This is a genomic window from Lentzea fradiae (assembly GCF_900100955.1).
In the GTDB taxonomy this organism is placed as follows: domain Bacteria; phylum Actinomycetota; class Actinomycetes; order Mycobacteriales; family Pseudonocardiaceae; genus Lentzea; species Lentzea fradiae.
Genome location: NZ_FNCC01000016.1, coordinates 1 through 113,163, shown reverse-complemented (window position 1 = coordinate 113,163; position 113,163 = coordinate 1). Strand labels below are relative to the sequence as shown.

113 protein-coding genes (1 of these 113 only partly in view) are annotated in these 113,163 nt (G+C 70.5%); 49 read left to right on the top strand and 64 right to left on the bottom strand.

Annotation, left to right across the window (positions count from 1 at the left end; genetic code table 11):
- The 3 genes in view from dapF to BLT23_RS32510 are tightly spaced (each overlapping or abutting the next) and all read right to left on the bottom strand, a layout consistent with a single transcriptional unit that may run on beyond the window.
- Positions 1–25, bottom strand: partial view of a diaminopimelate epimerase gene (dapF, locus tag BLT23_RS32520; protein ID WP_090056539.1) — the 5' end (the start) only. The gene continues 782 nt to the left of window position 1, outside the view; the window shows 25 of its 807 coding nt (coding positions 1–25); it begins with the start codon at positions 23–25; the stop codon falls past the left edge of the window.
- Positions 13–921, bottom strand: coding sequence for a tRNA (adenosine(37)-N6)-dimethylallyltransferase MiaA (miaA, locus tag BLT23_RS32515; protein ID WP_176947027.1), 909 nt, complete (start codon positions 919–921; stop codon positions 13–15). Before miaA ends, dapF begins: the two co-directional genes overlap by 13 nt.
- Positions 918–1,598, bottom strand: a complete 681-nt coding sequence (locus tag BLT23_RS32510) for a class III extradiol dioxygenase subunit B-like domain-containing protein (protein ID WP_090056535.1) — start codon at positions 1,596–1,598, stop codon at positions 918–920. The genes miaA and BLT23_RS32510 overlap by 4 nt, the downstream gene beginning before the upstream one ends.
- A 171-nt stretch (positions 1,599–1,769) precedes the next feature.
- Here BLT23_RS32510 and BLT23_RS32505 point away from each other — a divergent pair, with 171 nt between their 5' ends.
- Positions 1,770–3,116: a DUF349 domain-containing protein gene (locus BLT23_RS32505; RefSeq protein WP_090056531.1), complete on the top strand. Its 1,347-nt coding sequence runs from the start codon at positions 1,770–1,772 to the stop codon at positions 3,114–3,116.
- Between the two features lie 92 nt (positions 3,117–3,208).
- Here the strand turns inward: BLT23_RS32505 and BLT23_RS32500 are convergent, their stop codons facing one another.
- Positions 3,209–3,676: an Rv2732c family membrane protein gene (locus BLT23_RS32500; protein WP_245744424.1), complete on the bottom strand. Its 468-nt coding sequence runs from the start codon at positions 3,674–3,676 to the stop codon at positions 3,209–3,211.
- The gene (gene miaB / locus BLT23_RS32495; protein ID WP_176947026.1) at positions 3,673–5,139 is read right to left on the bottom strand and encodes a tRNA (N6-isopentenyl adenosine(37)-C2)-methylthiotransferase MiaB; all 1,467 of its coding nucleotides are present in this window, start codon (positions 5,137–5,139) and stop codon (positions 3,673–3,675) included. The genes BLT23_RS32500 and miaB overlap by 4 nt, the downstream gene beginning before the upstream one ends.
- Before the next feature lie 57 nt (positions 5,140–5,196).
- Between miaB and BLT23_RS32490 the strand changes: the two genes are divergently transcribed.
- Complete coding sequence (locus tag BLT23_RS32490) at positions 5,197–6,111, top strand: TAXI family TRAP transporter solute-binding subunit (RefSeq protein WP_245744422.1); 915 nt, start codon at positions 5,197–5,199, stop codon at positions 6,109–6,111.
- A 4-nt stretch (positions 6,112–6,115) separates the two neighbouring features.
- On the opposite strand, the gene BLT23_RS32485 is transcribed toward BLT23_RS32490, so the two are convergent.
- Both BLT23_RS32485 and BLT23_RS32480 read right to left on the bottom strand, forming a co-directional pair.
- On the bottom strand, positions 6,116–7,501 hold the full coding sequence (locus tag BLT23_RS32485) for a sensor histidine kinase (protein ID WP_090056516.1): 1,386 nt from the start codon (positions 7,499–7,501) through the stop codon (positions 6,116–6,118).
- A gap of 53 nt (positions 7,502–7,554) precedes the next feature.
- The gene (locus tag BLT23_RS32480; RefSeq protein ID WP_090056512.1) at positions 7,555–8,229 is read right to left on the bottom strand and encodes a response regulator transcription factor; all 675 of its coding nucleotides are present in this window, start codon (positions 8,227–8,229) and stop codon (positions 7,555–7,557) included.
- A gap of 159 nt (positions 8,230–8,388) precedes the next feature.
- On the opposite strand from BLT23_RS32480, the gene BLT23_RS32475 reads away from it, so the two are divergent.
- From BLT23_RS32475 to BLT23_RS32460, 4 genes are all read left to right on the top strand, one after another.
- Positions 8,389–9,117, top strand: coding sequence for an amino acid ABC transporter ATP-binding protein (locus BLT23_RS32475; RefSeq protein ID WP_176947034.1), 729 nt, complete (start codon positions 8,389–8,391; stop codon positions 9,115–9,117).
- Positions 9,118–9,156: 39 nt separating this feature from the next.
- Positions 9,157–10,047, top strand: coding sequence for a glutamate ABC transporter substrate-binding protein (locus tag BLT23_RS32470; RefSeq protein ID WP_090056509.1), 891 nt, complete (start codon positions 9,157–9,159; stop codon positions 10,045–10,047).
- A 72-nt stretch (positions 10,048–10,119) separates the two neighbouring features.
- Positions 10,120–10,767: an amino acid ABC transporter permease gene (locus tag BLT23_RS32465; protein WP_090056505.1), complete on the top strand. Its 648-nt coding sequence runs from the start codon at positions 10,120–10,122 to the stop codon at positions 10,765–10,767.
- Complete coding sequence (locus BLT23_RS32460; RefSeq protein WP_090056501.1) at positions 10,764–11,657, top strand: amino acid ABC transporter permease; 894 nt, start codon at positions 10,764–10,766, stop codon at positions 11,655–11,657. Before BLT23_RS32465 ends, BLT23_RS32460 begins: the two co-directional genes overlap by 4 nt.
- 61 nt (positions 11,658–11,718) lie before the next feature.
- Here the strand turns inward: BLT23_RS32460 and BLT23_RS32455 are convergent, their stop codons facing one another.
- From BLT23_RS32455 to BLT23_RS32440, 4 genes are all read right to left on the bottom strand, one after another.
- On the bottom strand, positions 11,719–12,468 hold the full coding sequence (locus tag BLT23_RS32455; RefSeq protein ID WP_090056497.1) for a succinate dehydrogenase/fumarate reductase iron-sulfur subunit: 750 nt from the start codon (positions 12,466–12,468) through the stop codon (positions 11,719–11,721).
- Positions 12,465–14,333 carry a fumarate reductase/succinate dehydrogenase flavoprotein subunit gene (locus tag BLT23_RS32450; RefSeq protein ID WP_090056912.1) on the bottom strand — a complete coding sequence of 623 codons (1,869 nt, stop codon included), beginning with the start codon at positions 14,331–14,333 and terminating at the stop codon, positions 12,465–12,467. The genes BLT23_RS32455 and BLT23_RS32450 overlap by 4 nt, the downstream gene beginning before the upstream one ends.
- An 8-nt stretch (positions 14,334–14,341) precedes the next feature.
- Complete coding sequence (locus BLT23_RS32445) at positions 14,342–15,106, bottom strand: hypothetical protein (protein ID WP_090056494.1); 765 nt, start codon at positions 15,104–15,106, stop codon at positions 14,342–14,344.
- A gap of 100 nt (positions 15,107–15,206) precedes the next feature.
- A complete protein-coding gene (locus tag BLT23_RS32440) occupies positions 15,207–15,497 on the bottom strand; it encodes a hypothetical protein (RefSeq protein ID WP_090056491.1) in 291 nt (96 codons plus the stop codon).
- 227 nt (positions 15,498–15,724) lie between these two features.
- Here BLT23_RS32440 and edd point away from each other — a divergent pair, with 227 nt between their 5' ends.
- The 3 genes from edd to BLT23_RS32420 all read left to right on the top strand — a co-directional run bounded on the left by edd (position 15,725) and on the right by BLT23_RS32420 (position 20,326).
- Positions 15,725–17,581, top strand: a complete 1,857-nt coding sequence (gene edd, locus BLT23_RS32435; RefSeq protein ID WP_176947025.1) for a phosphogluconate dehydratase — start codon at positions 15,725–15,727, stop codon at positions 17,579–17,581.
- Between the two features lie 554 nt (positions 17,582–18,135).
- Positions 18,136–18,759, top strand: a complete 624-nt coding sequence (eda, locus tag BLT23_RS32425) for a bifunctional 4-hydroxy-2-oxoglutarate aldolase/2-dehydro-3-deoxy-phosphogluconate aldolase (RefSeq protein WP_090056486.1) — start codon at positions 18,136–18,138, stop codon at positions 18,757–18,759.
- A gap of 361 nt (positions 18,760–19,120) precedes the next feature.
- Positions 19,121–20,326, top strand: coding sequence for a DUF4142 domain-containing protein (locus tag BLT23_RS32420; RefSeq protein ID WP_090056483.1), 1,206 nt, complete (start codon positions 19,121–19,123; stop codon positions 20,324–20,326).
- Here the strand turns inward: BLT23_RS32420 and BLT23_RS32415 are convergent.
- From BLT23_RS32415 to BLT23_RS32405, 3 genes are all read right to left on the bottom strand, one after another.
- Positions 20,323–21,357: an AAA family ATPase gene (locus tag BLT23_RS32415; protein ID WP_090056481.1), complete on the bottom strand. Its 1,035-nt coding sequence runs from the start codon at positions 21,355–21,357 to the stop codon at positions 20,323–20,325. The two genes, BLT23_RS32420 and BLT23_RS32415, sit on opposite strands and share 4 nt — an antisense overlap.
- 76 nt (positions 21,358–21,433) lie before the next feature.
- Positions 21,434–22,201, bottom strand: coding sequence for an RNA ligase family protein (locus tag BLT23_RS32410; RefSeq protein WP_090056478.1), 768 nt, complete (start codon positions 22,199–22,201; stop codon positions 21,434–21,436).
- A 42-nt stretch (positions 22,202–22,243) separates the two neighbouring features.
- Positions 22,244–23,005, bottom strand: coding sequence for a hypothetical protein (locus BLT23_RS32405; protein WP_090056474.1), 762 nt, complete (start codon positions 23,003–23,005; stop codon positions 22,244–22,246).
- Between the two features lie 175 nt (positions 23,006–23,180).
- Here BLT23_RS32405 and BLT23_RS32400 point away from each other — a divergent pair, with 175 nt between their 5' ends.
- Positions 23,181–23,981 carry a trypsin-like serine peptidase gene (locus BLT23_RS32400; RefSeq protein ID WP_090056471.1) on the top strand — a complete coding sequence of 267 codons (801 nt, stop codon included), beginning with the start codon at positions 23,181–23,183 and terminating at the stop codon, positions 23,979–23,981.
- Between the two features lie 59 nt (positions 23,982–24,040).
- Here BLT23_RS32400 and BLT23_RS32395 read toward each other — a convergent pair whose 3' ends face one another.
- The 7 genes from BLT23_RS32395 to BLT23_RS32365 all read right to left on the bottom strand — a co-directional run bounded on the left by BLT23_RS32395 (position 24,041) and on the right by BLT23_RS32365 (position 31,044).
- Positions 24,041–24,859, bottom strand: coding sequence for an alpha/beta fold hydrolase (locus BLT23_RS32395; RefSeq protein ID WP_090056467.1), 819 nt, complete (start codon positions 24,857–24,859; stop codon positions 24,041–24,043).
- A 143-nt stretch (positions 24,860–25,002) separates the two neighbouring features.
- Entirely contained in the window at positions 25,003–25,455 is a 453-nt protein-coding gene (locus BLT23_RS32390) for a MarR family winged helix-turn-helix transcriptional regulator (protein ID WP_090056463.1), read from the bottom strand.
- Positions 25,456–25,945: 490 nt separating this feature from the next.
- Positions 25,946–26,452, bottom strand: a complete 507-nt coding sequence (locus BLT23_RS32385; RefSeq protein WP_090056460.1) for a regulatory protein RecX — start codon at positions 26,450–26,452, stop codon at positions 25,946–25,948.
- A gap of 12 nt (positions 26,453–26,464) precedes the next feature.
- Positions 26,465–27,511 carry a recombinase RecA gene (gene recA, locus BLT23_RS32380; RefSeq protein ID WP_090056456.1) on the bottom strand — a complete coding sequence of 349 codons (1,047 nt, stop codon included), beginning with the start codon at positions 27,509–27,511 and terminating at the stop codon, positions 26,465–26,467.
- A gap of 150 nt (positions 27,512–27,661) precedes the next feature.
- Positions 27,662–27,856 (bottom strand): DUF3046 domain-containing protein, encoded by a 195-nt coding sequence (locus tag BLT23_RS32375; protein ID WP_176947024.1) that lies wholly within the window; start codon positions 27,854–27,856, stop codon positions 27,662–27,664.
- Between the two features lie 9 nt (positions 27,857–27,865).
- Entirely contained in the window at positions 27,866–29,119 is a 1,254-nt protein-coding gene (locus tag BLT23_RS32370) for an MFS transporter (RefSeq protein WP_176947023.1), read from the bottom strand.
- Between the two features lie 53 nt (positions 29,120–29,172).
- Positions 29,173–31,044, bottom strand: coding sequence for an Hsp70 family protein (locus tag BLT23_RS32365; RefSeq protein WP_090056900.1), 1,872 nt, complete (start codon positions 31,042–31,044; stop codon positions 29,173–29,175).
- Between the two features lie 108 nt (positions 31,045–31,152).
- Here BLT23_RS32365 and BLT23_RS32360 point away from each other — a divergent pair, with 108 nt between their 5' ends.
- Positions 31,153–35,727: an ATP-dependent helicase gene (locus BLT23_RS32360; protein WP_425434436.1), complete on the top strand. Its 4,575-nt coding sequence runs from the start codon at positions 31,153–31,155 to the stop codon at positions 35,725–35,727.
- A gap of 369 nt (positions 35,728–36,096) precedes the next feature.
- On the opposite strand, the gene BLT23_RS32355 is transcribed toward BLT23_RS32360, so the two are convergent.
- The 4 genes from BLT23_RS32355 to BLT23_RS32340 all read right to left on the bottom strand — a co-directional run bounded on the left by BLT23_RS32355 (position 36,097) and on the right by BLT23_RS32340 (position 38,854).
- Positions 36,097–37,083, bottom strand: a complete 987-nt coding sequence (locus BLT23_RS32355) for a 1-aminocyclopropane-1-carboxylate deaminase (protein WP_090056445.1) — start codon at positions 37,081–37,083, stop codon at positions 36,097–36,099.
- Positions 37,080–37,715 carry a GntR family transcriptional regulator gene (locus BLT23_RS32350; protein ID WP_090056441.1) on the bottom strand — a complete coding sequence of 212 codons (636 nt, stop codon included), beginning with the start codon at positions 37,713–37,715 and terminating at the stop codon, positions 37,080–37,082. Before BLT23_RS32350 ends, BLT23_RS32355 begins: the two co-directional genes overlap by 4 nt.
- Positions 37,716–37,805: 90 nt before the next feature.
- On the bottom strand, positions 37,806–38,369 hold the full coding sequence (locus BLT23_RS32345) for a GNAT family N-acetyltransferase (RefSeq protein WP_245744420.1): 564 nt from the start codon (positions 38,367–38,369) through the stop codon (positions 37,806–37,808).
- Complete coding sequence (locus BLT23_RS32340) at positions 38,366–38,854, bottom strand: YbaK/EbsC family protein (protein ID WP_090056438.1); 489 nt, start codon at positions 38,852–38,854, stop codon at positions 38,366–38,368. The genes BLT23_RS32345 and BLT23_RS32340 overlap by 4 nt, the downstream gene beginning before the upstream one ends.
- 203 nt (positions 38,855–39,057) lie before the next feature.
- Here BLT23_RS32340 and BLT23_RS32335 point away from each other — a divergent pair, with 203 nt between their 5' ends.
- Together BLT23_RS32335 and BLT23_RS32330 are read left to right on the top strand one after the other, a co-directional pair.
- Positions 39,058–39,462: an SAV_6107 family HEPN domain-containing protein gene (locus BLT23_RS32335; RefSeq protein WP_143036115.1), complete on the top strand. Its 405-nt coding sequence runs from the start codon at positions 39,058–39,060 to the stop codon at positions 39,460–39,462.
- Positions 39,459–40,205, top strand: a complete 747-nt coding sequence (locus BLT23_RS32330) for a maleylpyruvate isomerase N-terminal domain-containing protein (protein WP_245744418.1) — start codon at positions 39,459–39,461, stop codon at positions 40,203–40,205. Before BLT23_RS32335 ends, BLT23_RS32330 begins: the two co-directional genes overlap by 4 nt.
- Here the strand turns inward: BLT23_RS32330 and BLT23_RS32325 are convergent.
- Entirely contained in the window at positions 40,182–41,747 is a 1,566-nt protein-coding gene (locus BLT23_RS32325; RefSeq protein WP_090056431.1) for an alkaline phosphatase D family protein, read from the bottom strand. The two genes, BLT23_RS32330 and BLT23_RS32325, sit on opposite strands and share 24 nt — an antisense overlap.
- A 23-nt stretch (positions 41,748–41,770) precedes the next feature.
- Between BLT23_RS32325 and BLT23_RS32320 the strand changes: the two genes are divergently transcribed.
- Positions 41,771–42,265, top strand: coding sequence for a VOC family protein (locus BLT23_RS32320; RefSeq protein WP_090056427.1), 495 nt, complete (start codon positions 41,771–41,773; stop codon positions 42,263–42,265).
- A 103-nt stretch (positions 42,266–42,368) separates the two neighbouring features.
- Here the strand turns inward: BLT23_RS32320 and BLT23_RS32315 are convergent, their stop codons facing one another.
- A complete protein-coding gene (locus BLT23_RS32315; RefSeq protein WP_090056422.1) occupies positions 42,369–44,021 on the bottom strand; it encodes a DUF885 domain-containing protein in 1,653 nt (550 codons plus the stop codon).
- Positions 44,022–44,127: 106 nt separating this feature from the next.
- On the opposite strand from BLT23_RS32315, the gene BLT23_RS32310 reads away from it, so the two are divergent.
- Entirely contained in the window at positions 44,128–44,781 is a 654-nt protein-coding gene (locus tag BLT23_RS32310) for a DUF3153 domain-containing protein (protein WP_090056398.1), read from the top strand.
- A 16-nt stretch (positions 44,782–44,797) separates the two neighbouring features.
- Here the strand turns inward: BLT23_RS32310 and metF are convergent, their stop codons facing one another.
- Positions 44,798–45,679: a methylenetetrahydrofolate reductase [NAD(P)H] gene (gene metF, locus BLT23_RS32305; protein ID WP_090056394.1), complete on the bottom strand. Its 882-nt coding sequence runs from the start codon at positions 45,677–45,679 to the stop codon at positions 44,798–44,800.
- A 103-nt stretch (positions 45,680–45,782) separates the two neighbouring features.
- On the opposite strand from metF, the gene BLT23_RS32300 reads away from it, so the two are divergent.
- Both BLT23_RS32300 and mptB read left to right on the top strand, forming a co-directional pair.
- Complete coding sequence (locus tag BLT23_RS32300) at positions 45,783–46,850, top strand: polyprenyl synthetase family protein (RefSeq protein WP_425434435.1); 1,068 nt, start codon at positions 45,783–45,785, stop codon at positions 46,848–46,850.
- A 179-nt stretch (positions 46,851–47,029) separates the two neighbouring features.
- Positions 47,030–48,478, top strand: coding sequence for a polyprenol phosphomannose-dependent alpha 1,6 mannosyltransferase MptB (gene mptB, locus BLT23_RS32295; protein WP_245744416.1), 1,449 nt, complete (start codon positions 47,030–47,032; stop codon positions 48,476–48,478).
- A gap of 291 nt (positions 48,479–48,769) precedes the next feature.
- Here mptB and BLT23_RS32290 read toward each other — a convergent pair whose 3' ends face one another.
- On the bottom strand, positions 48,770–49,135 hold the full coding sequence (locus BLT23_RS32290; protein WP_245744444.1) for an Rv2175c family DNA-binding protein: 366 nt from the start codon (positions 49,133–49,135) through the stop codon (positions 48,770–48,772).
- Positions 49,136–49,212: 77 nt separating this feature from the next.
- Here BLT23_RS32290 and BLT23_RS32285 point away from each other — a divergent pair, with 77 nt between their 5' ends.
- On the top strand, positions 49,213–51,267 hold the full coding sequence (locus BLT23_RS32285; protein WP_143036114.1) for a Stk1 family PASTA domain-containing Ser/Thr kinase: 2,055 nt from the start codon (positions 49,213–49,215) through the stop codon (positions 51,265–51,267).
- A 69-nt stretch (positions 51,268–51,336) separates the two neighbouring features.
- Here the strand turns inward: BLT23_RS32285 and BLT23_RS32280 are convergent, their stop codons facing one another.
- Entirely contained in the window at positions 51,337–52,725 is a 1,389-nt protein-coding gene (locus tag BLT23_RS32280; RefSeq protein WP_090056382.1) for a class II 3-deoxy-7-phosphoheptulonate synthase, read from the bottom strand.
- Positions 52,726–52,887: 162 nt separating this feature from the next.
- On the opposite strand from BLT23_RS32280, the gene BLT23_RS32275 reads away from it, so the two are divergent.
- Positions 52,888–53,895, top strand: coding sequence for a DUF2891 domain-containing protein (locus BLT23_RS32275; RefSeq protein ID WP_176947019.1), 1,008 nt, complete (start codon positions 52,888–52,890; stop codon positions 53,893–53,895).
- Positions 53,896–54,272: 377 nt separating this feature from the next.
- Here the strand turns inward: BLT23_RS32275 and BLT23_RS41430 are convergent, their stop codons facing one another.
- Positions 54,273–54,641, bottom strand: coding sequence for an IclR family transcriptional regulator C-terminal domain-containing protein (locus BLT23_RS41430; RefSeq protein ID WP_218133957.1), 369 nt, complete (start codon positions 54,639–54,641; stop codon positions 54,273–54,275).
- Positions 54,554–55,033 carry an IclR family transcriptional regulator gene (locus tag BLT23_RS41425; RefSeq protein ID WP_218133956.1) on the bottom strand — a complete coding sequence of 160 codons (480 nt, stop codon included), beginning with the start codon at positions 55,031–55,033 and terminating at the stop codon, positions 54,554–54,556. Before BLT23_RS41425 ends, BLT23_RS41430 begins: the two co-directional genes overlap by 88 nt.
- Before the next feature lie 79 nt (positions 55,034–55,112).
- On the opposite strand from BLT23_RS41425, the gene BLT23_RS32265 reads away from it, so the two are divergent.
- Positions 55,113–55,889 (top strand): 2-keto-4-pentenoate hydratase, encoded by a 777-nt coding sequence (locus BLT23_RS32265; RefSeq protein ID WP_090056376.1) that lies wholly within the window; start codon positions 55,113–55,115, stop codon positions 55,887–55,889.
- A gap of 229 nt (positions 55,890–56,118) precedes the next feature.
- Here the strand turns inward: BLT23_RS32265 and BLT23_RS32260 are convergent, their stop codons facing one another.
- The 3 genes from BLT23_RS32260 to BLT23_RS32250 form a co-directional block, all read right to left on the bottom strand.
- Complete coding sequence (locus BLT23_RS32260) at positions 56,119–57,147, bottom strand: 6-phosphofructokinase (RefSeq protein ID WP_090056880.1); 1,029 nt, start codon at positions 57,145–57,147, stop codon at positions 56,119–56,121.
- A gap of 76 nt (positions 57,148–57,223) precedes the next feature.
- Complete coding sequence (locus BLT23_RS32255) at positions 57,224–57,736, bottom strand: polyadenylate-specific 3'-exoribonuclease AS (RefSeq protein ID WP_090056371.1); 513 nt, start codon at positions 57,734–57,736, stop codon at positions 57,224–57,226.
- 21 nt (positions 57,737–57,757) lie between these two features.
- Positions 57,758–58,492 carry a lysophospholipid acyltransferase family protein gene (locus BLT23_RS32250; protein WP_090056368.1) on the bottom strand — a complete coding sequence of 245 codons (735 nt, stop codon included), beginning with the start codon at positions 58,490–58,492 and terminating at the stop codon, positions 57,758–57,760.
- 202 nt (positions 58,493–58,694) lie between these two features.
- Between BLT23_RS32250 and BLT23_RS32245 the strand changes: the two genes are divergently transcribed.
- The gene (locus BLT23_RS32245; RefSeq protein WP_090056363.1) at positions 58,695–59,153 is read left to right on the top strand and encodes a hypothetical protein; all 459 of its coding nucleotides are present in this window, start codon (positions 58,695–58,697) and stop codon (positions 59,151–59,153) included.
- Between the two features lie 251 nt (positions 59,154–59,404).
- On the opposite strand, the gene BLT23_RS32240 is transcribed toward BLT23_RS32245, so the two are convergent.
- The gene (locus BLT23_RS32240; RefSeq protein WP_090056358.1) at positions 59,405–59,620 is read right to left on the bottom strand and encodes a hypervirulence associated TUDOR domain-containing protein; all 216 of its coding nucleotides are present in this window, start codon (positions 59,618–59,620) and stop codon (positions 59,405–59,407) included.
- Between the two features lie 53 nt (positions 59,621–59,673).
- Here BLT23_RS32240 and BLT23_RS32235 point away from each other — a divergent pair, with 53 nt between their 5' ends.
- Positions 59,674–60,003: a DUF3140 domain-containing protein gene (locus tag BLT23_RS32235; protein WP_090056354.1), complete on the top strand. Its 330-nt coding sequence runs from the start codon at positions 59,674–59,676 to the stop codon at positions 60,001–60,003.
- Here the strand turns inward: BLT23_RS32235 and BLT23_RS32230 are convergent.
- Genes BLT23_RS32230 through BLT23_RS32205 form a run of 6 tightly spaced genes read right to left on the bottom strand, consistent with a single transcriptional unit; the run spans position 60,000 to position 64,208 of the window.
- Entirely contained in the window at positions 60,000–60,956 is a 957-nt protein-coding gene (locus BLT23_RS32230) for an ROK family protein (protein ID WP_090056876.1), read from the bottom strand. The genes BLT23_RS32235 and BLT23_RS32230 overlap by 4 nt on opposite strands.
- A 14-nt stretch (positions 60,957–60,970) precedes the next feature.
- On the bottom strand, positions 60,971–61,327 hold the full coding sequence (locus tag BLT23_RS32225) for a hypothetical protein (protein WP_090056350.1): 357 nt from the start codon (positions 61,325–61,327) through the stop codon (positions 60,971–60,973).
- A gap of 12 nt (positions 61,328–61,339) precedes the next feature.
- On the bottom strand, positions 61,340–62,551 hold the full coding sequence (locus BLT23_RS32220; RefSeq protein WP_090056346.1) for an ArsA family ATPase: 1,212 nt from the start codon (positions 62,549–62,551) through the stop codon (positions 61,340–61,342).
- A complete protein-coding gene (locus tag BLT23_RS32215) occupies positions 62,548–62,988 on the bottom strand; it encodes an SRPBCC family protein (protein ID WP_090056344.1) in 441 nt (146 codons plus the stop codon). Before BLT23_RS32215 ends, BLT23_RS32220 begins: the two co-directional genes overlap by 4 nt.
- Positions 62,989–63,011: 23 nt before the next feature.
- Positions 63,012–63,800: a metallophosphoesterase family protein gene (locus BLT23_RS32210; protein ID WP_090056341.1), complete on the bottom strand. Its 789-nt coding sequence runs from the start codon at positions 63,798–63,800 to the stop codon at positions 63,012–63,014.
- A 27-nt stretch (positions 63,801–63,827) separates the two neighbouring features.
- Positions 63,828–64,208: a polyketide cyclase / dehydrase and lipid transport gene (locus BLT23_RS32205; RefSeq protein WP_090056337.1), complete on the bottom strand. Its 381-nt coding sequence runs from the start codon at positions 64,206–64,208 to the stop codon at positions 63,828–63,830.
- Positions 64,209–64,306: 98 nt separating this feature from the next.
- On the opposite strand from BLT23_RS32205, the gene BLT23_RS32200 reads away from it, so the two are divergent.
- Together BLT23_RS32200 and BLT23_RS32195 are read left to right on the top strand one after the other, a co-directional pair.
- Positions 64,307–66,103, top strand: a complete 1,797-nt coding sequence (locus BLT23_RS32200) for an AMP-dependent synthetase/ligase (RefSeq protein ID WP_090056332.1) — start codon at positions 64,307–64,309, stop codon at positions 66,101–66,103.
- A 250-nt stretch (positions 66,104–66,353) separates the two neighbouring features.
- Positions 66,354–69,215, top strand: coding sequence for an AfsR/SARP family transcriptional regulator (locus BLT23_RS32195; RefSeq protein WP_090056328.1), 2,862 nt, complete (start codon positions 66,354–66,356; stop codon positions 69,213–69,215).
- A 106-nt stretch (positions 69,216–69,321) separates the two neighbouring features.
- On the opposite strand, the gene BLT23_RS32190 is transcribed toward BLT23_RS32195, so the two are convergent.
- From BLT23_RS32190 to BLT23_RS32170, 5 genes are all read right to left on the bottom strand, one after another.
- The gene (locus BLT23_RS32190) at positions 69,322–69,678 is read right to left on the bottom strand and encodes a hypothetical protein (protein ID WP_090056324.1); all 357 of its coding nucleotides are present in this window, start codon (positions 69,676–69,678) and stop codon (positions 69,322–69,324) included.
- Positions 69,679–69,736: 58 nt separating this feature from the next.
- On the bottom strand, positions 69,737–70,840 hold the full coding sequence (locus tag BLT23_RS32185) for a glycosyltransferase family 4 protein (protein WP_090056321.1): 1,104 nt from the start codon (positions 70,838–70,840) through the stop codon (positions 69,737–69,739).
- Positions 70,841–70,849: 9 nt separating this feature from the next.
- Complete coding sequence (locus tag BLT23_RS32180) at positions 70,850–71,614, bottom strand: hypothetical protein (RefSeq protein ID WP_090056317.1); 765 nt, start codon at positions 71,612–71,614, stop codon at positions 70,850–70,852.
- 465 nt (positions 71,615–72,079) lie between these two features.
- Positions 72,080–73,084: a C40 family peptidase gene (locus tag BLT23_RS32175; RefSeq protein WP_090056313.1), complete on the bottom strand. Its 1,005-nt coding sequence runs from the start codon at positions 73,082–73,084 to the stop codon at positions 72,080–72,082.
- Between the two features lie 65 nt (positions 73,085–73,149).
- Complete coding sequence (locus BLT23_RS32170) at positions 73,150–74,481, bottom strand: NYN domain-containing protein (RefSeq protein WP_090056872.1); 1,332 nt, start codon at positions 74,479–74,481, stop codon at positions 73,150–73,152.
- A gap of 182 nt (positions 74,482–74,663) precedes the next feature.
- On the opposite strand from BLT23_RS32170, the gene BLT23_RS32165 reads away from it, so the two are divergent.
- Both BLT23_RS32165 and BLT23_RS32160 read left to right on the top strand, forming a co-directional pair.
- Entirely contained in the window at positions 74,664–76,364 is a 1,701-nt protein-coding gene (locus BLT23_RS32165) for a DEDD exonuclease domain-containing protein (RefSeq protein WP_090056310.1), read from the top strand.
- A gap of 155 nt (positions 76,365–76,519) precedes the next feature.
- Positions 76,520–76,804, top strand: coding sequence for an Lrp/AsnC family transcriptional regulator (locus tag BLT23_RS32160; protein WP_090056307.1), 285 nt, complete (start codon positions 76,520–76,522; stop codon positions 76,802–76,804).
- A gap of 72 nt (positions 76,805–76,876) precedes the next feature.
- Here the strand turns inward: BLT23_RS32160 and qcrB are convergent, their stop codons facing one another.
- The 4 genes from qcrB to ctaE form a co-directional block, all read right to left on the bottom strand.
- A complete protein-coding gene (gene qcrB, locus BLT23_RS32155) occupies positions 76,877–78,541 on the bottom strand; it encodes a cytochrome bc1 complex cytochrome b subunit (protein WP_090056303.1) in 1,665 nt (554 codons plus the stop codon).
- Complete coding sequence (gene qcrA, locus BLT23_RS32150) at positions 78,538–79,668, bottom strand: cytochrome bc1 complex Rieske iron-sulfur subunit (protein WP_090056299.1); 1,131 nt, start codon at positions 79,666–79,668, stop codon at positions 78,538–78,540. The genes qcrB and qcrA overlap by 4 nt, the downstream gene beginning before the upstream one ends.
- Positions 79,665–80,477: a cytochrome bc1 complex diheme cytochrome c subunit gene (qcrC, locus tag BLT23_RS32145; RefSeq protein ID WP_090056296.1), complete on the bottom strand. Its 813-nt coding sequence runs from the start codon at positions 80,475–80,477 to the stop codon at positions 79,665–79,667. The genes qcrA and qcrC overlap by 4 nt, the downstream gene beginning before the upstream one ends.
- Positions 80,478–80,538: 61 nt before the next feature.
- The gene (ctaE, locus tag BLT23_RS32140; RefSeq protein ID WP_090056292.1) at positions 80,539–81,147 is read right to left on the bottom strand and encodes an aa3-type cytochrome oxidase subunit III; all 609 of its coding nucleotides are present in this window, start codon (positions 81,145–81,147) and stop codon (positions 80,539–80,541) included.
- Positions 81,148–81,241: 94 nt separating this feature from the next.
- Between ctaE and BLT23_RS32135 the strand changes: the two genes are divergently transcribed.
- The 4 genes from BLT23_RS32135 (at position 81,242) to BLT23_RS32120 (ending at position 84,445) form a co-directional block, all read left to right on the top strand.
- On the top strand, positions 81,242–81,643 hold the full coding sequence (locus BLT23_RS32135) for a hypothetical protein (protein ID WP_090056288.1): 402 nt from the start codon (positions 81,242–81,244) through the stop codon (positions 81,641–81,643).
- Positions 81,644–81,720: 77 nt separating this feature from the next.
- On the top strand, positions 81,721–82,131 hold the full coding sequence (locus BLT23_RS32130; protein WP_090056286.1) for a hypothetical protein: 411 nt from the start codon (positions 81,721–81,723) through the stop codon (positions 82,129–82,131).
- Positions 82,132–82,137: 6 nt separating this feature from the next.
- Positions 82,138–83,178 (top strand): anthranilate phosphoribosyltransferase, encoded by a 1,041-nt coding sequence (gene trpD / locus BLT23_RS32125; protein ID WP_090056283.1) that lies wholly within the window; start codon positions 82,138–82,140, stop codon positions 83,176–83,178.
- Positions 83,179–83,761: 583 nt separating this feature from the next.
- Positions 83,762–84,445: a lysophospholipid acyltransferase family protein gene (locus tag BLT23_RS32120; protein ID WP_090056279.1), complete on the top strand. Its 684-nt coding sequence runs from the start codon at positions 83,762–83,764 to the stop codon at positions 84,443–84,445.
- Positions 84,446–84,619: 174 nt separating this feature from the next.
- Here the strand turns inward: BLT23_RS32120 and BLT23_RS32115 are convergent, their stop codons facing one another.
- Together BLT23_RS32115 and ctaC are read right to left on the bottom strand one after the other, a co-directional pair.
- Positions 84,620–85,036 carry a cytochrome c oxidase subunit 4 gene (locus BLT23_RS32115; RefSeq protein WP_090056275.1) on the bottom strand — a complete coding sequence of 139 codons (417 nt, stop codon included), beginning with the start codon at positions 85,034–85,036 and terminating at the stop codon, positions 84,620–84,622.
- Positions 85,037–85,051: 15 nt separating this feature from the next.
- Positions 85,052–85,984, bottom strand: coding sequence for an aa3-type cytochrome oxidase subunit II (gene ctaC / locus BLT23_RS32110; RefSeq protein ID WP_425434433.1), 933 nt, complete (start codon positions 85,982–85,984; stop codon positions 85,052–85,054).
- Between the two features lie 181 nt (positions 85,985–86,165).
- On the opposite strand from ctaC, the gene asnB reads away from it, so the two are divergent.
- Positions 86,166–88,094: an asparagine synthase (glutamine-hydrolyzing) gene (asnB, locus tag BLT23_RS32105; RefSeq protein WP_090056271.1), complete on the top strand. Its 1,929-nt coding sequence runs from the start codon at positions 86,166–86,168 to the stop codon at positions 88,092–88,094.
- Between the two features lie 45 nt (positions 88,095–88,139).
- Here the strand turns inward: asnB and BLT23_RS32100 are convergent, their stop codons facing one another.
- Both BLT23_RS32100 and BLT23_RS32095 read right to left on the bottom strand, forming a co-directional pair.
- Positions 88,140–88,904, bottom strand: coding sequence for a class I SAM-dependent methyltransferase (locus BLT23_RS32100; protein ID WP_090056266.1), 765 nt, complete (start codon positions 88,902–88,904; stop codon positions 88,140–88,142).
- 7 nt (positions 88,905–88,911) lie between these two features.
- A complete protein-coding gene (locus tag BLT23_RS32095; protein ID WP_090056864.1) occupies positions 88,912–89,844 on the bottom strand; it encodes a carbohydrate kinase family protein in 933 nt (310 codons plus the stop codon).
- Positions 89,845–90,002: 158 nt separating this feature from the next.
- Between BLT23_RS32095 and BLT23_RS41080 the strand changes: the two genes are divergently transcribed.
- Positions 90,003–90,176, top strand: a complete 174-nt coding sequence (locus tag BLT23_RS41080; protein ID WP_176947017.1) for a hypothetical protein — start codon at positions 90,003–90,005, stop codon at positions 90,174–90,176.
- A gap of 69 nt (positions 90,177–90,245) precedes the next feature.
- Here BLT23_RS41080 and BLT23_RS32090 read toward each other — a convergent pair whose 3' ends face one another.
- Both BLT23_RS32090 and BLT23_RS32085 read right to left on the bottom strand, forming a co-directional pair.
- Entirely contained in the window at positions 90,246–90,614 is a 369-nt protein-coding gene (locus BLT23_RS32090; protein ID WP_090056262.1) for a HesB/IscA family protein, read from the bottom strand.
- Between the two features lie 170 nt (positions 90,615–90,784).
- Positions 90,785–91,819, bottom strand: a complete 1,035-nt coding sequence (locus BLT23_RS32085) for a glycerate kinase family protein (RefSeq protein WP_090056259.1) — start codon at positions 91,817–91,819, stop codon at positions 90,785–90,787.
- Between the two features lie 42 nt (positions 91,820–91,861).
- On the opposite strand from BLT23_RS32085, the gene BLT23_RS32080 reads away from it, so the two are divergent.
- From BLT23_RS32080 to BLT23_RS32070, 3 genes are read left to right on the top strand one after another with little or no spacing between them, the layout of a single operon-like run.
- The gene (locus tag BLT23_RS32080; RefSeq protein ID WP_090056256.1) at positions 91,862–92,488 is read left to right on the top strand and encodes a DUF3043 domain-containing protein; all 627 of its coding nucleotides are present in this window, start codon (positions 91,862–91,864) and stop codon (positions 92,486–92,488) included.
- A gap of 6 nt (positions 92,489–92,494) precedes the next feature.
- On the top strand, positions 92,495–93,109 hold the full coding sequence (locus tag BLT23_RS32075; protein ID WP_090056252.1) for a class I SAM-dependent methyltransferase: 615 nt from the start codon (positions 92,495–92,497) through the stop codon (positions 93,107–93,109).
- 32 nt (positions 93,110–93,141) lie between these two features.
- Entirely contained in the window at positions 93,142–94,128 is a 987-nt protein-coding gene (locus BLT23_RS32070) for an aldo/keto reductase family protein (protein WP_090056248.1), read from the top strand.
- Here BLT23_RS32070 and BLT23_RS32065 read toward each other — a convergent pair whose 3' ends face one another.
- Positions 94,129–94,329, bottom strand: coding sequence for a hypothetical protein (locus BLT23_RS32065; protein WP_090056244.1), 201 nt, complete (start codon positions 94,327–94,329; stop codon positions 94,129–94,131).
- 16 nt (positions 94,330–94,345) lie between these two features.
- On the opposite strand from BLT23_RS32065, the gene cobU reads away from it, so the two are divergent.
- Genes cobU through cobS form a run of 3 tightly spaced genes read left to right on the top strand, consistent with a single transcriptional unit; the run spans position 94,346 to position 96,637 of the window.
- Positions 94,346–94,885: a bifunctional adenosylcobinamide kinase/adenosylcobinamide-phosphate guanylyltransferase gene (gene cobU, locus BLT23_RS32060; protein ID WP_090056240.1), complete on the top strand. Its 540-nt coding sequence runs from the start codon at positions 94,346–94,348 to the stop codon at positions 94,883–94,885.
- 10 nt (positions 94,886–94,895) lie between these two features.
- Positions 94,896–95,939, top strand: coding sequence for a nicotinate-nucleotide--dimethylbenzimidazole phosphoribosyltransferase (gene cobT / locus BLT23_RS32055; RefSeq protein WP_090056237.1), 1,044 nt, complete (start codon positions 94,896–94,898; stop codon positions 95,937–95,939).
- A complete protein-coding gene (cobS, locus tag BLT23_RS32050) occupies positions 95,936–96,637 on the top strand; it encodes an adenosylcobinamide-GDP ribazoletransferase (protein ID WP_090056233.1) in 702 nt (233 codons plus the stop codon). Before cobT ends, cobS begins: the two co-directional genes overlap by 4 nt.
- Here the strand turns inward: cobS and BLT23_RS32045 are convergent.
- Positions 96,634–97,722 carry a branched-chain amino acid aminotransferase gene (locus BLT23_RS32045; RefSeq protein ID WP_090056229.1) on the bottom strand — a complete coding sequence of 363 codons (1,089 nt, stop codon included), beginning with the start codon at positions 97,720–97,722 and terminating at the stop codon, positions 96,634–96,636. The two genes, cobS and BLT23_RS32045, sit on opposite strands and share 4 nt — an antisense overlap.
- Before the next feature lie 115 nt (positions 97,723–97,837).
- Between BLT23_RS32045 and BLT23_RS32040 the strand changes: the two genes are divergently transcribed.
- Positions 97,838–98,107, top strand: a complete 270-nt coding sequence (locus tag BLT23_RS32040; protein ID WP_090056226.1) for a hypothetical protein — start codon at positions 97,838–97,840, stop codon at positions 98,105–98,107.
- Here BLT23_RS32040 and BLT23_RS32035 read toward each other — a convergent pair.
- Positions 98,031–99,293, bottom strand: a complete 1,263-nt coding sequence (locus BLT23_RS32035) for an APC family permease (RefSeq protein WP_090056222.1) — start codon at positions 99,291–99,293, stop codon at positions 98,031–98,033. The two genes, BLT23_RS32040 and BLT23_RS32035, sit on opposite strands and share 77 nt — an antisense overlap.
- Before the next feature lie 196 nt (positions 99,294–99,489).
- On the opposite strand from BLT23_RS32035, the gene BLT23_RS32030 reads away from it, so the two are divergent.
- The 3 genes from BLT23_RS32030 (at position 99,490) to BLT23_RS32020 (ending at position 102,547) form a co-directional block, all read left to right on the top strand.
- On the top strand, positions 99,490–100,962 hold the full coding sequence (locus BLT23_RS32030) for a leucyl aminopeptidase (RefSeq protein ID WP_090056859.1): 1,473 nt from the start codon (positions 99,490–99,492) through the stop codon (positions 100,960–100,962).
- A gap of 84 nt (positions 100,963–101,046) precedes the next feature.
- Complete coding sequence (locus tag BLT23_RS32025; protein ID WP_090056219.1) at positions 101,047–101,520, top strand: OsmC family protein; 474 nt, start codon at positions 101,047–101,049, stop codon at positions 101,518–101,520.
- A gap of 34 nt (positions 101,521–101,554) precedes the next feature.
- Positions 101,555–102,547: a helix-turn-helix domain-containing protein gene (locus BLT23_RS32020; protein WP_090056854.1), complete on the top strand. Its 993-nt coding sequence runs from the start codon at positions 101,555–101,557 to the stop codon at positions 102,545–102,547.
- Here the strand turns inward: BLT23_RS32020 and BLT23_RS32015 are convergent.
- Complete coding sequence (locus tag BLT23_RS32015; RefSeq protein ID WP_090056215.1) at positions 102,544–102,870, bottom strand: oxidoreductase; 327 nt, start codon at positions 102,868–102,870, stop codon at positions 102,544–102,546. The genes BLT23_RS32020 and BLT23_RS32015 overlap by 4 nt on opposite strands.
- Before the next feature lie 182 nt (positions 102,871–103,052).
- Here BLT23_RS32015 and lpdA point away from each other — a divergent pair, with 182 nt between their 5' ends.
- From lpdA to BLT23_RS31985, 6 genes are all read left to right on the top strand, one after another.
- Complete coding sequence (gene lpdA / locus BLT23_RS32010) at positions 103,053–104,441, top strand: dihydrolipoyl dehydrogenase (RefSeq protein WP_245744415.1); 1,389 nt, start codon at positions 103,053–103,055, stop codon at positions 104,439–104,441.
- A gap of 50 nt (positions 104,442–104,491) precedes the next feature.
- Positions 104,492–106,249, top strand: coding sequence for a 2-oxoglutarate dehydrogenase, E2 component, dihydrolipoamide succinyltransferase (sucB, locus tag BLT23_RS32005; protein WP_090056211.1), 1,758 nt, complete (start codon positions 104,492–104,494; stop codon positions 106,247–106,249).
- A 144-nt stretch (positions 106,250–106,393) separates the two neighbouring features.
- Positions 106,394–107,284, top strand: a complete 891-nt coding sequence (locus tag BLT23_RS32000; RefSeq protein ID WP_090056208.1) for a TIGR01777 family oxidoreductase — start codon at positions 106,394–106,396, stop codon at positions 107,282–107,284.
- Positions 107,281–107,859: a phosphatase PAP2 family protein gene (locus BLT23_RS31995; RefSeq protein ID WP_090056203.1), complete on the top strand. Its 579-nt coding sequence runs from the start codon at positions 107,281–107,283 to the stop codon at positions 107,857–107,859. The genes BLT23_RS32000 and BLT23_RS31995 overlap by 4 nt, the downstream gene beginning before the upstream one ends.
- Positions 107,816–108,544 carry a lipoyl(octanoyl) transferase LipB gene (lipB, locus tag BLT23_RS31990; RefSeq protein WP_090056200.1) on the top strand — a complete coding sequence of 243 codons (729 nt, stop codon included), beginning with the start codon at positions 107,816–107,818 and terminating at the stop codon, positions 108,542–108,544. Before BLT23_RS31995 ends, lipB begins: the two co-directional genes overlap by 44 nt.
- 46 nt (positions 108,545–108,590) lie before the next feature.
- The gene (locus BLT23_RS31985; protein ID WP_090056195.1) at positions 108,591–109,088 is read left to right on the top strand and encodes a hypothetical protein; all 498 of its coding nucleotides are present in this window, start codon (positions 108,591–108,593) and stop codon (positions 109,086–109,088) included.
- 49 nt (positions 109,089–109,137) lie between these two features.
- Here the strand turns inward: BLT23_RS31985 and BLT23_RS31980 are convergent, their stop codons facing one another.
- From BLT23_RS31980 to BLT23_RS31970, 3 genes are all read right to left on the bottom strand, one after another.
- Complete coding sequence (locus BLT23_RS31980) at positions 109,138–110,070, bottom strand: LLM class F420-dependent oxidoreductase (protein ID WP_090056192.1); 933 nt, start codon at positions 110,068–110,070, stop codon at positions 109,138–109,140.
- A gap of 482 nt (positions 110,071–110,552) precedes the next feature.
- Complete coding sequence (locus BLT23_RS31975; protein ID WP_176947033.1) at positions 110,553–111,548, bottom strand: CaiB/BaiF CoA transferase family protein; 996 nt, start codon at positions 111,546–111,548, stop codon at positions 110,553–110,555.
- Positions 111,545–111,835 (bottom strand): antibiotic biosynthesis monooxygenase family protein, encoded by a 291-nt coding sequence (locus BLT23_RS31970; protein ID WP_090056186.1) that lies wholly within the window; start codon positions 111,833–111,835, stop codon positions 111,545–111,547. Before BLT23_RS31970 ends, BLT23_RS31975 begins: the two co-directional genes overlap by 4 nt.
- Positions 111,836–111,930: 95 nt before the next feature.
- Between BLT23_RS31970 and BLT23_RS31965 the strand changes: the two genes are divergently transcribed.
- The gene (locus tag BLT23_RS31965; protein ID WP_090056184.1) at positions 111,931–112,707 is read left to right on the top strand and encodes a cyclase family protein; all 777 of its coding nucleotides are present in this window, start codon (positions 111,931–111,933) and stop codon (positions 112,705–112,707) included.
- The last annotated feature ends 456 nt before the right edge of the window (positions 112,708–113,163 follow it).

Below are 113,163 nucleotides of genomic sequence, written 5' to 3'. Positions count from 1 at the left end.
TGCCGTGCCCCTTCACGAACTCCACGGCACCAGGCTACCGGCGGCCTCCAAGAGATCGGGCCGCGCACCGTCGAGCCAGGTGATGCGCCGGTCGCGGCGGAACCAGGACCGCTGCCTGCGGACGAACCGGCGGGTGGCGCGCTTGGTCTCCTCCCTGGCGAAGTCGATCGTGCAGGCTCCGTCCATTGCGGACAGGACCTGCTGGTAGCCCAGGGCCCGCGAGGCCGTCCTCCCGTCGCGCAGGCCCAGCCGGACGAGGGCGCGGACCTCGTCCTCCAGCCCGGCCTCGAACATCACGTCGACCCGCCGGTCGACGCGCTCGTCCAGTTCGGACACCTCGCGGTCGACGCCGATCTGGACGGTGCCGTACCGGGCGGGGCCGGGTTTGGGGAGGTTCGCGGAGAACGGCTCCCCGGTCAGCTCGATGACCTCCAGGGCGCGCACGATGCGGCGGCCGTTGGACGGCAGGATCGCGATGGCGGCGGCCGGGTCGAGCTCCCGCAGCCGCCGGTGCAGCGCCTCCGGGCCCGCCGAGGCGAGCTCGGCCTCGTAGCGTTCGCGCACGGCGTCGTCGGTGCCGGGGAACTTCAGGTCGTCGAGCACGGCCTGCACGTACAGCCCGGAGCCGCCGACGAGGACCGGCGGGCGTCCGGCGGCGAGCAGGTCCTCGACCACGGCCCGCGTCTCCCGCTGGTAGGCGGCGACGGAGGCGGTCTCGGTGACCGAGAGGACGTCGAACAGGTGGTGCGGGACGCCCCTGCGCTCGGCGACCGGCATCTTGGCCGTGCCGATGTCCATGCCGCGGTAGAGCTGCATGGCGTCGGCGTTGACGACCTCGCCGCCGAACCGCTCGGCGAGCGCGACGGCCAGGTCGGACTTGCCGGTGGCGGTGGGTCCGACGACGGCGATGGGTGTGATCACGGGCGCTCCCAGACTGCGACGTGGTAGCCCACGCCGAACGGTGCGAAGAACTCGGCGCCGGCACCGCGCCACGGTCCTGGCACGCCGGCGAGGACCTGCCAGGCGGCCCTGCCCTGCGCGCCCAGCTCACGGGCGAGCGCGGGGTCGAGCGCGAGCAGGCCGTCGGTGTCGGCGGTGGCCAGCAGGTCGTGCACGGCCGCGTCGAACGGGCCGGACCGCTCGTCGTCGGACCCCGGTGACCGCGGGCCGTGCCGGGTGGAGCCGTCGCCGAGGACGAGCAGGCCGCAGTCCTCGGAGGCCAGCCGCCGTCCCAACGCGACACAGTCCCCGACCGGCAGGTCGTCGGGAACGATCTCAACGCGTGACACCTCGACCGCGCAGCGTTCCCGCAGCCACGCGGTGACCAGCACGGGCAGCGGGAGGTCCGCGCCGGGAGCCGGGTCACCCCCGAGTGACACCGGCACGTCGACCCCATAACCGAGGAATGTTCCCGCGAGCGGCGGGACGAACGTCGCCCTGCCGGTGGGGGCGGCGGCGACGGCGACCCACGGACCGGGCAGTTTTCCCGCCGCGGCAAGGGAAGCGGCCCGCACGGGCTCGGTCTCGGCGGCGGCTCCCGCCACCAGTTCTGGCACCAGGAGAGGCGGGTGCGGCACCACCGCGGCACGGCTGATCACGACGGACGAGGCTACCTATCGTGGACTCCCAGTACCGAGTCGAGCTCTGACCTGTTTGAATGCGCGCGGGGAACTGGGGACGGGAGACCCTCCAGCGCCCGTATTGCATCGGCCCCGCCGGCTGGCGGGGCGCCCGTGGCAGGCACGGGCGTCAGATGGGAGGAACCGGCGATGTCGGAGCAGGACAGCACACCGGAGGTTGCGGCCGAGACCACTCCGGTGGAGGTCGCAGCCGAGGGTGGGGCCGAGGAAACGCCGAAGGAGACCGCGCAGGCGACGCCTCCGGCCGTCCCCGTGGCGTCGGACCACCCTGAGCGCTGGGGGCGCGTGGACGCCGACGGCACCGTGTACGTCAAGACCGCGGACGGCGAGCGCGCCGTCGGCTCCTGGCAGGCGGGCGAGCCGGTCGAGGGACTCGCGCACTTCGCGCGCCGGTTCGACGACCTGCGCACCGAGGTCGAGCTGCTCGCGTCGCGGCTCACGTCCGGCGCCGGCGACCCCAAGCACGCGCTGACCAGCGCGAAGCACGTCAAGGAGCAGCTCGCGGACGCCGCCGTGGTCGGCGACCTGAAGGCGCTGGCCGACCGCGTCGAGCACGTGCTGGTGCTGGCCGAGAAGGGCATGGAGAAGGCGAAGGAGGCCAAGGAGGCCGCCCGCGCCCAGTCCGTGGCCCGCAAGCAGGCGCTGGTCGAGGAAGCCGAGTCGATCGCGACCGAGTCCACGCAGTGGAAGGTCGCGGGCGACCGGCTGCGCGCGATCCTCGACGAGTGGAAGACCATCCGCGGCGTCGACCGCAAGACCGACGAGCAGCTGTGGCGCCGGTTCTCGAAGGCCCGTGACGCGTTCAACCGCCGCCGCGGCTCGCACTTCGCGGACCTCGACCGCCAGCGTTCGGTGGCGAAGGCGTCCAAGCAGGCGCTGGTCGAGGAGGCGGAGAAGCTCGTCGACTCCGACGACTGGGGTGCCACGGCCGGTCGCTACAAGGAGCTGATGGTCGAGTGGAAGGCCGCCGGGCGTGCGCCCAAGGAGGCCGACGACGCGCTGTGGCAGCGGTTCCGCGCGGCCCAGGACGCGTTCTTCCAGCGGCGTTCCGAAGCCTTCAGCGAGCGTGACGCCGAGTTCGCGGCCAACGCGAAGCTGAAGGAGGAGCTGCTCGCCGAGGCCGAGGCGATCGACCCGTCGGCCGATCTCGAGACCGCCCGCCAGCAGCTCTACAAGATCCAGGAGCGGTGGGACGCGATCGGCAAGGTGCCGCGCGAGCGCATCCGCGAGCTCGAGGGCAAGCTGCGCACGATCGAGGAGAGGGTCCGCGGCGCCGTCGACGCGCAGTGGCGCCGCTCCGACCCCGAGGCCGAGGCCCGCGTGGCGCAGTTCCGCGAGCGCGTGGAGCAGTTCGAGGCGCAGGCCGCGAAGGCCCGTGCCGCCGGCGACAAGCGCCGCACCGAGCAGGCCGAGGCGCAGGCCGCCCAGTGGCGCGAGTGGCTCGCCGCCGCTGAGCAGGCGCTGGCGACCCGCTAGAGGCTCTGACGTCAGAGGGCCCCTCTCCCGCGTGGAGAGGGGCCCTCAGGCGATTTCAGCGGGTGTTGCGGCCGTTCTCGGACGGCCTGCCGTCACAGCTGGGGCGGGCGGGAGGCCGCGATCTTCACCCACTTCACCAGCAGGACGACCACGGCGATGACGGCGATGGTCAGCCCGAGGCCGGGTCCGGGGCCGACGACCTTGTTGCTCGTCGTCGTCTGCTGGGTCCAGATCGACAGCACCCCGACGACCGACGCGGCGAAGAGCCCGAGCGCGCACACCCACGCCAGGCCCCACCGGCGGACCGCGAGCGTGATGCCGGACCCGAGCACGCCGACGCCGAGCGCCAGGAACGCGAACAGCCTCGGCAGGACGCCCTGGGACTCGCCGAGCAGCACGCCCAGGCCGGTCGCGTCGCCGATCCACGGCAGCACGAGCGACACCAGCAGCGCCAGCACCGCGATGGAGATCGTCAACGCCCCGGTGCCGGGGTCGATCCGCTTCGCGGCCTGCTGCTCCACCGAGTCGATCTCCTTGCGCAGGAACTCCTCGTCGCTCACGTGGCGGCGCACCCGGACGTGGCGGGCAGCGGCGCGGGCACGCCGAACGAGGGCAGGCCGAGCCCGACCCCCGCCGTCTTCGGCTTGAGCCCCGCCTCGGAGCGGTCACCGGCCTTGGTGCGGCGCCACGACAGCGGTTCGCCGTCCGCCACGAGGTAGTGCGGCGCCCCGTACGTCACGACGGTCTCGACGACGTCGCCGGGCCGCGGGGCGGTGGTGCCGGGCGTGAAGTGCACGAGGCGGCCGTCACGGGCGCGGCCGCTCATGCGCTGCGTCTCGGCGTCGCGCTTGCCCTCGCCGGTGGCCACGAGGACCTCGACGGTCCGGCCGACCTGCTCGACGTTCAGCGAGTGGGTCATCTCGTTCTGCAGCGCCACGAGCCGGTCGAACCGCTCCTGCACGACGGCCTTCGGCAGCTGGTCCGGCAGCTCGGCGGCGGGCGTTCCCGGGCGCTTCGAGTACTGGAACGTGAACGCGGAGGAGAACCGCGCCTGGCGCACCACGTCGAGCGTGCCCTGGAAGTCCTCCTCGGTCTCGCCGGGGAAGCCGACGATGATGTCGGTGGTGATCGCGGCGTCCGGCATGGCGGCGCGGACCTTGTCGATGATGCCCAGGTACTTCTCGGTGCGGTACGAGCGGCGCATCGCCTTGAGCAGCCGGTCCGAACCGGACTGCAGCGGCATGTGCAGGCTGTGGCACACGTTCGGCGTCTCGGCCATCGCGGCGATCACGTCGTCGGTGAAGTCCTTGGGGTGCGGCGAGGTGAAGCGCACCCGCTCCAGCCCGTCGACGTCACCGCAGGCGCGCAGCAGCTTGCCGAAGGCGAACCGGTCGCCGAACTCGACGCCGTAGGAGTTGACGTTCTGGCCCAGCAGCGTCACCTCCAGCACGCCCTCGTCCACGAGCGCCTGGACCTCGGCGAGCACGTCGCCGGGGCGGCGGTCCTTCTCCTTGCCGCGCAGCGACGGCACGATGCAGAACGTGCAGGTGTTGTTGCAGCCCACCGAGATCGACACCCAGCCCGAGTAGGCGGAGTCGCGGGCGGCGGGCAGCGACGACGGGAACGTCTCCAGCGCGTCGAGGATCTCGACCTGCGCCTCGGAGTTGTGCCGGGCGCGTTCGAGCAGCACCGGCAGCGAGCCGATGTTGTGCGTGCCGAACACGACGTCCACCCACGGGGCGCGCCGGACGATCTCGCCGCGGTCCTTCTGCGCGAGGCAGCCGCCGACCGCGATCTGCATGCCGGGGTTCGCCGCCTTGCGCGGGGCGAGGTGGCCGAGGGTGCCGTAGAGCTTGTTGTCGGCGTTCTCGCGCACCGCGCAGGTGTTGAAGACGACGACGTCGGCCTGGTCGTCCTCGGCGGCCCGCGCGTAGCCAGCGTCCTCCAGTAGACCGGCGAGCCGCTCGGAGTCGTGCACGTTCATCTGGCAACCGAACGTGCGGATCTGGTAACTGCGGGTCACTGCAACCAACCTTTCGTCGGGTGCAAGCGTAGAACGCCGCCGTGGCACGATGCGCAGGTGCTGGGACGAGTGCACCTCGCAGTGAGCCTGTTCACCGCCGCGACGGTCCTGACGGGCTGTGGCAGCACGCTCGAGGACGTCAAGATCACGATGGCGACGGGCAGCGAGGGCGGCGTCTACTACTCCCTCGGAAACGGTCTCGCGGACATCTGGAGCGGGCGCCTCGGCATCGCCCGTCCGCAGGTCGTCGCGACCGCCGGGTCGAAGGACAACGTCGTGCGGCTGGTGAACGACCAGGCGCAGGTCGGGTTCTCGCAGGCCGACGCGGTCGACGGGGTGCCGGGCGCGGACAAGCTGCGCGCGCTGGCCCGGATGCACGACGACTACCTGCAGGTCATCGTGCGGGCCGACCTGCCGGTCAGCAAGCTCGGGGAGCTGTCGGGGCTGCGCGTGTCGATCGGCGGGCACGAGTCGGGCGTCGAGATCATCGCGCGCCGGCTGCTGCGGTCGGCGAACGTCACACCGCAGGAGGTCAACCTCGGCCTCGACGACTCGGCCCAGGCGATGCAGGAGGGCAGGCTCGACGCGTTCTTCTGGTCGGGCGGCCTGCCGACGGCGCGCATCACGGAGCTCACCAAGGGGCTCGGCGTGCGGATGCTCGACCTGAGCGAGGACCTGGTGGCGTTCCGCCAGCAGTACCCCGTGTACGGGTCGGCGACGCTGCCCGCCTCGACCTACAACCTGCAGTCCGGCCCGGTCATCACCCTCGTCGTGCGCAACTTCCTGCTCGTCAGCGAGAAGATGTCCGACGACGTGGCCGAGGCGCTCGTGCGGAAGCTGTTCGAGGGCCAGCCGGAGCTCGTGAAGGCGCACTCGGCCGCCAGAACGATCGAGCAGCGGTCGGCGATCGAGACCTCGCCGGTGCCGCTGCACAACGGCGCCGTCCGCTACTACCGCGACGCCAAGATCTGAGGCGTCACACGGCGGGCAGCCGCACCACGACCTTCAGCCCGCCGTTCTCCGGCGACTCGAGCCGCACCGAGCCGTCCACCCGTTCGACGACGAGCCGCACGATGGACAGCCCCAGCCCGGAGCCCGGCACGTTCTGGTGGGCGGGGCTGCGCCAGAACCGGTCGGTGGCGCGGTCGAGCTCCTCGGCCTGCAGCCCGGGGCCCTCGTCCGCGACGGACAGCGTCACGACGCCGTCCGCCTTGCGCACGTCGACGACGATCAGCGTGCCCTCCGGGGTGAACTTCAGCGCGTTGTCGAGCAGCGCGTCGAGGATCGTCTCGATGCCGCGCGGGGGCGCGAGCGCCGCACCGACCCGTTGCCCGTCCAGCACGAGGTGGACGTCCTTCGCGGCCGCGGCGGCCTGCCAGGCGGACAGCCGGGCGGCCACGGACTTGTCGACGTCCACCGGGACCGGGTCGACCGAGCTGGACTCCGCGCGGGCCATCGCGAGCAGCTCGTCGAGGATGCGGTTGAGCCGGTCGGTCTCGCTGAGCGCCTCGACCTGGTGCACCTCGGCCTCGTCGTCGACGTGACCCTCCAGGTTGGACAGCCGCAGTTTCAACGCCGTCAACGGGTTGCGCAGCTGGTGCGAGGCGTCGGCGACGAACGCCCGTTGCGCGGCCAGCACATCGCTCACGTTCGCGGCCATCTGGTCGAAGGACCTGCTGAGCTGCCGCAGCTCCGGCGGGCCGCTGTCCGCGCCGACGGGCGGCACCGGGCGCCCGGCCACGACCGCGGCCAGCAACTTGCCCGTCGCGTCGTCGAGCGCCTGCACGGGCCGCAGCGTCCAGCGCACCACCGGCAGCGCCAGCAGCACCGCGAGCGCCAGCACCAGCAGGCTCGCCGCGAGCAGCAGCCCCCACCAGGCCAGCACCTCGAAGCGGGTCTTGTCCGTCGGCGAGAACGTGATCACCGCGCCGCGGACCTCGCCGTCGACCAGCACCGGTTCGGCGAGGACGAGCCGCGTCTCGTCCCACGGCATGAACAACGGCGGCACGACCGGTAGCCGCCCTGCCAGCGCCTTGCTCACCAGTTCCTGCACGACGTTGTCGCCGAGCGCGAGGTCGTTGCGCGACGCCACCAGCGCCACCGTCGGCGCGTCACGTGCCACCACGGCCACACCGATGCCGTAGAGCTCGTCGTAGCGCTCCAGCTCGGGACGCAGCACGCTCGGCTGGTCGTCGATCAACGGCCGCTGCGCGAGCGACGCGAATCGGCTGGTGTCGGCGAGCCGGTCGAGGAACATCTCCTGCTGCTCCGCGGTCGCCACGTTGCGGCCGAGCGGCACCCCGAGACCCACCAGCACGAGGACTACGAGCGCCAGAACGACGCCCAGCAACCGGGTCCTCACTGCCCGTCACCCCACCCGGCGCCGACACACCGGAGAAATTCACCCAATCGAGATCACACCTGACCCAGCCGGTACCCGACGCCCCGCACCGTCTCCAGCAGCGTCGGACGGCCGAGCTTGGTCCGCAGCGTCGCCACGTGCACGTCGAGCGTGCGGTTCGCGCCCGACCAGGTCCTGCCCCACACCTCGGCGAGGATGCGCTCCCGCGTGCACACCGCGCCGCCCGCGGCCATCACGAGCGCGAGCACCTGGAACTCCTTGCGAGACAAAGCGACCGACGCGCCCGCGACGGTGACCTCGTGCCGGCCGAGGTCCACCCGCACGTCCCCGGTCTCGAACACCTCCGTCGACGCCGACCCCACCCCCACCGGGTCGGCTCCGCGGCGGCGCCGCACGGCGTGCACGCGGGCGACGAGCTCACCCACGTCGTAGGGCTTGACCAGGTAGTCGTCGGCCCCGGCGTGCAGGCCGAGGATCCGGTCGTCGATCTCCCCCCGCGCCGAGACCACGATGATCGCGACGTCCGACGCGGCCCTGATGGCGCGGCACAGCGTCACACCGTCCATGTCGGGCAGTCCGAGGTCGAGCAGCACCACGTCGACGCCCGCGAGGCGGTCGAGTGTGCCGCGGCCGGTGGCCTGCCGGTCGACGTGGAACCCCCGTCTGGTCAGGGCGGGGACCAGGGCCTCGGCGACCCTGTCGTCGTCCTCGACGAGCAGCACGCGCACTTTCGCTACCTCCCGGGCAACCGATGTCTGCCTGTGACAGAGTTGAGACCCTAAGTCTTGCTCAATGTCCTGGACTGGTGTGGTGGCGGACACCTAGGTTTCCGCCAACGCCGACGACCCCAAATGGAGGACTGGATGACTGCCGCCTCTGCCCCGCCGATGATTCGCATGGCGGGTGTGGACAAGTTCTTCGGCCCGCTGCACGTGCTCAAGAACGTGCAACTGGAAGTGCCGAAGGGGCAGGTCGTGGTCGTGCTGGGGCCGTCGGGTTCCGGTAAGTCGACCCTGTGCCGGACGATCAACCGCCTGGAGCCGATCGACTCGGGCGTCATCGAGGTCGACGGGCAGCCGCTCCCGGCCGAGGGCAAGGAACTGGCTCGCCTGCGCGCCGATGTCGGCATGGTGTTCCAGTCGTTCAACCTCTTCGCGCACAAGACCATCGTCGAGAACGTGATGCTGGCTCCGACGAAGGTGCGCAAGATCCCGGCCGCCGAGGCCCGCAAGACCGCGATGGAACTGCTGGAGCGCGTCGGCATCGCCAACCAGGCGGACAAGTTCCCCGCTCAGCTCTCGGGTGGACAGCAGCAGCGCGTGGCGATCGCGCGGTCGCTCGCGATGAAGCCCAAGGTGATGCTGTTCGACGAGCCCACCTCCGCGCTCGACCCGGAGATGGTCCAGGAGGTCCTGGACGTCATGACGAGCCTCGCCAAGGAAGGCATGACGATGCTCGTCGTCACGCACGAGATGGGCTTCGCCCGCAAGGCCGCGGACCGGGTGATCTTCATGGCCGACGGTGAGGTCGTCGAGGACTCCACCCCGGAAGAGTTCTTCTCGGCCCCGAAGTCCAACCGCGCGAAGGATTTCCTTGGCAAGATCCTGACGCACTAGTAGTCAGCCCGATTTCGAACGAATGGCAGGAGAAGGACGATGAGGGTTCGCACCCTTGCGGCGGTGCTGCTGACGGGCGCACTCGCCCTTACCGCGTGTGGCAAGGAGGGCAGCCCGACCGACACGGCGGCGCCCGCCGGTGTCTTCGACGTCGCCGCGGACGTGAAGGTCGACGGTTCGCCCACGTTCGAGAAGGCCAAGTCGCGCGGCTCGCTGGTCGTCGGCGTCAAGGAGGACCAGCCGGGTCTGGGCTACAAGGACCCGACGACCAACAAGTACAGCGGCTTCGACGTCGACATCGCCCGGCTGATCTCGGCGAAGCTCGGCTTCGACCCGGAGAAGATCCAGTTCAAGACGATCCAGTCGGCCGCTCGCGAGCAGGCGCTGATCAACGGTGACGTCGACTACTACGTCGGCACCTACACGATCAACGCGGGCCGCAAGGAGAAGGTCGCCTTCGCCGGACCGTACTTCGTCGCGGGCCAGGACCTGCTGGTCAAGGCCGACAACACCGACATCACCGGCCCGGAGACGCTCAAGGGCAAGAAGGTCTGCTCCGCCACCGGATCCACCCCGATCAAGCAGATCCGGGACAAGGGCTACACCGAGCCCGAGAACATCCTCGAGTTCCAGGGCTACTCGCAGTGCGTCACCAAGCTGCTCGACGGTGAGGTCGACGCCGTCACCACCGACGACGCGATCCTCAAGGGCTACGCCGCCGCCGAGGAGGGCAAGCTGAAGGTCGTCGGCAAGACGTTCTCCAACGAGCCGTACGGCATCGGCCTGCCCAAGGACGACAAGGCCCTGCGCGACAAGGTGAACGACATCCTCCAGGCCGCCATGGACGACGGTGCCTGGCAGAAGATCTACGACGGCACCCTGGGCAAGTCGGGGTCGTCCGCCGAGAAGCCGACCATCGACCGGTACTGACGGGCTCTTAGTGGCCGGTGGATCCTGCGCGGGTCCACCGGCCGTTCCTTTGAAGGCGGACAAGGAAACCCGATGAGCGTCCTCACCAACAACCTAGATCTGTTCTTGCGCGCGTTCGGACAGACGCTGCAGCTCTTCGCGATCTCCGGCGTGCTGTCGCTGCTGCTGGGCACGCTGCTCGCGGCGCTGCGGGTCAGCCCCGTCCCGGTGTTCCGGGCCGTCGGCGCGGCCTACGTGACGGTGCTGCGCAACACCCCGCTGACTCTCGTCTTCGTCTTCTTCCTCTTCGGCTACCCCCTGCTGGAGATCGTGAAGATCGAGCCCTACACCGCGGCCGTGGTGGCGCTGTCGCTCTACACGGCGGCCTTCGTCTGCGAGGTCGTCCGTTCCGGCATCAACACCGTGCCGGTCGGCCAGGCCGAGGCGTCCCGCGCGCTCGGGCTCACGTTCGTGCAGATGCTGGGCAACGTGGTGCTGCCGCAGGCGCTGCGGTCGGTGGTGCCGCCGATGACCAGCACCATGATCGCGTTGCTGAAGAACACGACGGTCGCCTCCGGTTTCGCCGTCTTCCAGGCGGGCACCATCCGCGACTCGCTGTCGGAGCAGGGTGAGAACGTCCTGCTCGGACTCCTGTGGGTGGCGATCGGGTTCGTCATCCTGGTCATGCCGCTGACCTACGTGCAGCAGACCTTCGAGAAGCGGTGGAGCGTGGCCCGATGAGCATGGTGCTGTTCGACGTCCCCGGTCCGAAGGCCCGCGTCCGTCACAAGATCATGGCGGTCGTCGGCGTCGCGGCCCTGGTCGCCGCCCTCGCCTACGTGGTGATGCGCTTCATCGCCACCGACCAGTTCTCCTCCCGCAGGCTCGACTGGATCAACTACAAGCAGATCCAGCTCTCCCTGGTGGAGGCGATCGGCAACACGCTGAGCGCGTTCGCCGTCGGAGCCGTGCTGGCGCTGCTGTTCGGCGCGGTCTTCGCCGCCGCCCGGCTGTCCGACCACGCGTGGGTGCGCGGTCCCGCCGCGGTGGTCGTCGAGATCTTCCGCGCCATCCCGCTCGTGGTCATGATGTTCTTCTTCTACTACGGCCTTCCCGTGGCCGGGGTGAAGCTGAGCGCGTTCACGGCGGTCGTGGTGAGCCTGATGCTGTACAACGGCTCGGTGCTCGCGGAGATCTTCCGCGCGGGCATCAACTCCCTGCCGAAGGGGCAGAGCGAGGCCGCGTACGCGCTGGGCATGCGCAAGACCCAGGTGATGACGCTCGTCCTGCTGCCGCAGGCGCTGCGGTCGATGATGCCGACCATCATCAGCCAGCTCGTCGTGCTGCTGAAGGACACCGCGCTCGGCTTCCTCATCACGTTCGAGGAGCTGCTGCGCTGGGGCACGCGCATCGGTGGCGACGCGGTGAACTTCGGCCGGCCGATGATCTCGGTCATGATCGTCGTCGCGCTGATCTACATCGGACTGTGCCTGCTGCTGACGTGGTTCGCGAACTACCTCGAGAAGCGCAACCGCCGCAGCAAGAAGGTCATCCACACCGATGACGACGAGGCCGGCCAGACCCAGGTCGCCGAGTCGTCGGCGGTCATGGGGGCCGGCAGCGTCCTCTGACACCGGTCAGCGAAACGGGGCGTGTCCACATCGGACACGCCCCGTTCCTTGTTTCACGATGTTACGAACGCCTGAAGAGCTTGTTGCCCAGCCAGACGATCGGGTCGTACTTGCGGTCGGCGACGCGTTCCTTCATCGGGATGAGCGCGTTGTCGGTGATGTGGATGTGCTCGGGGCACACCTCGCTGCAGCACTTGGTGATGTTGCAGTAGCCCAGCCCGTGGTCGTCCTGGGCCTGGTCGACGCGGTCGGCGGTGTCGAGCGGGTGCATCTCCAGCTCGGCGACCCGCATGAGGAACCGCGGCCCGGAGAACGCCTCCTTGTTCTCCTCGTGGTCGCGCACCACGTGGCAGGTGTTCTGGCACAGGAAGCACTCGATGCACTTGCGGAACTCCTGCGAGCGCTCGACGTCCACCTGCTGCATCCGGTACTCGCCCGGAGCCAGGTCCTTCGGCGGCTGGAACGACGGGACCTCGCGCGCCTTGGTGTAGTTGAAGGACACGTCGGTGACGAGGTCGCGGATGATCGGGAACGTCCGCATCGGCGTGACCGTGATCGTCTCCGCCTCCTCGAAGATCGACATGCGGGTCATGCACAGCAGCCGCGGCCGCCCGTTGACCTCCGCCGAGCACGAGCCGCACTTGCCCGCCTTGCAGTTCCACCGCACGGCGAGGTCCGGTGCCTGGGTGGCCTGCAGCCGGTGGATGATGTCGAGCACCACCTCGCCCTCGTTGACCTCGACGGTGAAGTCCTCCAGCCCGCCGCCGGAGTCGTCGCCACGCCACACCCGGAACTTCCCCTGGTAGCTCATGCCAGCTCCTCGGCGGTGAGGTACTTCTCCAGCTCGGACCGGTCGAACAGGTCGAGCAGGTCGGACCGGATCGGGATCTGCGGTTTCTCCACGACCTCCACGCCGTCGCCGGAGACCGCGCACACCAGCAGCTTGCGCCGCCACTCGGCGTCCATCGACGGGTGGTCGTCGCGGGTGTGGCCGCCGCGGGACTCGGTGCGCAGCAACGCCGCCCGCGCCACGCACTCCGACACGAGCAGCATGTTGCGCAGGTCGAGCGCGAGGTGCCAGCCGGGGTTGAACTGCTGGTGCCCCTCGACCGAGAGCGACCGGGCCCGTTCCTTGAGCTTCTCCAGGCGCTGCAACGCCTCGTCCATCTCCTCCGCCCGCCGGATGATGCCGACGAGGTCGTTCATGGACTGCTGCAGCTCCATGTGCAGGGTGTACGGGTTCTCCCCGCCCTCCTGCTGGAACGGCTTGAGCGCGGTGGCCCGTGCCTCGGTGACGGCCTCCTCCGCGATCGCCGGGCGGTCGCTCAGCCCCCGCACGTACTCCGCGGCGCCCGCACCGGCCCTGCGGCCGAACACGAGCAGGTCCGACAACGAGTTGCCGCCCAGCCGGTTGGACCCGTGCATGCCGCCGGAGACCTCACCGGCGGCGTAGAGCCCCGGCACGGACGACGAGCCGGTGTCCGGGTCCACCTCGACGCCGCCCATGACGTAGTGGCACGTCGGGCCGACCTCCATCGGCTGCGCGGTGATGTCGACGTCGGCCAGCTCCTTGAACTGGTGGTGCATCGACGGCAGCCGGCGCCGGATCTCCTCGGCGGGCAGCCGGGTCGACACGTCGAGGAAGACGCCACCGTGCGGTGACCCGCGACCCTCCTTCACCTCGGAGTTGATCGCGCGCGCCACCTCGTCGCGCGGCAGCAGCTCCGGTGGGCGCCGGTTGCCCGCCTGGTCGGTGTACCAGCGGTCGGCCTCCTCCTCGTTGTCCGCGTACTTGTCCTTGAACACCTCGGGGATGTAGTCGAACATGAACCGCTTGCCGTCGGAGTTGCGCAGCACGCCGCCGTCACCGCGCACGGACTCGGTGACGAGGATGCCCTTCACCGACGGCGGCCAGACCATCCCGGTGGGGTGGAACTGGATGAACTCCATGTTGATCAGCGAGGCGCCCGCGCGCAGTGCCAGCGCGTGGCCGTCGCCGGTGTACTCCCACGAGTTCGAGGTGACCTTGAACGACTTGCCGATGCCGCCGGTCGCGAGGATCACCGCCGGTGCCTCGAAGAGCACGAACCGGCCGGACTCGCGCCAGTAGCCGAACGCGCCGGCGATCCTGTCGCCGTCCTTCACCAGGTCGGTGACGGTGAACTCCTGGAACACCCGCAGGCGGTGCTCGTAGTCGCCGGTCTCCTTGAAGTCCTCCTGCTGCAACGACACGATCTTCTGCTGCAGGGTGCGGATCAGCTCCAGACCGGTGCGGTCACCGACGTGCGCGAGACGCGGGTACTCGTGGCCGCCGAAGTTGCGCTGCGAGATGCGGCCGTCCTTGGTGCGGTCGAACAGCGCCCCGTAGGTCTCCAGCTCCCAGACCCGTTGCGGCGCCTCCTGGGCGTGCAGCTCGGCCATCCGCCAGTTGTTGAGGAACTTGCCGCCGCGCATGGTGTCGCGGAAGTGCACCTGCCAGCTGTCCGACGAGTTCACGTTGCCCATGGCGGCGGCGATCCCGCCCTCCGCCATGACGGTGTGCGCCTTGCCGAACAACGACTTGCAGAGAACGGCGGTGCGCAGGCCGTGCTCACGGGCCTCGATCGCGGCACGCAGACCGGCCCCGCCAGCGCCGATCACGAGAACGTCGAACGAATGCCTTTCCAGCTCGGGCAAAACCACTCCTAGTTGATGAAGCGGAGGTCGGAGATCGTTTCCGAGGCGACCAGCGCGACGTACAGGTCGGTCAGGCAGACGAAGATCAGCGAGGCCCACGCCAGCTGCATGTGGCGGTTGTTGAGCTTCGAGACCTGCGTCCACATCCAGTACCGGACCGGGTGCTTGGAGAAGTGCTTGAGGCGTCCGCCCGCGATGTGGCGGCACGAGTGGCACGACAGCGTGTACGCGGCCAGCAGGCTGACGTTGACGAGCAGGATGAGGTTGCCCAGCCCGAGCCCGGTGCCGAACGCCAGGACGGTGTCGTAGATGTTGACGCACAACAGGATCGAGGCCGCGTAGAAGAAGTACCGGTGCAGGTTCTGCGCGATCAGCGGGAAGCGCGTCTCACCGGTGTACTTGGCGTGCGGCTCGGCCACGGCGCACGCGGGCGGCGACGCCCAGGCGGCGCGGTAGTACGCCTTGCGGTAGTAGTAGCAGGTGATCCGGAACCCGAGCAGGAACGGGATGATCACCACCGGCGGCGTCAGGAACCCCGGCAGCGCCGGCAGCGGCTGGCCGAAGTGCGAGGCCGCGGGCACGCACTCCTCGCTCAGGCACGGCGAGTACATCGGTGTGAGGTAGTGGTACTGGTCGACCCAGTAGAAGTCCCCCTGGAACGTCCGGAACGCCGCGTAGATCGAGATCAGCAGCAGGCCGGCGAACGTCGTCAGCGGCGGCAGCCACCACCGGTCCGTGCGCAGCGTCCTGGCGGCGATCTGTGCCCTCGCCATCGGTCACCTTTCTGGGTCCACGTCGTTGTGGGAGAACGGTCGGTCGGCGGACAAACGGGCACGGCCCCCGCGTCCGGCGGGGGCCGTGTGATCAGCTTCGTCAGGTCCGGTTGCGGTAGCCACCGAGCCCTTCGTCGTCCGCGTCCTTCCACAACGACTCGTCGTAGGGCGTGTCGGGCACGACCACGACCTCACGTTCCACCCGTGGCGCTTCCCGCTGCCTCGGGGTGCTGAGGTCGACGAGTTCGGTGGCGTCGATGTCCATGCGCTCAACGTCGTTGGCGAGGCGTTGGACTGCCGCCACGTCGCCATAACGGGCCCGCAGGGCGCTGACGGCGTGGCGCATCTGACCGATGACCCGGCGCAGCTCGACGATCTCCGTGGAGTTCATGGGACACCTCCGTTCCAAGGTCGTGCCCCGCACTCTGCCCAATCTCAAGCGATGTGACAAGCACCACACGCCAACATTCGACCCTGGATCCTTCCCAGCAACTGAATCGTTTTTGTGTCTACGACCAGCCATGACTTACTGTGTGTGGCGTCACGCCCGTCCGTGGGACGCCACTGTTGTCGTCTCGTGAGGGCCCCACCACGGCCCGTGATGACCCGGAGACCCAGATGACCGAACTGCACCCTGTCCTGACCGAGGTGACACGCAGGATCGCCGCGCGCAGCGCCGACTCCCGCCGTGTGTACCTCGAACGTGTGGCCGCTGCCGCGCAGGACGGCACGTCCCGGTCCGGCTTCGCGTGCAGCAACCTCGCGCACGGCTTCGCCGGCATCACCGGCGGCGACAAGGCGGCGCTGCGTGCGCTGCGCAAGTCCAACGTCGCGATCGTGTCGTCGTACAACGACATGCTGTCGGCGCACCAGCCGTTCCAGGAGTACCCGGCCTGGATCAAGGACGCCGTGCGCGCCGTCGGCGGCGTGTCGCAGTTCGCGGGCGGTGTGCCCGCGATGTGCGACGGCATCACCCAGGGCCGTGACGGCATGGAGCTGTCGCTGTTCAGCCGCGATGTCATCGCGATGTCGACCGGCGTGGCCCTGTCGCACGAGATGTTCGACGCCGCCGTCCTGCTGGGCGTGTGCGACAAGATCGTCCCCGGCCTGCTGATCGGCGCCCTGTCCTTCGGCCACCTGCCGTCGATCCTGGTGCCGGCCGGCCCGATGTCGTCGGGCCTGTCGAACAAGGAGAAGGCCCGCGTCCGCCAGCTGTACGCCGAGGGCAAGGCCACGCGCGACGACCTGCTGGAAGCCGAGGCCGCCTCGTACCACTCCCCCGGCACCTGCACCTTCTACGGCACCGCGAACTCGAACCAGATGGTCGTCGAGGTCATGGGCCTGCACCTGCCGGGCGCCTCGTTCGTGCCGCCGGGCACGACGCTGCGCCGCGCCCTCACCGAACACGCCGGCCGCCGCGCCGTCGAGATGGCCAAGGGCGAGGGCTACACCCCGATCGCGCACGTCGTCGACGAGAAGGCCGTCGTCAACGGCGTCGTCGCGCTGCTCGCGACCGGTGGCTCCACCAACCACACGATGCACCTGGTGGCCATCGCCGCCGCCGCGGGCATCGAGCTCAGCTGGGACGACTTCTCGGACCTGTCCGCGATCGTGCCGCTGATCGCGCGGGTCTACCCGAACGGCGGCGCCGACATCAACCACTTCCAGGCCGCGGGCGGCGTCCAGTTCGTGGTCGGCACCCTGCTCGACGCGGGCCTGCTGCACGCCGACGTCACCACCGTCGCCGGTCCCGGCCTCGACCGCTACCGCCAGGAGCCGATGCTGTCCGACGGCGAGCTGGTCTGGGTCGACGGCCCCGGCCGTTCCCTGGACACCGACGTCCTGCGCCCGGCGTCCGACCCGTTCGCCACCGACGGCGGCCTGCGGATGCTCAGCGGCAACCTCGGCCGGTCCGTCATCAAGGTGTCGGCGGTCGCGCGGGAGAACCACGTCGTCGAGGCCCCCGCCCGCGTGTTCACCACGCAGGAGGCGTTCCAGGAGGCGTTCCAGGCCGGTGAGCTCGACCGCGACGTGGTCGTCGTCGTGCGCCAGCAGGGCCCGCAGGCCAACGGCATGCCGGAGCTGCACAAGCTGACACCTCCGCTGGGCGTGCTGATGGACCGCGGCTTCAAGGTGGCGCTGGTGACCGACGGCCGCATGTCCGGCGCGTCGGGAAAGATCCCTGCCGCCATCCAGCTCACCCCGGAAGCCGCCGTCGGCGGCCCGCTGGGCCGGGTCCGCGACGGCGACGTCGTCCGCCTCGACGCCACCGCCGGGACGCTGGAGGTCATGGTGCCCGCAGAGGAACTGGCGTCGCGGCCGCTCGTCGACTTCCCGGCCTCCGCGCACGAGTGGGCGGGCACGGGCCGTGAGCTCTTCGCCGCCCTGCGCCGCACCGTCGGTCCCGCCGACCGCGGTGCGACGGTGTTCGGCCCGATCACCGCCGACCACTTCGCGCCGGTCACGCACCACTGAACCGGTCGCGGTCCGGCAATATATTGGTTCGGGTCGGCGACCTGCTCGATCGCGACGACTTCGTCGGTGACGAGGTCGTCGCGGGATGGGATGTTGACGAAGTCGTCGCGAGGTGGACGGCGTCAACGTGGACCAGGCTGACGCAGACTGGACAGCGTCAACGTCGATGAGGTCCGCCGAGGTTGATGGCGTCAATGTCGACGCGATCGGCGCGAACTCGACAGCGTCAACATTGATGGTCAACATCGACGACGTCGACACGCACTTGACGGTGTCGACGTCGCCAACGCGACCGTGACGTTGTCAATGTCGACGCGGGCGTCATGTGCTTGACGGCGTCAACGTCGACAAGGCGGCGCAAGCTTGACGACGTCAACATTGACGTCGACATCGGCACGATGCAGGCGACGAAGTCGTCGCACACCGCACGGCGGAGTCGGTGACGAAGTCGTGGCGGGCACGGACACAGGCACCACGCGGTATGCGATATATCGGATTTGGATCTTCAAGTTGTGGCAAGGAGAGCTTTCGTGACCAACGGTGACAGTCCTCGGGTGACCACCGGGGCGGACCTGCTCGCGCTGTCCCCCGTCATCCCCGTCGTCGTGGTCGACGACGCCGACCACGCGGTGCCGCTGGCCCAGGCGCTGCTGCGCGGTGGCGTCCGCGTCATCGAGCTCACCCTGCGCACCCCGGCGGCCCTCGCCGCGATCGAGAACGTCGCGCGGGAGGTGCCGGAGATCGTGATCGGCGCGGGCACCGTCACGGCGCCGGAGCACGCCGAGCAGGCCGCGAAGGCCGGGGCGGCGTTCCTCGTCACGCCCGGCACGACCGACCGCGTCCTCGACGCCGCCGACGCCACCGGGCTGCCGTACCTGCCGGGCGCGGCGACGGTGTCCGAGGCGCTGCGGCTGTCCGAACGCGGCTTGGACGCGCTCAAGTTCTTCCCCGCCGAGGCCGCGGGCGGCGTCGACTACCTGAAGTCGATCGGCGGGCCGGTGCCGCACGTGCGGTTCTGCCCGACCGGCGGCATCACCCCGCAGACCGCGCCGAACTACCTCGCGCTGCCGAACGTCGGCTGCGTCGGCGGCTCGTGGCTCGCTCCCAAGGACGCGCTCAAGGCCGGCGACTGGGACCGCATCGAGACGCTCGCCCGCGAAGCCGCCCAGCTCGGCTGACCCCGGCCACAACCAGAGCACCGCACCACCAGAGCACCGCACAACAAGATCGCGGTCACGACCAGAGCGCGGTCGCGGCAAGCCAGGTGCAGGGTCTCGGCGAATCCGCCGGTTCGTGGAGACCCTGCACCGCCATCCGCTCGGTACGGCCCTCCCGCCTGGTGACGGGCGACCTCCCGAGCGCGGAATTCGCAACGCCCCAGAACGCGAGCACTTCTCGCGTACGTACATCGACACCGAACAGTTCGCAAGACAACCCGTGACGCAGATCACAACGTCGAATGAGTCCGCATCGTGAACCCCGGCCCAACCTGCGCGTATCCCCTTCGAAGGCAGCTCGATCGCGGGAGGGAACGAGCACATGCGTCGCCGGTTGGACACGCTGGGACAGCGGTCCGCGTTGTTCGTCACGTCTTTCGTCTTTCTCAGCGCGTTCGCCGGAGCCGCACCGGCCAACGCGCAAGCCCCCGAGGTGCAGTCGTCGGACCGTTCTTTCCTGGTTTCCCTGCGCCAGACGAACTCCTGGCTCGTGCCGATCAGCAGGGAGATCCCGGCTCGCACGACGAACACCGCCGTCGGCAACGCCGGACGCGACATCTTCGAGGCACACTCACGACTCGACGTCGAGCTGCTCAAGTCCGCCAATGATCTCGGCGTGGTGCTGCCCAACGACGTGAGCAGCGAACACCAGTCCGTCATCAACGAAATGGCGGAACGGTCCGGGAACGACCACGACCGCGCCTACGCGACGATCACCCGGCGGGCACAGGGCACTCTTCTCGTCACGGCCACGAGAACGCGGGCGGTGACCCTCGACGCCACGATCAGGGCGCTCGCTCACCAGACCGTGCAGATGCTGGCCCGCACGATGACGGTGCTGGAGGACACCGGCCTCGCCGACCCGTCCGCGTTCGACCTGGCGGCGGCCAAGGCTCAGGTGAACTCGGTCCGGGTGGCCGGACGGAACGCCGAACCGTCCGAGCGCGAGCTGCTCGTCCTGCTCGCCCAGCACTCGCTCTGGCAGCAGCCGGCCGGGCGGGAGAGCGCGGGCCGGGGCCGTGACGCGCAGGTCCGCAGGGTCGCCGGTCAGCTCGCCGCCGAGCAGGCCCAGCTCGCGCAGGAGGTCGGCGAGGCCGCGCGGCAGCTCGGTGTGGACCTCCCCGCGGAGCCGACGGCCGAGCAGAGGTCGTGGGTGAACGCCATCTCGTCGAGCTCCGGCGACGTGCTCGACGACAGGTTCGCGAACCTGTCCCGCGCCGCCGGCGGCACCGTCGTCGTCGAGGCCGCCCTGACCCGCGCGGCGACGAGGAGCGCACCGGTCCGCGCCGCCGCGCAGACCGGGCTGAACCTCCTGGTCAAGCACATACAGCTGCTGGAAGGCACCGGGTTGGTGCGGTCGGACTCGTTGCAGCTGACGGCGGCCGCGGCGGCTCCCCGGCCGGTGTCGAGCCCAGCCCGGCTGGAGGAGTCCCCGGTGAACGTCGCCGCCCTCGCTGGCATCGCCGTCCTGCTGGTCGCGGTCGCCGGAAGCCTGTGGTTCGTCCGAGTCGGCGGCCAGCGGCACTAGACCGAGGTGTCCACCCGTTCGACGACGTGCGCCTCTGTGGGGTCGACTGCTTCCCATCGTGCGGCAAGACGGTCCACGACGGCGGCCGGTACCGGCTCGGGGCGAGCGCGGTTGCGTGTGTGGATCACGTTCTTCGGTGCTTCGAGACCAACGAGCGTGATCCGTGCGCGGTAGTCGGCGGCCAGCCCGATGCACCGGTCGCGCAGCTGCCGGGAGATGTTCGTCGCGTTCCAGACGAACCGCTCCCCCGCCCTCAGCAGCGTCCTGGCCTCCTCGAACGCCGCCGCCACGACAGCTCGCTGGTCGCCGTCCGGAGCGATGCGGAGCCGGGAACGGACCGCGTCGAGGCTCACCACCGGCCAGCCCGGCCGGTTCACGGCGATCCAGTGGTCCTTGCCGACGCCGGGCAGGCCGGACAGCACCGTGACGTCCACCCGTGTGTCGTCGTAGGCGGCGTAGGACGGGTCGCGGCCAGGCGTGCGGAAGTACTGGAACCGGGCGTGGTCGGACGGGAAGACGCGCGGCCGGTCCAGGCAGTCGCGTTCGCGGCAGTACTCCTCGAACAGCGCGATGTTCTCCAGCACCGACTCGGTGTCGGCGCAGATCCGGCCGAGGATGTCGGCGCGCGCGAGCGTCGCCAGGTCGTCGTTGCGGGCGATGAGGCTCACCCGGAACGCGATCTGGTCGAGGTCCGGCCGTTCCAGCGCCCAGAACGGCACCTGGTGGTGCCGCACCAGCGCGGCGACGTGCTCACGCCACTCGATCGGGCGGCCCATCTCCCACAGCAGCCTCCGCGCCATCAGGTCACCCGCGCGGGAGTGGCCGTGCGCCGTGATGCGGCCTTCGTCGACCTGTGTGCGGAACGGCTTGGCGACGTCGTGCAGCAGCACCGTCGCGAACAGGCGCACGCGCTCCGCCTCCGGACGAGCCCGCCACTCCGGCAACGAGACCAGGGCTTCGCACGCCATCCGCGTGTGCACCGAGACGTCACCTTCCGCGTGGTGCACCGGGTCCTGCGGCACGCCTTCCATCGCACGCACCCATGAGAAGGCGGACCTGACGGCATCCCAGTCCAGAGTCCACTGTGGACCAGACGGGCAGAGCGACTCAAACACCGGGCACCACCCTGTTCGGCAGGATCGGGCGGTCCTGCCAGTGGCTGCCCGAGTCGAGCACCGCCGTGACGAACGTCGGCCGCACCCACTTGTAGCGCGCGACCGTGCGCCCGTCCTCTTCGATCTTGATGTAGAGACCTTCCATGTCGTCGTCCGAATCGGTCTCCGCGACCACGACATCGGGGTTCTGCCCCGCCGCACGTGCCGACTCGACCAGCACGTCACGCCACCGCGAGGTGCGGCACGTGGACGGGCCGACCAGCGCCGTGAGGTCCTTCAGCGTCTTCAGCGGCCCCTCGTACAGCACCGGCACCGACGCCACCGGCGTTCCGGCGAGCGCTCGACGGCGTTCCGGTGTGGACAGGAACTCCCCGGTCTCGCGGTCGAGCAGGTCGAACTCGCAGAAGTGGTGCGGCAGCGCGTCGTAGAACACGGTGTGCTTGGCGTACAACCATTCCCCGTAGAGCACGAACCGCGTGCCGAGCCGTTCCCGGAGCACGTCCCGGTACGTCGCGGCCCACGCCTTCAGCGGCGCGAACTGCCGTTCGCGGGGCCCGCCGGTCAGGAAGTGGCCGCGCGACTGCAACCTCAGCGTGCCGTCGGAGCCGAAGCTGATGCCCGCGTTGGCACCGTCGAGCTTCTCCTCGACGACCAGGTGCCGTCCCGCGATCGCACGGAACGGCACCTGGTCCAGGTCCTCGTCGCCCGGCTGCAGGCGAGAGCCCTGAAGGTGCGGCGTTCGCGGGTACTTGTGCAACATGACCGGATTTGTAACCCGCGGGAACGCCGCCAGGCGAACGGTTTACGCCCGGCCGGCGAACTTCGCCTCGTCGGCGTCGAACGCGGGGTCGAACACGAGCCGCATCTCGCCGGGCTGCGCGCCCACCGCGTACGCGAGCTCGAAGGTGTAGTCCTCGCCAGGAGGAACGGTCGTCGACTCGACGGTGCTGTCGCATTCGCCGGTGCGGTCGAAGATCTTCTCGGCCTTCCTGCCGTCGAACTGCGCGTCGTCGCCCAACGAGATCAGCGCGGTCTCGAACGCGGCGCTCGTGCCGTTGGTGACGGTGACCTTGAACTTGACCGCGCGGGCGATGGTCGCCGGAGTCGCGTCCCGGCCCGGCTTGCACGCGACGGGCGCGGCGACATCGATCGCCACGCCGTTCGTCCAGGAGAAGCGCTTGCCCCAGGAGGGGGTATCGACGGCGGAGTTCTTCTTCAGGGTCTCACCGGCGGCGGCCTCACCCCCATTCGTGGCGCCGTCTGCGCTCGTGCCGGGCTCCTCCGCGGCGGACCGCTGCGTCAGCACGGAGACCGTGACCGCCGCGACGCACAGGACGACGCCGATCACCGCGACCAGCTTGCGCGTGCCGAACAAGGCGACGACACCGAGCACGACACCGACGACCGCGACTATGGCGGAGTAGGTGTTGAGCAGGATGACCCACGAGCACGCGACGCCGACTAATCCGAGTACCACCGCGGTCCAGGCGAGCGAACCGAACCTCGACGGCTTCCGCGTCTCGACCGGCTGCCGGGTCTGAATGTGCTGCGGTGGGTGGGTCATCACGGCTCCTGGGAGTTGGGAAGTGATGTCCAACACGTCGACCTGCCCGCTTCATCCGTTAGCAAACAATCGAAGTCACTCGATCAAGTTACCCTCCGGCGCGCCAGCACCTGTCCGAAAGTAGTGACCCGACTACGATGCGTGGAGCATTCCGGTCCTGAAAGGACTCCCGCACATGGCACGACGACTCGTCGGACTCCTGCTGGCAGCGACCGCCGTGCTCGGCGCGTCCACGGCACCCGCCCAGGCCGCCGCCGACTTCACCGGCATCGTGGCGTTGAACAACTGCTCGGGCTCGCTCGTCCGCCTGCCGGACTCGGCCCCGCGGGACAAGGCGCTTGTGCTCACGAACGGGCACTGCGTCGAGCTGATGAAGGCCGGTCAGGTCATCGTCGACCGCCCCGTGTCGCGCAGCTTCAGCTTGCTCGACGCCTCCGGCACGAAGATCGCGACCCTCACCGCCGCGAAGCTCGCCTACGCGACGATGACCGGCACCGACGCCGCGCTCTACCAGCTCGACACCACCTACGGCGATCTCCAGGAGAAGCACGGCACCCGCGCACTGGAGCTGTCGGCCACGCGCCCTGTGGCGGACACCGAGATCAGCGTCGTCTCCGGCTACTGGAAACGGGTCTACACCTGCCGGATCGACGGGTTCGTCCACCAGGTCAAGGAAGCCGACTGGACCTGGGACGACTCGCTGCGCTACACGCCGGACTGCGACACCATCGGCGGCACCTCGGGTTCGCCGGTCATCGACACCACCAACGGCAAGGTGGTCGGCGTCAACAACACGGGCAACGAAAGCGGCGGCCGCTGCACGATGAACAACCCGTGCGAGGTCGACGCCGACGGCAACGTCACCGTCCACAAGGGCACCAACTACGCCCAGCAGACGTTCGGCTTCGTCGCCTGCTTCGGCCCCGGCACGACGCTGGACCTGTCACGCCCCGGCTGCACGATCGCGAAGCCGTAGACGTACTGACGCGAGAAAGCCGGGACACCCTGGGGCGTCCCGGCTTCGCTACTTCTTCCCTACCGGGCGGCGCGCACGATCAGGTCGGCCACGGCCTCCGGGTGTGACACCGCCACCGAGTGCGACGCGCTCTTGACCTCGACGACCGCACGGGCACCGGCGCGCTCGGCCATCCACTTCTGCGCCGCGATCGGGATGTTCTTGTCCTGGCTCGCCACCATGAAGTACGACGGGATCGAGCGCCACGCGGGTTCGCCGGCCTTGTCGGACAGCGCGGTGTCGTTGACCGGCCGCTGCGTCGCCGCCGCGATCACCGCGTCCTTGCGGGGCACGTCGGCCGCGAACTGCTGCCAGTACTTGTCCTGCCGGATCACGAGGTCCTTGCTGCCGTCACCGAGCTCGATGACCGACAGCGTGTCCCCGAGAGTGCTGCCGGGGAACTTGTTCGACAGGTCGAGAGCGCTCTCGCCCTGCTCCGGCGCGAACGCCGCGACGTACACGAGTGCCTTCACGTCCGGGTTTCCGAGCGCGGCCTCCGACTGCACCATGCCGCCGTAGGAGTGCCCGGCGAGGACCACAGGTCCGTCGATCGAGGCGAGCACCCGGCGCAGGTACTCCGCGTCGCCGCCGACCGACCGCAGCGGGTTCGCCACCGCCACCACCGGGAATCCCTTGTGCTGCAAGCGGTCGACGACACCGTTCCAGCTGGAGGCGTCAGCGAACGCACCGTGCACGAGCACGACCGTCGGCTTCTTCGGCCCGTGCTTCTCCGCGTCCTTGCCGTTGCCGGAGGCACCGGACGCCCCCGCACCCGACGGAACAGCGGCGGCCAGCGCCAGCAGGGACCCCAGGACGGCGAACACCTTGCGAACTCGCATTGTTCTCTCACTCTCTCGTCGGACACCGTCTCGGTGCATCGCGCTCGATTAGATCGTGCACGATGTAAGTTACCCGACGAGATACCTCGTGCGCGATGTGTTTCAGGCCACTGAGGTCGTGGAGCGTTCCCCGGCTTGTCCGGTCAGCGTTCGGCGCCGAGCTTGACGCGCTGCAACGCCTTGCGCAGGATCGCGATCTCCTCGACGGTCATGCCCAGCGCCTTGCCCAGCTGGTGGAACATCTCGGCACCGATCCACTGCAGCTCACGGCCCTTGTCGGTGAGCTGGACCAGGACGGACCGCTCGTCGTCGGGGTGCGTGACGCGCACCAGCAGACCACCCTTCTCCAGCCGCTTGATCAGCGGCGAGAGGGTGCTGTACTCGAGGTCGAGCTCCTGGACCAGCTCCCGGATCGGCCGTGAGTCCCGCTCCCACAACAGCAGCATCACCAGGAACTGCGGGTAGGTGATGCCCGCCTTGTCGAGGATCGGACGGTAGAAACCGGTGACCGCCCGCGACGTCGTGTAGAGGTCGAAGCAGAGCAGGTCCGAGACCGTGGGGGTCGCGGCGGACGGCGTGTCGGGAGTGGTGCTCACACCGTTCAGGCTACTCGGGAGCGCACGGCGGAGCGGGGAAGTCGGCCCAGCTCGCGACGCGGTGAACCCGGCCGTGACACGCGGGACACCGCCGCTGAGCTGGGGCAGGCAGGTCGACCAGCACGAGTGAGCGGGCCTTCTCCGGGTGGCGGGCGGCGAGCCTATGGCGATGACCGCGCTGAGGCCGATGACCTCGTTGCGACGCAAGCTGGTCTTGGTGAGCGCAACGGCGAAGGCGTCGGCGTGGCCTTCCCGCGAACGAGCAGCCACGCCTTGCGTCAACACCCCGGCCACAGCGATCAGCCCCAGCAGTCACCACGATGACCACCTGAGTGCTCGAACCACAGCGGTCGACCTTCGCCGACACACCCTTGCCAGCACCTGCACCGGCGCACCTTTGCCGGCACACCTCCGCCAACACACCGTGCCGACTCACTTCTGCCGACTCACTTCTGTCGGCACAGACCTCTGTCGGCACGCCTCGGCGGCGCTACCACGGCTCGTCGAGGGCCGACGCCTCGTCGCCCGCGTTGCGCAGCTCGTCACGCACCACGCGGTAGGCGAGGCCCTCGGCGTACCCCTTGCGCGCCAGCGCGCCCACGAGGCGGCGGATCTTCGCCGTCTCGTCCACACCGGACATGGTGCGCAGGCGTTTGCGGACGAGCTCGCGGGCGCGTTCCTCCTCCGCCTCACCGTCGACCGCGGCGACGGCCTCGGCCACCACCTCGTCGGCGACGCCCTTGCGGCGCAGCTCCATGGCCAGGGCGCGGCGGCCCAGGCCGTTGTAGGTGTGGCGGGACCGCACCCACATCTCGGCGAACTGGGCGTCGTCGATCAGGCCGGCGCGGTCGAACTTGCCGAGGACCACCTCGGCGGCACCGGGGCTGATCCCCTTGCGCAGCAACGCGTCGTACAGCTCCTGCCGCGAGCGGGCACGAGCGGTGAGCAGCGCATAGCAGATGTCCCGTGCTTTGCGCTGCTCTTCGGCCTCGTCCAAACCCGGCTACCTCTAGAACTCGACGGGCGCGGCGGGAGCGGTCTCGTCGGCGTCGAGGGTGGCGCCGATGCCGAGCTTGTCCTTGATGCGCTTCTCGATCTCGTTGGCGATGTCCGGGTTGTCGCGCAGGAACTTCCGCGCGTTCTCCTTGCCCTGGCCCAGCTGGTCGCCTTCGTAGGTGTACCAGGCACCGGACTTGCGCAGGATGCCCTGGTCGACGCCCATGTCGATGAGCGAGCCCTCACGCGAGACGCCCTGACCGTAGAGGATGTCGAACTCGGCCTGCTTGAACGGCGGCGCGACCTTGTTCTTCACGACCTTGACCCTGGTGCGGTTGCCGACGGGCTCGCCGCCGTCCTTGAGGGTCTCGATGCGGCGCACGTCCAGACGCACGGAGGCGTAGAACTTCAGCGCCTTACCACCGGTCGTGGTCTCCGGGGAGCCGAACATCACGCCGATCTTCTCGCGCAGCTGGTTGATGAAGATCGCGGTCGTGCCGGACGCGTTGAGCGCACCGGTGATCTTGCGCAGCGCCTGGCTCATGAGGCGGGCCTGCAGACCGACGTGGTTGTCACCCATCTCGCCCTCGATCTCGGCGCGCGGCACGAGTGCAGCGACCGAGTCGATCACGAGGATGTCGAGCGCGCCGGAGCGGACCAGCATGTCCGCGATCTCGAGCGCCTGCTCACCGGTGTCGGGCTGGGAGACCAGCAGCGCGTCCGTGTCGACGCCCAGCTTCTTCGCGTACTCCGGGTCCAGGGCGTGCTCGGCGTCGATGAACGCCGCGATGCCGCCGTTCTTCTGCGCGTTCGCGACGGCGTGCAGCGCCACCGTCGTCTTACCGGAGGACTCCGGACCGTAGATCTCGACGACACGACCCCTGGGCAGACCACCGATGCCGAGCGCCACGTCCAGCGCGATCGCGCCGGTCGGGATGACCTCGATGGGGGCGCGGCCCTCCTCGCCGAGGCGCATCACGGAGCCCTTGCCGAACTGCTTGTCGATCTGCGCCAGGGCCAGCTCGAGCGCTTTGTCCCGGTCGGGTGCTGCGGGTGCCATCTTGGATCCACCTTTTGTCGTCTGCTGCCGTTGCTTCGTCATGTTGGACCTGACGCTACTGGCGGGGTCTGACAATTTTGCGAAGCCGGGGGTCGGAGCCACTGTAGCCGAACACGTGTTCGAGCACACATGACACTCCGGACCGCCCCTTCAGCGCCGATCCGGGGGGATTTCGAACGCGTCGCAGACCGCCGTCCAGACCTCCTTCGCCCCGATCCCCGCCTCCAGTGCCTGGTCGGCGGTGCGGCCGCCCAGCGACGACAACACGTGGTCGTGGGCGATCATCTCGGCCCTGACCTGGCCGAACTCCCCTGCCATGAGCTTGCGGAACATCGTGATGCGCACCGCAGGACCCTAACCGGCGGGCCTGCGCAGCCACGCGAGGAGGCACACCACCAGCAGCGGCAGCGCGGTGAAGCCCACGGCCAGCCCGAGCGTCGCGTACGACCACACCGTCACGACGATCCCGGACACCGCGCCGCCGATGGCGGCGCCCGTGTTCATCACCAGGTCGGACAGCCCTTGCGCCGCGGGCCGGTCCGCCACCGGCACGGACTCCGTCAGCAGCGCCGAGCCCGACACCAGCCCGGCGGACCAGCCGAGCCCGAGCAGTGCGAGCCCGATGGCGAGCTGCGGTGCGTCGTGCGACGGCGCCGTCCCCGCGACCGCGGAGGCCGCCACCACGAGCGAGGCACCGACCGCGAGCACCGGGACCCGGCCCAGCCGGTCGGCCATCCACCCGAACAGGGGACTCGCGCCGTACATCGCGGCCACGTGCAGGCTGATCACGACGCCGACCACGCGCAACGACGACCCGGTGTGGTTCATGTGCACCGGCGTCATCGACATCAGCCCGACCATCGCGGTGTGGCACAACATCACCCCGACGAGTGCAAGTCGCGCCATCGGGCCGAGAGTCGTCCAGATCCGCAGACCACCGGGACTGCTGGAACCACCCGAACAGTGCTGGGGTTCCACCGGCCGGGTGCTCTTCACGACGACCAGCGGGTCCGGTCGCAGTCCGAGCTGCACCACCAGCACCGCGACGCCGAGCACCGCGGCGGCCAGCAGGAACGGCCCCGCCCCCACGGGCAGGCCGAGGGAGGCGGCCACGCGGCTGGCGGGGTCGGCGAGGTTGGGCCCGACGACCGCGCCGACCATCGCCGCCCACACCACCCTGGACAGCTCACGCGCCCGGCGGTGCGGGTGCGCCAGGTCCGTCGCGGCGTACCGGGCCGCGTAGTTCGCGCTGGAGGCACCGCCGAACAGCACGAGCCCCGCCAGCAGCAGCGGCCACCAGCCGAAGACCACGGCGGCAGCGGCGACCAGGGCTCCGAGAGCGCCCGTGCCGTAGCCGAGGACGAGGGCGGGACGCCGTCCGCCGCGCTGCGCGAGACGAGCGCCCGGCAGGGCGAGCAGGGCGGCGCCGGCCACTGCCGAGGTCTGCGCGAGACCGCCGACGGCCTCGGAGCCGGACATCGACGCGGCGATCAGCGTGCTGAACGCGAGGCCGATCGTCACCGACGCCGACCCGAGGACCTGGGTGCCGGTCAGTACCCGCACGACCTTGCGCTGCACCCGTTCCACCCGCGGCGCGGCGGTCACCATGATCGCGATGGTGGCACGCCGGGGCGGCGTGCCGACAGGTCCATCAGTGGCGGTTACTCACCCGGTTGAACGGACTTCTCGAAGAAGTCGGCGATCTCGTCGGGCTTGAGCTCGTCGGCGTTCTCCTCGGCGTTCTTGGTGAGGATGCCGAGCATGGGGCGGTTCTTGGCGGTGAACACCAGCACGCCGGTGCCGCTCGACGTGGCCGCGCGGTAGTCGCCCTCCAGGCCGTTGCCGGTCCAGTCCGCCTCGACGGTGTCGGTCTGGAACGACATCGCGATCGAGTCGGCGTTGTTCATGGCGCCCGTGACGCTGTCGGTGAGAACGTACTGGACCGAGTAGCCGTCGCGGATCGTGCAGGTGACGACCGTGCCCTTGATCTCGACCATGCCGGTGATCTGCGCGGAGTCGGCCTTCTCGCAGCCGCCGCCGTCGGGCACGGTGCCCGCGAGCTGGCGCAGGCACCGCGTGAAGCCCTGGCCGTCCTGGGTGGTGTCGTCCTTGCACTCGTCCGCGCTGGGCAGGTCGGGTCCGGAGAACGCGAACACCGCGCCGAGGATCGCGGCCACGGCCACCACCGCGCCGCCGGCCCCGAGGAGGATCTTCTTGTTGTCCTTCTTCTTCGGGCCGGTCTGCTGCGGGAAGTTCATCGGGTAGCTGCCGCTGACGTTCGGGTTCACGGCGTACGGCGCGGTGACCGGGTAGCTGCCGCTGGCCGAGTAGGCGCCGCTCGTCGCCGGGTTCGGGTAGGACCCGCTCGTGCCCGGGAAGGAGCCGCTGACCACCGGGTTCGGGCCGCTGACGTTCGGGTTGACCGGGTGCGGGCCGGACACGGCGGGGCTGACGGGAGCGGTCACGACCGTGGGCGGCTCGACGAACTTGGGCTTGTCGTCCTCGGCCTTCAGCGTGATCTTGGTCTTGTCCACGACCTGGGCGCCGGAGGCGACGATGGTCTCCGGGTGGTCGGGGTTGGTCGGGACGATGCCGACCTTCTCCGCGATGACCTGCGCGACCAGCGGCATCCGGCACGAGCCGCCGACCAGGTAGACGTGCTCGGGCGTGACGCCCGCCCGGTGCACCGTGGAGATCAGCAGCTCGGTGCTGCGGATGAGGCTCGGCCGGATGAGCGCCTCGAGCTCGGCCCGCGTGATGACGACCTTCTCGAACGGCTCCGGCATCAGGACCTCGACCTGCGGCAGCTCGGAGAGGTCCTCCTTGGCGAGGCGCAGCTCCTCCCGCAGGCCGAGGCGGGCGCGGTGGTCCTCCACCGTCGTCGGGCGCAGCAGCCGCTGCCAGCCTGCCGGGTCCTTGTGCGAGACCGAGCGGCCGATGTGCTCGAGCAGGGCCTGGTCGACGTCGAGACCGCCGACGTCGGGGAGGCTGCCGTCGGCGAGGATGCGGTGCTCCGCGTCGAGCACGGACACGTCGAACGTGTCGGCGCCGAAGTCGTAGACGGCGAGCGGGCGGCCACCGCCGAGCGCGGCCACCGCGATGGCCTCCGGCACCGGCACGATCTCGCCCGTCATGCCCGCGAGCCGCGCCGAGGACAGCAGCTTGTTGCGCCTGCTCGGGCCCCACTCCGCGGGGTGCGTCAGGCGGATCTCGTCGAGCTGCGCGCCCATCAGCAGCGGGGTCACGGACTCCATCACGCGCGCGTAGATGGCCGCGAGCGCGTCGTTGACCGGCAGGTTCTGGTCGCCGAGCTTGATCGTGGCCTTGTCGATCAGCCGCTTCGGGTTGGCCTCGTAGCGCGACGGGTCCTGGCGCGACCGCCGCTCCGCCTCCCTGCCGACGCGCAGGGTGCCGTCCTCGTCGAGGTAGACGGACGAGGGCATCGCGGGCCCTCCGTCCACGTCCACCACACCGTGGCCGGACAGCACCGCGACCGTGTTCGCGGTGCCCAGGTCGACGGACAGGATGCGCACCGTTCTCCCCTCGAAGGCGTACCGGTTGATCGTGCCACAGGGCACTTCACCGGGTGCTCGGACCTGCGTAATCAGAAATTGTCAGACCCCGGCGTCATCATGTTCTCCATGGACGTGATGGAGGCATTCTCACCGGCGACCAGGCAGTGGTTCGCCGGGGCCTTCGCCGCGCCCACCCCGGCTCAGACGGGTGCGTGGGCTGCCGCGGCGGCGGGCGAGCACGCGCTGGTCATCGCCCCCACCGGCTCCGGCAAGACGCTGGCCGCCTTCCTGTGGGCGCTGGACCGGCTGGCGTCCTCCCCCGTGCCCGAGGAGCCGAAGCGCCGGTGCCGGGTGCTGTACGTGTCGCCGTTGAAGGCGCTGGCGGTCGACGTCGAGCGCAACCTGCGCGCGCCGCTCGCGGGCATCCGGCAGGCGTCGCAGCGGCTGGGGCTCGCGGAGCCGTCGATCGCGGTCGGCATGCGCACGGGCGACACGTCCCCCGAGGAGCGCAGGGCGTTCGGCCGCACCCCGCCGGACGTGCTGGTGACGACGCCGGAGTCGTTGTTCCTGCTGCTCACGTCGTCGGCGCGGGAGTCGCTGCGCGGCGTGGAGACGGTGATCGTCGACGAGGTGCACGCGGTGGCGGGCACCAAGCGCGGCGGGCACCTCGCGTTGTCGCTCGAACGGCTGGACGCGCTGCTGGAGCGCCCGGCGCAACGGATCGGGCTGTCGGCCACGGTGCGGCCCGTCGAGGAGATCGGCACGTACCTGGCGGGCGGGCGGCCGGTGTCGGTGGTGCAGCCGAAGACGCCGAAGACCATCGAGGTCGAGGTGGAGGTGCCGGTCGAGGACATGACGGTGCTCGGCCAGCCGACCGGTGAGGTGTCGGGGTCGGCGGCGGGCGCGGAGCAGCGCACGTCGATCTGGCCGTCGGTCGAGGCACGGGTGCTCGAACTGGTGCGGGCACACCGCTCGACGATCGTCTTCGCGAACTCGCGGCGCCTCGCCGAACGGCTGACGGCGCGGCTGAACGAGCTCGCCGAGGAGGCGAGCGAGGCGGAGGCGCTCCCAGCCGAGTCGTCCCCGGCGGAGTCGTTTCCGGCCGAGGCGATCGGCCAGTCCGGGATGACGGTGCAGAAGTCCGCGTCGGTGGCGCGTGCGCACCACGGGTCGATGTCGCGGGAGCAGCGCACCGCCGTGGAGGAGGACCTGAAGTCGGGGCGGCTGCCGTGCGTCGTGGCCACGTCCTCGCTGGAGCTGGGCATCGACATGGGCGCGGTCGACCTGGTGGTGCAGGTGGAGGCGCCGCCGTCGGTCGCGTCCGGGATGCAGCGCGTCGGCCGGGCGGGCCACCAGGTGGGCGCGGTGTCGAAGGGCGTGATGTTCCCGAAGTTCCGCGGCGACCTGGTGTCGTGCGCGGTGGTGGCGGAGCGGATGCGCGACGGCGCGATCGAGTCGGTCCGGTTCCCGCGCAACCCGCTCGACGTGCTGGCGCAGCACGTCGTCGCGATGGTGGCGATGGAGACGTGGACGGTCGAGGACCTGACGGCGCTGGTGCGGCGGGCGGCGCCGTTCGCCGGTCTGCCCGACTCGGCGCTGCACGCGGTGCTGGACATGCTGTCGGGCCGTTACCCGTCCGAGGAGTTCGGCGAGCTGCGGCCGCGGATCACGTGGGACCGGGTCAACTCCGAGCTGCGCGGCCGGCCGGGTTCGCAGCGGCTCGCGGTCACCTCCGGCGGCACGATCCCCGACCGAGGGCTGTTCGCGGTGATGACGCCGCCGTCGGAGAACGGGCCCGGCTCGCGCGTCGGCGAGCTCGACGAGGAGATGGTCTACGAGTCGCGCGTGGGCGACACGTTCCTGCTGGGCACCTCGTCGTGGCGGGTCGAGGACATCACCCACGACCGGGTGATCGTGGTGCCGGCTCCGGGTCAGCCCGCGCGGATGCCGTTCTGGAAGGGCGACGCGCCGGGCCGTCCGCTGGAGCTGGGCCGCGCGATGGGCAAGTTCCTGCGCGAGGTGTCCACGATGGAGGACGCGGCGGCGCGGGAACGGGCGACCGCCGCCGGGCTCGACGAGTGGGCCACGGACAACCTGCTCGCGTACCTGGCCGAGCAGCGGGAGGCCACGCGGCACGTCCCGAACGACCGGGTCGTCCTGGTGGAGCGGTTCCGCGACGAGCTGGGCGACTGGCGGCTCGTCGTGCACTCGCCGTTCGGCGCCCAGGTCAACGCGCCGTGGGCGCTCGCGATCGCCGCGCGGCTGCGGGAGAAGCGCGGCGTCGAGGCGCAGACGGCGCACTCCGACGACGGCATCGTGCTGCGGCTGCCCGACGCGCTCGACCACGAGGGCGTGGAGGTGACGGCGGGCGCGGAGGACGTGCTGCTCGACCCGGAGGAGGTCGAGCAGATCGTGGTGGCCGAGGTGGGCGGGTCGGCGTTGTTCGCGGCCCGGTTCCGCGAGTGCGCCGCCCGGTCCCTGCTGCTGCCCCGCCGCGACCCGAAACGGCGGACGCCGTTGTGGCAGCAGCGCCAACGGTCGGCGCAGCTGTTGTCGGTGGCGTCGAAGTACGAGCGGTTCCCGGTGGTCCTGGAGGCGATGCGCGAGTGCCTGCAGGACGTCTACGACGTGCCGGGGCTGCGCGAGCTGATGTCGGACGTCCGTGCTCGCCGGGTCCGCGTGGTCGAGGTGGAGACGCCGTCGCCCTCACCGTTCGCCCGCAGCCTGCTCTTCGGCTACGTGGGCATGTTCCTGTACGAGATGGACGCTCCCCTGGCCGAACGGCGGGCGGCGGCGCTGTCGCTCGACTCGACGCTGCTGGCGGAGCTGCTCGGCTCGGAGGCGATCCGCGAGCTGCTCGACCCCGAGATCGTCGCCGAGGTCGAGCGCAGCCTGCAACGCCTGACGGAGGACCGCCGCCCGCGGCACGCCGAGGACACCGCGGACCTGCTGCGGTTCCTGGGCGACCTCTCCGACGCGGAGGCGCTGGAGCGCGGCGTGCCCCGCGAGTGGCTGGACGAGCTGGTGGCGCAGCGCCGGGCGATCCGCGTCCGGATCGCCGGTGAGGAACGCACGATCTCGATCGAGGACGCGGGCCGGGTGCGCGACGCGCTCGGCGTCGCCCTCCCGGTGGGCGTGCCGGAGGCGTTCACCGAACCGGTGGCCGATCCGCTGGGCGACCTGCTGAGCCGCTACGCCCGCACGCACGGCCCGTTCCCCGCCGCCGAACCGGCCGCGCGCTTCGGCCTGGGCGTGGCCGTCGTGACGGGCGTGCTGGAACGCATGGCCGCCACGGGCAGGCTGGTCCGCGGTGAGCTCCGTCCGGGTGGCACGCACACCGAGTACTGCGACGCGGACGTGCTGCGCCGCCTGCGCCGGGCCTCGCTGGCCCGGCTGCGGTCCGAGGTCGAGCCGGTCGAACCCGCGGCGCTGGGCCGGTTCCTGCCGTCGTGGCACGGTCTCGGCAGGCGGCTGCGGTCGGCGCCGACGGTCGACGACGTGTTCTCGGTGGTGGAGCAGCTCGCCGGAGCGCCGCTCCCGGCCAGCGCGCTGGAGTCGCTGCTGATGCCTGCCCGGCTGCCCGGCTACTACCCGGCGCTGCTGGACGAGCTGACCGCGTCCGGCGAGGTGACGTGGACGGGGTGCGGCGCGCTGGCGGGCGGCGACGGCTGGATCGCCCTCGCCCCGACCGACGTGGCCGACCTGCTGCTGCCGGACCTGGTGCCGGAGGCGATCCCGGAGTCGCCGCTGCACACGGCGGTGCTGGAGGCGCTGTCCGGTGGCGCGTTGTTCTTCCGCCAGGTGGTCGACCGCGCCTCGCAGTCCGTGACGTGCACGGACGCCGAGGTCGTGGGCACGCTCTGGGACCTGGTGTGGGCGGGCCTGGTCACCAACGACACCCTGTCGCCGCTGCGGGCGCTGGTGTCGGGTGGCGGCGCTGCCCACAAACCACGCCGCAGCGCCCCCCGGGGCCGTTACGCGAGACTGCGCGCGGCCCGCCCCGACCTGCCGTCCCGCACCGGCCCGCCCACCGCCGCGGGCCGCTGGTCGCTGGCCGTGACCCCGGCGGCCGACCCGACCCGCAGGGCGCACGCCCGCGCCGAGGCGTTCCTGGAACGGCACGGCGTCCTGACCAGGGGCGCCCTCGACACCGAACGCGTGACGGGCGGGTTCAGCGGCGTCTACAAGGTGCTGCGGGCGATGGAGGAGTCCGGCCAGGTCATCCGCGGCTACGTCGTCGAGGGCCTGGGCGCCGCCCAGTTCGCGGCGCGGGGCGCGGTGGACCGGCTGCGAGCCCTGTCCCGCCCACCCGGCCAGCCCGCGCCGAGCGACCAGGCGGCGGTGGTGCTGGCCGCGGCCGACCCGGCCCAGCCGTACGGCGCGGCCCTGGCCTGGCCCGTCCCGCTCGGCGAGGGCAAACACCGCCCTGCCCGCAAAGCGGGCGCACTGGCCGTGCTGGTCGACGGCACCCCGGCGCTCTACGTCGAGCGGGGCGGCAAGTCACTGCTGTCGTTCACCGACGACGACCCGACCCTGCGCACAGCCGCCAACGCCCTGAGCCGCGCCGTCCGGGACGGCTGGCTGGGCCAGCTGGCGGTCCAGCGCGCCGACGGCGAGGTGGCCCTGACCTCGCACCTGGCCACGGTGCTGCAGGAGGCGGGCTTCCGCGCCACCCCGAAGGGCCTGCGCCTACGCGCCTGACCGGTGCGTAACCCGACGGCCGCAGCGCCGTACTCGGCCAGGTGCGCGAACACGGCAAGCCGCGGGCATCAGCGCCGCGCGAGTACTGCGCGCGCGGGAACTGCAGGACTCAGCCACCGCGCGAGTACTGCGGGCCCGGCCACCACGCGGAAACTGCGAAACCTAGCCACGACGCAAGAACCGCGAGACCTAGCCACCGCGCGGTACGGCGGAATCACCAAGGCTCGCAAAGCCCTCAGGGGTGGCAAGCCAGCCTCACCGCCGCCGGGCTTGCCCCCACCCGCCCTGCTCGCGACTGGGCTCTGCCGCTTCCCCCGACCACACCGCCGACGTCAGGTCCGCTCTCGAGAGTCAGCCGCCTCCGAGCGGCTACGCCGGGAACAGGGAGCTGTACGCGTTGAGCGCCGGTTGGCCGCCGAGGTGCGCGTAGAGGACGGTCGAGTCGCGGTCGATCTCCCCCGACGACACGAGGTGGACGAGGCCCGCCAGGGACTTTCCCTCGTACACCGGGTCGGTGATCATGCCTTCGAGGCTGGCGCCGAGGCGCATGGCCTCCACTGTGGACTCGTCGGCGATGCCGTAGGTGCCCGCGTGGAAGCGGTCGTCGAGCAGGACGTCCTCTTCGGACACCTCGACCTCGCGGAGCTTGGCCGTGTTCTGGGCGATGCGGATGACCTGGGCGCGGGTCTCGTCCGGCTTGGCGGAGGCGTCGATGCCCAGGACGCGGCGGCGTGGGTCGTTCGCGAAGCCCGCGACCATGCCCGCCTGGGTGCTGCCGGTGACGGAGCAGACGATGATCGTGTCGAAGAAGACGCCGAGCTGGTCCTCCTGCTCGCGGACCTCGTCGGCCCAGTTCGCGAAGCCGAGGCCGCCCAGCGGGTGGTCGGAGGCTCCTGCCGGGATCGGGTAGGGCTTGCCGCCGTTGGCGCGGACCTCCTCGATCGCCTGTTCCCAGGCGGGTTTGACGCCGATGCCGAACTCGGCGTCCACGAGGCGGATGTCGGCTCCCATCATGCGGCTGAGCAGGATGTTGCCCACCCGGTCGCTGCCGGTGTCGGACCAGTCGACCCAGCTTTCCTGCACCAGCACGGCCTTCAGGCCCGCTCTGGCCGCGGCGGCGGCGACCTGGCGGGTGTGGTTGGACTGGATCCCGCCGATCGACACGAGGGTGTCGCAGCCGGTGGCGAGGGCGTCGGCGACGAGGTACTCGAGTTTGCGGGTCTTGTTGCCGCCGTAGGCGAGTCCGGAGTTGCAGTCCTCGCGCTTCGCCCAGACCGCGGCGCCGCCGAGGTGGGTCGTGAGGCGGTCCAGGCGGTGGACCGGCGAGGGGCCGAAGAGCAGCGGGAACCTGTTCACAGTTCGTCCTCCAGGGTGTTCCAGTTCTCGTCGACGAGGACGCTCGCCCGCTGGTGGTCACCTTCGCGGCACGCCTCGATGATCTGCTGGTGCTGCGTCACGGAGTGGCGGGCGGCCGGTGAGGAAAAACGGCTGTGCTCGGCGCGGCGCACCAGCGGGGTGAAGCGGTCGATGGTGGCGGTGATGGCGAAGTTGGCGCAGCGGCGGACGGTCACGGCGTGGAACTCGTCGTCGGCGGCCAGTGCGGCGACGGCGTCGTTGGCGTCGAGCGCCTCCTTGAACGCCTTGTTCGCGGCGCGCATCGCGGCGAGATCGTCGTCGGTCAGCTCACCGCGGTAGACGACGAGTCCGGTGGCGAGGGAGTGCATCTGCCGCACGACGACGAGGGCGTCGCGCACCGGTTCGGCTTCCAGCGCCGTCACGCGCGTGTACGCGTGGGGCTTGGTCTCGACGAGGCCCTCGTCGGTGAGCGTGGCGAGCGCCTCGCGCACCGGGGTGCGGGACAGGCCCAGCTTCTCCGCCAGTTCGACGTCCTTGATGGCCGTTCCCGGCTCCAGGTCGCCGCGCACGATCGCCGATCGGATCTCGGCCGCCGCCCGCTCCTTCAGTGACCCATATCCAATATATTGCATATTGGTGAGGGTAGGACCGGGACGGGACGAGCGCAACAGACACGAAGAAGCCCCCGAGCCGTGACTCGGGGGCTTCTCGGGAGAACCAGGTCAGTCGACTGGCAGCCGGCGGCCGAGCACCGCGAACGGGCGCGGGTCGCCCGTGAACTGGTAGTGCCGCAGCACGTCGACGAAACCGACGCGACGGTAGAGCTTCCACGCCTTGCTCGGACCTTCCGGCGTCGAAAGCAGCACGCGGGACGACGGCACGTCCTCCAGCAGGCGGCGCAGCAGCTCCTCGCCGAGGCCGCGGCCCTGGGCGCGCGGCAGCACGTGCAGCTCGGTCAGCTCGAAGTAGTCGGCCAGCCACTCCTCGACGACACTCGGCGGAGAGACGGCCATGAGACCGCGCCGCACCTGCTCGTGCCACCACTGGCCGGCCGCGCCGCGGTAGCCGTAGCCGATGCCGACGAGCTCGTCCTTCTCTCCCAGCGCGACGACGCACCGCCAGTCCTCGCGCATCATGTGCGCGAGCCACATCGGGGCGCGCTGCTCGACGGTGGCGGGCGGGTAGTTCATCGCCGTCACGTACAGCGCGAGCGCCTCGCCCAGCCGGGCGTTCAGCTGGGCGGCGGTCAGCTCGACGATGCGTTCGAGCCGCGGCGAGGCCGTCACGACGACACCGCCGCGACACGTCCGCCGGTCAGCGCCACCAAGTCCGCGAACGTGGTCGGGTAGACGGCGTGCGGGTGGCCCGCTGCCGCCCAGATCTCCTCGTAACCGGACAAGGTCTCGTCCACCACCGTCTCGATCGGCTTCGGGTGCCCGACCGGCGACACGCCGCCGATCACCTGGCCCGTGTGCTCGCGCACGAACTCGGGGTCGGCGCGTTTGACCGCGTCCGCGCCCACCAGCCGGGCGACGAGGGAGGTGTCCGCGCGGTGCGCGCCCGACGTCAGCACCAGCAGCGGGGTGGCCACTCCGTCGCGCACCGCGGCGAAGAGGAGGCTGTTCGCGATCGCGCCCACCTGCACGCCCACCGCCTCCGCGGCGGCCGCCGCTGTCCGCACGGCGTCCGGCAGCACCACGATGCGCGCGGCGGTGTCCGGGGGCAGGGCGTCCGCGACCTTGCGGATTCCGGGGTGTTCGAGCGAGCTCACATCACCATCAGACCACGACTGGCCCCCACGTGGTGGGGCGGGTTGAGGAATCCGCCGGCCGGGCGCTACGCTGAAGCGGACTCGAACGTTTGTTCGAGTCGCACCATGCCTCGGAGGTGGGGTGGGGGAAGCACCCCACCTCCGAGAGCCGCCGGCTTCCCCTCGGCGGAGACGTCGTTCACCGACGCCACGAGGAGGCCGAGTTGACCGCAATCGACTTCCCCATCCCGTTACCACCCGCGTCCGCGCTCGCGTTGCTGCAGCAGGCACGTGACTCGCTCGCCGAGTCCGAACGCACGCCGGAGCCACCGGAGCGGTTCGCCACCGCCTACCTCGCCGCCCTGCGCGCCGCCGCCGCGGTGCTCGCGTTGCGCGGACGACCCCATCGCGGCCGGTCGAGGCCGACCAGCGCCTGGGTGCTGCTCGCGTCGATCGCCCCGGAGATGAGCGAGTGGGCGACGTTCTTCGCGTCGTGGTCGTCCACCCGTGCCGCTGTGCTCGCCGGAATCACCAGGCACGTCAACGCGCGCACGGCCGACGACCTGGTTCGTCAGACCGATCAGTTCGTGACGCTCGTCGACCGCGTGATGAACGAGGCCAAGCGGTGAACTTTCTCGACGTTTTGCGCCGTGAGGCGGAGCTGCTCGCCATGTCCGCGATCGGCCAGCCACCGCACAAAGGCGTGCCCGCCTGTCCTGGGCTCAACCTCGGCGAAACCGTGCGGCACGTCGGCAGCGGCTACCGCAGGGCACTGGAGTGGATCAGGCTCGGCCGCGAACCCGAGGCCGGCGAATGGCAGGACTACCCGAAGGAGGGAGAAAACGCGCTCGACTTCCTGCGGTCGGGCGCGGAAGCGGTGCTCACCGAACTCGGCGCGCACGACGAGGACGAACCGTGCGCGACGTGGTGGCCGGAGCAGCAGAACCACGGGTTCTGGCGGCGACGCCTCGCGCACGAGACGACGGTGCACCGCACGGACATCCAGGGTGCGGCGGGCATCGAGGTCGGCGCGGTCGACGACGACGTCGCCGTCGACGGTGTCGACGAGGTGCTCACGTTGTGGCTGGGGCACAAGCTCGACGTGCTCGGCGTGCGGGGGTCGCGGGACAGCTTCGTCGCCATCCAGGTCGAGGACCACGTGTGGCTCACGCGCTGCGGCCCGCACGGCGCATCGGCGTGGCGCGTCGTCGACCCCGAGGACGCCCACCGCGCCGACGCCCAGGTGTCGGCGGACCCGATGACGATGTACCGCTGGCTGTGGGGACGGCTGCCCGACCGCATGGTCGAGGTCGTCGGTGACCACGACGCGATCGCACAGCTGTGGGCGCTACTGCGACTCGCGACCAAGTAGGACGGACGCGGTCTCCTCGCCCGTTGCCGACAGCAGCCGGTAACGGGCGTTGTGGCCGTCGAAGTCCAGCAGCGCCACGGAGTTGCCGAAGTGCGGGCCACTGGTCTTGCGCCAGCTCATCAGGTCCTTCGGCACTCCCACGGCGTTCGCGAGCTTGCGGAACACCCAGCCGGCCGCGCGCGACCACGACAGCCGGAAGGCGGGGACGAGCACCCCCGGCGGTTCGTTGTGGACGGGCGAGCACACGAGCTGCGTGACCAGCGCCTTGGTGGGCCGGGGGAAGTCGGCCACGGCGACGTAGCTGTGGTGGACGTCGCCGGAGAGCACGCACACCGTGGCGGTGTCGGTGTTCGCGGCCTTCTCGATCATCCGGGACAGCCGGTCGAACGACTCGCGGAACGCGGGCCAGTGCTCCAGGTCGACGGCCTGCCTGATCTTCTCGGCGGCCTTGCCCTGCCAGCCGGGCTTGCGGGCGCCGACCTCGTTGATGGACTGCAGGTGGCTGAGCGCGTGCGGCATCAGCCACGGCAGCGACGAGCCGATCAGCAGGTGGTCGAAGTCGCCCTCGGCGTTGCGCTCGATCCACTCGAACTCGGCGTCGCTCACCATCTGCCGCTTGTCCTCCTCGAGGATGCGGCCGGAGCGCGTGTCGACCATGAGCAGCCGGATGCGGCCGAAGTCGCGGCGGTAGCTCCACCAGGTGGACTTGCGGCCGTCGGTCTCCTTGTCCGCCTCCTCGGCGAACTCGAGCAGCAGCGGCAGGACGTCCGTCTCCTGGGCGGTCACCTTGGCGTACAACGGGTCCCTGGCGAGCTCCTCCGGGCCGAGGTTGCCGAGGTGCTGGTAGACCCAGTAGGACGCGATGGCGCCGCGGATCCTGTCGCGCCACCACGGCTTCTCGGCCATCTGCCTGCGCCACACCGCGGAGGTGTTCCAGTCGTCGCGCACGTCGTGGTCGTCGAAGATCATCGACGTCGGCACGACGGACAGCAGCCAGCGGATCTCCGGGTCGCCCCAGGTCTCGTGGTAGAGGTGGGCGTACTCGGAGAAGTGGACGACCTCGTCGTCGGGCTCCTTCGTGCCCTGCCGGTGCTCGCGCAGCCACGCCTTCGTCGCGTCGGTCGGCTCGTCCGCGTAGACCTGGTCGCCGAGCAGGAGCAGGGCCTGCGGCCACTCCTCCTCCGGCGTCTTCATGAGCCGCTGCGCGTAGGCGTCGAGGGCGTCGTCGCCGACCGGCTGGCCGGGAGCGGCGCGGCACGAGCCGAAGGCGATCCGCCGGACCTCACCGGTGCGGATGACGGGCTGCGGAAAGTCGCTGCCGGGCGGCGGCCAGACCACCTCGCCGTCCAGCCGCACGTCGTACTCCGTGCGGGGGCCGAGTCCTTCGAGCCGGACCAGCGCGTAGTGCTGCTTGCCCACCTGGAACGTGCGCGCGCTGTGCTCGGTGATCTTCACCTCGCACGGGGCGTCCGTCTCGACCCACACGGTCGCGGACGTGTTGTCGACATATCTCAGGAAGGGTCCGAGCACCAGCTTCGCCACGCGGAGACAGTACCCTCGCACGGGTGGAAATCACGTTCGAGTCCGCTGATCCCTCCGCGCTGGCGGCGTTCTGGACCGAGTTCGCCGGGGACGAGATCGAGCTGACGTTCGTGTGGAGCGACGCCCCGAAGATCGAGAAAAACCGGGTGCACCTCGACCTCGCCTCCACCTCCGCCGAACACCAGGCGGACCTCGTCGGCCGTGCGCTCAAGCTCGGCGCCGAACACGCCGACGTCGGGCAGCGCGACGTGCCGTGGGTGGTGTTGCGAGACCCTCAGGGCAACGAGTTCTGCGTCCTCGAACCCCGCCCCGAGTACACCGGGGCGATCGCCGCGGTCGTCGTCGACTCGCGCGACCCGCTGGCGTCCGCGCAGGCGACCGGGCACCCGGTGGTCCGCAGCGGCGACGGGTTCGCGTCGGTGCGGCCCGAACCGGGACCGTGGCTCGAGTTCGTGCACACCGACGACGCCGACCCCATCACGAACCGCGTGCGCGTGCGGTGGGCCGACCCCGCCTGATATCCGATATATCAGTCGGCCGATATATCAGTCGCGCAGGACGTTCGCGCACGTCGGCGAACGTCCTGCAACGACAGCGACAACTACAGCGACGACGTCGTCGTCAGAGAGCGGCGAGGCGCTCCCGCAACGTGTCGAGTCCCATCGAGCCCATTTCCAGGGCCTCCCGGTGGAACTGCTTGAGGTCGAACGCCGCGCCCTTGCGGGCCTTCACGTCGTCGCGGGCCGCGAGCCACAGCCGCTCGCCGAGCTTGTACGCCGGCGCCTGGCCGGGCCAGCCGAGGTAGCGGTCGATCTCGTCGCGGGAGGCCGCCGGCTCCTGCAACGTCCTCGTCAGCAGGAACTCGAGGCCCAGCTCCGGCGTCCAGCGCTCGCCGGGGTGGAAGCCGGTGCCCGCGGGGATCTCCAGCTCCAGGTGCATGCCGATGTCGATGATCACGCGGGCCGCGCGGAACAGGTGCGCGTCCAGCATGCCGAGCAGGTCGCCGTCGTCGTCGAGGTAGCCGAGCTCGCGCATGAGGCGTTCCGAGTAGAGCGCCCAGCCCTCGCCGTGACCCGACACCCAGCACAGCAGGCGCTGGAAGTCGTTGAGCTTCTTCGACTGGTAGACCGCCGTCGCGCACTGGAGGTGGTGGCCCGGCACGCCCTCGTGGTAGACGGTCGAGGTCTCGCGCCAGGTCGGGAACACCGTCTTGCCCTCGGCGACCGACCACCACATGCGGCCGGGACGGGAGAAGTCCGCGGTCGGCTGCGTGTAGTAGGCGCCGACGCCACCGCCGGGCGGTGCGATCTTGCACTCGAGGTTCATCAGCTCGTCGGGCAGGTCGAAGTGCACGCCGCGCAGGTCGAGCAGGGCCTTGTCGGACAGCTCCTGCATCCACGCCTGCAGGCCGTCCTGGCCGTGCACCTGGTAGCGCGGCTGCTCGTCGAGGTACGCCGCGGTCTCCGCCAGCGACGCGCCCGGCTTGAGGCGGCCCGCGATCTCCTTCATCTCCGCCTCGATGCGGAGGAACTCCTCCCAGCCCCACGCGTACGCCTCGGCCAGGTCGAGGTTCGAGCCGGTGAAGTAGCGCGAGCCGAGCCGGTAGCGCTCCTCGCCGACGGCGTCCTTCTCCGGCGCGAGCGGGGCGAGCGACGTGCGCAGGTAGGAGGCGAAGTCCGCGTAGGCGGCCGAAGCCGCGGCGGCTCCGGTGTCCAAGGAGGACCGCAGTGCGCCGTCGACGTCGGCCGACGCGACGAAGGAGGTGAAGAACGTCGATGACCAGACGTCGCACTGTGCGGCGACCTTGGTCACCTGGCGCAATGCCGACACGTGGCCGCGGGAGGCGGCGTGCGAGAGAGAGGAGCGCAGACCGTCCAGAGCGGCGGGCACGGCGGCGAGACGACGACCGATCGTCTCCCACTGCTCCGGCGTCTCGGTCGGCATCTGGTCGAAGATGTCGCGCATGGACTGGATCGGGCTCGCGATGACGTTCAACGACGACTCGGTGGCCCCGGCCTCGTAGAGCTCGACCTCCAGGCCCACGCGTTCCAGGAAGACGGCACGTGCCGCTTCTTCCGACGCGTCCGCGGGCTGGGCGGCGGTGATGTCGGCGAGCGCCCGTACGGCGATGTCGTTGCGCGCCGCGTGTCCTTCCGGCGAGAAGTCCGTCAACTGGTCGTCGGAGCCCGAATACCCCAGGGTGGTGGCCGTGATCGGGTCCAGCGCCACGTAGTCGCTGACGAACTTGTTGCTGATGTCGTGCACGGATGCCATGCGCCGAGACGCTACCTCGCACCCCTCCACACCAAAAGGTAGTTAGTCAAGCTCACGACCAAAGGAGGGGACTGCGTGGTCCCGACCGTGCTGGCAGGATGGCGGCGTGCGTCGATCCCGGGCACTGCTGCTGCCGGTCTTCTTGCTGCTCACCCTGTTTTCGCTGAGCGGATGCGTTCGCGTCTACGCGGCCATGGCCGTGTCGGCCGACGACCGCGTCTCCGGCGAGATCGTCGCGGCCACACCTCCCACCCAGGACAACGATCCCGGGCCCCAGCTCAAGGTCCCGCCCGAGATGGAGGGGCGTGTCACCACCCAGCCGTACCAGGTGGAGCAGTACACGGGCACGCAGCTGTTCTTCACCGGCCTGACGTTCGACGAGGTGCGCACGCTGTCGATGACGACCAGCTCGTCGAACAGCCGCTACAGCCTGAACTTCCGCCGGTCGGGTGATCTTGTCACGCTGTCGGGTTCGGTCGACCTGACCCAGGTGCCCGTGGAACGCGCGGACATCCAGGTCAAGGTGAGCTTCCCCGGCAAGGTCGTGAACACCAACGGGCGCGAGGAGGACAACAACACGATCGCGTGGTCTCCGAAGCCCGGTCAGGCGTCGATGTTGCAGGCGACCGTGCAGTACGCGGGCGAGAACTCCAGCTCGTTCTTCGGCTGGGCGCTGCTCGTCGCCGGGCTGACCGGCGCCGCGGCGCTGATCGTCGTCGTCCTCGCCCTCGTCGCGCACAAACGCTCCGCGCTCGCCTAGGCACTCGTCCAGCGCTTCAGGCGCGCGTCACGAGTCCCAGGCGGCTCAACACTTCCCTCGTCGCCTTGGCCCTGTTCATCGTGTAGAAGTGCAGCGCGGGAACGCCTTCGTCGAGCAGCCGCTGGCACATCTCGGTCGCGATGTCGATGCCCTCGGCGCGGAAGCTCGCGACGTCGTCGGCGTACGGCTCCAGCCGGCGCGAGATCTCCACCGGCAGGTCGGCGCCGGACAGCTCGACGATCTTCGCCAGCCCGCGCGGCGACAGCATCGGCATGATCCCCGGAAGGATCGCCGCGGAGCACCCGGCCGCCGCCACCCTGTCGCGCAGCCGCAGGAACGGCTCCGGCGCGTGGAAGAGCTGGGCGACCGCGTAGTCCGCGCCCGCGTTGAGCTTGCGCAGCAGGAACTTCAGGTCGGTGTCGAGGTCGGGCGAGCGCGGGTGCCCGTACGGGAACGCCGCCACGCCCACGCAGAAGTCGCCCAGCTCGCGGACCAGCGCCACCAGCTCGTCGGCGTAGTTGAGGCCCTCGGGGTGCGCGACCCACTCGCCCATCGGGTCGCCGGGAGGGTCGCCGCGCAGCGCGAGGACGTTGCGCACGCCGATCGCCGCGTACCAGCCGATGACGTTGCGCAGTTCGGCCACCGAGTGGTCGACGGCGGTGAGGTGCGCGACCGGAAGCAGCGTCGTCTCCTGCGCGATGCGGCCGGTGGCGCGGATCGTGCGGTCGCGCCGGGACCCGCCGGCGCCGTAGGTGATCGACACGAACGCCGGGTCGAGGCCCTCCAGCTCGCGGACGGCCTTCCAGAGGACCTTCTCGTCCTCGGCGTCCCGCGGCGGCAGGAACTCTACCGAGAACTTGGGTGACTCCCCCTGGAGTCTCTCGACCACCGTCGTCATGCGGTCAACCCTAGTGGTACTTCCGCAGGGTGGGACACCTGCTCACCATGTGGTACGCGGCCCCGGCATGCGGGTGGTGCCGGACACAGCGGACCATGGACACGTGTCCCACCACCCCATCGACGTGGCACTCCCCCGGCACGTCGAACAAGCGCTGACCACGTACCTGGCCTCCCGCCGCGCCTCCGGCGAGGCGATGGACCCGAGCTTCGCGACCGCCGTCGACGCGCTCTCCGGCTTCGTGCTGGGCGGCGGCAAGCGCATCCGCCCGACCTACGCGTGGTGGGGGTGGCGCGCGGCCGGCGGCGACCCGGACGGCGAGCTGGCGACCGAGGTCCTCACCGCGGTCAGCTCGCTGGAGCTGATCCAGGCGTGCGCGCTCATCCACGACGACCTGATGGACGCCTCGTCGGTGCGGCGGGGCAAGCCGACCGTGCACGTCGCGTTCGGCGTGCGGCACCGCGAGCAGGGCTGGCTCGGGTCGGCGGAGCGGTTCGGCATGTCCGCGGCCGTGCTGATCGGCGACATCGCGCTGGCGTGGGCCGACGACATGCTGTTCGCCGCCGGGCTGCCCGCCGACGTGCTGCGCAGGATGAGCGAGCCGTGGCGCGACATGCGCACCGAGATGCTCGCGGGCCAGTACCTCGACGTGCTCACCCAGGCCAGGGGCGACTCGTCGGCGGACGCGGCGCTGCGGATCGACCGGCTCAAGACCGCCGCGTACACCGTCGAACGGCCGCTGCACATGGGCGCGGCGATGGCGGGCGGCTCGCCGGAACTGATCGACGGGCTGCGCACGTTCGGCGCCGACATCGGTGTGGCGTTCCAGCTGCGCGACGACCTGCTCGGCGTGTTCGGCGACCCGGAGGTCACCGGCAAGCCCGCGGGCGACGACCTCGCCGAGGGCAAGCGGACGCTGCTCGTGGCGCTCGGGATGCAGTTCGGCGCCGATATATTGGATATCGCTTTGGGCAAGCCGGACCTCGACCTCGACACCGTCGAGGAGGTGCGGCGGGCACTGGTCAAGGTCGGCGCCGTCGACGCCGTCGAGGAACGCATCGAGGAGCTGACCAAGAGCGCGCTGGCGGCACTCGACGCCGCGCCGGTGGCCGAACCGGCCGCCACCAAGCTCGCCGAGCTGGCCGTCAGCTCGACGAAGAGGACCTTCTGAGACGATCACCGACCAAGATCGGCAGCACTTCCTGAGAGTTCATTAACACCTCGTTGCCGGTGAGCACCGTTGCTTGCTGACGCTTGCCCGCCTTGTGCAACGATGTTCGGGCGATGGCTGCAACTCCGTCACTCCCCCGCACGAGCTCCGAGGTGTCTCCGCAGGAGCTTGATCAAGTCGTGCGCGCGAACACGTTTGCCATCCCCGTCCGCACGACCATGCTCGGCCTGCTGGGCGTGGCGCTGATCGCGCTCGGCGGCATGGGTGCCGGCGCGATCCTCGAGCGCGACCCGCTGCTCGCCCAGGTCGGGCTGAGCTGGCTGCGCTACGGCCACGGCCACGACCTCGCGAGCATGGTGCTGTACCTGGGGCTCGGCCTCGTCATCTGGGCGTGGGTGCGCCTGGGCCGGCTCGTGCGGTGGGGCGAGATCGGCGACTTCGCCGTGCTGGTCGCGGTGACGGTCTGGACGTTGCCACTGCTCTTCGCACCCCCGCTGTTCAGCAAGGACATCTACAGCTACCTCGCGCAGGGGCAGCTCGCGCTGAGCGGCTACGACCCGTACGAGGTCGGGCCCGCCGTGCTGCAGAGCACGCTCAGCGAGAACGTCAGCTGGGTCTGGCAGCACACGCCCGCGCCGTACGGGCCGCTGTTCATCCTGATCGCCAAGGCGATCGTGTGGGCGACGGACGCGAGCGTCATCCTCGGCGTCGTCGCCATGCGGTTTTCGCTCGCGGGCGGCCTGGTGCTGCTGTGCTGGGCGCTGCCCGGCCTGAGCAGGCACCTCGGCGGCCGGTCGGCGATCGCGCTGTGGCTGGTGGCGGCGAACCCGCTGCTGCTCATCCACCTCGTCGGCGGCGCCCACAACGACCTGCTGATGATCGGCCTGATGGCCGCGGGCGTGCTGCTCGTGCTCGACCGCAGGCACGTGCTCGGGTTCGTGCTGCTGGCCCTCGCGTTCTCGGTGAAGGCGACGGCGGTCGTGATCGTGCCGTTCCTGGTCTGGGTCTGGGCGGCGCGGCTCGACGGCGACAAGCGAGCCCAGTTCCGCAAGGCGCTGGTGCCGGGTCTCGTCGCGTTCCTGGGGACGTTCGCCGCGTGCACGGTCGTGGCCGGGGTGACACTGGGCTGGATCCCGGCGCTGCGCAGCTCGTCGATGATCATCAACTGGCTGTCGCTGCCGAGCGCGGTCGGCGACTTCGTGCGCATGGTCGTCAACTGGTTCGTCTACGTCGACGGCGGCATCTTCCTCGGTGTCGCCCGCGGCATCGGCTCGGTCGTGCTGATCTGGATCGCGTACACGCAGTGGTGGGCGTCGCGCGACGGCGAGGTCCGCGACAGCATCCGGCGCGGCACGCTGACGATGCTGGCCGTGGCGCTGCTCTCCCCCGCGACGCTGCCGTGGTACTTCAGCTGGCCGCTGGCGCTCGCCGCCGGGTTCGCGTGGAGCACGGGCGCGCTGGTGGCGGTGACGGTGGCGTCGGTGTTCCTGTTGCTGGTGACGTTCCCGAACGGCGACACGGCGCTCTACTCGTGGGGCTACCTGTTCTTCGCCCTGCTGGTGTCGGCGCTCGCGGCGCGGTCGCTGGTGAAGCCGGACCCGTTCGGCCTGTCGACCCGTTACGAGTAGGGCCGCACCCGTGAACCAGGGCGCCGCACCCCACCGATTCGGCACGACTCGGTGGGTGGCGACGGCGCTCGTCGCGCACCCATATGCGATATATCGGTTCGGCATCAATGCGGCGCCGCTCTCCGGGGCGACCACGAGATGAGGCCGGTCTTAGCCCGGACCGCGCCTGACCGCGGTCACGAGGAACGACGCCGCCCGGACGGCGCGCAGCGCCCTGCCCGGACACGTCGGCGCAGGGGTTTCAGGCGTCCCCGGTCCGCGGAAACGCCTGAAACCTCAGGTTCGGATGACCTAGAATCCCATCGCCTGTGCGCGGCGCTTCACCTCGCGCCCACGGTCACCGCGCAATGCTTCGATCGGAGAGCCGGGGAGGCTGTCGTCCTCCGTGAACAGCCAGCGCAGGATCTCGTCCGTGGAGAACCCCTGGTCGCGCAGCACGGTGATGGTGCCGGGAAGACCCTTCACCACACCTCCGGCGGCGAGGAACGCTTCGGGAACGACGAGGACGCCGTCCCGCCGCTCGGCGAGCAGTTGCCCGTCGCGCAGCATTTGGTGGACCCGGGTGACCGGGAGTCCCATTCGGTCGGCCACCTCGGGGAGGCCGAGAACCTCCAGGTCGGCAGCCAGTACATCCGCAGCGGCAGGAATCGCACTCACGGGGGTCACGATGCCATAACCGAACTGGGAACGCCCTTCCGCCAACCGGGTCATCCTGAGCTTTACCATCTCGCACTGTGGAGAGGTCGGTTTCGAACGTGATGGGTGGACTGCTCGAGCAGCGCTACCGGGTGGACGCCGTGCTCACGCGCGGTGGCATGTCCACCGTTTATCGAGGTCGCGACACCCGCCTCGATCGAGATGTCGCCGTCAAGGTGATGGATCCACGCCTGGCGGCCGACCCGGCCTTCGTCGCGCGGTTCGAACGCGAGGCGCGTGCGGCGGCACAGCTGCATCACCCGGCCGTGGTGTCCGTGCACGACCAAGGCGTCGACGGTGACCAGGTGTACCTGGTCATGGAGCTGGTCGACGGCGGCAACCTCCGCGACCTGCTGAAGCAGCGCGGCAAGCTCGCGCCCGCGGTCGCGTTGAGCATCCTCGGCCCGGCGCTGTCCGCACTGGGCGTCGCGCACCGCGCCGGACTGTTCCACGGCGACGTGAAACCGGAGAACGTGCTGATCGGACCCAACGGTCAGATCAAGGTGACGGACTTCGGGGTGGCGGGCGCGGTCGCCGAGAACGGGGTGACGGCCGACAGCGAGAGCTTCGGCACCGTGGCCTACATGTCACCCGAACAGGTGGAGACCGGCGCGGCGGACGCGCGCAGTGACGTCTACTCGGCCGGGATCGTGCTCTACGAGATGCTGGCGGGCCACGCGCCGTACCGCGGCGACGACCCGATCTCGGTCGCCTCCCAGCACGTGAACTCGGACGTGCCGTCGATCCCGGAGATCCCGCTCGCGCTCGACACGCTGGTCCGCAAGGCCACGCGGCGCGACCCCGGACTGCGACCGGTGAACGCCGACGCCTTCCTCGCCGAGCTGGAGCGCGTGGGCGCCGAGCTGGGCCTGACGCCGCAGCCGGTGCCCGTTCCCGGCACGGTGCCGGAGAACGACAGGACCGTCGTCATGCGGCCGATCCCGGTCGCCGTCGGCGCGACGCCGCCGTCCGCCGCCGCCACCGGTGTCGTGACCCCGTCCGCCGCCGAGGCGACCAGACCAGTCGTGCCCAAGCCGCCGGTGCACGCGGCGATGACCACGGTCACCACCGGGCCGCCGACGCCACCTCCCGGCATCGCGGGCACGCGCACGATGGAGCGCCCTGAGCCGCCCCGCCGCCGTCCGCCCCAGAACCGTCCGCGCAAGCCCAAGGTCGACCCGGCCGAGGAGGAGCGCAAGCGCAAGAAGAAGCTCATGATCATCGGCGGCTCCGTCGTCGGTGCGCTGGCGGTCATCGTCGGCCTGTACGCGTGGCTCATCGGCGCGGACCGCTACACGACGGTCCCCGCGGTCGTCGGCGAGTCCGAGCAGAACGCCATGCGACTCGTGCAGACGGCGGACCTGACTCCGCTGATCGACAAGGTGCCCTCGGACGAGGTGCCGACCGGGCAGGTCATCCGCACCGAGCCCGGCCCGGACACGGAGCTGCGCAAGAACGAGTCCGTGCGGATCGTGGTGTCGCGCGGCAGGCCCGTGGTGCCGTTCGTGAACGTCGGCGTCGAGGTCGAGGCCGCGACGAAGGAGATCGAGGCGTCCGGCCTGAAGGCCGTCACGGACGCCACGAAGGACGCCTTCCACGACACGGTGCCGATCGGCAAGGTCGTGGCGCTCGACCCGCGGCCCGGCACGGCGCTGAAGATCGACAGCCCGGTGACGCTCGTGCTCAGCAAGGGCCCGTCGCCGCGCACCCCGGTGCCGGACGTGAACGGCAAGACGAAGGTCGAGGCGTTCGCCGAGCTGCAGCGCGCCGGGATCGAGCCGGTCGAGGCCGATGGCAACGACGCGGCCGAGAACGACCAGTCGCGCGTGGTGCGGACGGACCCGCCCGCGGGCACGGTGCTGGAGGGGACGGGCGCCAAGCGCGTCACCGTGTTCTTCCAGAACACCCGCGAGGTCGAGGTGCCGGACGTGGCGCGCAAGAAGGTCCGCGAGGCCAAGGAACAGCTCGAACGGGCCGGGTTCAAGGTGAAGGTCGAGTTCAACAAGAGCGGCAACGCGACGGTCGTGAACCAGTCGATCCCGCCGCGCACGAAGGTGCCGCGGGGAACCGAGATCACCATCGTCGGTCTTTAGGCAGAAAGCGAAGGACCCCGCGTTCTCGACGCGGGGCCCTTCGTTCTTCAGCTCGTCTTCAGCAACGGGCTACGAGCGCAGCATCTCCGCGACGAGGAACGCGAGCTCGAGCGACTGCTGCGTGTTCAGGCGCGGGTCGCACGCCGTCTCGTAGCGGCCGGCGAGGTCGTCGTCGGAGATCTCCTGGGCGCCGCCGAGGCACTCGGTGACGTCCTCACCGGTGAGCTCGATGTGGATGCCGCCGGGATGCGTGCCGAGCCGGCGGTGCACCTCGAAGAAGCCCTGGACCTCGTCGACGATCCGGTCGAAGTGCCGGGTCTTGTAGCCGGTGCTCGACTCGTGCGTGTTGCCGTGCATCGGGTCGCACTGCCAGATGACCTTGTGGCCGCTGGCCTCGACCTTCTCGATGATCGCGGGCAGCACGTCGCGCACCTTCTGGTTGCCCATGCGCGAGATGAGCGTCAGGCGGCCCGGCTCGTTGCGCGGGTCGAGGCGCTCGACGTACTCGACGGCCATCTCCGGCGACGTCGTGGGCCCGATCTTGAGGCCGATCGGGTTCGACAGCATCTCCGCGAACGCGATGTGCGCGCCGTCGAGCTGACGGGTGCGCTCACCGATCCACACGAAGTGCGACGACAGGTCGTACAGCCGCGGCTGCTCGCCCGTCGTGTCCAGGCGCAGCAGCGCGCGCTCGTAGTCGAGCAGCAGCGCCTCGTGCGAGGCGAAGATCTCCGTGCCGTGCAGCGACTGGTCGGTCACGCCGCACGCCGACATGAACTTCAGGCCGCGGTCGATCTCGCCGGCCAGTGCCTCGTAGCGCTCGCCCGCGGGCGAGGTGCGCACGAAGTCGCGGTTCCAGTCGTGCACGCGGTGCAGGTCCGCCAGGCCGGCGCCGGTGAGGGCCCGCAGCAGGTTCATGGCCGCGCCGGCGTTGGCGTAGGCGCGGATCATGCGGCTGGGGTCCGGCACGCGCGCCTCGGGCGTCGCGACCAGGGAGTTGATGATGTCGCCGCGGTAGGACGGCAGGCCGAGCGCGTCGATGTTCGACGAGCGAGGCTTGGCGTACTGGCCGGCGATGCGGCCGACCTTCACCACCGGCAGGCTCGCGCCGTAGGTCAGCACCACGGCCATCTGCAGCAGGGTCCGGATGTTCGCGCGGATGTGCGGCTCGGTGTTGTCCGCGAACGTCTCCGCGCAGTCACCGCCCTGCAGGAGAAACGCCTCACCGTTCGCGACCTGCGCCAGTTGCGTGTGCAGCCGGTCGATCTCGGCGGGCACGGTGATCGGCGGCACGCTCTCGAGCAGGGTCCGCACGCGACGCACCTGTTCGGCGTCGGGCCACTCGGGCTGCTGCGCGGCAGGGCGCGACAGGGCCTCGTCCAGGCGCTTGCGCATCTCCGGAGGCAGCGGCGGAAGCTCGGGAAGCGTGTCGATGGGCACGTCCACGGTCCAGTTCACGCTGCTCAGCTTAGTTGTTCCACACTGAGAGACCAGGCCGGGTTCGTCAGTGCCGCGGCTGCGGCCCCGGCGTACGATTTGCGTGGTCGGGCGGGTGAGGTCTGTTACTTGTCAACGACCGCCCACTGCCCCGCCGCGACGTCGCACTGCATGATGTGGGCCATGAACGCCACCCGATTGGATGACAGCACCGCGACCCGGCTGCTGGAAATCGCGATCGAGAACATCCAACGCGACCACCCGGTGCACTGGACGCACGTCATCGACGGCGACCACCGCCTCGTTCCGCAGCGGGTGCTGCACCCCGTGTTCGCCGGGTCGTTCGACTGGCACTCGTGCGTGCACCAGACGTGGCTCGCCGTGCGCCTGCTGCGGCTGCGCCCCTCGGTGCGGGGTGCCGACGCGGCCAGGGACGCCCTCGACAAGCTGGTCACGCCGGAGAACTGCGCCGTCGAGGCCGAGTTCTTCGCCTCGCCGGCCGGACACCACTGGGAGCGGCCCTACGGGTGGGCGTGGCTGCTGCTGCTCGACGCGGAGCTGCGCACCTCGGGGCTGCCGTGGTCGGTGCGGCCGATCGCGGACGTGCTGCGCGACCGGTGGCTGGAGTGGGTCTCGGCGGCCCGGCTGCCGATCAGGACCGGCACGCACAGCAACACCGCGTTCGCGACGAGCCTGGTGCACGACGCGGCGCTCGCCGTCGGCGACACCGAGATCGTCACGGCGTGCCGGGAGGCGGCGCTGCGGTGGCACGGGGACGAGGCCGGGTACGGCGGGTTCGAGCCGGACGCCGCCGACTTCCTCTCCCCCGCGCTGACGACGGCCGACCTGATGCGCCGCGCCCTCGGCCCCGCCGAGTTCGCCGCCTGGCTCGACGCCTACCTGCCGGAACTCGAGTCGGAGCGGTGGCGCGTGCTGCGCGAGCCGTTCCCCGTCGACGACCCCACCGACCCGTACGGCTCGCACCTGGCCGGGCTCGCGTTGTCGCGTGCCTGGAACTGGGAGGCGATCGCGGACGCGCTGCCGGAGGGGCACCGGTACGTGCCGCTCGCGCGGACGGCGTCGGCGGCGCACCGCGAGGCCGGGTGGACGTACGTGTTCGGCGGGCACGGGTACATGGCGGACCACTGGCTCGGCACTTTCGGCGCCTACCTCGACGTCAAGGCGTTCTGAACCGGTCGCGATATCCGATATACCGGCTCGGACTGGCTGATATATCGGATATCGGGTAAGTGGACGCCATCGACCATGTCGACGTCCTTCGTGTCACGTCGACGAGGTTGACGCTCTTCGTATCCATGTCGACGACGTTGACGACGTTCGCGTCGATGTCGACGACGTTGATGGAGGTCGATATTGACGACGTTGATGGAGGTTGACGGCTGAAGCGCGCGTCGAGGTGAGCGTCGAGCTGATGCAGCTGCAGGATCGATGTCGACTCGACATGTTGAGAGTCCACATCTCATGTTGAGCGTCCACATCGACTTGACGACGTGGTTGACCGGCCTCGGCGTCCAGCAGGTCGATCACGTCGATCGACATGTCGACTGTCAACCGCCCATCAGGTTCGCGCGGCGGATCAACGTGAGCGCGATGCCCGTCGCCGCGGCGTGCACGGACGCCGCGTGCGTGCGGGGGTCGAAGCGGGTGGTCGGTCCGGCGACGCTGACAGCGGCGACGACTGCGCCGTCGTCGCCGAGCACGGGTGAGGCGACGCAGGCGAGGCCGACCCGCGACTCCTCGTACTCGTAGGCCACGCCGGTCTGCCGGATCGTGGCGAGCTGGCGGCGGAGCAGGCCGGGGGTCACGACGGTGCGCGGTGTCCGGCGGGTCAGCGGGGAGCCGAGCACCTCGGTGCGCACCCGTGCCGGGGCGTGGGCCAGCAGGGCCTTGCCGATCGCGGTGGCGTGCAGCGGCATCCGGCCGCCCAGGCGGACGGTGACGGCGCCTGGCGGTGGCCGCCGATCTTGGCGGCGTAGACGACCTCGCGGCCCTCCAGCAGACCGAGGTGGACCGTCTCGTGGGTGCGTTCGTAGAGGTCCTCCAGGTAGGGCATGAACACCTCGACCAGGCGGCGCTCGACGGAGGCGCGCATGCCGAGCTCGAACAGGTGACCGCCCAGCCGGTGGCCGCGCGCGCCGCGGTCGAGCAGGCGGACTTCGACCAGCTCGGCCAGCAGGCGGTGCAGCGTCGCCTTCGGCAGCCCGGTGCGCCTGCCCAGCTCCGCGAAGCCGAGCTCGTCGTCGTCGGCGCCGAACGCGTGCAGCACCAGCATCACCTTGCCCAGCACGGTGTTCGGCACCCCGGTCATCACCCGATGGTGCCACGGGTTCCGTTCAGCGGAACCGATCGATGCGGCCCGGTGTGCGGCGAACGCCACGATGTGCGGCATGACCAACGTTGAACTGGCAGCCGGACGCCTCGCCGCGGCCGCACGTGACGGGGCCGCCTGCGCGCCCGTGCGGGACCTCGTCGGCGCGGACGAGGCTTACGCGGTGCAGAGCCGCAACATCCACGCGCGCATCGCCGCCGGTGCCCGCGCGGTCGGGCGCAAGATCGGTCTCACCTCACCGGCGGTGCGCAGCCAGCTCGGCGTCGACCAGCCGGACTTCGGGGTGCTGCTCGACGACATGGCGTTCGAGGACGGTGCCACCGTGCCGACCGGCCGGCTGTTGCAGCCGCGCGTCGAGGCGGAGGTGGCGTTCGTGCTGAGCGCGGACCTCACGACCGGGCCGTTCGACGAACGGACGGTCGCCGCGGCGGTCGGGTACGCGCAGCCGGCGCTGGAGATCGTGGACAGCCGGATCGCCAACTGGGACATCACCTTCACCGACACGGTCGCCGACAACGCCTCGGCGGGGCTGTTCGTGCTCGGCGCCGACCGGGTGAAGCTCGCGGACGTCGTGCCGCGGGACGTGTCGATGGTGCTCAGCGTCAACGGCGAGGAGCGCTCGACCGGCGTCGGCGCCGACTGCATGGGCGATCCGCTCACCGCGCTCGCGTGGCTCGCGACGACGGCCGTCGAGCTGGGCGACCCGCTCAAGGCGGGCGACGTCGTGCTCAGCGGTTCGCTCGGCCCCGTCGTGCCGGTCGCCGCGGGCGACGAGGTGGAGGCGACCTTCACCGGCCTCGGGACGGTCCGCGCGAGGTTCGGGGAGGACGCGTGACGAAGGTGGCGGTCATCGGGTCGGGCAGCATCGGCACCGACCTCGTCGTGAAGGCGCTCAAGGCCCCAGCGTCAGTCCCCGGTGAGCGGACTCCCACGGCCGGAACGAGAAACGTAGGGCTCCCGCGTTCCTCCCGAGTCCACGCGGAGCCCCCGCGTTGCCGAACGAGAAACGCCGGACGCCCGCGTGGGGCGTCCGGCGTTCCCGGCGATATCCGATATCCGATATATCAGGCTCCGAAGAAGACCTCGGCCTCTTCGTAGCGCTCCGCCGGAACGGTCTTCAGCTCGGCCGTCGCCTCCGACAGCTTCACGCGCACGATGTCGGTGCCGCGCAGCGCGACCATCGTGCCGAAGTCGCCCGCCGCGACGGCGTCGACGGCGTGCAGGCCGAAGCGGGTCGCGAGGACGCGGTCGTAGGCGGTCGGCGTGCCACCGCGCTGGATGTGGCCGAGGACGGCCGCGCGCGACTCCTTGCCGGTGCGGTCCGCGATCTCCTCCGCGAGCCACTGGCCGACACCGCCGAGGCGGACGTGGCCGAACGCGTCGCGCTCACCGGAGTGCAGCACCTCGGCGCCGCCCTCGGGCATCGCGCCCTCGGCGACGACGATGATCGGCGCGAACTCGCTCTCGAAGCGGCGCTCGACGTGCTCGACGACCTTGTCGACGTTGAACGGGCGCTCCGGGACGAGGATGACGTTCGCGCCACCGGCGAGGCCGGAGTGCAGCGCGATCCAGCCCGCGTGGCGGCCCATGACCTCGACGACGAGCGCACGGTGGTGCGACTCGGCCGTGGTGCGCAGACGGTCGATGGCCTCGGTCGCGATGTGCACGGCCGTGTCGAAGCCGAACGTGTAGTCGGTGGCGCCGAGGTCGTTGTCGATCGTCTTCGGCACACCCACGACGCCGATGCCGTCGTCGGTCAGGCGCTTGGCGACACCGAGGGTGTCCTCGCCGCCGATCGCGATGATGGCGTCGACGTTGTTCGCCGCGATGGTCTCGCGGATGCGGTCGACACCGCCCTCGACCTTGTAGGGGTTCGTGCGCGACGAGCCCAGGATCGTGCCACCGCGGGTCAGGATCTCCTCGACGTCCGCGAGCTCGATCGACTTGGTGAGGTTCTCGATCGGACCCTGCCAGCCGTTGCGGAACCCGACGATCTCCCAGCCGTGTGCCTTGATGCCCTTGCGGACCACGGCCCGGATCACGGCGTTCAGACCGGGGCAGTCACCACCGCCAGTGAGCACACCGATGCGCATCTGCTTCCCCATCTACTCGTGTTCTGTGTCACGCAGACTTTCACGGGCTGTATCGGTGCAGCAACGCGGGTCCCACTCACCGGACCGGAAAACCGGTTTTCCGGCGGTGTTCCTCGATCACCTTCCACCTCGCGAGGTTGTGCCGGGCGTCGGCGAGGGCGTCGTGGGCGTCGGCGGGCGGGGCGGGCAGCCGGGGCCGGCCGACGTCCTCCCAGCGCTGCCGGAGGTCGCGGGTGAACCGGGGCAGGGCGCGCGGCAGCGCCGGCATCGCACCCCAGAGCTGGGCCAGCGCGACGTGGTCGTAGGCGGCGAACCACGCCCACAGCTCGACCTCGTCACGGGCGGCGTTGCGGGCGCCGAGGAAGTCGAGCAGGTCCTCGCGGATGCGCGCACGGCTGCGCCACGCCTTGTCGGCGGGCGAAGGCAGCTGGTTGAGGACGTTCTGCCGCACCCACGGACCCGCGCGATCGGGGTCGAACTCGGTGGACACGGCGTAGAACTCGCGGCCTTCCTCGTCGACCACGCCGATCGACACGAGGTCGATCGTCACCCCGTCCTCGATGAACTCACAGTCGTAGAAGAACCGCACCGCGACACCCTAGGGGTCCGGTCAGCTCGCCTTCTTCTCGGGCACCCGGTCGGCCTTCTCCGCCTGCCCGGCCCCGTCCCCGGTCAGCTCCTTGGCCTTGGCCGCGTAGACGTCGACGTACTCCTGGCCGGAGAGCTCCATCAGGGCGTACATGATCTCGTCCGTGATCGAGCGCAGCACGAACCGGTCGCCGGACAGGCCCTCGTAGCGGGAGAAGTCGAGCGGCTTGCCGATCTTGATCCGGATCGGGTGCGGCTTCCACATCTTCGAGCCGATGGGGTTCGCCTTGTCGGTGCCGAACATCGCCACCGGGATGACCGGCGCACCGGACTCCAGCGCGATCCACGCGACGCCGACCTTGCCCTTGTACAGGCGGCCGTCGGGCGAACGGGTGCCCTCGGGGTAGATGCCGAGCAGCTTGCCCTCGCGCACGATCCGCACACCGGTGTCGAGCGCGCCCTGCGCGGCGGAGGCGCTGGACCGGTCGATCGGCACCTGGCCGACGCCGGAGAAGAACCACTTCTGCAGCTTGCCCTTGAGCCCGGTACCGGTGAAGTACTCGATCTTGGCGGGGAACGTCATGCGGCGCGACAGCATGAGCGGCAGGAAGAAGGAGTCGGAGACGGCGAGGTGGTTGCTCGCCAGGATCGCCCCGCCCTCCTTGGGGATGTTCTCGGCGCCCTCGATGATCTTGGGCTGGAAGAAAACCCGCAAGATCGGTCCCAGGAGGACGTGCTTCATGATCCAGTACAGCACAGCGGGAAGCGCCTCCCTAGACACCGAACCTTGATCCCGGCGACCAGCCTACGGAGGTGACCGCGCCTCACACAACGAGTCCGGGCCCCCGGCGTGACGGCGCGGGGACGGCGTGACTGAGCCGACTGCCGTAACCCGCAACACTCCCGGACCGTGCAACGATGAGGGGTCATAGGGTGGTGGCACACGGGAGAGGCTCTGGATGAACGCCCGGCGCGACTCGACCGACGGCCCCGAGAACGTCGACGAGCTCTTTGCCGAGATCGTCGCGGGTCTCGAGCGGGACGGGGTCGGCAAGGACTGGCTCGACCCCGACGACGCGCGCCCGGAGAACGCCGCGGACGCGCGCGAGGACACCGCCGAGGAGATCGTCCCCGACCTCGACGACGAACCCGAACGCCGCACCCACGACGACGAGGGCCACTACATCCCGCCGGAGCCACCGCCGTTCCCGGTGCTGCGCGCCTCCACCATCGCCGCGCTCGGCCTGTTCGTGCTCGGCATCGTCCTGCTGGTGGCCCCCGGCCTGTTCGGGCTGGCACCGAGCATCGGCACCCCGCTGTCGCTCGTCGCGCTGTGCGCGGGCGTGGGCTGGCTGATCCTGCGCATGCGCAACACCCCGCCGCCCGACTCCGGATGGGACGACGGCGCCCAGGTGTGACACCACGACCCGGCCGGTAACGACGTGATAACGGCCACTCAAGCCTTCAGATAACGATTCGGTCATGCTTACCGTGTCGGCATGGACCAGATGCAGCACCTGATGATGGCCCGTGCCGTGGCGACGCTGACCAAGAAGGACGCGGAGCGCGCCAAGCGCCGCCGCCCGCGGATCCTCCGTCTGCTCAGCCGCTAGGCACTCCCGAGCTGTTCGCGGCGAGCGAACATCCCCCGACGCGCTCGCCGCGGACGTCAGCTCCTCTTCTTCAGCGCCTCCGGCTTGTGGACCGCGTCCCGGCCGCTCTTGGCGCTCTCCACGCGGTATTGCGGCTCTTCCTCCGACGCCTTCACCTTGCGTCCCGCAGCCTGTTTCTCCGTGGTGATCTCCTCCTTCACCTCACCGTGCGTAGTCGAACCGTGGCTCGACCACTCGACCTCGTCACCGGGCTTCAAGGGGTGCTTCGTCATGACGGCGGGGTACCCCGTCCGGAGCAGCTGACCCGGCCAGGAGGAGGAACGTCGTGAGCGACGAGCAGCAGACCCGCGAGGACTTCGGCGAGGCCGTCAACATGACGGCGTCGGCCCTCGAGAAGTGGCTCGGCACCGACGAGTCGAAACAGGTGGGCGACAAGAGCTCCGGTGAGTCGACCGGGCACGCGTCCGGCCGGCGGATCGTCGAGCTGCTGCGCACCAAGCGCGACGACCTCACCGACGGCGACTACGAGCACATGCGCAAGGTCGTCGGCTACGTCCACCGCCACCTCGCCCAGCGCCCGGACGGCGACGTCGAGGACAGCCGGTGGCGGTACTCGCTGATGAACTGGGGCCACGACCCCCTGAAGAAGGACTAGGTGCGGCGCGAGTTCCTCGTCAGCGACGCGACCGTCTCGCGGGCCAGCGTCGCCGCGCCCACGATGCCCGCGTCGTCGCCGAGCTGCGCCGTGCGGATGCGCGCCAGCGGACGGTGGCCCGCGCCCGTCACGACGGAGGCGTAGCGCTCGCGGGCGTCGTCGAGGAACAGCGGCGCCGACGTCGACACGCCTCCCCCGATGACGATCACCTCGGGGTCGTACACGTCGGCGACCAGCGCCAGGCCCTCGCCGAGCCAGCGGGCCAGGTCCGCCATCGCGCGCTGCGCCAGCGGGTCGCCGTCGCGGGCCGCGCCCGCCACCCGCCTGCCGGTCACCGCCCGCGAGTCGCCCGCGGCCTCGCGGGCCAGCACCGTCGACACGCCGGGGTGCTTCGCCAGCAGCTCGACCGCGGTGGCCGACAGGGCCGTGCCGCTGCAGTAGCGCTCCCAGCACCCGTTCTTGCCGCACGGGCAGGGGCGGCCGTCCGGGACGACGCGCAGGTGGCCCAGTTCGGGGGCGACGCCGTGCGCGCCGCGGAAGACCTTGCCGTCGATCAGCAGCGAGGCGCCGATGCCCGTGCCGATGGCGACCAGCACGGCCGTGTGCGCGCCGCGAGCGGCGCCGAAGCGGTGCTCGGCCAGCGCCGCGGCGTTCGCGTCGTGCTCCAGGACCACCGGCATGCCGAGGCGTTCGGTCATCCGCCCGGCGACGTCGACCTGCCGCCACGCCAGGTGCGGCGCGAACTGGACCGTACGGCGGTCCGGGGCGATGAACCCCGCCACGGCAAGCCCGACGGCGTTCACCGGGTGACGGGCCGCCACCTCCTGCACAGCCGCCGCGATCGCGTCTTCCAGCGCGCGTTCGCCCGCGGGCGTCGGCGCGCGGGAGGTGTCGAGCACCGAACCGCTCGCGTCCACGACACCGGCACGCACGCTGGTGCCGCCGATGTCCACTCCGACGGTGAGCACTAGTCCGTCTTCCTCACGACCTTGATGTGCTGCACCCGCTGTCCCGGGTCCCCGGCCGCAGGCTCCTCGGCCGGGGACGCGGGGGCAGCGGGCTCGCGCAGGGCCGCCCGCAGCACCGCGACCAGCCCGGCCGCGTGCTCGGCGGCCTTCGCGGCCAGCTCGGAACGGTCACCGCGCAGCAGTGCCACGCCGTTGCACAGCGGGCACCAGCCGCACGTCTCCGGCGTGTGCGAGCCGTCGCCCGCCTCGGCGACGCGCTGCAGCCACGGCTGCATCCGCTCGGCCGCCGTGTCGACGAGCAGCCGCAGCTCCTCGGCGAGCTTGGCGGTGCCGGCGTTGTTGTCCTGGTGGGTCATCACAGCTCCTGATCAGCGCCACAGCGAGGGGTCGGGGCGGAACCCCACCGTCACGCCACCCGAGTCCATCTCCGCACCTGTGACGATGCAGCGCTTCAGCAACGACGGCAGCGCGATGAGCCGGCGCCGCCCGTCCACGGTCAGGGCGAGCTCGTCGCCCACCCGTGCCAGGTCCGGTTCCGCGTCGTCGGCGAGCGGCAGCGCGATCCGCAGCGAGTAGCGGGCGTCGAGGCCGCGACCGCCGCCCGACACCTCCAGCAGCGACCCCGCGGCCCCCGCGGCGTCCGGCAACGGCTCCTCGTCGCCGTAGAGCTGCGCGGCGACCTCCAGCAGCGCGGGCACGCCGACGGGCTCGGACGCGCGGTGGTCGACCGTGCGGATCTCGCCGATGCCGGACAGCTCCGCCAGCACGGCGTCCTGCTCCTGCCTGCGGGTCCGCAGCCACGCGGCGGCGTCACCGGACGCGTCGCCGGGCGAGGGCACCAGCCGGTTCGCCACGACGCCGTCGACCCGGACGCCTTGCAGCGCGAGCGCGGTCAGCGTGCGCCGGGTCTCGGCGGCGACCACCCGTTCGGGTGTCAGCACCAGCCGCACCGAGCACGACGCCGGGTCCACGAGCATGGAGCGCAACGCGTCGAGCCGCTCGGCGAGCCTGCTCAGGGCGTCCGCCGTCGCGTCCCACTTCTCGACGGTCCCGGTGCCCGCGACGCCGGCCAGCAGGCCGCGCACCACGCGCCGGTGGGTCGGGAAGAGCCGTTCGAGGTAGCCCGCGAACGCCTCGGGCAGCGCCAGCAGCCGCAACGTCTCGGCGGTCGGCCCGCAGTCGACGACCACGACCTCCCACGGCCCGGTCGTCGCGAGCCGCCGCACCTCCGTGAGCGCGAGGAGGTCCTCGACGCCGGGCAGCACGGTCAGCTCCTCGGCGTCGAGCTCGTCGACGCCGGCGCCGGCCAGCACGGTGCGCAGGTGCCCGCGCAGCTCACCCCACGCCTCGTCGACGAGGCCGCGGGGGTCGATCTGGCACGCGAACAGGCCGTCCGCGGAGTCCACTTCGGACGGTGAGGGGCCCAGCCGGACGTCGAGGGCGTCACCGAGCGAGTGCGCCGGGTCGGTGGAGACGACGAGCGCCTTGCGGCCGTTCGCCGCGAGGGAGGCCGCCGTGGCGGCGGCCAGCGTCGTCTTGCCGACCCCGCCCTTGCCGGTGAAGAGCAGGACCTGGCTCAAGCGGCCTTCTCCGCGCGCTTCTTGAGCTCCTTGAGCGCGGTGTCCAGGATCATCTTCTCCGCCTTGCGGCGGAACAGGCCGATCATCGGGATGACCAGCTGCACCGAGAGGGTGTAGGTGACCTTGGTGCCGGTGCCGGACGGTTCCAGCACGTAGCTGCCGTGCTGCGACTTCTGCATGGTGCCCTTGACGAGGTCCCAGCGCACCGAGAGACCGTCTGCGGCCCAGTCGTACCGCAGGGTGTACTCGTCCTTGACGGGGCCCTGGTCGATGGCGAACCGGACCTGGTCGGCGCGGCCGTCCTCGCCGGTGCCGAGGACCTCGACCTCCTTCATCCCGTTCGCCCAGTCCGGGTACGACGGGAAGTCCGCGATGATCGCCATGATCTTCTCTGGCGGCGCGTCGATGACGATGGACTGAGTGGACTCGTCGGCCATGTCCGAGGAGGTTACTCGCGTCCTCACCAGCGCAGGACGTGAGGCTTGCCGCTGCGCTGGAAGTGCCCGACGTTGACGCACTCGGTGTAGCCCACCCGCACGCGCCTGGCCAGCGGCTGGTGCACGTGCCCGAACACCGACCAGCGCGGCCGCTCGGCGACGATCTTGTCCAGGGCGGACCGCGAGCCCCACTCGGGGCGGCGCGCGACGACGTCGTAGGTCAGCTCCGCGACGAGCGGCGGGATGTGCGTGCACAGCACGTCGACCGGGCCCATCCGGTCCAGCGCCGCCGCCATCTCCTCCTCCGTGCGCACGTACTGGTACCAGGGCGCGTTCGGGTCGCGGACCACGTTGGGGGGCTTGAGCCCGCCGCCCGCGAACCCGAACCTCAGTCCGCCGATGTCGACGGCCTCGCCGTCGAGGACGTGCACCCCGTTGCCCGCGAACCGCGGCCACAGGTCCGGGCTGTCCACGTTGCCCGGCGTGGCGTACGTCGGCGCGGACATCGCCGAGAACAGCGCGTGGTACTGCTCCTGCACGGCCTCGTTCACGACGGAACGCGCGTCCTCGATGCCCGCCCACAGCGACCGGATGTAGTTCGCGGTCTCGGCTCGCCGGGTGCCGCGGCGCATCTCGGCGAAGATCCCGACCTTCTCCGGCCCGAACACGCGGCCCAGGATGCCCTTGGAGTGGTCGTGGTAGTCGACGAAGTCGATCAGGTCGCCGAGCACCACGAGGGCGTCCGCCCCCTCACCGGCGCGCGCGAGCGCTTCCGCGTTGCCGTGCACATCGGACACCACGTGAACCCGCATGGTCCCAACTTAGAAGACTCGGCACGATCACGTGAGCGGTGGGCAGCCCGCGGGACGGCCGTCCTCCAGGACCAGCTTGAGTCCCAGTGCGACGGACTTCGCGTCGAGCTGGCGGCGCTGCACCTCACGGCGCGCGTGGCGCGGGGTGAGCGACCCGGCCGGCGGGTCGGCGCGCAGGAAGTAGTGCAGCACGGTGCCGTCGAGCACGGGTTCGAGCCAGATCTCCATCGTGCCCACGAGCGCGCCGCCCACCGTCCAGCGCAGTCCCTCGTCGCCCCGGTCCGCGTAGACGTCCAGGTCGAGATCCGGCCAGAACTCCCGCCACGACGCCGGTGCGGCGAAGGCCGCGGCGACCACCGCGGGCGGCACCGCCAGGAAAGTCTCGTCAACGACGTCCACGCTGGCCATGAGGACAAAAGGTAACGGAAGGGCGTACCAACCTTTGTATCGCCGGAATCACACGCTAAGTTTCCCCACCAGTAACAAAACACCGTACGGAGGTTGACGTGCGCGAGTTCAGCGTCCCCGCCACGGCCGAAGTGGCTCCGGAGGAGAACCTCACCGACATGGTGTGGGCCAACGCGGAGCGGTTCGGCAACGCCGTCAGCTTCCGGAGGCAGGTCGACGGCACCTGGGTGGACATCACGGCCCGCGACTTCGCGGCCCAGGTCATGGCCGTCGCGAAGGGCCTGCTCGCGGCGGGTCTGGAGTTCGGTGACCGGGTGGGCCTGGTCTGCAAGACCCGCTACGAGTGGTCCCTGCTCGACTTCGCCATCTGGGCGGCGGGCGGTGTGGTCGTGCCGATCTACGAGACGTCGTCGGCCGACCAGGTCGAGTGGATCCTCTCCGACTCCGGCGCGAGGGCCGTCTTCGTCGAGACCTCCGCGCACCGCGCGCTGGTCGACGAGGTCGTCGGCAAGCTCCCCGAGCTGCGCCACGTGTGGCAGATCGACGGTCCCGCCGCCGCGGTCGACGAGCTCACCGCGCTGGGTGCCGAGATCACCGACGAGCAGGTGCACGAGCGCCGCGGCAAGGCGGGCGCGGGTGACACGGCGACGCTGGTCTACACGTCCGGCACCACCGGCCGTCCCAAGGGCTGCACGCTCACCCACCGCAACCTGCTCGCCGAGGTGCGGGGAGCGCTGTCGCGGTTCCCGGAGATCCTCACCTCCGGCCAGTCGCTGCTGCTGTTCCTGCCGCTCGCGCACATCCTGGCGCGGTCCCTGGCGCTGTCGTGCGTGTACTCGCGGGTGACGCTGGGCCACTCGCCGGACGTGAAGAACCTCGTCGAGGACCTCGGCCAGTTCCGCCCGACGTTCGTCGTCGCGGTGCCGCGCGTGTTCGAGAAGGTCTACAACGGCGCGAAGCAGAAGGCCCACGCCGGCGGCAAGGGCAAGATCTTCGACGCCGCCGAGGCCACCTCCGTCGCGTACAGCGAGGCGCTCGACAACGGCGGCCCCGGTCTCGGCCTGCGGCTCAAGCACGCGGTGTTCGACAAGCTGGTGTTCTCGAAGCTGCGCGCGGCGCTGGGTGGCAGGGCGGTCTCGGCCGTGTCCGGTGGCGCGCCGCTCGGCGACCGGCTGTCGCACTTCTTCCGCGGCGCCGGCGTCCCCGTCTACGAGGGCTACGGCCTCACCGAGACGTCGGCCGCGGCGTGCGTGACCTACCGCGGCCAGGAGAAGGTCGGCACGGTCGGCCCGCCCGTCCCCGGCACCTCGGTGAAGATCGCCGAGGACGGCGAGATCCTCATCAAGGGCGACATCGTGTTCGTCGGCTACTGGAACAACGAGACCGCCACCAAGGAGGCCCTCGAGGACGGCTGGTTCCACACCGGTGACATCGGTGAGCTCGACAGCGACGGGTTCCTCCGGATCACCGGCCGCAAGAAGGAGATCATCGTCACCGCGGGCGGCAAGAACGTCGCTCCCGCGCAGCTCGAGGACCGCATCCGGGCGCACCCGCTGATCTCGCAGTGCATGGTCGTCGGCGACAAGCAGCCGTTCATCGGCGCGCTGATCACGATCGACCCGGAGTTCTTCCCGTCGTGGAAGGAGTCGCGCGGCAAGCCCGCGTCGGCCGAGGTGCCCGACCTGATCGACGACCCGGACCTGCTGGCCGAGATCCAGGCCGTCGTGGACGAGGCGAACAAGACGGTGTCGAAGGCGGAGGCGATCCGCAAGTTCCGCGTGCTGCCGGTGGACTTCACCGAGGCGGGCGGCGAGATGACGCCGTCGCTGAAGCTGAAGCGCAACGTCGTGGCGACCACCTACGCGGCGGACATCGACGCGATCTACGCCAAGTAGCGAACCCCCTGGAATGCGCGGAAGGCCCAGGATCTCAGCTGAGCTCCTGGGCCTTCCGACCCCCAGCGATCGTGATCCGCGGAGATCCGCGGAACCCGAGAAGTTTGTCGCCCCGGCCCCCCGACCGGGACGAGCACAAGGTTGCCGTACGGCGCTGACGTTTCGCTGACGCGTCGATGTCACTCCGCGACAGGGCGCCAATAGGCTGTCGGGCGGAGGGGGATCATCCGGCGACCACGAGGGGAAGGCGATGGCTGCGGGTCCGCAGTTCCGGCTGCTCGGCCCGATGGAAGTGCGCCTCGGCGGCTCGCCGGTCGTGCTCCGCGCGGGCAAGCACCGCGCGTTGCTGGCGACGTTGCTGCTGCGGCCGGACCGCGTCGTGCCCGTGACGGAAATCGTCGAGCACGTGTGGGGCGGCACGCCACCCGCGCGCACCCGAGGCACCGTGCAGACGTACGTCATGCGGCTGCGTGCCGCGCTGGGTGACCCGGCGTTGATCGAGACCGCGGCGGACGGCTACCGGATGCGGGTCGACCCGTTGTCCGTCGACGTCCACCGGTTCGCCGACGCCGCCGCACGCGGCCGTGCGGCCGCCGCCTCCGGCGACCTGGTGACGGCTCGCAAGGCGTTCGCCGAGGCGTTGGAGCTGTGGCGCGGCCCGGTGCTGTCGGACGTGCCGTCGGAGACCTTGTACGCCGAGCACGCGCCGCGGCTGACCGAGCTGCTGATGACGGTGCACGAGCAGCGCCTCGACGTGGAACTGGCGCTCGGCAACCACGCCGACGTCGTGCCGGAGCTGTTCGCGCTGACGCGGGACCACCCGTTGCGCGAGCGGTTCTGGGCCCAGCTGATGCTCGCGCTGTACCGCTGCAGCAGGCAGGCGGAGGCGCTGGAGGCGTTCCGGCAGCTCGACCGGACACTGGACGAGCAGCTGGGCATCGACCCGTCCGCCGAGCTGCGGTCGCTGCACCAGGCGATCCTCGTGGGCGCGCCGGAGCTGGCGGCCCCGGTGCCGCAGCGGGAGCCGGGACGCCCGCCCGCGACCCCGATGCGGCTGCCGGACGACCTGGCGGACTTCGTCGGCAGGACCGGGCACGTCGAGCGGATCTCGGCACTGCTCACCGGCGGGTCGGTGCCGATCGTGACACTCGCGGGACCGCCGGGCGCGGGCAAGACGACGCTCGCCGTGCACGTGGCGCACCAGCTGCGCGACCGGTTCCCCGACGGGCAGCTGTTCGTGGACCTGCGCGGCTACGCGCCGGGCCCGCCCGCGGACGGGATGGACGTGCTGTCGCGGTTCCTGCGGGCCCTCGGCGTGCCGCCGGACGAGATCCCCGCCGACGCCGACGAGCAGAGCACCGTGCTGCGGTCGCTGCTGTCCGGCCGGCGGATGCTGCTGGTGCTCGACAACGCCTCCGCGCCGGACCAGGTGCGTCCGCTGCTGCCGGGAACGGCGTCGTGCCGGGTGATCGTGACGTCCCGCGACGACCTGCGCGGCCTGATCGCGATGAACGGCGCCCGGACCGTGCCGGTCGGCGTCTTCACGCCCGACGAGTCGGCCGAGCTGCTGACGTCGCTGCTCGGCCCCGGCGACCACGCCGAGCTGGCGTCCCGGTGCGGCCACCTGCCGCTCGCGCTGCGCGTCGCCGCCGCCTACCTGGCTGGACGCGACGAGGTGACGATCTCCGGCTCCCCCATCGAGCTCGCCTACGCCGCACTGCCGCCCGCGCCTCAACGCCTGTTCCGCCTGCTGTCGGTCGTGCCGGGCCCGGACTTCACCGCCGAAGCCGCCTCGGCGCTGGCCGACGTCGACGCCGAGGGCCTGCTCACTGTGCTGGAGATCGCGCAGCTGGTCGTACCAGTCGCACCCGGCCGCTACCGGTTCCACGACGAGCTGGTCCGCTACGCCGCCGCGTTGCGCGAGGAGTCCGACAGCCCCGCCGAACAGGACCAGGCGTGGACAGCACTGCTGAACCACTACCTGCGCGGCGTCGAACGGTGCGCCGAACTGCTCTACCCCGGCATCCGCCGCCTGCCGTCCTCACCGGCGGGCCCGGTACCGAGGATCGCGGGCCCGGCGGAAGCCCTGGTGTGGCTCGACGCCGAACGCCTCAACGTCGCCGCCGCGATCCGCCACGCCGCCGAACACGGCCCGGCCCCGATGGCCTGGCTGCTCGCCGACGCCCTGCGCGGCTACCTGTGGATCGGCCAGGACGTGGGCGAATGGCTGGCGACCGCCCGCCACGCCCTCCGCGCGACCCAGGCCGCAGGCCACCGCCCGGCCGAAGCCGCGATGCACGCCAACCTGGGCACCCTCTACCTGCGCCTGGGCGAGTTCGCCCGGTCCGTGGAGCACCACCACCACGCTATCGAGCTGTACCAGGCACTCGGCGACGAGGACGCCGAGGCGAGCGTGCTGAACAACCTCAGCCTCGTCCACCGCCGCTCCGGCGACCTCGGCCTCGCCAAGGACGCGCTCGTGCGCTGCCTGCGAATGCTCCGCTCGGCCGACAGCATCAGCACCGGCCTGTACAACCTCGGCCAGCTCTCCGTCGAGCTCGGCGAGCTGGACGGAGCCGTCGAACACTTCTCCCAGGCCCTGTCCCTCGCCCCGACCGCCGACAGCCACGCCTACCTCGGCATGGCACTGCGCCTGCAGGGCCGCCTCGTCGAGGCACGCGCCCATCTCGAACGCGCCCTCGACCTCGGCAACGTCCCCGCCGGCGACGCCGAGGCCCTCGACAACCTCGCCTCCGTCGAACTGGCGCAGGGCAACCCCGAGGCCGCACTGACGTCCGCCTCCCGTGCCCTGTCCCTCGTGGCGGACGGCGGCGACCCGCAGGTGGCGACGTCCGTCCGGATCACGCTCGGTGAGGTGCGCCGCGCCCTGGGCGAACCGGAGGCGGCCGTGCCCCTGTTCGAGCAGGCCCTGACCACGGCCCGGCGGATCGGGTACGCGTCCGGGGAGGTGCGGGCACTCATCGGGCTCTCGGTGGTGTGGCGGGACATGTCCTGGTCGGCCCAGTCGCGGGACGCTGCGGAACAGGCGGTGCGGCGCAGTGCCGAGCTCGGCCTGCGGGCATTGGAGCGCCGGGCTCGAGCGCTGCTCTGAACGGGAAGCGGTGTGCGATATCCCGTATATCGCGCTCGCCGCCTGGGTCTTGATCACTGGCTGGTCTCCGTTTGCGGGGCAACATGTCGCGCGGATGACAACGTTGTCAGTTGACGAATCGACTACTGAGTCGATTCGTCAACCATGACGATGCCCCTGTCCACCATGTCCAGTACAGACATGAGGGCGTACACCTCATATAGATCAGCAACGTGATCGCCGACTCGACGATCGACGTGGACGTCAACATGGACGTCGACATTGACACCTGCGTCGATGTCGACCTTGACGGTATGCCTCCGCCCAAGTCGACGTTGACGGCCATGTCCACGTCCGCGTCCAGATTGACGTTCATGTCGACAGCCATGTCCACGTTCGTGTCGACAGCCATGTCGATGTCGATGTCGACGTCCACATCCGCGTCCACATCCGCGTCCGCGTCCGCGTCAATGTTGACGTCCACATGGACATCGACGCAGGGCGTCTTCGAGGTCGGTCGACGTCAGTCGATCAAGTCTTCGTCAGCCGATCAAGTTTTCGAGGCGGTGTGCCAACTGGTCCCAGCGCCAGTTGTCGCTCACCCACTCCCGCCCGGCGCGGCCCATCTTCTTGGCCGTCTCCGGGTCGGCGAGCAGTGCGGCGACCTTCTCGGCGACGTCCTCGACGTCGCGGCCGTCGACGACGTTGCCGGTGGTGCCGTTGAGCACCGTCTCCGGCGCGCCGCCGGACCGTCCGGCCACCACCGGCAGTCCCGCCGCCGACGCCTCGAGGTAGACGATGCCGAGTCCCTCGACGTCAAGGCCACGGCCGCGGGTGCGGCACGGCATCGCGAAGACGTCACCGGCGTTGTAGTGCGCGGGCAGTTCCTCCCACGGCACCGACCCGGTCAGCACGACGTCGCGGTTGCCGTCGGCCAGCTTCTCCAAGGTGCCCCGGTACGGTCCGCCTCCGACGATCAGCAGCGCGGCGTCCGGCACCGACCGCTGGATCAGCGGCAGTGCGTGGATCAGCACGTCCTGCCCTTTGCGCGGCACCAGCCGCGACACGCACACGATCACCGGCCGGTCACCCAGGCCGTACCGGCGGCGCATCTCGGCGCGGGCCGCCGGATCCGGGCGGTACAGGTCGGTGTCCACACCGGACGGCAGGTGTTCCAGTGCCGCCATCGGGCCGAACGCCGCGGCGAAGCGCGAGCGGGTGTACTTGCTGACGTACGTCACGACGTCCACACCGGACCCGATGGCCCGCAATGCCTGCCGTGCCACCGGAAGCATCGACCAGCCGACCTCGTGCCCGTGCGTGGACGCGACCGCACGGCTCAAGCCGAGTGACGGCGCGAGCAGCGCGAGAGGAGCCGCGGCACCAAACCACGCGGCGTCGCAGGACTCGGCGCGGGCGATGTCGCGGGCGCGATTCAGGACGTCCGGGGTCGGCAGCATCAGCGTCGTGGGGTGCCGCACCACCGGGAAGGGCTGCTTGGCGTCAAACTCCTCGGCGCCCTTCCACTTCGGCGCGTACACGACGAGGGAGTCCGCGGGCAGCCGTGTCGCCAAAGCGTGCAGGTAGGACTGGATGCCACCGGGACGGGGCGGGAAGTCGTTGGTCACCAGCAGGGTTCGGCGCACGGGCCAACGCTATCCGATGCGCGACTCCAGGAACGCACGCCAGCCCGCGACGTCGACGTCACCCAAGTCCACCGCGGACATCGACGCGTGCCGCCGGAAGAAGTCGACGACACCGCGCTCACCGAGCGTCGACTCCAGGTAGACCATGATCGAGTACGCCTGCTGGTAGGCGAGTTCGCGGCCAGGTCCGCCGAAGTCGGTGGGAACCGCCGCGACGTCCGGGGTCAGCGCCGGCGCGGCCTGCCGCAGCGACAGCCCGAGCCCGTGGAAGGCCACCCAGTCGGCGAAGCCCTCGACCAGCCACAGCGGGGCCGAGTCCGACGTGAGGTCACGCGTCGCGACATGGGTGATCTCGTGACGCAGCAACACGCGCAGTTCGAGGTCCGACAACGGCGCCGTGCGTGCCCGGTTCAGAACCACCCGCTGACCGGACTCGTCGCGGATCGCGACACCAGCCATGTCCGCGAACGCCGGCCCGACGAGCGCCACCAACTCAAGATCGGACGACGGCACGACGACGTCGACGCGTTCCGCCCAGCTGATATCCAATATATCGGCGACGCCGCGCACTGACTCGTCGACCATCCCGACGACGCGTTGCGCGAGTTCGCCGTCACAGGAACTGCTTGTCACGGTGCCGGACGACACCGTCAGCACAGCCTGCTCGCACCGGACGTCCTCGCCGGGCACCGCGACTGGACGCAGCGCGACGGTCAGGCCGAGCAGGAACGTCATGGCGACCGTGATCGCCAGCAACGTCCGGAGGTGCTTCACCGGCGCAAGGCTAGTGGTGCGGCTTGCGGCATGGCCGGGTGAACTCGCAAGGCAGACGGGTGGATCGCCACGCCGAACCCGAACCACCAGGTCCTCACCGCATCGTCGACCGAGCCACGCCACCAGCCACGCCATGCCGCCGGGCCGCCAGCCGCCTCACGCCGCCGAACCGCATCGCGCCGCCAAGCCGTGTCACCGCCAAGCCGTGTCACCGCCGGGCCTTGTCACCGCCAGTCAGCGCGACATCGCCAGTCAGCGCCGGACCGCCAAGCCGCGTCTCACCACCGGCCAGAGCCACACCATCGCCCGCTACGCCGCCTGCCCACGCCACACCGTCGGCCCGCGCCCTGCCAACCAGCTAGCTCGCAACACCCCCGTCAGCCCCCGGTCCGACGCCATGCCCCAGCCCGACGCCTCCCCCAGCTGGCCGTCACGCCCCGGTCCGACGCAGCCCTCGGCGCGACGTCAGCCTTCGATGCGCCGGATGACCGAGATCGGGCCGATGGCGTCGATCGGGGCGATCTTCACCGGTTGCCCCTCGGTCGAGGCGTGGACGGCGCGGGTGTTGTCGACCGCCATCGCCACGTGCGAGCGGCTGCCGTAGTAGATGATCAGGTCGCCGCCGCGGACCTCGCCCCTGCCGACCGGGCGGCCGATCACGGCCTGGCCCCCGGACGTGCGCGGGATCGCGACGCCGGCTGCCGCGTACGCCTTCATGGTGAGGCCGGCGCAGTCCCACGAGGTGGGGCCGGTGGCGCCGTAGCTGTACTCGTCGCCGCGCCGTGCCAGCGCGAACGCCAGCGCCAGACCGGCCACGCCCTGGGGCACCTCGACCTTGGACGTGTCGCCGGGGTCCTTCAGCTGTGCCGCGACGGGGGCCGGCAGCCTGGTCAGGGCTGTCCGCACCTCGCTGATCTGCCCCTGCAGTGCGCGGTTGCGTTCGTCCAGGTCAGCCTTGAGGCGTTCGGCGGCCGAGGCGGCTTCGGCGGCCCGGTCTCGGGCGGTCTCCGCCACCTGGTGTGCCTGGCGGGCCTTCTCCACCGCGCCGGAGAGGCGGGCGAGGGACTCGGCGCGGTCGGTGGCGAGGATGCGCATCATCTCGAGGCGGTTCAGGAAGTCCTGCTGGGAGTCCGCGACGAGCAGGGCCGACAGCTGGTTGAAGCGGGCGCCCTCGAACGACGCCTGCGTGATGAGGTCGACCTGGCCGCGGAAGTCGTTCTCCTCGGCTTTGGCCTGCTTCTCCACCTCCTGCGCGGCCGCGACGGTGGCGCTCGCCCGGTCGAGCTCCGCGCGGCGCTGGACGAGGTCCTCCTGAGCTCGCAGGACTTCCTCGTTGAGCTTCGTCGCCTGCGCCGTGAGGTCGGCGTACGCGCGCGCGGGATCGGCCGGCTGGGCGGCCAGGGACACAGCCGGCATGGCCGAGAGCAGCACGACGACAACCAGGAAGAAACGGGTGAGCTTGCGCGACATGAGGTCGCCGATCCCCCTCGCCAGAACAAGACCGCCAAGATCGACGGCGTCAGGCTACCGGGTGATCAAACGCGCCCGAGACGGGCCAGCAAGACTGCGGACGGTACAGGGTGTGCACCCCTGCGGCGTACCGAATCGGCGACGGCGCGGTCTGACGTCACCACCACCACGGGACGCCCTTCCGGCTCTGCCGTGACCAGCGCGCGGATCACGTCGTCGGCCAAGACGCCGGGGTCGCTGAAGAGCACGCGCACGCCCCGAGGGGCCGCCGCGGGCACAGCGACGACACCCGCGCCGTCGAACACCAACGTGACTTCCGCGCCCGTGCGCGCGGCGAGCACCGCGAGCTGGTGGACGAGGCGGTCGCGTTGGTCTGACAGCGACAGTTCCGGATAGCCGGTCTTGGTGACGTTGTAGCCGTCCACCACCAGGTGCACGGCGGGCAACGCCAGCAGCCGGTCGAGTGCAGCCGGGTCTTCCACGCGTCCCACGGCGCCCTGCGACGCGCTGGCGCCTCGCACGAGGTCGGCGGGACGGGGTCCGCTGCCCCCGAGGGCCAGTTCACGGCGCAGTCCTGTGACGGCGCCGTCGAGGGTGTCCACGAGCAACGCGAGCCGCACCTCGTCGGCCTGCCGGGCCTCGCGCGCGGACTGACGCGCCACCTCGGCGTCCGCGATGGCGCGCTGTGCCTTGCCCCGCTCGGTCTCGGCCCGTTCACGTTCGCGGTCGCGTTCCGCGGTGAGGCGTTTGACCTCCTCCGCGGCGCGTTCCTGGATCTTGGTCGCCTCGGCGGCCGCGGCCTCGGCGGCGTCCTTGGCCTCGCGCAGCTTCACGCCCTGTTCGCGCAACCGCTTGCGCAGGCGTTCCAGCTCGACCTCGGCCTCCGCGCGGACGCGTTCGGCGGCGGTGCCGAGCTGGCTGCGTTCGGCCCGCAGCCGTTCCAGCTCACCTTCCATCCGCTCCGCGCGCTGGACCGCCGCGTCCCGCTCGGCCCGCAGCGTCGCGTCGCCCACGCGCCGCGACACCAGCTCCACGTAGTGCGGCGCGACCTCGTCCCCGGTCAGCACCGCCGCGGCGGCCGCCGTCACCGGGTCCGGTGCCGTCACCTCCAACGTGGACGGCCGGTTCTTGCGCAGCCACTCCACGACGGCGGTGCGGAAGTTCGCGGAGTCCCGCAGCCCCGCCACGACCTGTGCCCCGCCCAGCCGCGCGCGTTTGGTCGGGGCGAACCTCGCCACCGGCCGCAGGTGCTGCGGAACGTCGACCTTCGCCATCTCGCCCAGCGCGTCCGCGGCCAGCTCCGCGAGCCTCACCCGCAGCGGCTCCGGCAGAGCCGACCAGTCCACAGCGGACTCGCCTGCCTCCTCGGCTGGCTGGTCGATCTCGGGCTCGGGCATCGGGTCGGGCACCCCCACAGGCTAGAGCCCTTCTCCACGGGCAGCGCACGGACATCTCCGCCCGTGGGAACAACGGCCCGGAAAAAGATCACACCACCACCCCAATGGAGCAGCCGCAGGTCACGGCCTCCCGAAAGGATCAGCGGTGAAAATTGTCAGACCCCGCCGCTAACGTCGGCGCCGTGACCGGACAACTGTCCTTCGACGAGCTCGGGACGCCCTTGCGCGACACCACCTTCGTCGTCTTCGACCTGGAGACGACGGGCGGCAGCGCCGAGGAGGACGCCGTCACCGAGATCGGCGCGGTGAAGATCCGGGGCGGCCGGGTGCTCGGCGAGTTCGCGACGCTCGTCGACCCGGAACGCGGCATCCCGCCCCAGGTCGCGCAGTTGACCGGCATCACACAGCTGATGGTGACGGGCGCGCCGACGATGCGGACGGTGCTGCCCGCGTTCCTGGAGTTCGCGGCCGGAGCGGTGCTGGTGGCGCACAACTCGGGCTTCGACGTGAGCTTCATGAAGGCCGCCTGCGAGCGGCAGGGCTACCGGTGGCCCAAACCGCCGGTGGTGTGCACGGTGAAGCTGGCGCGGAGGGTGCTGAGCCGCGACGAGGCCCCGTCCTGCCGCCTGTCCGCCCTCGCCGACCTGTTCCGCACGGCCACGAGGCCCACGCACCGCGCCCTGGCCGACGCCAAGACGACCGTCGAGGTGCTGCACGCGCTGCTCGAACGAGTCGGCAACGTCGGCGTGCACTCGCTCGAAGAGCTGCTGGCGTACCTGCCGGAGGTCACCCCGGAGCAGCGCCGCAAACGCTCGCTGGCCGCGCACCTGCCGTCGAAGCCGGGCGTGTACCTCTTCCGCGGCCCCAAGGAGGAGGTGCTCTACGTCGGCACGGCCTCCGACCTGCGCCGTCGCGTCCGCCAGTACTTCACCGCGAGCGAGGGCCGCCGCCGGTTGCGGGAGATGGTCGCGCTGGCGGTGCGGGTGGACGCGGTCGAGTGCGCCCACCCGCTGGAGGCGGAGGTCCGCGAGCTGCGCCTCCTGAGAGCGCACCGCCCCGCTTACAACCGCCGGTCGAAGAACCCGCACCACGCCTGGTGGCTGGTGCTGACCGAGGAGCCGTTCCCGCGCATCTCGCTCGTCAGGACCCCCAAGGACGGCGCGCTGGGGCCGTTCCGCACCCGCCAGGCCGCCGAGGCGGTGGCGGACGCCCTGCTGGACGCCGTCCCGCTCCGCTCGTGCAAGATCAAGATCCCGGCGGCCAACCAGAAAGCCACCCCCTGCGCCCTCGCCGAGCTGGGCCGCTGCAAGGCCCCGTGCGCCGGTCACCAGAGCGTCGAGGAGTACGCCCCCGCCGTCGTCGCGGTGCAGGACCTGGTCCTCGGCCGCAACGCGGACCCGCTGCGCACCCTCGTCACCCAGCTCACCGGTCTCGCCTCCGCCGAACGCTTCGAGGAGGCCGCGCGCCGCCGCGACCGCCTGGCGGGCCTGGTCCGCTCCCTCGACCGGGCCCAGCGCCTGGCGGCTCTCGCCGCGCTCCCCCAGCTCGTGGCGGCCCGCCCGGACCGCGAGGGCGGCTGGGAGTTCTCCGTGGTCCGCTACGGCCGGCTGGCCTCGGCCGGTGTGGCCCGTCGCGGCACCCGCCCGATGCCGGTGGTGGACGCGCTCGTCGCCTCGGCGGAGACGGTCGTGCCGACAGCCGGGCCGCTGCGGGGCGCTCCGCCGGAGGAGACCGGTGTCGTCCTGCGCTGGCTGGACCAGCCGGGCACCCGCCTCGTGTACGCGGACCAGCCCTGGTCGTCCCCCGCCGGTGCCGCGGCGGCCTGGGTGCCGTGGGCCGAGCAGGCCGCCGGTGCCCGCCCGATCCACGACCACTGGAACTGACCACGCCGGACGTGAAGCCGGTGCAACCGGCCCCGCGCCGCACCCACCCGTCCGAACCGGCCTGGGCAGCACGCCGCCGATCACCGGGTAGGGCAGACTACGGATGCTCGAGACACCGGAGCCCAGAGCCGAGCCCAAGACCCGAGGAGGACGCCGTGGTCACCGCCATCGTGCTGATCCAGGCCGCCGCCGAACGCATTCCCGAGGCCGCGCAGGAGATCGCCGACATCGACGGAGTCACGGAGGTGTACTCCTGCGCGGGCGACGTCGACCTGATCGCGCTGGTCCGCGTCAGCAAGCACGAGGACCTGGCCGCGCTGGTCCCCGGCAAGATCAGCAAGGTCGAGGGCGTGCTGAACACCGACACGCACATCGCGTTCCGCAGCTACTCGAAGCGCGACGACGAGGCCGCGTTCTCGATCGGCCTGGACGACCAGTAGGCCCGAGCCGCCACAGCCCCACGCGAAAGGCCCCCGTGGAAGTCCACGGGGGCCTTTCGCTGTCCTGGAAGGTCAGACCTTGGGGTCGGCAGGCTTGCCCGCGAGCTCGCTTGCCGTGTCCTCGGCGCTGGTGCCTTCGGTGACGTGCTTGCGCGCACGCGCGTTCTCCAGGGCCACGGTCTCCTCGACCGGGTCCGGCGACCACGTGCTGCCGGCGACCGGGTGACCGGCAGAGCCGAGCTTGTTCATCTTCTTCGGCACCGACGCGCCCTGGTAGGCGAGCGGGATCGGGTGGCCGTGGTCGTCCACCGGGCCGAGCGGCTGGTGGATCTCGATGAACTCGCCGTGCGGCAGGCGCTTGATGATGCCGGTCTCGACACCGTGCTCGAGCACCTCGCGGTCCGCGCGCTGCAGGCCGATGCAGATGCGGTACGTGATGAAGTACGCGATCGGCGGCAGGACCAGCATGCCGATCCGGCCCATCCACGTCGTCAGGTTCAACGAGATGTCGAACTTGTAGGCGAAGATGTCGTTCGCGCCCATCAGCAGCAGGACCATGAAGTACGTGATCGCCATCCAGCCGAGCGCGGTGCGGACCGGAACGTCACGCGGGCGCTGCAGCAGGTTGTGGTGCGCGTAGTCCTTGGTCATCTTGCGCTCGATCCACGGGTACACCGCCGCGATGCCGGTCAGCAGCGGCAGACCGAGGATGAACGGCAGGAACGGCGCCGGGATCGTGTAGTTGCCCAGGTAGAACTCCCACGCGGGCCAGATGCGGACCAGGCCGTCGGTCCAGCCCATGTACCAGTCGGGCTGCGAGCCGGCGGAGACCTGCGCGGGGTTGTACGGGCCGATGTTCCAGATCGGGTTGATCTGGAAGACGCCACCCATGATCGCGATGACACCGACGACGATGGCGAAGAAGCCACCGCCCTTGGCCGCGAACACCGGCATGATGCGGACGCCGACGACGTTGGTCTCCTTGCGGCCCACGCCCGGGAACTGCGTGTGCTTCTGGTACCAGACCAGCGCGAGGTGCGCCGCGATCAGACCCAGGATGATCGCCGGGATGATCAGGATGTGCGCGGTGTAGAGCAGCGGGATGATGTCCGTGCCGGGGAACTCCCCGCCGAACATCAGCCAGTTCAGCCACGTGCCGATGACCGGGAACGAGATCAGCAGCGCCGCCATGACGCGGAGACCGGTGCCCGAGAGCAGGTCGTCCGGCAGCGAGTAGCCGAGGAAGCCCTCGATGGCGCCGAGCATGAACAGCACGATGCCGATGACCCAGTTGATCTCACGCGGCTTGCGGAACGCGCCGGTGAAGAAGATCCGGAACATGTGGACGACGATCGCGCCCATGAACAGCAGTGCCGCCCAGTGGTGCACCTGGCGGACGAACAGGCCGCCGCGCGTCTCGAACGAGATGTCCAGGGTGGACGCGAACGCCCGTGACATCTCGATGCCGCGCAGGTTCTCGAACGAACCGTTGTAGGTGACCTCGGTCATCGACGGGTCGAAGAACAGGGCGAGGTACGTACCCGACAGCAGCAGGACGATGAAGCTGTAGAGCGCGATCTCACCGAGCAGGAACGACCAGTGCGTCGGGAAGACCTTGTTCAGCTGCTTGCGGATTCCGGACGCTCCGTGGAACCGCTCGTCGGCAGCGTTGGCCGCCGCCCCTGCGACGCGCGCGGCCGCGTTGGCCGGCTTCGTCGGCGTGGTGATGGCACTCATGACTTCCGCTCCCAGAACGCCGGACCCACAGCCTCGATGAAGTCGCTGCGGGCAACCAAGTATCCCTCTTCGTCCACAGTGATCGGAAGCTGGGGAAGAGGACGCGTCGCCGGGCCGAACCGCGGCTTCGCGTATTCGAAGACGTCGAACTGCGACTGGTGGCACGGGCACAGCAGCAGACCGGTCTGCTGCTCGAACAGCGACGTCGGGCAGCCCAGGTGCGTGCAGATCTTCGAGTACGCGTAGAGGTCGCCGTAGTTGAAGTCCTCCTGGCCGGCGCGCTTGGTGATCGCCTGGTTCGGACGCATGCGGATGAGCATGACCGGCGCATCGGCCCGCTTGAGGGCCGCGACCAGCGCGTGGTTGTCGCCGCGCTCCGACTCGCGGAACGGGAAGACCGTCTCGAAGCCGCCCGGCTCGATGTCCTCCGGGCGCACGAGCGAGACCTCGTGGAAGTCACCGGTGTGACGGCGCAGGTAGACCTTCTCGCCCGGCTTCTCCGGCTTCCAGCTGGTGTGCCAGAGCGAGTTCTTGGTCTCGCTGTCGGTGTGCGGGTTCTTCATCATCGCGCCGAGCGGGACAGCCGCGACGCCCAGGCCCAGCACGCCGGCGCCGAGGCCCGCGGTGCGCTTGATCAGGCTGCGGCGGCCGATGCCGCTGCGCTCACCCGCGTCGGCGAGCTCCGCGACCAGGGTCGCGCGGTCGACGGCGGCCGACGGGCCGTCGTGGCGCTGCTGCACCGCGAGCTCGTCGGGGAGGAACTTCTTGGTGTACAGCAGCGCGCCGACGCCCAGACCGACCACCGACAGGCCCAGGAACAGGCCGATCAGCGGGTTGTAGAGGCTGTGCAGGAAGTGACCGGTCTCGTTGGACGGGGACTCGTACTCCCACGGCCAGAACAGGAACACCCCGAGGAACGCGATGCCGGACAGCGCGGAGATGAGGAACCACACCGCCACCGACCGCTGAGCGCGACGCTCGGCGCGGGTGCCGGGGACCGGGAACTTCTCCTCGTAGTGGACGAGCTCGACGCCGTCCATCTTCGTGCCGAGCTTGACGAGCTCGTCCCGGCTCATCTCCGCGAGCTCCGCCTCGCTGGGCAGCTCGATCGGCTTGTCGCCGCTCATGCCTTGGCTCCGATCCAGAGGGTCACGCCGATGAGCGCGGCGATGCCCACGATGAACGCGATCAGGCCCTCGGAGACGGGACCGAACCCGCCCAGGGCGTTGCCGCCGGAGTTGTTCTTTCCGTCGGTGACCGACTTGACGTACGCGATGATGTCTTTCTTCTCTTCCGGCGTGAGCTGCCGCTCGCCGAACTTCGGCATGTTCTGCGGGCCGCTCAGCATCGCCGTGTAGATCTGCTCCTCGCTCACCCCGTCGAGGGCGGGCGCGAACTTGCCGGACGAGAGCGCGCCGCCACGACCCGTGAAGTTGTGGCAGCTGGCGCAGTTGAGGCGGAAGAGCTCGCCGCCGCGGGCGGGGTTGTCGCCACGCAGGGCCTCACCGGACTGGGCGGGCTTCTCCGGGCCCTCGCCACCGTTCGCGGTGATGTAGGCCATCAGCGCGTTGATCTCCTCGGGGGAGAGCTTCGCGGGCTTGCGGATGGCCTGCGCCTCCTGCCGCGACATGGGCATGCGGCCGGAGGAAGTCTGGAAGTAGACCGCGGCGTCGCCGACGCCGATGAGGCTCGGCCCGCGGCCCTCGACACCCTCGAGAGACTTGCCGTGGCAGCTCATGCAGGTGTTGAGGTAGATCTGCTCACCCTGGCGGACCAGGGCGTCCTCCTGCTGCGCCTGGGCGGTCTGCGCCTGCGGCGCGAAGGCGGCGAACAGCATGCCGGCGCTCAGCAGGGCGAAGCCCAGGGCGAGCATTCCGGCGACCCGGCGGCGCAGCTTCGTGCGGGCGCCGCGGGGGCGTTTCGTCGTGGTGGTCATGGTGTGCGGCAACCCTTGCTGTCAGTTCGGGAGCTCGTGGCTTGGCTGCGTGCTGACTAGGTCAGGGCACGATGTAGATGATGGCGAACAGGCCGATCCACACGACGTCGACGAAGTGCCAGTAGTACGACACGACGATCGCCGAGGTGGCCTGTGCCGGCGTGAACTTGCTGAGCTTCGTCCGGATCAACAGGTAGACGAACGCGATCAGACCGCCGATGACGTGCAGGCCGTGGAAGCCGGTCGTCAGGTAGAACACCGTCCCGTAGGCGCCCGACGGGATCGTCGTGCCCGCGTGGACCAGCTCGTAGTACTCACCCGCCTGACCGGCGACGAAGATCGCTCCCATGATCAGCGTCACGATGTACCAGCGACGCAGACCGAAGACGTCTCCCCGCTCCGCCGCGAACACACCCCACTGACAGGTGAACGACGACGCGACCAGGATGGTCGTGAAGACCGCCGCGTAGGGGAGGTTCAGGTGGGTGGGAGGCGGGGGCCAAGGTCCCTCGTTCTGGGCCTTCGCCGTGAAGAACATGGCGAAGAGGCCAGCGAAGAACATGAGCTCGCTGGACAGCCAGACGATCGTGCCGACGCTGACCATGTTCGGGCGGTTCAGCGAGTGCACGCGCTGGCCGATTGAAGGCGCTGCCGTGGTCACGAGCAGCATTATTGCTTGCGCTTTTTTGGTCCGCCCATCGGGTCCGGCGCGGATCATGGGTCGGCTGGGTCACACAGCGCGTGATCGTGGAGGAGAGCAGAGGATGAGCTTGCTGGGCCGATTGCGGGATCTGCTGCGCCGCGAGGAGGAACCCGCGCTGTCGGCCGACGACCCGGACCTCGTCGTGGTCGCGGAGGCGTTCGACGTCGCGGAGGCCGACTCGGCCGCCCTGGCCCGCTCCCCGCGGTGGCGGGCCGACGAGCCCGCTGTGCTGCGCCACCACCTGCGCATCCCCGCTGACCAGGTGGAACGTGCGCGTGAGCTGCTCGAACCGGACGGCTGGGTGGTCGTCGCGGGGGACGTGTCGCTCGCCAGCCGGGTGCAGAAGCTGGACGCGCTGCACTGCGCCCAGGAGCGGTCGCGGATGGCCTCGCTGGCGCAGCGGCTGGGTGGCGACGCCCTGGGGTGGGACGCCCTGCAACCCGAGCGGGAGACCGCCCGATAGCATCGCGGCGACCTTGGTCACTTTTCCGGGGTCGTTGCTTAGGACCGCAGTCGGCAGCCGCAGCGGAGGATCGAGACATGAGCACGCAGACCACGAAGATCCTGGTGTTCAGCCACCGCCCCGAGGTGCGTGAGACGATCATCACCGCGGTCGGCCGCCGCCCGGCCCCCGACCTGCCCCGCGTCGAGTTCGTCGAGGCGGGGACGATCGCCGACGTCCTCTACGAGGTCGACAACACCACCGTCGACCTGCTGATCCTCGACGGCGAGGCGCAGCCGACCGGCGGCATGGGCCTGTCCCGCCAGCTCAAGAACGAGATCACCGACTGCCCGCCGGTCGTCGTCGCGGTCCGCCGCAAGGACGACCGCTGGCTCGCCACCTGGTCGCAGGCCGACGCGGTGCTGGTGCACCCGCTCGACCCGCTGGCCGCCGCCGAGACCGTGGCCGAGGTGCTGCGGAGCTCGGCTGTTCCCGTCGTCAAGGGCTGAGCCGGCATGGCTGAACGCACCTGGTCCTCGCTGCTCAACCGCCTGATCGACGGCGTCGACCTGACCGCGGACGACACCGCGTGGGGCATGGACAGGGTGATGTCCGGCGAGGCGACCCCTGCGCAGATCTCGGCGTTCATCGTCGCGCTGCGCGCGAAGGGCGAGACGCCGGAGGAGGTCGACGGCCTCGCCACGATGATGCTGAACCACGCGCGCCGCTTCACCGTGGACGTGCGGGCGGCCGACATCGTGGGCACCGGCGGCGATCATTCCGGTTCGGTGAACATTTCGACGATGGCCGCGATCGTCACGGCCGCGGCGGGCGTCCCGGTCGTGAAGCACGGCAACCGTGCGGCGTCGTCGCAGTGCGGCACGGCGGACGTCCTGGAGGCCCTCGGCGTCGCCATCGACCTGCCGCCGGAGGGCGTGCGGGCCACCGTGGGCGAGCTGGGCATCGGCTTCTGCTTCGCGCCGGTGTTCCACCCCGGCTTCCGCCACGCGGGCCCGGTGCGGCGTGAGATCGGCATCCCGACCTCGTTCAACCTGCTCGGCCCCCTGACGAACCCGGCACAGCCCACCGTCGGCCTGATCGGCTGCGCGCGGGCGTCCGCGGCACCGCTGATCGCCGGCGTGTTCGCACGCAGGAACAACACCGCCCTGGTCGTGCGCGGCGACGACGGCCTCGACGAGATCACCACGACCACGACCACGTCCGCCTGGCTCGCCCAGGACGGCGTGGTGCGCACCGAGACCATCGACCCGGCGGCGCTGGGCGTGCAGCCCGCCCGCGAGGAGGACCTGAAGGGCGGCGACGCGTCCGTCAACGCCGAGGTGGTCCGCGACCTCGTGGCCGGCAAGACCGGGTCCGTGCGCGACGCCGTGCTCGTGAACGCCGCGGGCGCCATCGCGGCGCACGGCGGGTTCTCCGACGACCTGCACGCCGACCTGACGGCCTCGCTGAGCCGCGCGGCGGACGCCATCGACTCGGGCAGGGCGGCGACGCTGCTGAGCCGCTGGGCGGAGCTCTCACAGGCCCTGAAGGGCTGAGGCCGGGCTTCGGCTCGATCGGGTCCCGGACGCGGTGCGTCCGGGACGGGGCCTGGCGGGGCCGAGGCCGGGCGAGACCGGTGCCTGGCGGGCTCAGAGCTGGCGTGGCCAGAGGCTGCCGGTGCCGGAGGCTGCCCGTGCCGGAGCGGAGAGGGCATCGTCGACTCGGGCCAGAGCACTGGCTGGGCGCGACCGCCTGCTGCGCTCGGCTGCCGACTGAAGCCGAGGCGCTGGCTGAGCCCGAGGCGCTGGCTGAGCCCGATCGCTGGCTGAGCCCGATCGTCGACTGAGCCTCATCTCTGCCGGGCCTCACCGCCGGCCAGGCCGGGCTGCTGGTTCCAGTCGGCGGCTTGCCGGCGACACCCAGGTCCCCCGACCGATGCGGCCGGTTTCGCGCCCTCGTCCGTTTCGCGTCGCGTCCCGGGTCGTGACCGCTGCGTCACGCGTGTTTCGTCACACGTCGTCGCCGACGGGTGACCCAGCTCGCACGACCGCTGGACTTTCGTAGTCCGAGCGAGTGATGGACCCGAGATGCACGCCACGTGGCAACGTCGTGGCAATCCTCACCTGGAATGCTGGAGGCATGGTTCTCTACCCGGTGATGAAGCACGTCGTCGCGCGCGCAGCCCGTGTCGTCTACCGCCCGGTGGTCGACGGGCTGGAGAACATCCCTGCCGACGGGCCCGTCATCCTGGCGGCCAACCACCTCAGCTTCATCGACAGCGTCGTGATCCCGATGGTGGTGCCGCGTCGTGTGTCGTTCCTCGCGAAGGCGGAGTACTTCACCGGCACGGGCCTGAAGGGGTCGTTGTCGCGCTGGTTCTTCTCGTCGCTCGGTCACGTGCCGGTGCACCGCGGCAAGGGCCGTGACGCCCGTGCCGCGCTCGACACGGCCGCCGAGATCCTCGCCCGCGGTGACGCCTTCGCCATCTACCCGGAGGGCACCCGGTCGCTCGACGGCAAGCTCCACCGCGGTCGCACCGGTGTGGCGCGCATGGCGCTGGAGTCCGGTGCCCCCGTCGTGCCCGTCGGCATCATCGGCACGGACAAGGTCCAGCCGGTCGGCAGCAAGTTCCCGAAGATCGTGCCGGTGACGGTCCGGTTCGGCGAGCCGCTCGACTTCAGCCGGTACGACGGCATGCAGGACTCGCTTCCGGTCCTGCGCAGCGTCACCGACGAGATCATCTACCGCATCCTCGACCTGAGCGGCCAGGAGTACGTCGACGCGTACCAGAAGACGCCGGAGAAGCTTCCCGCCGCCGCGTAAGTCCTCAGCACCTGCGAAAAGGGCCCGTCCCGCCAGCTCGGCGGCACGGGCCCTTTTCGCGTGAAGGACGCAAACTGATATGCGATATATCACATATCGATTTATCGTCCTGCGAGACGACGAAGGCCCCCTCCACCGGGGAGGGGGCCTCGCAAGTATCCGATATATCGGATATCAGTCGTGGTTGGGGCCGGTGTGGTACTCGAACACCAGACCGCCGACGGCGACCAGCACCAGGACGACGGCGACGACCAGCAGCCACACCTGCCAGAACGCCACGGCGACACCGGTGATCGCGGCCGCGGCCGCGAGGCCGACCGGCCAGTACGAGCCGGGGCTGAAGAAGCCCAGCTCACCGGCACCGTCGGAGACCTCGGCCTCGGGGTTGTCCTCCGGACGGACCTCGATGCGACGGGCGACGAACCGGAAGTAGGTGCCGGTGATGAGGGCCAGACCGCCGGACAGCGCGAGCGCCACCGTGCCGGTGGGCTCGACGTGTCCGGTGGCCAGGTGCGTCCAGTAGCCGTAGACGATGGCCATCAGGAACGAGAAGGCCATCACCAGGTCGAATACGCGAGCTTCGATCTTCATCGCGGGGGCGTGTCCCTACTTCTGACCCGCGCCGGAGGCTTCACGAGCCGTCCGGTCGGTGTTGAACGGGGTGGTCGTGGTGGCCAGCGGCGCACACAGCTCACCGCAGTTGACCTGCGCGAGCGCCTCGGCCGTGGTGTACGGCTTGCCCGTCTTCTCGTTGACCTGCTTGCGCAGCTCGATGTACCGGTCGAAGTCGTCCGACTCCAGGGCGCGGACCTCGAAGTTCATCATCGCGTGGTAGGAGCCGCACAGCTCGGCGCAGCGGCCGACGAACGCGCCGGGCCGGTCGATCTGGTCGATCTGGAAGACGTTGTCCTGGTTGTTCTTCTCCGGCATCGGGAAGACGTCCCGCTTGAAGTGGAACTCCGGCACGAAGAACGAGTGGATGACGTCGGTCGAGCGCAGCGAGAACTGGATGCGCTTGCCGGCCGGGAGCACCATCACCGGGATCTCGCCCGAGGTGCCGACCGTGCTGACCACGTTGCCCTCTTCGGTCTTGTGGTCGGGGTACTGGAACTCCCAGTTCCACTGGAACCCGATGACGTCGACGGCCACGTCCGGCTTGCCCGACTTGTCCGTCACGTAGTTCTGCGTCACGGCCGTGAAGTAGAACAACACCGCCACGATCACCGTCGGCACGACGATGAGCACGACCTCCAGCGGGAGGTTGTACGCGGTCTGACGCGGCAGCTCTTCCGACTTCTTGCGGTGGAACACCACCGACCACAGGATCAGGCCCCACACGATGACGCCGACGACCAGCGCCGCGATCACGGACCAGGTCCAGAGCTCGCGCATCTCCTCGGCCTGCGGCGTGACGGCCTGAGGCCATCCGAAGCGCAGCACCTCGTCCGTGGAGCAACCGGTGGCCCCGATACCGACCAGGCCGACCAGCCCAGCGGTCTTCACCAGCCGGGATGCCCTGGTGCCCTCCTTCAGGCCCACTGCTCGCCCGCCTCCTCGTTCCATGCCAACGGATCAAGCGGGAGCGTAGCTCAGCTGAACGACGCTCACCCCTCGGGGGCACCGCCGCTGCGGTGCAGTTTCGGTCACAGGGACCCCCTTCGGCATACTGGGGGCTTCCCCGTGGTCTTCCCCTTCCTGTTCCTTGAGAGGTGCGAGAGCCTTGTGCGGCCTGGCAGGACTTGTTTGCCCCAGCGAGAACGAGGCGGAGAACGCACGGCCTGCGGTGGAGGCGGCGCTGCGCTGCATGCGTCACCGCGGGCCTGACGAGAGCGGAACCCGGCGGGTGGACGAGGTCGTCTTCGGCTTCAACCGGCTCGCCATCATCGACATCGAGCACTCCCACCAGCCGCTGACCTGGGGACCGCCGGAGTCGCCGAACCGGTACACGATCAACTTCAACGGCGAGATCTACAACTACCTGGAGCTGCGGGCCGAGCTCACCGAGAGGCACGGCGCGGTCTTCCACACCGACGGCGACACCGAGACGATCGTCGCCGCCTACCACTACCTCGGCCAGGCCGCGATCACGCGCCTGCGCGGCATGTTCGCCTTCATCATCTGGGACTCCGAGCGCGACGTGCTCTACGGCGGCCGCGACCCGTTCGGCATCAAGCCCTTGTACTGGGCGCAGGGCAGGCGCGGTGTCGCGTTCGCCAGTGAGAAGAAGATCCTGCTGGAGATCGCCTCGTCCCTCGGCATCGAGCCGACGATGAACGTCAAGGGCCTGCAGCACTACCTCACGCTGCAGTACGTGCCGGAGCCCGAGTCGCTGCACGAGCAGATCTCGCGTGTCGAGTCGGGACACTCGTTCACGCTCACGCCGGGCACGCGGCCGAAGTTCGAGCGCTACTTCCCCGCCAGCTTCAAGGTCCGCACCGTGCGCAGCGAGGCCGAGGCGAACGCGCTGTACGACGACATCACCGCCGCGCTGCGCGACTCGGTCGCCAAGCACATGCGCGCGGACGTGACGGTCGGCTCGTTCCTGTCCGGCGGCATCGACTCGACGGTCGTGGCGGCGCTCGCCAAGGAGCACAACCCGGACCTGATCACGTTCACGACGGGGTTCGAGCGCCAGGGCTTCTCCGAGGTCGACGTGGCCGCGGAGTCGGCTGCGCTGATCGGGGTGAAGCACGTCGTCCGCACGGTCAGCGCGCAGGAGATGATGGACGCGCTGCCGCTGATCACCTGGTACCTCGACGACCCGGTGGCGGACCCGGCGCTGGTGCCGCTGTGGTTCATCGCCCGTGAGGCGCGGCAGCACGTGAAGGTGGTGCTGTCCGGCGAGGGCGCGGACGAGCTGTTCGGCGGGTACACGATCTACCGCGAGCCGTTGTCGCTGGCGGCGTTCGAGAAGGTGCCCGGCGCGCTGCGCAAGGCGATGGGCAAGGTCTCGACGAAGATCCCGCACGGCGTGCGGGGCAAGGACTTGCTGCGTCGCGGCGCGCTCACGCTGGAGGAGCGCTACTACGGCAACGCGCGCATCTTCCTCGACGACCACCTGCGCCAGGTGCTGCGGACGTACGACCCGGCTGTGTCCCACATGGACGTCACGGCCCAGCCGTACCGCGAGTCGCGCGACTGGGACCCGGTGACGCGGATGCAGCACGTGGACCTGTTCACGTGGCTGCGCGGCGACATCCTGGTCAAGGCCGACAAGATGACGATGGCGAACTCGCTGGAGCTGCGGGTGCCGTTCCTCGACCCGGAGGTCTTCCGGATCGCGTCGCAGATCCCGAGCGACCTCAAGATCACGCCGGACACCACGAAGTTCGCGCTGCGCAAGGCGATCCGCGACATCGTGCCCGCGCACGTGCTGAACCGCCGCAAGCTCGGCTTCCCGGTGCCGATCCGGCACTGGCTCAAGGACGAGATGCACGACTGGGCCGTGGACGTGGTGCGTTCGTCGCAGACCGACCGGTACATCGACAAGGGCGCGGTGCTGCGGCTGATCGAGGAGCACCGCTCCGGCGTGCTCGACCACAGCCGCCGCATCTGGGCGCTGCTGGTGTTCATGATCTGGCACGGCATCTTCGTCGAGGCCAGGATCCAGCCGGTCGTGCCGGAGCCGCAGTACCCGGTCAAGCTCTGACCCGCACGTCCAGGGGCCCCTCCGCGGAGGGGCCCCTGGACGTCTCTACCTGCGGCCCTGGGCGCTGCAGATCGCGTACGAGCTGACGACGGTCTGCGGCGCGGCCATCAGTTCCAGATAGCGGTCGAACTCGTCGTCGGTGAGCGGCAGCTTCGCGCGCACCAGGCTCGCGGTGGCGGCGAGCATCCGGCAGCCGGCCGAGCCGCCCCGCCACTCCTGCACCTCGCGCGCACCGCTGACGTCGCGCAGGCCGGTGTCGGCGAGGGCCTTCTCGATGCGCGCACCCCAGGCCAGCTCGGCACCCGCCTGGTCGAGCAGCGTGAGCAGGGCGTTCTTCACGCGCATGATCAGCTTCGCGTCGTCGGGGGCGGCCGAGACGATGTCGAGCGGCAGGTGGTCGAACTCCTCCAGCACCAGCCAGCCGCCGGGCCTCAGCGCGTCGCGCAGCTTGCGCAGGACCGTCTCGCGCGACGGCAGGTGGAAGAGCACGAGGCGGGCGTGGACCAGGTCGAACGCGTTGCCCGGCAGGACGCCGGACGCCACGTCGTGCTCCAGGACGGTGACGTTGTCGCGCTCCTCGAGCCGCGACACGTCGAGGTCGGTCACGGTGACGTGGCCGGAGGGAGCGACGGCGTCGGCGAGCCAGTTCGCCACCGACCCGCCGCCGCCCCCGATCTCGAGACAGCGCCAGCCGTCGGCGACGCCGAGCTGCCCGGCGCGGGCGAAGGTGCCCTCGTCGAGCAGTGAGCTCAGCGCGTCGAACTTCGGATCAGGCGACTCACCGGTGTCGCCGTACAGGTACTTCCCCATCAGCCGATCATGGCAGGACGGGGGCGATCTCCTCGACGGCCTCGTCACCGAACGCGCCGCGCAGGCGGTCGAGAGCCGCGTCACGGTCCAGCACCCACTCCTGGGTGCCCACGGTCTCGAGCACCTCGACGGCGATCAGCGAGCCGAGCTGGGCGGCGCGTTCGAGACCCAGACCGGCGGTGAAGCCCGCGAGGAAGCCCGCGCGGAAGCCGTCGCCGACACCGGTCGGGTCGGTCTTCGCGACCTCGGGGACGGCGGGGACGTGCAGCGAGAAGCCGTGGCGGTCGACGATCTCGACGCCCTTGGCGCCGAGCGTGGTGACGCGCCTGCCGACGCGGGCCAGGACGTCGGCCTCGTTCCAGCCGGTCTTCTGCAGCAGCAGCTCCCACTCGTAGTCGTTGCTGAAGAGGAACTCGGCGCCGTCGACGAACGCGCGCGCCTGCTCACCGTCCATGCGGGCGAGCTGCTGCGACGGGTCGACGGCGAACCGGTAGCCGCGCTGACGGCACTCCTCGGCGTGGCGGAGCATGGCCGCGGGGTCGTCGGGGCTGATGACGACCAGGTCGATGGCCCCGGCGCGCTCCGCGATCGGCGCGAGCTCGATGTTGCGCGACTCGGCCATCGCGCCCGCGTAGAAGGACGCGATCTGGCACATGTCGTCGTCCGTCGTGCAGACGAACCGCGCGGTGTGCGCGATCTCCGACACGTACACGCCGGACGTGTCGACGCCGTGCCGCTCGAGCCACGAGCGGTAGTCGGCGAAGTCGGCGCCGACTGCTCCGACGAGCACCGGCCGCACGCCGAGCACACCGAGACCGAACGCGATGTTCGCGCCGATGCCGCCGCGCCGGACCACGAGGTCGTCGACCAGGAAGCTCAGCGACACGCGGTCGAGGCGCTCCGCGACCAGCTGGTCCGCGAATCGACCTGGGAAGTGCATCAGATGGTCGGTCGCGATGCTGCCGCACACGGCTACCGGCACGTCGGCTCCTCTTGTTGATGTTGCGATGAGTGATCACTCACCCTGGTGAGTGCGACTCCGAAGACTACCGTTTGGTAGGGCTACCACTGGTCAGAGCGCCGCAATACGGTCAAGTGGTGACGACTCCCGAAGCGACCACGATGAGCGAGCTGATCGACGACTGCGCGCAGCTCCCCTTCGCCCTGACCCACCCCGAGCACCCCCTCCCCGCTGCCCGCGGCGCCGCGCCGTGGCAGGTCGACGAGCGGTGCGCGCACCAGGTGGAGGGCATGGCCGACTACGGCGTCTGACCCGGTCCGCACAGCGTGAGGCCGCGTTCCCCAGCGGTGCGGGAACGCGGCCTCACGTGCGTCGTTGGCTCAGTGGAACGAGTCGCCGCAGGCGCACGACCCGCCGGCGTTCGGGTTGTCGATCGTGAAGCCCTGCTTCTCGATCGTGTCCACGAAGTCGATGACGGCGCCTTCGACGTACGGCGCGCTCATGCGGTCAACGGCGACCTTCATGCCGTTGAAGTCGACCAGCGCGTCACCGTCGAGCGAGCGCTCGTCGAAGAACAGCTGGTAGCGCAGACCCGCGCAGCCGCCGGGCTGGACGGCGATGCGCAGGTGCATGTCGTCGCGGCCCTCCTGGTCGAGAAGCGCCTTCGCCTTGGAGGCGGCCGCGTCGGTCAGCGTCACGCCGTGGCTGGGCGCCTGGGTGGTCGAAGCGGCATCCTGAGCGGTCGTCATGGCTCTCCTAAGAGGTCCTCTGCGGGCGGTTCACCCGTACACAACACGGGCGTGCCCCGCCTTGTTCCACTCCCATGCTCCCACAAGGCCGGGTCGTGGTGCCCGGGTGTCAACTGTCAGGTCGACCACGCTCGAGCCGACCGATATATCAGTTCGACCGAACCCGTGCTCTAACGCGACCACTGGCCGGCGACGTGCCGCGCCGTCGCGATCAGGCTGTTGCGGGCGTCGCCGATCGACTTCTCGACCGAGCCGACGTGCTCGGAGACCGAGTACGCCTCCTGCACGCCCGCCGCTCCCATCTCCCGCCGCCCGACGCTGACCTGGCCCGCGATGGCGAGGCACGGGATGCCGCGGTCGGCCGCACCCGAGGCGACGGCGGTGATGAGCTTGCCGCGCAGCGACTGCCAGTCGAAGCTGCCCTCGCCGGTGATGACGACGTCGGCGTCGTCGAGCGCGGCGTCCAGGCCCGAGAGCTCGCGGACGAGGTTGGCGCCGGACTGCACCGTCGCGCCCAGCGAGAGCAGTGCCGCGCCCAGGCCACCCGCGGCACCGGCACCCGATATATCGGATACGGGCTTGAGCACCTCCATCGCGGCGAGCTTCGCTTCGAGGCGTTCGACGGCCTCGGGGGACGCGCCCTTCTGCGGGCCGAACGTGCGTGCGGCGCCGTGCGGGCCGAGGAGCGGGTTCTCGACGTCGGACGCGGCGACGAGCGATATATCAGTCAGGTCGACGCCGGCGTCGGACAGCGCGGCGAGCATTCCGGCGCCGCCGTCCGTCGTGCCGGAGCCGCCGAGGCCGACGACGATGACGTCGCTGTCCGCGGCCGCCGCCGCGATGATCTCGCCGACACCTCGCGTCGTCGCCGTCTCGCACGACTCGGCACGCCGGTCCGCGGGGATGAGGTGCAGGCCGCACGCCTCGGCGGACTCGACGTAGGCGACGCGGCGGCCGTCGACGTCCGCGCTGAGCCAGCGCGCGCCGACGGGGTCGCCGAGCGGGCCCGTCACGCTGATATATCGGATATCACCGTCGAGGGCGGCGTGCAGGACGTCGACGAAACCGGGACCTCCGTCGGCGAGCGGGCGCTGGACGACGACGTCGCCGGGCTTGGCGTCGGTCCAGCCGGTGGCGATGGCGTCAGCGGCCTCGCGGGCGGTCATGGTGCCGCCGAAGCAGTCCGGAGCAATGAGTACGCGCACCTCGCGAAAGGTACAGAAAGCCCGCTGTCCTACCCTGGTGCCGTGAGGTTCTTGCGCCGCAACTCCGCCGACACCGAAGCCCCGCCCACCGAGGCTGCCGCCGAGGTCGCCGAGTCCACCCGCACCGCGGGCAAGGGCAGGCCCACGCCCAAGCGACGCGAGGCCCAGGCCCGGCGTTCGGGTCCCGTCCCGCCGCCGCCCCGCACCCAGCGCGAGGCGTTCAAGCGCATGCGCGGCAACAAGGTGAGCAAGGAAGAGCGCCGTGCCGCCGCCACCGAGCGCCGGCAGCGGATGATGGCGGGCGAGGACAAGTACCTGCTGCCCCGCGACCGGGGCCCGGTCAAGGCGTACATCCGCGACCTGGTCGACTCGCGGCGCAACCTCATGGGCCTGTTCATGCCGCTCGCGATCCTGGTTTTCGTGGCGTTGCTCACGCCGTCGCTGGCGGTGCAGCGGTACGCGACGCTCGCGACGACGTTCATGCTGATCGCGATGGTCGTCGAGGGCTTCATCCTGGGCCGGATCGTCACGCGCAAGGTGCGGGCGAAGTTCCCCGCGGAGCCGATCAAGGGCATCTCCATCGGCTGGTACTCGTTCATCCGCGCGAGCCAGCTGCGGCGCCTGCGGGTGCCCAAGCCGCGCGTGAAGCCGGGCGAGTCGATCAAGTAGCACCGGGTGCTCCAGCTGCCGGAGAGGCTGCGGTGGGACCACAACGCGTGGTACCGCCGCTGGCTGCTCCGGCAGTTGCCGTCCGGGGCCGGTTCGGCGCTCGACGTCGGCTGCGGGCTGGGCGCACTGGCACGGTCCGTCGATGCCCGCGAGGTCACCGCGATCGACGCCAGCGCGCGCATGATCGAACGCGCGAGCGCGACGAGTGACCGGGTGCGGTGGGTCCACGGCGACGTGCTCACCCACGACCTCGGCCGCTACGACGTCGTCACCGCCGAGGCGAGCCTGCACCACCTGCCGTTGCGGGAGGGTTTGGCCCGGCTCGCCGCGCTGACGGCGCCGGGCGGGCTGCTGGTCGTCGTCGGTCTCTACCGCCTGTCAACACCGGCGGACCGCGCGGTAGAGGCGTTCACGCTGCCCGCGAACGCCGTCGTCGGCCTCGCGAAGGCCGTCAGGGGCACCGGCGGCAAGCCGCACGACCCCGAGATGCCGATGGTGATGACGGCGCCGACGCTGCCGGAGATCCGCGCCGCGGCCGCGGAGATCGTTCCCGGTGCCCGTGTGCGCAGGCGCGTGTTCTGGCGGTACTCGCTGGTCTGGCGGGCACCCGAAAGTCTTTAGCAGCACGAACGATTTCGGCTAAGCTCGGCCGCATGAAGTTCCGTCGTCTCGGCCGCAGCGGCCTGTCCATCAGCGAGATCTCCTACGGCAACTGGCTCACCCACGGCTCCCAGATCGAGGAGGAGCAGGCGCACGCCTGCGTGAAGGCGGCACTGGAGTCGGGGATCACCACCTTCGACACCGCCGACGTCTACGCGAACACCGCCGCGGAGTCGGTGCTCGGCAGGGCGCTCAAGGGCGAGCGGCGGGAGTCCTTGGAGATCCTGACCAAGTGCTACTGGCCGACGGGCCCCGGTGGCCCCAACGACCGCGGTCTCGGCCGCAAGCACATCACGGAGTCGGCCAACGCCTCCTTGAAGCGCCTGCAGACCGACTACCTCGACCTCTACCAGGCCCACCGGTACGACCACTCCGTGCCGCTGGAGGAGACGATGCTGGCGTTCGCCGACCTCGTCCGCCAGGGCAAGGTCCTCTACGTCGGCGTCTCCGAGTGGACCGCCGAGCAGATCACCCGCGGCGCCGAGCTGGCCCGTGAGCTGCGGGTGCCGCTCATCTCGCACCAGCCGCAGTACTCGATGCTGTGGCGCGTCATCGAGCCGCAGGTCGTCCCGGTCTGCGAGCGCGAGGGCATCAGCCAGATCGTCTTCTCCCCCATCGCCCAGGGCATCCTGACCGGCAAGTACCTGCCGGGCGCCGAGGCACCGGCGGGCTCGCGCCTGGCCGACGAGCGCGGCTCGAAGATGATCGAACGCTGGATGCGCGACGACGTGCTCAACGCGGTCCAGAAGCTCAAGCCGATCGCCGAGGGCGCGGGCGTCACGCTGGCGCAGCTCGCCATCGCGTGGGTGCTGAAGAACCCGAACGTCGCGTCCGCGATCATCGGCGCCTCGCGTCCCGAGCAGGTCGTCGAGAACGTCAAGGCCATCGACGTCGAGATCACCGACGACATGCTGAAGGAGATCGACGCGGTCCTCGAGGGCGTCGTCACCGACGACCCGAGGCTCACCGCCCAGGGCTGATCAGCCCGCGGGGTGCAGGCTCATCGGGCCGTACACCTCCGACTCCGCACGCAGCAGCGTGACCTGGTCGACACCGGCGTCGAGCAGGTCACGCCACGCGGCGCCGAACCACTCCTCCGCCTCGGTCTGGTCCGCGAACGTCACATCCGGGCCCGTGACGTCGTGTCCGTGTGCATCCTGGTAGCGCCAGCGGTATTCCATGGACGAAGGCTAACTCTTGTCATCACGCACGCTCGTGCTCGGAGGAGCGCGTTCCGGCAAGTCAGCGCACGCGGAAGGTCTGCTCACCGAAGCGACCGTGACCTACGTCGCCACCGCGCGCCGATATCCGGACGACACGGACTGGGACGACCGCATCGCGCTGCACGTCGCGCGTCGCCCCGCCACCTGGCACACGGTCGAGGCCGCGGCCCCGTCCGACCTGCCCGCCTTGCTCACGGCGACCTCGTACGACGACCCGCCGATCCTGGTCGACGACCTGTCGACGTGGCTGGTCGGCGTGCTCGACGACCACCACGCGTGGGAGGGCAAGGCCCAGGACGCGGTCGAGAGCCACGTCGACGCGCTCGTGCGTTCGGTCGCCACCTGCCGGACGCGGTTGGTGCTGGTGACGGCGGAGGTCGGCCTCGGCGTCATCCCGTCCACGCGTTCAGGCAGACTCTTCCGCGACCACCTCGGCGCGCTCAACGCGCGTGTCGCCGAGGTGTGCGACGAGGTCACGTTGCTCGTCGCGGGCATTCCGCTGAAACTGCGTTAAGGAGCGACAGGTGAGCACCGAGTTCCCGCCGGTTGAACCGCCGGACGAGGCCGTTCTGCGCGAGGCAGAGGCACGGCACGCGGTGCTGACCAAGCCCGTCGGCTCCCTCGGACGGCTGGAGGACCTGGGCAACTGGGTCGCGGCCTGCCAGGGCGTCGTGCCGCCGAAGCCGTTCGTGCGGCCGCGGGTCGTCGTCTTCGCCGGTGACCACGGCGTCACCGCGCAGGGCGTGTCGGCGTACCCGAGCGAGGTCACCGGCCAGATGGTCGCGAACTTCCTCACCGGCGGCGCCGCCGTGAACGTGCTCGCACAGGTCGCGGGTGCCACCGTGCGGGTCGTCGACATGGCCGTGGACGCCGACACCCCCACCGCGGTCAGCACGCACAAGGTGCGCCGGTCGTCCGGGTCGATCGACCGCGAGGACGCGCTGACCCGCGAGCAGTGCGAACTGGCCATCGCGGCCGGCCGGGCGGTCGCCGACGAGGAGGTCGACGCGGGCGCGGACGTGCTGATCGCGGGCGACATGGGCATCGGCAACACGACGCCCGCCGCCGTGCTGATCGCGTCGCTGACCGGGTCGGAGCCCGTCGCGGTCGTCGGGCGCGGCACCGGCATCGACGACCAGGCGTGGATGCGCAAGACGGCGGCGATCCGCGACGCGCTGCGCCGGGCCCGGCTGGTCATCAGCGACCCGACGGCGCTGCTCGCCACTGCCGGTGGCGCGGACATCGCCGCGATGGCCGGGTTCCTCGCCCAGGCCGCCGTGCGCAAGACCCCGGTCCTGCTGGACGGCGTCGTCGTCGGCGCCGCCGCCGTCGTCGCCGAGGAGCTGGCGCCGGGGGCGCGCGAGTGGTGGGTGGCCGGGCACCAGTCGGCGGAGCCCGCCCACGCGATCGCGCTCGGGCACCTCAACCTGAAGCCTCTGCTCGAGTTCGAGATGCGGCTCGGCGAGGGTTCCGGCGCGGTGGCGGCGCTGCCGTTGCTCGTCTCGGCGGTGAAGGTGCTCGCGGAGATGGCGACGTTCGAAAGCGCCGGGATCACGAACAGGGAATGAAGCTCGCGCTCAGCTGGCTGACGGTCCTGCCGCTGCGCGTCGACGACGTCGACCGCACAGCGGCGGGACGGGCCATCGCCTGGACGCCGTTCGTCGGCGTGTTGCTCGGCGCGTTCGCGGTCGTCGCGCTCAAGTTGCTCGCGATATCCAATATATCGGCGCTCGTGGCCGGGTTCCTGGTCGTCGGCGTCGTCGCGCTCGTCACCCGTGGCATGCACGTCGACGGGCTCGCCGACGTCGCCGACGGGCTCGGTTGCTACGGGCCGCCCGAGCGGGCGTTGAAGGTCATGAAGGACGGCGGCGCCGGACCGTTCGGCGTCGTCACGCTCATCGTCGTGCTCGGCGCGCAGGCCGCGGCGATCCCCCACGCCGACTGGGGCGTCGTCGTGCTCGCGTTCGCGACGAGCCGCGCCGCGTTCGGGATCTGCTGCCTGCGAGGTGTGCCCGCCGCACGGCCCGAAGGACTCGGTGCGCTCGTGGCGGGCACACAGCACCCGTTGCTCGTCGCCGGCACGTGGGTGGTGCTGGCGGTCGCGGCGGTTCCGCTCGGGTCACGGGCGGTCGTCGCCGTCGTCGTCGCGGGTGCGCTCGTCTGGCTGCTGGTGAGGCACACGGGGAAGCGGTTCGGCGGCGTCACCGGTGACGTGCTCGGTGCCGCCGCCGAGATCGCGCTCCTGGCCGTGCTGGTGATCGCCTAACCGAGCTTGGTCATCCAGCCGTGGTCGTCGGCGGCGTGGCCGTGCTGGAGGCCGGTCAGGCGCTCGCGCAGCTTCATCGTCACCGGTCCGGTGGCGCCGCCCGCGATGTCGAACTCGCCACCGGCGTGCTTGACGTGGCCGACCGGCGTGATGACCGCGGCCGTGCCGCAGGCGAAGACCTCGGTGAGCTCACCGGAGGCGCTGGCCTTTTCCCACTCGTCGGTCGAGATGCGGCGCTCCTCGACGGTCAGGCCGAGGTCGGAGGCGAGCTGGAGCAGTGAGCTGCGGGTGATGCCGGGCAGCAGCGTGCCGGTCAGCTCCGGGGTGACGACCTTGTCGCCGAAGACGAAGAACAGGTTCATGCCGCCCATCTCCTCGACCCAGCGGCGTTCCACCGCGTCGAGCCAGACGACCTGGTCGCAGCCCTTGTCGGCGGCCTGCGCCTGCGCCACGAGGGACGCGGCGTAGTTGCCGGCGAACTTGGCTGCACCGGTGCCGCCGGGGGCCGCGCGGACGTACTCGGTCGAGAGCCACACGCTCACCGGGCGGATCCCGCCGGAGAAGTAGGAGCCGGCGGGGGAGGCGATCAGCACGTAGAGGTACTCGGACGCGGGTCGCACGCCGAGGCCCTTCTCCGTCGAGATCATGAACGGCCGCAGGTAGAGGGACTCCTCCTCGGCCGAGGGCACCCAGCGGCTGTCGACCGCGAGCAGCTGCCGCACCGAGGAGAGGAAGAGCTCGTCGGGGAGCTCGGGCATCGCCATGCGGCGGGCCGAGAGGCGGAAGCGCTCGGCGTTGGCCGCGGGGCGGAACGACGCGATCGAACCGTCGGGCTGGCGGTACGCCTTGAGCCCTTCGAAGATCGCTTGGCCGTAGTGCAGCACCATTGCCGCGGGGTCCAGCGCGAGGGGGGAGTACGGGCCGACTTCGGCGTCGTGCCAGCCCTGCTCGCGATTCCAGCGGATCGTCACCATGTGGTCGGTGAAGTGCTGCCCGAAGCCCGGCTTCGCAAGTACCTCCGCTACCCGCTCCGGGGTCGCCGGGTGCGGGTGGGGAGTCCGGGTGAAAGGCAACTCGCTCGTCATGGGAGAACGGTAACCCGCAGGTGGGGCTACGGAAAATCGTCTTCCCAAAACTCGGACGTCCTACTAACTCCCACTCCGGCCTCCTGGCAGCTCGGACTCTATAAAGTGCCCTGGCATGACCAAGGAAGAGGGATCTTCGACAGCGGCGGACGTCCGCACCGTCTCCCAGGCGGCGCTGCTGGTGCTGGGGACCGGCATGACGTTGCTCGACGGATGGGTCCTCGGCGGCATCGGCGGAGTCGTCGCCGGGATCGTCTTCGCCGGGGCCTTCCTGGGCGGCTACTACGCCATCAGCCAGGAGAAACCGGCTACGAACGGCCGGGTGTTCGGGCTGGCGGCGTGTGTGCTGGTGACGCTGTTCGTCTTTCTTTCAGCGACGACCTGAGCGCCGCCGTCAGTCCGATGAGGCCGGTGCCCGCGGCCAGTCCCGCGAGGGAGACGAGCAGTGCGGGCACCGGAGTGCTCATCGCCAGCAGCACGGCGAGCCCGAGTCCGAGACAAGCGGTGCGCATGGGCCACGTGCGGTCGTTCTGCAGCAGAACTCGAGCGGACGCGTTGGTGAAGGCGTAGTAGAACAACGTCGCGCACGCCGCGACAGCCAGCGCCAGCGTCAACGGCATGAGCACGACGGCGAGAGCGGACGCGGCGGCAACGACGACCGTCAGCACGACCGGCCTCAGTCGCGTCGGCAGGTCTCCGTCCTCGCTCAAAGCGGTCAACGTGCGGTGCGCGGACGTGAGGACGAAGTGCAGCGCGGCCACTCCGGCCACCGCCGCGCCGATCTGCACCAGCGGCACCAACGCCGACGCGTCCGCCGCGATGAGCGCGTCCCGCAACGGCGCGGGCGACAACGCGAGGCGTGCGCTGCCGAGCTGACGAAGCACACCGGCGCCCACGGCGAGGTACACCACGAGCGACAGTCCGATGAGGACCGGGATCGCGATCCTCAACGCCGCCGGGGAATGCGTCCGCTCACCCCGGTAGGGGGCGGTGACGCGTTCGAAGCCCGCGAACGCCGTGAACAGCAGGCCGGCGACGCCGATGAGCTCGTTCGCGGTGCCCGTCTCCCCCGCCGACGGCACCGGCTCGATCGAGAAGACCGACGCGACGACGAGCGCGAGCACGCCCAGGACCACCACCGACACCGCCGTGCTGACCCGGGGTGTGAAGCGGAACCCGGCCGCCCCGAGCACGGCGGTCATCACGACGAGCGCGAGCGCCCCGAGCACCGGCTGCTCCGGCACGACGTACGTGCCGAACATCAGCGCGACCGCCGCGGCCATCGCGCCTCGTCCGACCAGATGAGCACTCGCTGTCATCCTTGCGGGCCACACGCCGAGCTGCGCCCGTACGTATCCGTAACCGCCCCCGGCGTCCGGGTAGGCCCTGGACTGGTCGGCGGTGGAGAAGGCGGAGCACAGGGCGGCGAGCGCGGCCAGTACCAGCGCCGGGAGCAGCCACCAGCCGGCAAGTCCTGCGGCGGGGGCGAATCCGGCGAAGACCCCGGCACCGAGCACCGCGGGGAGACCGAGCGCGACCGTCGTCACGATCTCGCGAGGCGTGTGGGTCACCGGTACACGTTCTCAGATGCGGCAACCGGCCGTAACCACCCGGTCGAATGATGAGCGGAACGGGCGAATCGCGACTGAGAGCAACTGTGAACGTCACGGATTGCGTCGAACGTGGCGGGCCTCGGCGTCGTGGAGCAGCCTGACCTTTAGCATGGGTCACGATCCCAGCCCTCACACGCACAACCTGGAGCAGCACGTGACAGCCCCGAAGCTGGCCCTCACCGAGGGTGACCTCAGCACCACCGCCGCGGACGCAGTCGTCGTGGGCACCCTGCAGGGTGCGGACGGGCTGGAGCTCGCCCCCGGCTCGGAGGCTGTCGACGCCGCGTTCGACGGTTCCCTGCTCGACGTGCTCGGCACGCTGCGCGCGTCCGGCAAGACCGACGAGCTGGTGAAGGTGCCGACCTTCGGCAAGATCGCCGCCCCGCTCGTGCTGGCCGTCGGCCTCGGCCAGACCGCGGGCGAGGACCAGGTCCGCCGCGCGTCCGGCGTCGCCGCCCGCGCGCTGGCCGGCAAGAAGCGCGCGGTCAACACCCTGGCCGCCGTGCACGTCGGCGCCGCGGCCGAGGGCACGCTGCTCGGCGCCTACTCGTTCACCGAGTACCGGTCCGACAAGGGCGAGGGTCCGGTCGCGAAGGTGGACCTGCACGCCGCCGGTTCCAAGGAGAACAAGGCCGCGCTGAAGGCCGCCGTCGCGATCGCCGACGCCGTCACGACCGCCCGCGACTTCGTCAACACCCCGCCGAACGACCTGTACCCGGCCTCGTTCGCCGACCGCGCCGCCAAGCTCGCCACGGCCGCCGGTCTCGACGTCGAGGTGCTCGACGAGAAGGCGCTCAAGAAGCAGGGCTTCGGCGGCATCCTCGGCGTCGGCGGCGGCTCCACCCGCCAGCCGCGCCTCGTGCGCATCTCCTACAAGGGCGCCAAGGCCACCAAGAAGGTCGCGCTCGTCGGCAAGGGCATCACGTTCGACACCGGCGGCATCTCGATCAAGCCGGCCGCGGGCATGGACGAGATGACCTCGGACATGGCGGGCGCCGCCGCGATCGTCGCCACGATGGTGCTGGCCGCGAAGCTCAAGTACCCGCTGGAGATCACCGCGTCGATCCCGATGGCGGAGAACATGCCGTCCGGTGACGCCTACCGCCCCGGCGACGTGCTGACCATGTACGGCGGCAAGACCGTCGAGGTGCTCAACACCGACGCCGAGGGCCGCCTGATCCTCTCCGACGCCATCGTGCGCGCGTGCGAGGACGGCCCGGACTACCTGATCGAGACCTCGACGCTGACCGGCGCGCAGGTCGTCGCGCTCGGCAAGCGCACCGCGGGCGTCATGGGCTCCGACGAGTTCCGCGACCGGGTCGCCGCCATCGGCACCGCGGTCGGCGAGTCGGCCTGGGCGATGCCGCTGCCCGAGGAGCTGCGCGCGGACCTCGACTCGCGGCTCGCGGACCTCGCGAACGTGACCGGGCACCGCTGGGGCGGCATGCTCGCGGCGGGCCTGTTCCTGCGCGAGTTCGTGGCCGAGGGTGTGCAGTGGGCTCACATCGACGTCGCCGGCCCGGCGTTCCACAACGGCGGCCCGTACGGCTACACCTCGAAGGGCGGCACCGGTGTCCCGGTCCGCACCATCGCGGCCGTGCTGGCGGACATCGCCGCCAAGGGCTGACCGCTTCCGGTCAACGGGCGGGGAACCTCCGGGTTCTCCGCCCGTTCGCTTTCCCCGCGGGCGCGGGCGGGTCAGAATTTCCACATGGGGACGCATCAGTACGAGGTCGACGTCACGTGGACGGGCAACACCGGCAGCGGGACGGCCGGGTACCAGTCCTACGAACGCGCGCACGAGGTCGTGGCCGAGGGCAAGCCGACGATCCCCGGCTCGTCCGACCCGGCGTTCCGCGGCGACCGCTCCCGGTACAACCCCGAGGAGCTGCTGCTCGCGTCGCTGTCGCAGTGCCACATGCTCTGGTACCTGCACCTGGCGTCGGTCAACGGCGTCGTCGTCACCGCCTACCGCGACCACGCGACCGGCACGATGGCCGAGCACCCCGACGGGTCGGGGCGGTTCACCGAGGTGGTCCTCAACCCGGTCGTCACGGTCGCCGATCCCGCGACCCGCGAGACGGCGCAGGCGTTGCACGAGAAGGCGCACTCGATGTGCTTCATCGCCGCGAGCGTCAACTTCCCGGTGCGGCACGAGCCGGTCGTCACAGGAGAAAGTGCTTGAGTCTCAAGCTGCTTGAGACACGACGGTGGTCGTCATGACCACCCCACCGCTGTACCCCATCGGAGACGTCGCGCGCCGCACCGGACTGAGCGTGAGCGCCATCCGGTTCTACGCCGAAGAAGGCGTCGTGAAGCCCACGAGCCACACCGACGGCGGCTACCGGCTCTACGACGTCGAGGCCGTCGCACGGCTGGAGCTCGTGCGAACCCTGCGGGACCTCGGCGCGAGCCTGGAAGACGTGCGGCGGCTGCTGGCCGACGAGACGTCGTTGCAAGACCTCGCCACCACGCATCTCGTGATCGTCGAACGGCAGCTGCGGCACCTCAAGGCCCGGCGGGCGGTGCTGCGGACCATCGTGGGCCAGGAAACCGACGCGCGGCGGATCTCGTTGATGCAGGAGCTCGTGTCAATGTCCGATGAGGACCGTGAACGGCTGCTCGACGAGTTCTGGAACGAGGTCACCGACGGCCTGGACGTGCACCCGGCGTTCGTCGAGCACCTGCACGGCATGCGGCCCGTGCTGCCGGAGGAACCGGACAGCGAGCAGTTGCAGGCGTGGATCGAGCTCGCCGACATGGTGCGGGACGCGGACTTCCGCGCGGAGGTGCGCGAGTTCTTCCACACCGCCTTCGCCTCACCGAAGTCCACCGTCGTCACAAGTCCCGAGATGCTCGCGGGCATGGAGGCGCACCGCGTCGCGCAGATCGAGGCCCGGGACGCCGAACGCGCCGGCGTCGACCCGGACTCGCCGGAGGGCAAGGAGATCGCCGGCCGTCTGCTCGCCACGCTCGCCCGGCTCACGGCCGGGGTGACCGGGCGGGAACCGGACCTCGGCGAGCTGAGGCGGTCGATGACCGAGACCGCTCCCGAGGTGGACGAGCACGCACGGCGGGCCGCCACGCGGTTCGGTGTTCTGCTCGACCGGTACGTCACGCTGACCGAGACGATCAGCGGCAGGCCCGCACCGGATTTCGGTGACGTCGGGGCGAGCGACGAATGGATCGCCGCGGCCGTGTCGGCGCTTTAGCCGTTGCCGAGCTTTTTCTGCCGCGCGGTGTAATCGCGCATGCGCTTCGGGTAACCGACGATTCCCGCGTCGTAGATCGGCATGCCCAGTTTGCGCGCGAACGAACGCGCGGCGTCCGGGGAGGCGACACGGCGGCGGGTCCACTCGCCGTCGTGCGCGACCAGGACCACAGTGGTCTCCGTCACCGTGGTCTTCGGTTCCACGTACGCCTCGACGCCGCGCCGGCTCGCGGCCCACTTCTCGAGGTGGCTGGTGTCCTGGTTGGAGGCCGTCCGCAGCACGCCAGGACGTGGCTTCCTGCGAAAACGGTCGAACAGGCCCATCGGGCACCTCCCAGGCTCGGCACCTCCATGGTGCCAGGTACGGGTGTTATGACCGGGTGAATGATCAGGATCGTGACCTGGTCAGCCCATGCCCGGATCACCGCGCTCCGGCAACTAGTGACAAGATGGCCGCGTACCTCGCGCGCACCCGCGCGTAGTAAGTAATCCCGAGGAGATCCGAAGTGACTTCGCCGGAACTGGAGTCGGCCACCAACGCCGATCTCGTCATCCTCGGCGGTGGTTCAGGCGGCTACGCCTGCGCGTTCCGCGCGGCAGAGCTCGGCCTGTCCGTCGTCCTGGTCGAGAAGGACAAGCTGGGCGGCACCTGCCTGCACCGCGGTTGCATCCCCACCAAGGCGCTGCTGCACGCGGCCGAGGTGGCGGACAACGCGCGTGAAGGCGACCAGTTCGGTGTGAAGTCCTCGCTCGAGGGCATCGACATCGCCGGCGTCAACTCCTACAAGGACGGCGTGATCTCGCGGCTCTACAAGGGTCTGCAGGGTCTCGCGAAGGCCAACAAGGTCACGCTCGTCGAGGGCGCGGGCACGTTCGTCGGGCCGAACGCCGTCGAGGTGAACGGTCAGCGCTACGTCGGCAAGAACGTCGTCCTCGCGACCGGCTCGTACGCCCGCAGCCTCCCCGGTCTGGAGATCGGCGGCCGGGTGGTCACCAGCGACCAGGCGCTCAACCTGGACTTCATCCCGGAGAAGGTCGTCGTCCTCGGCGGCGGCGTCATCGGCGTGGAGTTCGCGAGCGTGTGGCGCTCGTTCGGCGCGGAGGTCACCGTCGTGGAGGCCCTGCCCCGCCTGGTGCCCGCCGAGGACGAGTACGCGTCCAAGCAGCTGGAGCGCGCGTTCCGCAAGCGCGGCATCAAGTTCAAGACCGGCGTGAAGTTCACCGGCGCCACGCAGTCCGGCGACGGTGTGTCGGTCACGCTGGAGAACGGCGACGTCCTCGACGCCGACCTGCTGCTCGTCGCGGTCGGCCGCGGCCCGAACACCGCGGGCCACGGCTACGAGGAGGCCGGCGTCAAGATCGACCGCGGCTTCGTCGTCACCGACGAGCGCCTGCGCACGAACCTGCCGAACGTCTACGCGGTCGGCGACATCGTGCCGGGCCTGCAGCTCGCGCACCGCGGCTTCCAGCAGGGCATCTTCGTGGCCGAGGAGATCGCGGGCCAGAACCCGAAGGTGATCGACGAGGCGGGGATCCCGCGCGTCACCTACTGCAAGCCCGAGGTCGCGTCCGTCGGTCTCACCGAGGCCGCGGCCAAGGAGAAGTACGGCTCCGCCGAGACGTTCGTGTACGACCTCGCGGGCAACGGCAAGAGCCAGATCCTGAAGACGGCGGGCGGCGTGAAGCTCGTCAAGGCGCCCGACGGCCCCGTCGTCGGCATCACCATGGTCGGCGAACGCGTCGGCGAACTGATCGGTGAGGCACAGCTGATCTACAGCTGGGAGGCTTACCCGGACGACGTGGCTCCGCTGATCCACGCCCACCCGACCCAGACTGAAGCCCTCGGCGAGGCGTTCCTCGCCCTGGCCGGCAAGCCGCTGCACGTGCACGGCTGACCGTCCCCACACAAAGTCAGCCACACGAGAGCACGAGGAGTCAGCGAACAATGGCCTTCTCCGTCCAGATGCCCGCACTCGGTGAGAGCGTCACCGAGGGCACGGTCACCCGGTGGTTGAAGCAGGAAGGCGACCGGGTGGAGGTGGACGAGCCGTTGCTCGAGGTGTCCACCGACAAGGTCGACACCGAGATCCCCTCCCCCGCGGCGGGCGTCCTGCAGAAGATCGTCGCCCAGGAGGACGACACCGTCGAGGTCGGCGGCGAGCTCGCGGTCATCGGCGACGGTGACGGCGGTTCCTCCGACTCGGCGCCGGCTCCCGCGCAGGAGGAACCGGCGCAGGAGGAGCCGCAGCAGACGCAGCCGTCCGGCACCCAGCCCTCCGAGGAGGCGCAGGAGGCCCCGGCCCCCGCGCAGTCCGGTGGCGGTTCCGCCGAGGGCACCGACGTCACGATGCCCGCGCTCGGCGAGTCCGTCACCGAGGGCACCGTCACCCGCTGGCTGAAGCAGGTCGGCGACAGCGTCGAGGTCGACGAGCCGCTGCTCGAGGTCTCGACCGACAAGGTCGACACCGAGATCCCGTCGCCGGTCGCGGGCACGCTGCTCGAGATCGTCGCCGGTGAGGACGAGACCGTCGAGGTCGGCGGCAAGCTCGCCGTCGTCGGTTCCGGCAGCCCGGCCCCGCAGTCGGCGCCCGAGCCGGAGTCCAAGCCCGAGCCGAAGCAGGAGGCGCCGAAGCAGGAGTCCGCTCCGGCACCGGCCCCGAAGCAGGAGGCTCCCCGGCAGGAGGCCCCGAAGCAGGAGCCGGCCCCGGCTCAGCAGCAGGCGCCCGCCGCGTCCTCGTCCTCGGACGACGCGAACGGCACGCCGTACGTCACTCCGCTGGTGCGCAAGCTCGCGTCGGAGAACGGCATCGACCTGGCGACGCTGAAGGGCACCGGCGTCGGTGGCCGCATCCGCAAGCAGGACGTGCTCGCCGCCGTCGAGGCCAAGAAGGCCCCGGCTCCGGCGCCCGCTCCCGCCGCCGCTCCTGCCGCCGCGCCCGCCGCCCGCACCGCCGCCCCGGCGCCGGTCGACAACTCGGGCAAGCGCGGCACCGTGCAGAAGCTCCCGCGCCTGCGCCAGATCGTCGCGCAGCGCACGCGCGAGTCGCTGCAGATGTCGGCCCAGCTCACCCAGGTATTCGAGGTCGACGTCACCAAGATCGCCCGCCTGCGCAACCAGGCGAAGAAGGCGTTCGAGGCGCGTGAGGGCGTGAAGCTCACGTTCCTGCCGTTCTTCGCCAAGGCCGCCATCGAGGCGCTCAAGGCCCACCCGGTGCTCAACGCGTCGATCGACGAGGAGCGCAAGGAGGTCACCTACCACGGTGCCGAGCACCTCGGCATGGCGATCGACACGGAGCGCGGCCTGCTCAACGCCGTGATCCACAACGCCGGTGACCTGAACCTGTCGGGCATCGCCCACAAGATCGGCGACCTGGCGACGCGCGCCCGTTCGAACAAGCTCACCCCGGACGAGCTCACCGGCGGCACGTTCTCGCTGACCAACCTGGGCAGCAACGGCGCCCTCTTCGACACCCCGATCATCCAGCAGCCGCAGGTCGGCATCCTGGGCGTCGGCGTCGTCAAGAAGCGCCCGGTCGTCATCACCGACGAGAGCGGCGACGACACCATCGCGATCCGCTCGATGATGTACCTCGCGCTCACCTACGACCACCGCCTGGTCGACGGTGCGGACGCGGGCCGCTTCCTCACGACGGTGAAGAACCGTCTGGAGGAGGGCGCGTTCGAGGCCGACCTGGGTCTCTGACGCCGCTGAGCAGCACTGATATCCGATATATCGGATCTTGACCGAAGGCCACCCCGGACCACCGGGGTGGCCTTCGGCACATCACGGGTCCGATATGCGTCTTTTGGCTGTGCAGGTGGCGAGGCGGTGCGGAACGATCTACCCATGCGAGTTGCCATCGCGGGATCGTCGGGCCTGATCGGAACGAGCCTGGTGGCGTCGATGCGCGCCGCCGGTCACGAGGTGCTGCGGCTGGTGCGCCGCAAGGCCGCCGCCCCCGACGAGCGCAGCTGGGACCCGTACGCCGGGCGCATCGACGACGGCACCTTCGACGGTGTCGGCGCCGTCATCAACCTGTGCGGCGCGGGCATCGGCGACAAGCGCTGGGACGACGCCCGCAAGCAGGTGCTGCACGACAGCCGCGTCGTGCCGGCCGAGGTGCTGTCGGCGGCGGTCGTCGAGCACGGCGTGCCGGCGTTGATCAACGCCTCCGGCGCGCACTTCTACGGCGACACCGGCTCGCGGATCGTGGACGAGGACGCGCCGCTGGGAGACATGTACCTGTCGCGGCTGACCCGGGACTGGGAGGCGGCGACGTCCGCGGCCCGGGAAGGCGGCGTGCGGGTCGTGCTGATGCGCACCGCCGTCGTCATCTCGCCCTCGGGCGGTGTGTTCGGCCGGTTGAAGCCGGTGTTCCAGTTCTTCCTCGGCGGCAAGCTCGGCACCGGCGAGCAGTACTTCCCGTGGATCTCGCTGGACGACGTCGTGTCCGCCTACCGGTTCGTCACCGAGCACGACGAGATCAGCGGCCCGGTCAACGTCGTCGCGCCGACACCGGCGACGAACGCCGAGTTCACCAAGGCCGTCGGCCACGCCTTGAAGCGTCCGACGCCGTGGACGGTGCCGTCGTTCGCGTTGAAGACGTTGCTCGGCGGCGAGATGGCGCACGAGCTGCTGCTGGCCGCGCCGGGGCTCACGCCGAAGGTCCTGGAAAGCCACGGGTTCACGTTCATGCACCCCTCGTTGCCGTCCGCGCTGACGGCGGCGGTCGCATGACCCGTGCGCTCGCGGCGGTGCTGGTGATCTCGTGGGTCCTGCTGGGACTGCCCGAGGTGACAGCGCTGGACGCCTGGGTGCACGAGTCACTGCCGCGCCCGGAGTGGCTGCGGGACGTCGCGTTCGTCGTGAGCCTCGTGCTCGGGCCGACGCTCGGGTGGTCGTTCGCGGCGGTGTTGTTCGTGCTCGCCTGGCGGCGGCGCGACGTGCGGCTGTGGAAGGCGCTGGCGCTGCACGGGTTGTGCTGCGCGACGCTGCTGACGAGGTTCCTGTTCGACCGCGTCCGGCCCGTCGAGTACCACCTGCCGAGCTATCCGAGCGGGCACACGATCGCGGTGGCCTCGACGGCGTTCACGCTGGTGGTGCTGCTCGGACGTGGCGTCCTGTGGTCGGTTCTCGCGGTGCTGGTGGCCGGGTTCGCGCGGATCGTGCTGGAGAGGCACTGGGTCACCGACGTGATCGGCGCGGTGCTGGGTGTGACGGGGGTCGGACTCTTGGCCGCCACCGCGCTGGGGTTGGTAACGTCGGGTCGTGAACTCGTCCCGCACCTCGTCAGACCCCGTCGTCGTCCGTGAGCTGGGGCTCATCGACTACATGGCGGCGTGGGACCTCCAGAAGGAGATCGCGGAGGAACGCGCGAACGGCACCGGCCCGGACACGCTCCTGCTGCTCGAGCACCCGCCCGTCTACACGTGCGGCCGGCGCACCCTTGACGAGGAGCGCCCGCGCGGGAGCGGCACGCCGGTCATCGACGTCGACCGCGGCGGCAAGATCACCTGGCACGGTCCTGGGCAGCTGGTCGGCTACCCGATCGTGAAGCTGGCGGAGCCGATGGACGTCGTCGACTACGTCCGCCGCGTCGAGCAGGGCCTCATCGAGGTCTGCGACCGGCTCGGCGTGCACACCGGCCGGGTCGAGGGCCGCAGCGGCGTGTGGCTGCCCGCCGACGACCGCGGCCCCGAGCGCAAGGTCGCCGCCATCGGCATCCGCGTGCAGCGCGGCGTGACCATGCACGGCTTCGAGATCAACTGCAACGCGAGCCTCGACGCGTTCGGCGACATCATCCCGTGCGGCATCGCGGACGCGGGCGTCGCTTCGCTCTCGCACGAACTGGGCAGGGACGTGACGGTCGCCGAGGTGCTGCCGATGGCCCGTGACGCTGTGCTGGCGGCGCTCGACGGCACTCTCCCCCTGACGGACCGCACTTTGACCCGCTCTGGCCCCGTCGCTCCGGGTATCACCTTCGCTAGCATTCCGTAACCCTGCGGCGGGGAACCGCGGGCATCGCTTGCGGAGGGGGTGCGTCGTGGAACTGTCCCGACGCCAGTTGTTCACGGCTGCCGGTGTCACGGTCACGGCACTGGCAGGCGGCTTCACCTTCGGCGGACAGGCGGTCGCCGCTCCCGTGCGGACCTGGTCGGGTGAGATCCAGGTCGGCGACTGGGAGCGCTTCTACCTCGGCCTCGACGGCGGCGCGCACCAGAAGGCGCTGACCGCGCTCGGCATCGCGCACCGCGACGGCGTCCACGCCGACGAGCCGTACCTGCTCGTGCCCGTCGAGGCCGTCCGGCGGGCCGCCCTCGACTTCGACGACCACGCCGCCGCCGACGTGCTGCGCGACCGCTTCGGCCTCGACACGCCGTCGATGCTCGGACGCGGCCTGCGGCTGGTGCTCGGCGAGGACGGTCTGGAAAAGCGCTACTTCGACGACCCGGCGCTGCAACTGCGATATATCGGACGCCGGCGTCGCTTCGCGCAGCACGTGCTGCCGACGCCGTCGTCCGTCCGCGCCGCCCTGAGCTGATATCCCGTATATCGCATCCGATATACGGGATCGACTGATATCCGATATATCAGGTCAGCTGCGGTGCGACGTCCATCGCGATGTCGTTGAGGTGGTCGAGGTCGGCGAGGTCGAGGATCTGCAGGTAGACGCGCTGGATGCCGGTCGCGTCACGCCACTGGCCGATGCGGTCGACGACCTCCGCCGGGGAGCCGGCCAAGCCGTTCTTCTTGAGTTCGTCCACCTCGCGCCCGATCGCCGCGGCACGGCGGGCGACGTCGGCGTCGGTGCGCCCGACGCACGCGACGAGCGCGGCGGAACGAATGATCTCGCTGGGATCGCGGTCCATCTCGGCGCACGCGGCGTCGACACGAGCGAACTGCTCGACGGCTTTGTCGATGCCGACGAACGGCAGGTTGAACTCGGTCGCGTAGGACGCCGCCAGCGCCGGGGTCCTGCGAGCGCCTGTGCCACCGATCAACACCGGGACGTGCTCCTGCGCCGGCTTGGGCAACGCGGGCGCGTCGGTGAGCGAGTAGTGCTTGCCCTCGAACGAGAACGTGCCGCCGAGCGGCGTCTCCCACAGCCCGGTGATGATCGCGAGCTGTTCCTCGTAGCGCTCGAAGCGCTCCCCCACCGCCGGGAACGGGATGCCGTAGGCGGTGTGCTCGGCCTCGTACCACCCGGCGCCGATGCCGAACTCCACGCGGCCACCGGACATCTGGTCGACCTGGGCGACGCTGATGGCGAGCGGTCCCGGGTAGCGGAACGTCGCGGCGGTCATCAGCGTGCCGAGGCGGATGCGGGACGTGTCCCTGGCAAGACCCGCGAAGGTGATCCAGGGATCGGTCGGGCCGGGCAACCCGTCGGCGGACCCCATCTTCAGGTAATGGTCGGAGCGGAAGAACGCGCCGTAGCCGGCGTCCTCCGCCGTCCGCGCCACGCGGAGCAGGTCGTCGTAGCTCGCGCCCTGCTGGGGCTCGGTGAAGATGCGCAGTTCCACGGAGACCCAATCTAGTCGGCGGCAGGGCACGCCGCCGAGTGGGTGCTGGTGGGTGAGCAGGCGCGGTGGGCGCGCTTGTGGGAGGTGGGGATGGGTGCGCGGGCAGGGACGGGCCGGGGTGGAGCTGGGCGGAGCGGGCTGGGAGGAGCGGGGCCGGGAGGAGCAAGGGCCGGGCAGGACCGGGCCAGGCGGAGCGGGCCAGGCGGAGCGGGCAGCGGCGGGCGGAGCGGGACTGGGAGGAGCCGAGCCGAGCGGAGCAGGCCCGGACGAGGCGGAGCCGAGCAGGACCGGGCCGGGTGGAGCGGGCAGCGGGCGGGGCGGGGCCGGCAGGTGGTGGCCTGGAGGCCGCCTGGTGCAGCTACGCCGCCCGGCTACTCCGCCAGCCCGGCTGCTCCGTCCGCGCTCCCCCACCAGCCTGCCTACTCAGTCCCCCGGCTACCACGTCCCCGACCACTCCGCCTGCCCGGCCACACCACCGCCTGCTACGACGAGAAGCGGGGTGCCGGGACGGCGGCGCCGTCCGGGGTGAACACGCCTCGGGCCGTCAGGTGTGGGTGTGACGTGGCTTCGTCCAGTGTCAGCACCGGCGTCACGCACGCGTCGGAGGAGGCGAACACCTCGGCCCACTCGTCGCGGGTGCGGGTGGAGAAGGCGTCGGCGAACGCCTTGCGCAGCAAGGGCCAGCCGTCGCGGTCGTGCTGGGGTGGGAGGCCCGCGTCGGTCAGGTCGAGGCCGGCCAGCAGGAGGGCGTAGAACTGCGGTTCTAGTGATCCGACCGCTACGGAGCGGCCGTCGGCGCACTCGTAGGTCGCGTAGAACGGGCAGCCGCCGTCGAGGAGGTTCGCGTCGGGGGTGTCCTCCCAGACCGACTGGGCCTTCATCGACCAGATCATCTGGGCCAGCGAGGCGACGCCGTCGACGATCGCGGCGTCGACCACCTGGCCTCGGCCGGTGCGGTGGCGTTCCCAGAGGGCCGAGAGCACGCCCAGCACCAGGTAGAGGGATCCGCCGCCGAAGTCGCCGACCAAGTTCAGCGGGGGTTTGCCTATGGCGTGCAGGATTCCGGTGACCGACAGGTAGTTGATGTCGTGGCCGGCTCGTTGGGCCAGCGGGCCGTCCTGGCCCCAGCCGGTCATGCGCGCGTAGACGAGTCTTGGGTTCACCGCGAGGCAGTCGGACGGGCCCAAGCCCAGGCGTTCCAGGACTCCCGGGCGGAAACCCTCGATGACGACGTCGGCCTCCGACACGAGTGCCAGTACGGCGGCGCGGCCCTCGGGGGACTTGAGGTCCGCGGAGACCGAACGCCTGCCGCGCAACAGGAAGTCGCGGGAGGCGTCCGGTACCACGGACAGGCCGCCGGACGGGCGTTCCACGCGGGTGACCTCCGCGCCGAGATCGGCGAGCAGCATCGCGCCGTGCGGGCCGGGGCCGATGCCGCCGAACTCGACCACCCGCAGGCCCTCCAGCGGGGCCATCAGGCTTCGAACGACAGGCGCGGGCTGAAGATCGCGCCGGTGGACTCCGCCAGGCCGCGCATCGCCTTGGCGTGGTTGCCGAAGTCCGGGTGGGCGAGCGCGGCGCGCAGGGCGTCGGCGCTCTCCCAGAGGGCGATGTTGATGTAGGAGGCCGGGTCGTCGAGCTGGCGCGACAGCGTGTATCTGATCAGGCCCGGCTGCTCGCGCAGGAAGGCGGCCGTCTCGTCGAAAGCCTTCTCGAACTCCTCGGGGTCACCGGTGAGGGTGAAGCGGTTGACGAAGGTGATCATGAGGTGGCTCCTCCGGAAAAGCGGTGCAAGACTGGGAAAACCATGCCCACCGCGTCTTGAGACGTGCTCAAGGAACGCCCGCCACGCTCAGCGTCATGCGCATCATCGATCTGTCTTCCCACATCGACGCATCCGCGTACGAAGCGGACCCGGTGACGCACGAGGTGCTCACCGCCGCACAGGGTGCCGAGCACATGGCCGAGCAGCTGAAGGCGCGGCTGGGCATCGAGTTCGACGTGTCCGTGCTGCGGGACTCGGAGTTCCTCACGCTGGACCGGATCAGCCTGACCTCGCACACCGGGACGCACGTCGACGCGCCGTCGCACTACGGCTCGAAGACCACGTACGGCACCGGGGTTCCCCGGCACATCGACGAGATGCCGCTGGAGTGGTTCCACAACCCCGGCGTGAAGCTCGACGTCCGCGGGCACGGCACCGGCGTGATCGGGCCGGAGGTGCTGGAGAAGGAGTTCGCGCGCATCGGGTACACGCCGAAGCCGATGGACATCGTCATCCTCGACACCGGTGCCGCCGAGCACGCGGGCACCCAGACCTACTTCACCGACTACACCGGTCTCGACGGTCCCGCGACGAACCTGTTGCTGGACCTGGGGGTCAAGGTGATCGCGACCGACGCGTTCAGCCTGGACGCGCCGTTCCCGGACATCGTCAAGCGGTACCTGGCGACGAAGGACCAGGGCGTGCTGTGGCCTGCGCACTTCGCCGGCCGCGACCGCGAGTACTGCCAGATCGAGCGGCTGTCGAACCTGGAGGCGTTGCCGGACTTCGGTTTCACCGTCGTCGCGTTCCCGGTCAAGATCAAGGGCGCCGGTGCCGGCTGGACTCGTGCGGTGGCCCTGCTCGACGACTGAACCACGACGACCGGCAACGACGACCGGTGCTCAAGTGAGAGCTGAATCACCACACCTACTTTCGTGGGCATGGAAAACAGCGACATATGGCCACCGGAGAACGAAGACCACATCGTCCGCGGAATCGACTGAACACCGCCAAAGGGCCGCCCACCGCACATCTGAACCGCTCCCCGGAAGTTGGACTGGGAATCCAGTTCCGACTCTCCGGGGAGTGGTTCGTTGCGTCCACAGAGTTCGTTGTCTGAGCAGCAGCGGGAGTCCGCTGTTGCGTTGTTCGAGGCCGGGTATGGCAGAGATGCTGTCGCGACCCGGTTGGAGGTGTCCGCGGCGGCGGTGCGACGCTTGCACGATCGTTGGAGGTTGTGGAGCGCGGGAGCGCTGATGGACAAGCCGGACAGACGGTCGTTCACCTTCGAGTTCAAGCTCGAGGTCGTGCGTCGCTATGTCAGCGGT

Bases quoted from the DNA above. Each gene is read 5' to 3' on its own strand.
- BLT23_RS32505 (WP_090056531.1), top strand. From the start codon at position 1,770: ATGTCGGAGCAGGACAGCACACCGGAGGTTGCGGCCGAGACCACTCCG.
- BLT23_RS32475 (WP_176947034.1), top strand. From the start codon at position 8,389: ATGATTCGCATGGCGGGTGTGGACAAGTTCTTCGGCCCGCTGCACGTG.
- BLT23_RS32470 (WP_090056509.1), top strand. From the start codon at position 9,157: ATGAGGGTTCGCACCCTTGCGGCGGTGCTGCTGACGGGCGCACTCGCC.
- BLT23_RS32465 (WP_090056505.1), top strand. From the start codon at position 10,120: ATGAGCGTCCTCACCAACAACCTAGATCTGTTCTTGCGCGCGTTCGGA.
- BLT23_RS32460 (WP_090056501.1), top strand. From the start codon at position 10,764: ATGAGCATGGTGCTGTTCGACGTCCCCGGTCCGAAGGCCCGCGTCCGT.
- BLT23_RS32455 (WP_090056497.1), bottom strand. From the start codon at position 12,468: ATGAGCTACCAGGGGAAGTTCCGGGTGTGGCGTGGCGACGACTCCGGC.
- BLT23_RS32445 (WP_090056494.1), bottom strand. From the start codon at position 15,106: ATGGCGAGGGCACAGATCGCCGCCAGGACGCTGCGCACGGACCGGTGG.
- BLT23_RS32440 (WP_090056491.1), bottom strand. From the start codon at position 15,497: ATGAACTCCACGGAGATCGTCGAGCTGCGCCGGGTCATCGGTCAGATG.
- edd (WP_176947025.1), top strand. From the start codon at position 15,725: ATGACCGAACTGCACCCTGTCCTGACCGAGGTGACACGCAGGATCGCC.
- BLT23_RS32420 (WP_090056483.1), top strand. From the start codon at position 19,121: ATGCGTCGCCGGTTGGACACGCTGGGACAGCGGTCCGCGTTGTTCGTC.
- BLT23_RS32415 (WP_090056481.1), bottom strand. From the start codon at position 21,357: ATGGAAGGCGTGCCGCAGGACCCGGTGCACCACGCGGAAGGTGACGTC.
- BLT23_RS32410 (WP_090056478.1), bottom strand. From the start codon at position 22,201: ATGTTGCACAAGTACCCGCGAACGCCGCACCTTCAGGGCTCTCGCCTG.
- BLT23_RS32405 (WP_090056474.1), bottom strand. From the start codon at position 23,005: ATGACCCACCCACCGCAGCACATTCAGACCCGGCAGCCGGTCGAGACG.
- BLT23_RS32400 (WP_090056471.1), top strand. From the start codon at position 23,181: ATGGCACGACGACTCGTCGGACTCCTGCTGGCAGCGACCGCCGTGCTC.
- BLT23_RS32395 (WP_090056467.1), bottom strand. From the start codon at position 24,859: ATGCGAGTTCGCAAGGTGTTCGCCGTCCTGGGGTCCCTGCTGGCGCTG.
- recA (WP_090056456.1), bottom strand. From the start codon at position 27,511: ATGGCACCCGCAGCACCCGACCGGGACAAAGCGCTCGAGCTGGCCCTG.
- BLT23_RS32370 (WP_176947023.1), bottom strand. From the start codon at position 29,119: ATGGTGACCGCCGCGCCGCGGGTGGAACGGGTGCAGCGCAAGGTCGTG.
- BLT23_RS32360 (WP_425434436.1), top strand. From the start codon at position 31,153: ATGGACGTGATGGAGGCATTCTCACCGGCGACCAGGCAGTGGTTCGCC.
- BLT23_RS32350 (WP_090056441.1), bottom strand. From the start codon at position 37,715: ATGCAATATATTGGATATGGGTCACTGAAGGAGCGGGCGGCGGCCGAG.
- BLT23_RS32315 (WP_090056422.1), bottom strand. From the start codon at position 44,021: ATGGCATCCGTGCACGACATCAGCAACAAGTTCGTCAGCGACTACGTG.
- metF (WP_090056394.1), bottom strand. From the start codon at position 45,679: ATGACGACGGTGGTCGAGAGACTCCAGGGGGAGTCACCCAAGTTCTCG.
- BLT23_RS32275 (WP_176947019.1), top strand. From the start codon at position 52,888: ATGAACGCCACCCGATTGGATGACAGCACCGCGACCCGGCTGCTGGAA.
- BLT23_RS41430 (WP_218133957.1), bottom strand. From the start codon at position 54,641: ATGCCGCTGCACGCCACCGCGATCGGCAAGGCCCTGCTGGCCCACGCC.
- BLT23_RS41425 (WP_218133956.1), bottom strand. From the start codon at position 55,033: ATGACCGGGGTGCCGAACACCGTGCTGGGCAAGGTGATGCTGGTGCTG.
- BLT23_RS32265 (WP_090056376.1), top strand. From the start codon at position 55,113: ATGACCAACGTTGAACTGGCAGCCGGACGCCTCGCCGCGGCCGCACGT.
- BLT23_RS32260 (WP_090056880.1), bottom strand. From the start codon at position 57,147: ATGCGCATCGGTGTGCTCACTGGCGGTGGTGACTGCCCCGGTCTGAAC.
- BLT23_RS32245 (WP_090056363.1), top strand. From the start codon at position 58,695: ATGAACGCCCGGCGCGACTCGACCGACGGCCCCGAGAACGTCGACGAG.
- BLT23_RS32240 (WP_090056358.1), bottom strand. From the start codon at position 59,620: ATGACGAAGCACCCCTTGAAGCCCGGTGACGAGGTCGAGTGGTCGAGC.
- BLT23_RS32225 (WP_090056350.1), bottom strand. From the start codon at position 61,327: ATGACCCACCAGGACAACAACGCCGGCACCGCCAAGCTCGCCGAGGAG.
- BLT23_RS32215 (WP_090056344.1), bottom strand. From the start codon at position 62,988: ATGGCCGACGAGTCCACTCAGTCCATCGTCATCGACGCGCCGCCAGAG.
- BLT23_RS32210 (WP_090056341.1), bottom strand. From the start codon at position 63,800: ATGCGGGTTCACGTGGTGTCCGATGTGCACGGCAACGCGGAAGCGCTC.
- BLT23_RS32205 (WP_090056337.1), bottom strand. From the start codon at position 64,208: ATGGCCAGCGTGGACGTCGTTGACGAGACTTTCCTGGCGGTGCCGCCC.
- BLT23_RS32195 (WP_090056328.1), top strand. From the start codon at position 66,354: ATGGCTGCGGGTCCGCAGTTCCGGCTGCTCGGCCCGATGGAAGTGCGC.
- BLT23_RS32175 (WP_090056313.1), bottom strand. From the start codon at position 73,084: ATGTCGCGCAAGCTCACCCGTTTCTTCCTGGTTGTCGTCGTGCTGCTC.
- BLT23_RS32170 (WP_090056872.1), bottom strand. From the start codon at position 74,481: ATGCCCGAGCCCGAGATCGACCAGCCAGCCGAGGAGGCAGGCGAGTCC.
- qcrB (WP_090056303.1), bottom strand. From the start codon at position 78,541: ATGAGTGCCATCACCACGCCGACGAAGCCGGCCAACGCGGCCGCGCGC.
- qcrA (WP_090056299.1), bottom strand. From the start codon at position 79,668: ATGAGCGGCGACAAGCCGATCGAGCTGCCCAGCGAGGCGGAGCTCGCG.
- qcrC (WP_090056296.1), bottom strand. From the start codon at position 80,477: ATGACCACCACGACGAAACGCCCCCGCGGCGCCCGCACGAAGCTGCGC.
- ctaE (WP_090056292.1), bottom strand. From the start codon at position 81,147: ATGCTGCTCGTGACCACGGCAGCGCCTTCAATCGGCCAGCGCGTGCAC.
- BLT23_RS32135 (WP_090056288.1), top strand. From the start codon at position 81,242: ATGAGCTTGCTGGGCCGATTGCGGGATCTGCTGCGCCGCGAGGAGGAA.
- BLT23_RS32130 (WP_090056286.1), top strand. From the start codon at position 81,721: ATGAGCACGCAGACCACGAAGATCCTGGTGTTCAGCCACCGCCCCGAG.
- trpD (WP_090056283.1), top strand. From the start codon at position 82,138: ATGGCTGAACGCACCTGGTCCTCGCTGCTCAACCGCCTGATCGACGGC.
- BLT23_RS32120 (WP_090056279.1), top strand. From the start codon at position 83,762: ATGGTTCTCTACCCGGTGATGAAGCACGTCGTCGCGCGCGCAGCCCGT.
- BLT23_RS32115 (WP_090056275.1), bottom strand. From the start codon at position 85,036: ATGAAGATCGAAGCTCGCGTATTCGACCTGGTGATGGCCTTCTCGTTC.
- BLT23_RS32100 (WP_090056266.1), bottom strand. From the start codon at position 88,904: ATGGGGAAGTACCTGTACGGCGACACCGGTGAGTCGCCTGATCCGAAG.
- BLT23_RS32095 (WP_090056864.1), bottom strand. From the start codon at position 89,844: ATGCACTTCCCAGGTCGATTCGCGGACCAGCTGGTCGCGGAGCGCCTC.
- BLT23_RS32090 (WP_090056262.1), bottom strand. From the start codon at position 90,614: ATGACGACCGCTCAGGATGCCGCTTCGACCACCCAGGCGCCCAGCCAC.
- BLT23_RS32070 (WP_090056248.1), top strand. From the start codon at position 93,142: ATGAAGTTCCGTCGTCTCGGCCGCAGCGGCCTGTCCATCAGCGAGATC.
- BLT23_RS32065 (WP_090056244.1), bottom strand. From the start codon at position 94,329: ATGGAATACCGCTGGCGCTACCAGGATGCACACGGACACGACGTCACG.
- cobS (WP_090056233.1), top strand. From the start codon at position 95,936: ATGAAGCTCGCGCTCAGCTGGCTGACGGTCCTGCCGCTGCGCGTCGAC.
- BLT23_RS32045 (WP_090056229.1), bottom strand. From the start codon at position 97,722: ATGACGAGCGAGTTGCCTTTCACCCGGACTCCCCACCCGCACCCGGCG.
- BLT23_RS32040 (WP_090056226.1), top strand. From the start codon at position 97,838: ATGACCAAGGAAGAGGGATCTTCGACAGCGGCGGACGTCCGCACCGTC.
- BLT23_RS32025 (WP_090056219.1), top strand. From the start codon at position 101,047: ATGGGGACGCATCAGTACGAGGTCGACGTCACGTGGACGGGCAACACC.
- BLT23_RS32020 (WP_090056854.1), top strand. From the start codon at position 101,555: ATGACCACCCCACCGCTGTACCCCATCGGAGACGTCGCGCGCCGCACC.
- BLT23_RS32015 (WP_090056215.1), bottom strand. From the start codon at position 102,870: ATGGGCCTGTTCGACCGTTTTCGCAGGAAGCCACGTCCTGGCGTGCTG.
- sucB (WP_090056211.1), top strand. From the start codon at position 104,492: ATGGCCTTCTCCGTCCAGATGCCCGCACTCGGTGAGAGCGTCACCGAG.
- BLT23_RS32000 (WP_090056208.1), top strand. From the start codon at position 106,394: ATGCGAGTTGCCATCGCGGGATCGTCGGGCCTGATCGGAACGAGCCTG.
- BLT23_RS31995 (WP_090056203.1), top strand. From the start codon at position 107,281: ATGACCCGTGCGCTCGCGGCGGTGCTGGTGATCTCGTGGGTCCTGCTG.
- BLT23_RS31970 (WP_090056186.1), bottom strand. From the start codon at position 111,835: ATGATCACCTTCGTCAACCGCTTCACCCTCACCGGTGACCCCGAGGAG.
- BLT23_RS31965 (WP_090056184.1), top strand. From the start codon at position 111,931: ATGCGCATCATCGATCTGTCTTCCCACATCGACGCATCCGCGTACGAA.